A 115,343-nucleotide genomic window follows, 5' to 3' on the forward strand; every position below is an offset into this window, starting at 1 on the left:
CTTATGGCAAAACGTTTGGGAAAAAACAGAATCATTGCTGAGACTGGTGCTGGACAACACGGAGTTGCTACAGCTACCGTTTGTGCGCTAATGGGATTAGACTGCATCGTATATATGGGTGAGATTGACATTGCCAGACAAGCACCAAACGTTGCTCGTATGAAAATGCTAGGTGCTGAAGTAAGACCTGCATTATCAGGAAGTAGAACGCTTAAAGATGCCACAAACGAAGCCATTAGAGATTGGATTAACAATCCAGTAGACACACATTACATTATTGGTTCTGCTATTGGACCTCATCCTTATCCTGATATGGTGACGCGATTTCAGTCTGTAATTTCTGAAGAAATAAAATGGCAACTCAAAGAAAAGGAGGGTAAAGAAAACCCAGATTATGTGGTGGCTTGTATTGGTGGTGGTAGTAATGCAGCCGGAACGTATTATCATTTCCTAGACAATGAAGATGTTGGTATCATTGCTGTTGAAGCTGCTGGTAAAGGCATACATTCTGGTGAAAGCGCTGCGACGTCTGCATTAGGTAAAGAAGGGATAATTCATGGTTGTAAAACCTTATTAATGCAAACTGATGATGGCCAAATTACAGAACCCTACTCAATTTCTGCAGGATTAGATTATCCTGGTGTTGGTCCGTTACATTCGCATTTATACAAATCTGGTCGTGGTGAATTTTACTCTGCAACAGATGACGAAGCTATGCAAGCCGGATTAGAATTAACTAAGCTAGAAGGTATTATTCCTGCGATAGAAAGTTCACATGCTTTGGCTGTTTTTCAGCATAAAACCTTTAATCCAGAGGATATTGTTGTCATCAGCTTATCTGGTCGTGGTGATAAGGATTTACAGAATTATATTGATTATTTCAAGCTTTAAAAGACTCTAGATGTGAGAAAATAGACATAAGACTTTTAAAAGTACGCTTTTAATAAATGGCTAATATCTAAATTCTCATATCTCATTTCTATAATATTATGAACAGAATAAAACAAAAACTAAACGAAGACAAAAAGCTATTGTCCATATACTTTACTGCAGGCTATCCAAATATTGATGACACGGTTTCTATTATTCAAAATTTAGAACAAAGTGGTGTAGACATGATTGAAATTGGTTTACCGTTTAGCGATCCACTTGCTGATGGACCAACCATACAAGCCAGTTCAACAGCTGCACTAAAAAATGGTATGACCACAGAAAAGCTATTCGATCAGCTTAAGGATATTCGGAAATCGGTTTCAATTCCATTAATCATTATGGGTTATTTTAATCCTGTGTTGCAATATGGTGTTGAGGCCTTTTGTAAAAAATGCCAAGAGATTGGTATTGATGGACTAATTCTTCCAGATTTACCTGCAGATGTTTATGACGAGGAATACAAAGCTACCTTTGAAAAATATGGACTTATCAATGTATTTTTAATCACGCCTCAAACTTCAGAAGAACGCATTAGATATATCGATTCTATTTCAAATGGTTTTATTTATATGGTAAGTTCGGCAAGTACAACAGGTGCGCAATCTGGTTTTGGTAACGAACAAACACATTATTTTGAACGTATTTCTAAAATGAACCTAAACAACCCTCAAATTGTTGGGTTCGGAATATCAAACAACGACACATTTACACAAGCTACAACTCATACCAAAGGTGCTATTATTGGTAGTGCGTTTATTAAATATATTTCTGAAAACGGGATAAACGAATTGAACAACTTTGTTAACCCAATACTTGGTAAGAATTAATAGTTTTTAACAATTAAAACTTAGATTTTAAGATGCTTTTGAGACATTAAAACCTCTTAATTCCTTATATTAAGATGAACACAAAAACAAATGAATTATGGGAATTATAGCAGATAAAAGAAAGTTTAAACCAACTAAAAAACAAAGTAATCCAACGAATCCTACTGGTAATATTAATCAAGCTACAAATGAATTTGATATTGATGAAAGTACCATTAAGGATCAACAGAAGAAAAAATAAGGATTAAACCATAAAATGAAAGAGCCTGTTCATATCTTTGAACAGGCTTTTTATTATGAAAACACTAATAAACGACTGGAAACTTGTTATTCTTCTATGTCTAACGCTTGGCTTAGCTCCATTCTTCCCAGAACCACATATTGTTGGAAAGGTAAGATGGCTTACAGGAAGTGCTATTGGAATGACTGCAATGGATTATTTTGATGTATTGCTCCATGGATTTCCGTTTGTATTATTATTGAGATTGATAATCCTTAAACTTAAAAAGGGAGATTCTAAAACAACTTCAGAATAACAAATATGGCATTAAACATTGTTCTTATAGAACCCGAAATACCCAACAACACTGGTAATATTGGTCGATTAGCTTTGGCTACAGGATCTCGACTGCACTTGGTGAAACCTTTTGGTTTTGAAATTGATGATAAACGTCTAAAACGTGCTGGGCTTGATTATTGGCAACACTTAGAGGTCATCTATTACGAAAGCAAAGAGGAATTCTTCACTAAAAATGCTGATAAAAAAATGGCTTTTCTAAGCAGTCATGGTACTAAATCGCATTGGGATATTCAATTTGAAGACGATATGTTTCTTGTTTTTGGTAAAGAATCTGTTGGTCTGCCCAAACCTTTAATTGAAGCACGAAAAGAAGACCTTTTCAAAATACCTATGTATAGTGACAACATTAGAAGTCTTAACATTGCCAATGCAGTAAGTATTGTAATTTATGAAGGATTAAGATCATTAAAATCACTTTAACCGTAAGGTAAAACCTACACAGACAAAGCCTCAAAACCATATCAATCAACAACTTAAGAATTAGTATTTAGAATTATTATAAATAATTTGTTTAAAATAACATTGGTAGATACTTTTGCCGAAAATTTTTATTTAAATTAAGTCTAAATAAACCATGAACAAACACTTAATACCGCTTTTTGTGTTAGCAATTTTTACCAATTACTTATTTGCGCAGAACACAAAGATTACTGGTACAATTACAGACAATGAAAACACACCCATGATAGGTGTAAATGTTTTATTAAACAACACAAGTAAAGGAACAATTACAGATGATTCTGGAAACTTTGTTCTAAGCAACATCGAAAATGGCAATTATACATTAACAATTTCTTATGTTGGTTTTAAGACCAAAGAACTACAAGTTAATGTTGACAATGAAGATGTAAACTTAAGCACGATTACCTTATATGAAGGAAATGAGTTACTAGATGAAGTTGTGCTTGATGTTAACCGAAAAAACAAATTTTCTAGAAAAGAAACTGCTTATGTTTCTAAAATGCCATTAAGAAATATAGACAACTCTCAGGTTTACAATACCATTACTAATCAGTTATTAATTTCGCAATCTGTAAATACCTTTGAAGATGCTCTAAAAAATGCTGCTGGTATTACAAAACTATGGTCATCTACAGGACGAAGTGGAGATGGTGCAGGTTATTACTCTAGTAGAGGTTTTGCTGTACAACCACAATTAGTTAATGGTGTTGCAGGTATTACAAATGGATTTATAAACCCTTCTAACGTAGAGCGTGTAGAGGTTATAAAAGGACCTTCTGGTACTTTATTTGGTAGCTCTGTTACATCTTATGGTGGTTTAATTAACATTGTAACTAAAAAGCCTTACAATAGTACTGGTGGAGAAATAACTGCTTCTGGTGGTTCTTATGATTTTACAAAATTTAATGCTGATGTCAATGTAAGCCCTAGCGACAAATTTTCATTTAGATTCAATGCAGGTTTTCAGCAAGAACACAGTTACCAAGATGCTGGCTTAAAAAAATCTGTATTTGTAGCTCCTTCTGTTTCTTATAAAGTTAACAACGATGTTACACTTAACTTTTCTTATGAAGCTTCTGACAACGAGCAAACAAACGAAACCTTTTTGTTCTTAAACCGTTATGGACCTTTAGCTTTTAATTCTATTGAAGAACTAGGATACAACACTGATTTGTCGTTTACCAGCAATGATGTTACGATAGAAAATATTACTCAAAACTATCGTGGAGAAATCGCTTGGAAAATTTCAGACCAATGGTCTTCTCAAACTTTAATATCTGGTGGCTTAGCTAAGTCTCTTGGTTACTATACATATTTATGGAATGGTGCAGATTACTCAGACCCTAACGCACCTGTAGGTACAGAAAACTTTGCTTTATATGCTCAAGATACCAACTCTAGAACCAAAACATTAAACTTGCAACAAAACTTTAATGGTATCTTTAAGATTGGAAACATACAAAACAAGCTATTAGTTGGTGTTGATTATTTAGATTACAACATTATAGACAACAGTTCTAATTGGGGTTATCTACACACTATAGATATTACTGGAGATCGCATTTATGGCGAACCAGAAATTAACGAAGCTAACTTAAGTGCTGCTCTTTCTGGATTAGGATTCTTAAACAGTGATATAAAACAAAACATTTTTGGAGCTTATATTTCTGATGTTATAGACATCTTACCTTCTGTTTCGGTTATGGCTAGCGTTCGTTACGACAGGTTTGATTACCAAGGAGACAGAAATACAGATACAGATAATGGTACTGAGTACACCGAATCTACTTTTTCTCCAAAGTTTGGTATCGTTTATCAACCAATAGAAGATCAATTATCTGTATTTGCTAACTACCAAAACGGATTCTCTTATGTTAACCCAGAATACATTACTGATTTCTCAACAAACGAACTAATTTTACAGTCGTATGATGTTGAGCAAGCTAACCAATTAGAGTTTGGTGTAAAAACTAATCTATTCAATAATAAATTAGAGTCAACTTTAAGTTTTTACAATATTAATGTAGACAACAAATATTATTGGGGCACACAAACTCAAGATTTAGAAATCAATAGTAAAGGTATAGAGTTAGAGATTAATGCCAATCCTATTTCTAACCTAAATATACACTCAGGTTTTAGTTATAATGATTCTGAAATTACAGACTCTCCATCTGCACCTTTCTTAGAAGGTAGCAGATACGGAGAATCTGGTCCGGAAATTACTTATAATTTATGGGCAGACTATAAATTCTTTAAAAACTTTGGTGCAGGTGCAGGCTTTAACGGCCAGTCTAAATACGACACAATGGTTGGTTACAAATCTGTAACTGGTAGTTTTTATATACCTGCATATACTATTTTTAATGCATCTTTGTATTATGAAAACGATACATACAGAGTAAGCATTAAAGCTAACAATATTACAGACGAAATCTATTATTCTGGTTGGAGTACTATAACACCTCAACAAAGAAGAATGTTATTAGGTACTTTTACCTATAAATTTTAATAATGTTATATAATTAAGAGCAGCTGAAGTTATAGCTGCTCTTTATTTTTTTTAGTAATGAGAGTTAAACCATTTATTTTTCAGTTACACAAAATTCTAGGCCTTATTACAGGTCTTGTTGTTTTTATAGTTGCTATTACTGGCTGTTGTTGGGCTTTTAGAGAAGAGATAGAGAGCCTATACGATGATTACAAAAAAGTAACACCACAAGATAAGCCTATTTTAACTCCAACAAAAGCTAAAGAAATAGCACTAGAGGTATTTCCTAATAACTCTGTGCATGGTACACTTTTCAAAAAAGGAGATGATGCTATAGAAGTTATTTTCTACGATGCAGAACCAGAATTTTACCAAAGTGTTTTTCTTAACCCTTACACAGGTAAAATTATTCAGGTAGATGATCATTTATCTGGCTTTTTTGCTTTTATACTCAAAGGTCATATGCGTTTATGGCTTCCTAAAGATATAGGCGAACAAGTTGTCGGTGCTTCTATTTTAATTTTTATACTCATCATTATTTCCGGATTTATTCTGTGGTTACCTAAAAAGCGAAAAAATCTAAAACAGCGACTAAAGTTCAACTGGAAAAAAACCACACGATGGAAACGCAAAAATTATGATTTGCACACAATCATTGGTTTCTACATCTGCTCTTTTGCTTTAATACTGGCTTTTACAGGATCTGTAATATCCTATAACTGGTTAAAATATGTAGTATATGTATCTATAGGCGGAGATAAAGTTCCTGCTTTTATCATTCCTGAAAACAATAGTGAAAACCTAGAAAACAGCAGTACTATACCCATGGATCAGCTTATTGTAAAATTACAAAAAGAATCACCTGATGCAGAGTCTTACGAACTTCATTATCCTAGTACAAAAGAAGAAAGCATCTATGTAGAAGTATCTAACAGTAAAGGTTTGTACTACGACTCTGATTATAGATTTTTTGATCAGAACACACTTGAAGAAATTGAAACTCCGGCCATTTATGGTAAATATAAAGACGCCAAATTAGCAGATAAAATTCTGCGTATGAATTACGATATACACATTGGTGCTATTGGAGGTATAGCTGGTAAAATACTTGCTTTTTTAATAAGTTTATTAACAGCAACACTTCCTGTAACTGGTGTTTTATTATGGTATGGCAGAAAGTATAAAAAGAATACACGTAGAGCATCATAGAGAAGCAACCAGTATCTAATCTAATTCTTAAATTGAATTAATCGGCAGCTCTAAATAAAAAAGCAAAACCTAAGATTCTTATTAGCGTCAACGTTAAAAATATCACAAAACAATCTTTACAATTAAACGCTTTTAAAACTTTGAAGTCATAGTAGTGTAATTAACATGTGCTGAACGTATTTCAGTACCTAAACACACAATTATGATTTCAAAAACATTAAAATTAAGCGTATTAGCTATCGCTATTTGCTCTATATCATTTGTAGATGCACAAGAAAGACAACGCAAACACAGACCAAGCCCTGAGGATTTATTTCAAAAATTAGATACTAATGATGATGGTGCTGTGTCATTAGAGGAATTTAAAGACAAACGTCAGCGAAAAGAAGTTAAAGAAGAAACTATTAACGATCACTTTAAAACTTTGGACACCAATGCTAATGGTTCATTATCGTTAGAAGAGTTTGTTGCCAAAAAAGAGGTTATGAAACAAAAACGTATTGAAGAACGTTTTTCTAAGATGGACAAAGATGGTAACGGCACTGTAGATTTAGACGAGTACAAAGCCTTTGTGGAAGACCACAAAAAAGAAAGACCAAAGCGTAAGCATGGTAAACACTAAGTGAATCTTTAAAAATCCTCTAACATTAGAGGATTTTTTATTTTCGTAACCAATTAATTATTTTGATTTTGTACCTTTTAGTTTCAAAAAAGGAAACTTTTGAAACACATAAAGTCGATAAAAATTATCTCAGAATATGTCCAAATTATACTTGGTATTATATTAGCTAGCATTGGTCTAAAAGCCTTTTTATTGCCTAATGGCTTTTTAGATGGAGGTGTTACAGGTATAGCGCTTTTAGTAAGTTCTGTTTTAGACATTAATGTTTCTGCTCTACTTATACTTTTTAGTATTCCATTTTTAATTTTAGGGTTCTACACCGTATCAAGAAGAATTGTAATTAAATCAATTATTAGTATTCTAGGCTTAGCACTGTTTATTCATTTTGAAAATTTTAGTACAATCACAGAGGATAAGCTACTCATATCCATTTTTGGAGGTTTATTTCTTGGTGCAGGCATAGGAATTGCCATCAGAAATGGCTCTGTCTTAGATGGTTCTGAAATTTTAGGCATTTATCTAAATGATAAATACGGCATTAGTATTGGCCAAATCATCTTAGTATTCAATATAATTTTGTTTAGTGTTACGGCTTTAGTGCTTTCTGCAGAAGTTGCGCTCTACTCCATATTAACCTACATTGTAACCGCAAAAGTAACAGATCTAGTTATTGAAGGTTTTGAAGATTTTATTGGTGTTACAATTGTTTCAAAAAAATATGAAGCTATTGAAATTGCCATAATGGAAGAATTAGGCACTGGCATGACACTTTATAAAGGTACAAGAGGTGTTGGCAGTTCTGGCAAAACTGAAGATTTTGATATTATACATACTATAGTTAATCGTATTGATATTAAAAAAATGTATCGCGTTGTAGATAAAATAGACCCAAAAGCTTTTATTGTAGAATTTGATGTTAACACTGTAAAAGGTGGTGTTCTACGTCATTATCTGGATAAGAAAAAGAATAAAATAATACCTAGACTCTAAAAATCTCTACCTACATCACTATATAATTGAATTAAGGAAACCCTATTTAGTTAATATTCTCAGAATTTAGATATAACTTAGTTAAATCACCATCTGTGATATATTTCAACAAGAAGAATATGATAGATCTAAACACTTACAAACTATACTGTAAATATAATGGTCAAGCTTCATGGGAAGATGAGCGTGTGGCAAAACCAAAAAACATTCCAGATAATATTGGAGAAGACTTTGAAACAATCACCACTATATCTAATAATCTTTTCATGATAAAGTCTAAATTGTATAATATTAAGCTTACGGAAAAGATGAAAAAGGAAGTCCTAGAGCTACGAACAAAGGTAACCAACAAAGTCTATGGCTATATAGAACGTGATGAAAAAATATTTCCAAAAGAAGTTCCAAACCTTTTACGACGTATTTTTAATAAACTAATTAAAAAAACTCAGAATACTGCATCACCCTAAAATCAAAGGTATTAAACTCTGGATTTTTTGCTTTTAGCTGTCTATAAAGAGGCAACCTACTAATAGATATGTTTGCTGCGCCTGAAGCAGAAGTAAGTGAGACGGTTTTTATAGTTCTCTCATGCTCTATATGAGATCCTGAAACGAGTTCTGGATGACATAGCGTAAATTGATGAACTCTCGGCACTTCATTAGTTACCAATTCCAATTTAAGATTGTAATCTTTTAGATGTTTTCGAAAGAAATATTCTGGTCCATTTTTACTATTTCCTCCTGTGAATAAAATGGTTTTAATATTTGGATATTGTTTTAGATAACCAACAATATCTCTCAATTTTACATTGCTCATTCCAAGGTCTGAGGCATCAATTTTTTCGCGTTCGCATGAAGCTACAATATCACAAACACCTATTTTGTTTTTAATCAAAAACTGTTTGCGTTGTGCTATGGCTTCTTCAGAATTGTCGTATCTAAAATTAAGGTTATGAATCTTCTCTATGAATAACCACAACGAATTAAAATAACTTCCATAGCAAAAATCAACATCTTGCTCTAAAAGCTCACCTGTAGAAAATCTTGGAGGTGGTAAAGTGCCAACAATTAATTTTTCAGTATCATGCTTTATAAATGGAGAATATGGATGCTCGTGAACAAACATTATCTCGTAAACACCAACTCTTTTTCTGAAGATAATTCTTCGCTAAAACCGTAGTTTTCAATATTAAAACCTTTGACATCGTCTAGTGTTTTTGCATCTGTATCTATAATGTACCTTGTCATTAAACCACGAGCTAATTTTGCAAAAATGGCAATGGTTTTATACTTGCCATCTTTAAACTCTTTAAAGTTAACATCTATCACAGGTACTTTTAATGCTTTTTTATCTACAGCTTTTGAGTACTCGTTACTGGCAAGATTTAAAAAAAGCTCGTCTTTGCCCAATTCGTCATTAAGTACTTTGGTAACTTTCTTTTGCCAGAATTCATAAAGGTTTTTATTCTTACCAACAGGCATTTTTGTTCCCATTTCTAATCGATATGGTTGTATTAAATCTAAAGGTTTTAAAACACCGTACAAACCAGAAATTATACGAACCGTATCCTGCACCTTATCTAACTTTTTTGTATCAATAGTATAAGCATCTAAACCTCTGTACACATCACCATTAAAGGCATAAATGGCTTGTCTTGCATTATCTTTTGTAAATGGTAATTCCCATTCTTGATTACGCTCATAATTAAGCTGACCTAAATTGTCTGAAATATGCATAAGCTTAGACAAACTCTTTGCAGATTTCTTTTTTAGTAATTTATTCAGGCGTTCTGCCTCAGCCAAAAAACAACCTTCAGAAGTTTTTGTAGTTGGCAATTTGCTTTCGTAATCTAAAGATTTTGCTGGTGATAGTATGAGTTTCATAGGCACTTCCTGCGAATGCAGGAATCTAATTTTAAGATTATACTTTTTTTCAATTGTAAAAATACGATGTAACACATAGAGATTCAAACATCAATAAAAACTTCTTTTAATGGTGTTATAAGTAGCTTCTATTTGATATTTAGTAGATATTGAAATACTGAAACAAATTCAACAAAGCAAATTCAGTATGACAACATGTGACTTGCATTAAATATAAAAAAAAGATTCCTGCCTTCGCAGGAATTTATAACTGATGCTTAGCGTAGCCTCGCCATTTCTCTATACACTCTTGCATATCTTCTGGAATTTCGGTTGAAAAACTCAACCACTCTCCTGTTGTAGGATGCTCAAATCCTAATGTCTTAGCGTGTAATGCTTGTCTTGGCAATACTTTAAATGCGTTTTCTACAAATTGCTTATACTTGGTAAAGGTTGTGCCTTTTAAGATTTTTTCGCCACCATAACGCTCATCATTAAAAAGCGTGTGTCCTATATGCTTCATGTGTACACGGATTTGGTGTGTGCGACCTGTTTCGAGCTTACAACTCACTAAAGTGACATAACCCAATCGTTCTAAAACTTTGTAATGCGTTACTGCTGGTTTTCCTTTATAGGCTTCATCACCTTCATAAACAGTATTCTGTAATCTGTTTTTAGGATGGCGACCTATATTACCTTCAACCGTCCCTCCTTCTTCTTCAATATTTCCCCAAACTATAGCCACATACTCGCGTTCACTGGTTTTTTCAGCAAACTGGTTAGATAAATGCGCCATAGCTTGTTCGGTTTTTGCAACAACTAAGAGTCCGCTCGTATCTTTATCTATACGATGTACCAAACCAGGACGGTTACTAGAGTTGTTTGGCAAATTTTCAAAATGATAAATTAATCCATTGATTAACGTGCCAGAATAGTTACCATGACCAGGATGCACCACCATACCAGCTGGTTTATTCACTACCAGTAAATCATCGTCTTCGTAAACAATATCTATTGGAATATCTTCTGCAACCAACAAATACTCATGTGGTGGGTGCTCAAATTTTACAGTAATATGATCGTTTGGTTTTACCTTGTAATTAGATTTTACAGGTGTTCCGTTTACAAAAATACTGCCGTCTTTTGCCGCTTGTTGAATTTTGTTTCGTGTGGCATTTTCAACAAAATTCATTAGGTATTTATCTATACGAAGTGGTTGCTGTCCTTTCTCTACCTTAAAAGCATAATGCTCATAAAGCTCGTCTTCTGCTTCAGACATGTCTACAATATCTGCCATGTAATGTTATTAACGGTTTCCGTTTCCTAAAACTAAATCTATGGTAGATGTTAGAGGTAACATTGTTCCTGGTTTTAGGGTTTTGCCTTTATGTTTTAGACCTAATACTACATCTTTTCCGATGTTATCAATGTAGGTAATCTCACCTATTTTAAATTCTAATGCTTCTAACTGAGGTTTTGCTTGTCTAAAGGTGCGTTTTAAGATATTTGGCACCTCAACTTTGCGATAACCAGAAGGATTGAGAATGAGATAAATTTTTCTATTTTCTTTTACCTGAGCACCTGCTACTGGATTTTGCTCAATAACTGAATATTTTGGATAATTAGGGTTATAATTCGCTGAATCTTGAATTTCCATTCTTAAATCATTATCATTAAGCTCTATTTCAACAGTTTCTAATGATTTACCCTTTAAGTCTGGCACAGTTACAAACTCTCCATGATTTGTAGTAACATTTAACCATTTTAAGATTAAAAAACTAAGAACAACAATGGCAACTATAGCCAATGCTAATTGCTTAAAAAACACTTTGCTGGTTAAAAACTTTACAATACTCATAGGTTGCGAACTTGTTGACAAATCTAAATAAATAATCTAACGTTAAAAAATTAATATACGTATGCTTTGTTTCATTTAGATTATTGAAAATAAATGATACTTTTACATTACCACTTGTTCAACATATATTACCTAGTTTTTAGGCTGTAAAAATGAAGAAAAATATTGCTATAATTATGGGAGGCTACTCTAGCGAATATAAGATTTCGCTAAAAAGTGGCTCTGTTGTTTTTGAAACATTAGATCGCAATCTATATACACCTTTTGCTATCCATATTTTTAAGGAGAAATGGGTTTATGTAAATGAAAATAATGAAGAATTTCCTGTAGATAAAAATGATTTTTCAATTACTATAAACTCTGAAAAAATAACATTTGACTGTGTATTTAATGCTATTCATGGATCTCCAGGCGAAGATGGTTATATGCAAGCCTATTTTAAGCTTCTCAATATTCCGCAGACAAGCTGTAGCATGTATCAAGCTGCACTAACGTTTAATAAACGAGACTTGCTAGCAACTTTAAAACCTTATGGTATTAAAACGGCAGAGAGTTATTACATTAACCTTGGCGACACAATAAATGAAGATGCTATCGTAAAAAAAGTAGGTCTGCCTTGTTTTGTAAAAGCAAACAAAGCAGGCAGTAGCTTTGGAGTTTCTAAAGTGTATAAAAAAGAAGAATTAAAAACAGCTATTGAAAACTCTTTTAAAGAAGACAACGAAATAATTATAGAGCAGTTCTTAGACGGTACTGAAGTTTCGGTTGGTGTTATTTCTTATAAAGGTGAGACTACTGTTTTACCAATTACTGAAATAGTTTCGGAAAATGATTTCTTTGATTACCAAGCAAAATACGAAGGCAAATCTCAAGAGATTACTCCAGCAAGAATATCTGAAGATTATAAAACTAAAGTTGAAACTGTAGCTAAAAAGATATATGAGGTTTTAGGCATGACAGGTTTTTCTCGTAGTGAATTTATTTTTAAAAATGATGAACCTTATCTTCTTGAAGTAAATACAGTACCTGGATTAACTAAAGAAAGTATTTTACCTCAGCAAGCGGCAGCTGCTGGTATAAGTATGATTGACTTATTTAGTAATGCCATTGAAGAAGCAATGAATAATTAATAGTTATCTTTGAAATCTTAAAGAAGTTTACACAAATGAGACGCGCACTTTTCCCTGGATCCTTTGATCCTATTACAAATGGACATTACGATATAATAAAACGTGGAGTAAAACTTTTTGACGAAGTTGTTGTTGCCATTGGTGTAAATTCTGAAAAAAAATACATGTTCTCTTTAGAAGAACGCAAGCATTTTATAGAAGAAGCTTTTAAGGACGAACCTAAAGTAAAGGTGGTGACTTACGAAGGTTTAACAATAGATTTTTGTAAAGAAATTGATGCTGAATTTATTTTAAGAGGATTACGTAATCCTGCTGACTTTGAGTTTGAAAAAGCTATAGCACACACTAACAGAAAACTTTCTAAAATTGAAACTGTTTTTCTACTCACCGCAGCCAGAACATCTTATATTTCATCATCGATAGTAAGAGATGTATTGAGAAACAACGGAGATTATACGGTTTTAGTTCCGGATAGTGTAAGAATAAAGTAATGCTTATTTAGCTTCAAATTAAGTTGTTTCTTTTTGCTTTTTGCACAGCTTCTAACTTGTTGTGCACCTGAAGTTTTCGGTATATATTTTCTATATGCTTTCTAATTGTTCCGGTAGAAAGAATTAAATTTTCTGCAACCGCATTATAACTTAAGCCTTTGCTTAATTGCTCTAAGACATCGACCTCTCTGCTGGTTAACTTTATTTCTTCTTTTTCTTTTGCTTCTACAAAAGGGTTTCTAAGCAATTTTAATGTTTTCAATGCTATTGAAGGGTTCATAGCTGCACCTCCATTAAGGGTTTCTAAAATACCAGAATGTAAGTCTCCTGCATTTATTTCCTTAAGCAAATAACCATCTGCTCCTGCTTTTATAGCATTAAAAATATTTTCATCATTATCAAAAACAGTAAGCATTATAATCTTAATCTGAGGATACTTTTGCTTTACCAATTCCGTGGCTTCAATACCATTCATTACTGGCATTTCTATATCCATTAAAATTAAATCTATACCATTATTAGCTTCTAATTTTTCAAGAACATCTTTGCCATTCATTGCTGTAAATCTTACTTCTAAATCTTCAAAAAAAGAAAGCTTCTCTTCTACCGTTTTTATAAGAAAAGTATTATCATCTACTATGGCTATTCTTGTTATCATTCGCTTGTTAATTAGATTATAAATATCCTCAATATAATTATTTTATACTATACGTATTTTATCGTATTTATATCTTTACCTCAACTGTAGTACCTTGGCCTATCTCTGACTGAATTGTTAGTTGCCCTTTTATATCCTCTGATCGTTTCCTCATATTATTAAGTCCGTTACCATGATTTATAGTAGCTTCATTAAACCCTTTTCCGTCATCTTTTATTCTAATTATCATTGCGTCTTCTTGCATAGAAATATCAACATCTATTGCTGACGCTTCTGCATATTTTACAGCATTATTTATAGCTTCTTGTATTATTCTGTAAACATTCATCCCCTTTACAGAAGTAAAAGCCATATCACTATCTACAGACTTATCTACATTGAAATTAAACTTTATGTTTTGTGCTGCAAGATTTGCCTGATCTATAAAGTTTGAAATGCGTATTTGTAAGTCTTCAAATGTAATTTTATCCTTATTCATTGCCCAAATTGTATCTCTTAGCTCATGGATTGTTGTGGATGTAAATTCGCTGATTCCTTTTATTTTATTCCCTAATTTTTCAGGTATTTTAAAACCATATTTTAGATTGTCTAATGACGAAATAATAAAGGTGAGCTGCGCTCCTATATTATCGTGCAGATCTCTACTAATTCTAAGACGTTGTTCTTGAAGCTTGCTTTGAGTTTCAATCTTTATTAAAGCATCTTTGAGTTGATTTTCTTTTTTAAGTTGACGGTTTTTTAGCTTTTGCTGGTTGTAAAACAAATACCCTAGAAGTCCTAAAACAACAGCTAGTGCACCCAAACCTAAGATGTAAATATTCTTTTTACTAAGGTCTAATTCTTTTTCTGCAAGGTCTGCACGCTGAGATAGGATTTCTTTTTCCTTTTTTTCGGTTTGAAACTCTATTTCAAGCTCTGCAATCTTACTTGTAGTTTCTAGATTAAGAACACTATCTCTTACTTTTGAAAACTCTTTATAATACGATAAAGCTTTATCCTTATCGTTGGTAACTTCATAATATTGAGAATAATTTTGTAATGCTGTTTCTACATCTACAGCTACATCATACGTTGTTGCATAATAATAAGCACTATCAATATACTTTTTGGCTTCTTTAGCTCTGTTATATTCCATTAAAACCTGAGCCATATTGTTATAACTTGCTCCTACACCTGCATAGTTACCTATCTGCTTCTCTATAAATGCTGATTTTGTAAAGTACACCATAGCAGAATCTATTTCTTGCAAGTAATAAAAAACAGCACCAACATTATTTACAGACTCAGCAATACCCTTTTTGTCATCTAATACTTGCTCTATATTCAATGAATATTTAAAATAGCTGAGAGCCTTTTGTAAATTTCCATCATTAGCATATATAATTGCAATATTGTTATACACCTCAGAAATTCCTTTTTTGTTATCTAACGCTTCAAAAACATCTTTGGCTTTAAGGTGATACTCAATTGCCTTATCATTTACTCCCAAATAACTGTACACCATACCTATGTTATTGGTAACAGTGGCTTCCTTTAATTTTTCGTCTAGAGCATCGTAAAGATCCAAAGCCTTTAAGTAATAGGTAAGTGCTTCTTTATATTCTCCAAGTTGTCTTTTGCACACGCCAATATTATTAAAAGCGCTTGCTACCAAAAGTGAATCAGCAGATATCTTAGTCGCTTGGTTAGATAGCTCAATAGCCATATTAAAATCGCCCAAATCTCTATACACTAATCCTAAACCATTAATTGCTCTAGCTTCCTCAAATTTTTGATTTTGTGCCTTAGCTATAGACTTAGATTTTTCTAAAATTGAAATTGCCTTTTTGGGATTGTTTTTATAAATGCTTATTGCTGAATCATTAAGCGTTTTTGGGTTTTCTTCGTTCTGACCAAAGCACAATACACTGCACAGAAGAAAACAAATAAGTACTCTCATAAAATCTTAGTTGGTTAACAGGATACTCGTTTTAGTTTTTTATACGATAACGATTATTTGGGTTCCTTGATTTTCTTTTGTGTTAATTTGAATTTCCCCTCCAATATTCTCAATGCGTTTTTCCATATTGGTAAGTCCGTTACCTCTTTTTACAGATGTTGAGTTAAAGCCTTTTCCGTTATCAGAGATTTTAAACACCAAGTTAGAAACTTCTTTAATCACTTCAACTTTAATCTGAGAAGCTTCAGCATATTTTAAACTGTTATGAATTGCTTCTTGTATAACACGATGAATATTCATACCCTCAACAGATGTAAAGGTTTTGCTTGTATCTACACTACTATCCACATTAAATGAAAACTGAATATTAGCATCGTATAAGTGTGCTTTGTCAATGTAATTAGAAATTCTGGTCTGTAGGTCTTCAAAAGTAATTTCACTTTTATTCATTGCCCAGATGGTATCTCTTAATTCATAGATAGTGCCAGATGTAAAGTCGCTTATAGTTTCTAGTTTGTGAGTTAACTTTTGGTCTTTGATATCAAAGCCATACTTTAAGTTATCTATAGAAGAAATAATAAAAGTGAGTTGTGCACCTATATTATCATGCAAATCTCGGCTAATTCTTAAGCGTTGTTCTTGCAGCTTATTCTGAGTTTCAATTTTAATTAAAGCGTCTTTAAGCTCATTTTCTTTTTGCAGCTGATGATTTTTTAGCTTCTGTTGGTTGTAAAAAAGAAAACCGATTAAACCTAAAATTAGGGTTAAAAATGCCAGTCCATATAACTGATAGTTTCGTTTCTGAATAACTAAATCTTGCTCAGCAAGTTCTGCACGTTGTATAAGGATTTCCTTTTCCTTTTTCTCAGTTTCGTACTTTACTTCTAAATCTGCTATTTTTTGGGCATTCTTCTCTGAAAAAATAGAATCTTTTAGTTTTATATAGATTTGCTTTTGTTTTCTGGCCTGGTCGTAATTTCCTAGCATGTAGTTGCTCTCTGCAACTGTTAAATGTAAATCTGCAGAAACCAACTCTATTTCGGGATACTTTTTTACCAAATTAAAGCCTTCTTCTACATAGTATTTAGCTACTTTGGGTAAGTTTTTTTCATTATAAAGTGTGGCTATATTATTGTAAGTTGATAGCATTCCACGTTCATCTCCATTATAATTTTCTCTCTTTTTTAAAGCCTCTAAATACGTCTCTAACGCCAGGTCTTTATTTCCTTTTTTATAGTAGGCATTAGCCAAATTATTTAAGATTTTATAATACTCTACTCTATTGTCTAGCTTTTTTGCCAACACTAGGCCTTTTTTAAAAGTTGAGATGGCTTCATCTACTCTACCTAAATCCTTTAAATTTATGCCAATGTTATTGTGAGATGTTATTTGCTCACTTTCAAGATTGTATTTTTCTCTAACTTTTAATGCTTTCTTATGATACTCTAACGCTTTCTCGTTAAGGTTCATCTCTTGATAAATGAGACCAATATTATTTAGTGCTGAAGATGTAGACTTTTCACTTTCTCTGGCTTCATCCATTTTTAATGATTGAAAAAAGTAGTCTAATGCTTCATTAAAATTTCCGCGATTCCAGTTAAACATTCCAAGATTATTGATACACATAGATTCAATATTCTTAAAACCAAAATCTCGACTCATCTTTAGTGCTTCTTCAAAATAGTATGCTGCTGAGTCTGACTTCCCTGTAACATCCATGTATATTCCATGCGTGTTAACTAATTCTGTTAGCCCAAAATTAAAACCTGCATCCTTGGCAGATTCTTTTCCTTCATTAAGCACCATGAGCGCCTTATCTGTATCATTAAAAATATAACCGAAGGCTATTTTATTGTACATTCTGATTTTTACAGAATCATTTTTGGTGCTGCGAGCAACTGTAAGTAAGCTATCTAGATTTTGAGAATAAGCAGATATACTTATAAAAATACTCAAAAAGAGAAGTAGGTTTTTCTTCATAGTATCCAAAGAAAAAAGCATCAGATATATGCTACTTGCTGTAGTTTGTATAACTGATGCTTTTTTTGAAAAATTGATTAATAGCATATGTAATTTATTACTTATTCTTTTCTGAAAGTAGTTTTATCGATAAAATGTACTCTTATAAAGATTAACCGTATTTAAATTATGCTTTATATAACTACTTACTAGTTAAGATTGTAAGTATATATTGTCTTATCGTTTGCTTTATAATAAAGATAACCTCCATACTCATCTACTTTATACTCTGGCTTTTTGTCTTTTAGCAGAATTTCTTTCTCTACTTTACCAGAATCTTTATTCACCTTAACCAAACCTACTCCACTGTCTAATTTTGTTAAGATAAATTGAGAATCTTCCGTAGCTGCAGAGGCCTTAAAACGCTGCGACATCATGTCAAAAGATGCACCTGCAATAGAAGCAAACATATCTGACGCTCGTTTAGCCTCCTTACCGTATTCATTATAATTTCTAAGATTATTCATACTTATTCCATTATTATTCATTCCGGCAGTATAGGCTGTAGAAGCCGTTGCGGCTAATGAAGCTACTGCTACAACTCCACCTACAACTTTCATAAAACCACTTTTGCCTGGAGACTTGTAGTAACCATGGTAATTCTCACTACCACTTCCGTCTAAAGACATCATATTTTGAGAAGAACTTAAAAATACATTTTCGCCTCTCATCTCCATGGTATTTGGCGCTTCCTTCTCTTCAAACTTAAATTTAGAAAGCTCTGAAACATTACCAGAATTAGCATCAATAGCATACAAAACATTTCCTGCTGCTATTAAATAACGGTCATTAGCGCTATCATGTGTAGAAGCTACAGAAGCAGAGTTTTTATATTTTAATGGCTTGTCCCACACTTGCTCACCTGTTTCCAGGTTTACAATATTAGCATCCTCACCTGTAATATAAATAAGACCTTGTGGTGTATGCGCCATCATCATAATATTTTCGCCTGTCTTTAATGGTTTTTTAAAGAGCGTTTTACCATCAAACGAAATTTTATTAATGCCACCTGAATAAATTCCAAACAAAATACCATCGTCCATTATGTAAAAATGCTGAACGTAGCCTTTGGTTTTTGGTGCTTTATCCCACAGATCCTCGCCAGTTGCTGCGCTAAACATGGTTATTTTAGATTCCGACTTTGCTGCAAATGCTCCACTACCTCCTGTAACGTCACTAACTACGGCTAAACCTTGAGGTAAAATTTCGAATTTAGAAACAATTCCTTTTACCTTTCTGTCGTCTTCCCATAGCTCTTGACCGTTAGTGCCTATTTTGTGAATTCTGGTATTTTTTCCATTTGTGGTGGTTTCAAAACCATAGATTTCTTTTTCTGTTTTATCAGCCACAAGCCAAGAAACACGTTTAATTTTATTGGTCCATAACTCTTCACCAGAATGTGATTTTGCAATTAAACCTTGTGCTGTTGGAATGATTAAAAAATCCTTTAATAACAAAGGTGTTCCTGTTACACTAAAATCTTTTGCAATACCAACACGACCTGGTTTATCTAAAAAGAAACTGTAATCTAATTTTGAAGTATTTAGATCATAAACAGCAACTTTTGGTGTCATTTTTTCTGCTTTGCTTCCTATTTTTTGAATACCACTTACAATAAGTTTATTCTGAGGTAGTACAACATCACAAGTATAAATTTGATTCCAGCTGTCATCGTCTGAATTAAAGATCACTTTGCCTTGCATATAGTCTATAACAGCGCGCTTAGTCTTTGCAATACCTGCAAATTTAGAACCTGCTCCTTGAGACACTACTATATATGGCGATCCTGGAATAAACTCAGTCTCTTCTGGTTTTAATTTTCCGAAGTTATTAAAGGTAAAAACAGGCGCACTTTGCTCTGGCTTAATACCTGCCAATCCATCATTTGTTGCCACTACCAAAACACCACCTACGGTAAGTGTCATTTCATTAATTTTAGCACCCAAATCATAACTCTGATCTGGTGTTTCTGCCTTCTGTGCATGCAACAATGTAGATCCTAAAAGGACTACTATCATTATTGCTTTTTTGATATGAATTAATAGCGTTTTCATTACAAAAAAATTATTGTACCTGCTTATTTAAGTTAAATGAGCCATTTGTGATTGTCTTTACAGACTGATCTCCGTTCACGTTTTTACAAGTAAACTCAAATGTTCCTATTAATTTATCATCTGTTTCTTCAGAAACACTTAAAGAACCTACCATAGAATCATCGTATGGTGCTTGCCAAATTTCTGTGGTTGAATTTTGCGGATTATTAAGATCTACATCTGTTTCTGTATACGAAGCAACATTTACGTTACTAATTACAGAAGCATCAAAGTCGTAAGTTCCTACTCCTTCGTAACCCCAAATTGTAAATGAAAATGCATTTCCATCACTATTAGAAGCTATTATTATTAAGTTATTTCCGTTGTTTGCTATTGTTGCAGAAGAAGATATTTCCCAAGATTCATAGTTAGTACCATCTACTTTTGCTACTAAAGTTCCTGATGGAGCATTTCCTCCACTTCCACCATCGTCGTCACTACTACAAGATGTTAATGTTACTATAGACATCATTAAGACTAGTAACATCGTGTTTTTAATAATTCTCATTGTTGATATAATTTATTGGTTAATAATGAGGCAAATCTCAACAATAAGAGGATTGTAAGCTATACGATGAATTACGTATTTTCACAAAAAACCACTTATAAACAACCACTTAAAAGCCTCCAGAGAGAATGAGGAAAACAAAAAAAATGCAAAAACTAAAAAGCATAACATTTACCGTTGGGAACGTGCAAGCAAAAAGTCTTTTGAAATGGTAAAAGAAAGATTGAAACGACCTATTCGGTAATATTTAATCGAATTTAATGTGAGGAAGTTCTTTCTGAATCTGCGCTATCTCCAATTGAAGATTACCAAGAAATTTTTGATGTGCTTCAGAATTTGAATTAAACGGACGATGCGTCTTCTTAGTTTGAATACTGGCAATCTTTTTTGCTATTTCTACAGCATCTTCCGTTAACCAAACGGTTTTAAAGGTTTCCCAAATGTAGTCTATGGCCAAATCATTTGGGTGTATCATATCCTGATTATAAAACCTGTAATCTCTCAATTCGTCCATCATAATTTCATAAGATGGGAAGTAAAATAGTTGCTTTCTTGGTTCTACAACCTGATGAATTGCTGACAATAAATGAGCCTTACTTCTATTGTTTTCTACAAAACCATCTTTGAGATGCCTTACTGGAGATACCGTGAAAATGAAATTAATTTTAGGATTTACACTTCGTACTAAAGCAATTATAGATTCTAAAGAAGTAACAACATCTTCAACAGACAGCAACTCTTTTAGAAACTGTTTTTGAGGTATTTTATGGCAATTAGCTACAATTTTATCAGTTGCTATATGCCTATAAACCCAAGCTGTACCGAGTGTAATAATTATATGTGATGCAGACTTAATTTGATGTAATGTTTCGCTTAATTGAGCATTTAAACGCTCAAGTAATTGTACTTTAGAAAGCGCATTTAATTTTGAATGTGCATCAAAACAACTATAAATTTCATTCTGATGCACAAGCTCTTCTTCACTGTAGAAATCATCATTAATACTTCTAGTAATTAAGTTTTCTATAGCTACAGGATGAAATAAAATACCAAATGGATTTACCTCTGATTGAAACTTATGATACGCAAACTTACCACCAATATTCTCAGAAAAACATGAGCCTAACAACATCAATTTAGACGTGTAATCTATTTGATGATGTGGTTGTTTTTGTGGTTTTATATTGGTTTGTAGCTTCATTATCAATTTAACAGATCATCTAGCATGTTGTTGAATAGTATATTCCAATCTTCTTTTCTCTTTTCCTCATCAATTGCTAAATGATTTAGTACCAGTTCTATTTTATGTTTCAACAACTCATACTTTAACTTCGAAGCTTTCAAATTATCTTGAAAATCTGTATGAAACATCACACCATATATACCAATAGTTATAGCATAAGGTGCATTATAGCAGTTCTCTTCAAGACTTACTCTTGCACCATTTAAGTGTTCCTCATCAAATAAAATCGTTCCTCCTTCGGAACCCTTTGAGTCTATTGTTTTTCCATTATCAAAAGGAAACCAACTCATTTTACTTAATGTATTCATTTGCAGCTCCTAAAGCCTCCTCAATACCTGCTGGATTTTTACCACCTGCTGTTGCAAAGAAAGGCTGGCCTCCGCCTCCGCCTTGGATGTACTTACCTAATTCTCTAACAATCTGACCAGCGTTTAAGTCTTTTTCAGCAACCAGATTTTTAGAAATATAGCAAGACAATAACGCCTTGCCATTATTATCTGCTCCGAACAAAGCAAAAAGGTTATCAACCTCACCACCTAACTCAAAACATAAGTCTTTAATACCAGAAGCATCTAAATCTACTTTTTTGGCAATGAAATTTACACCATTAAGCTCTGTGATTTCATTTTTAAGATCGCCTTTTAAGTTCTTAGCTTTATCCTTTAAAAGTTGTTCTATCTGCTTTTTTAAACTCGCATTTTCGTCTTGTAAATTTTGAAGCGCTTTTACAGGTTCTTGAGCATTGTTTAATAGATCTTTCATTTCAAAATACGCTCTGTTATTTTCAAAATAAAAGTCTTTAACAGCATCATAAGTTATTGCTTCTATACGACGAATTCCGGCTGCAACTGCACCTTCAGATACAATTTTAAAATGCCAAATATCTCCAGTATTCTTTACATGTGTACCACCACAAAGTTCTATGGATTGTCCGAATCTTATAGTACGAACTGTATCTCCATATTTTTCACCAAATAAAGCCATTGCACCATCAGAAATCGCCTGATCCATTGGCACATTTCTTTGCTCCTGTAATGCTAATTTTCCATCAATTCTTGCATTTACAAAGTTTTCTACGTCTCTTAATTCTTCAACTGTTAGTTTAGAAAAATGAGAAAAATCGAAACGTAAATATTTAGAATGTACTGCAGACCCTTTTTGCTCAACATGTGTTCCTAACACTTCGCGTAATGCTTGGTGCAATAAGTGTGTTGCTGTGTGGTTACACTCGGTTCTAAAACGTTGTTTTTGGTCTACAACAGCTTTAAACGTATCGTTAAGATCGTCTGGTAAATTTTTAGCAAAGTGAATAATGACGTTATTCTCTTTCTTAGTATCTATGATATAAACCGTATCTCCATGGTTATCTTGCAAGTATCCTTTATCTCCAACTTGCCCACCACCTTCAGCATAAAATGGAGTAAGATTAAACACCAACTGATACATGTCTCCTTCTTTTTTTGAAGTGACTTTTCTGTAGCGCGTAATTTTTACGTTTGCTTCAAGTGCGTCGTAACCGATAAATTCCTGCTCTGCATCATCAACTAAAATCGTCCAATCTTCAGTAGAAGTTTCACTTGCTTTACGCGAACGATTTTTTTGAATTTGAAGTTGTTCTTCAAATCCTTTTTCATCTAATTTTAAATTCTTTTCAGATAAAATTAAAGCCGTTAAATCTATAGGAAAACCATAAGTATCGTACAATTCAAATGCCTTTTCACCTGAAACTGTATCGCCTTTTGTTTCCTCAACAATACCATTCAGCAAAATAAGACCTTGCTCTAATGTTCTTAAAAAAGAGGCTTCTTCTTCTTTAATTACGTTTTCAATCAATTGTTTTTGAGCTTTAATCTCTGGAAACGCAGTTCCCATTTTTTTGCTCAACACATCTACTAAACGGTAAATAAATGGTTCTTTTTTATCTAAAAATGTAAAACCATATCGCACTGCTCTACGTAAAATTCGGCGTATAACGTAACCTGCTCCAGTGTTACTTGGTAGCTGACCATCTGCTATAGAAAACGCTACAGCTCTTACGTGATCTGAAATAACTCTAATGGCTACATCTATTTTTTCATCCTTACCATAATCCTTGTTGGTAATGGTTTCAATCTCACGAATTATTGGTGTAAACACATCTGTATCGTAATTAGATTGCACGTCTTGAAGCACCATACACAAACGCTCAAAGCCCATTCCAGTATCAATATGCTTGTTTGGCAATACCTCTAGAGATCCATTGGCTTTACGGTTGTATTGCATAAATACCAAGTTCCAGATTTCTACAACCTGTGGATGATCCATGTTTACCAAAGACTTACCATCAACTTTAGCTTTTTCTTCAGCCGATCGAATATCTACATGGATTTCACTACATGGTCCACATGGTCCTTGGTCTCCCATTTCCCAGAAATTGTCCTTCTTATTTCCCATAAGAATTCGATCTTCAGAAATGTATTGTTTCCAAATATCGTAAGCCTCTTGATCCATTTTTAAGTTATCGCTATCATCGCTACCTTCAAAAACGGTAACATATAAAATGTCTTTATCTATACCATAAACTTCGGTCAATAACTCCCAAGCCCAAGCAATGGCTTCTTTCTTAAAGTAGTCGCCAAAACTCCAGTTACCAAGCATTTCAAAAAGCGTGTGGTGATACGTATCGTAACCCACTTCTTCTAAATCATTATGCTTACCTGAAACTCTTAAACATTTCTGAGAATCTGCAATTCTATTTCGTTTTGGTTCACTATTACCAAGAAAATACTCTTTAAAAGGTGCCATACCTGAATTGACAAACATTAAGGTAGGATCATTTTTTAAGACCATTGGTGCAGATGGCACTACGAGGTGCTTTTTACCTTCAAAAAAACTTAAAAACTTAGAACGAATTTCTTGAGACGTCATATACTGAAATTATGCTTGTTATTGTATTATTGTGGCAAATGCAAAACATTTTTTTGTCTTTTATCTGCTAATTTTTTTATATATTTTTTAGTCAGAGACAACCTCCTATTAATATATTTCATTACTTTATTAAATTTGTAATGAAAATATTTTTGTAGGTTTGGTCGTTACTCTAACGTTATTAAGCTATAATACTAGCTTAATCGCTGCAAAAATAGTATAAATTAGAACATGGCTAAGGTAAAATATTATTATGATGCTGAAACGCTATCTTACCGTAAGATAAAGCGTAAAAAAGCTACAACCTTTAAGTATGCATTTGTCTTTTTACTAGCTGCGGCACTTTTTGCCTTGTTGTTTAATTTTATTTCTAACCAATACATAGATTCTCCTAAAGAACGTCAACTTGCCAGAGAATTACAAAATATGCAATTGCAATACGAATTGTTAAACAAACGTATGGATGATGCTATTGCTGCTTTAGAAAATGTTGAAGAACGTGATAATGCCATTTACAGATTATATTTTGAAGCTAACCCAATTCCCGAAGAGCAGCGACGTGCAGGTTTTGGTGGTGTAAACCGCTATAAAAAGTTTGAAGGTTATGATAACTCACAGCTCATTGCAGAGAGTAATAAACGACTAGATATACTTGAAAAGGCTATTGTTGTTCAATCCAAATCATTGGATGAGATTGCTAAATTAGCTGAAGACAAAGAAAAATTTCTTGAAGCTATACCTGCAATACAACCTGTAAGAAACGAAAATCTTACGCGTATGGCATCTGGCTATGGTTACAGAACAGATCCATTCACTAAAGTGCGTAAATTTCATTTTGGTATGGATTTTACAGCGCCAAGAGGTACACCTGTTTATGCAACAGGAAACGGTATTGTAAAACGTGCAGACAACAGCTCATCTGGTTATGGTAAACACATTCGTATAGACCATGGTTATGGTTATGTATCTCTGTACGCACACTTGTACAAATACAATGTTCGTGTTAATCAGCGTGTAAAACGAGGAGACATAATTGGATACGTAGGTAGCACAGGACGCTCAGAAGCACCACACTTACATTACGAAGTTTTTAAAGATGATGAGCGTATAAATCCAATAAACTTCTACTATGGCAATTTATCTGCCACAGAATTTAATGAGTTACTTAGAAAAGCTTCTCTAGAAAACCAATCCCTAGATTAACATGTATATAGATCTTCCAGAAAAACGCTATTACGGTATTGGTGAAGTCGCTAAAGCTTTTAAGGTGAATGCTTCTTTAATTCGATTTTGGGAAAAGGAATTTGACATTATTAAACCTAAAAAAAATGCCAAGGGTAACAGAAAATTTACTCCAGAAGACATTAAGAATCTTAAATTTATTTACCATCTTGTAAAAGAAAGAGGGTTTACACTTGAAGGAGCCAAAACTCATCTGAAAGAAGAACGTAAACAATCACTCGAAAAATTTGAAATTATTGAAAAGCTGGAAAGCATTAAAGCGCAGCTTATTAAAATAAAAACACAACTTTAAAACTTATCAATTATGAAAAAAAAGGGATTAATTCTTTTAGGCATATTAGTTGTTATAGGAATTTACATCTATAATTCCATGACAACAAAACAAGGAAACTATGAAGCTCAATGGGCTAATGTAGAAAGTTCATATCAGAGAAGAGCAGATTTAATCCCAAATCTTGTAGCTACTGTAAAAGGTTATGCTGCACACGAAAAAGAAACATTAGAGGGAGTTATTAAAGCTCGATCTGAAGCGACAAAAACAACAATAGATCCAAGCAATCTAACTCCAGAAAACATTGCCCAATTCCAGCAAGCTCAACAAGGATTAAGCGGTGCTTTATCCAGACTTTTGGTTACTGTAGAACGCTACCCTGAATTAAAAGCAGATAAAAGCTTTATTGAATTACAAAGTCAAATAGAAGGTACTGAAAACAGAATTAGTGTTGAACGCAACAGATTTAACGAACTAGCAGGAAATTACAATATATACATCAGAAAATTCCCTATGAACCTCTTAGCTGGTGTATTTGGTTTTGATGACGCTACTTTATTTAAATCTGAACCTGGAAGCGAAAAAGCACCAAAAGTAGAGTTTTAAGTAATAAACAACACCATCATGCCAAACATTGAAGATTTCCTAACTAAACAAGAAGAGCAGGAAATCGTAGAAGCCATTCGTATTGCTGAAAAAGAGACTTCAGGTGAAATCCGTGTGCATATAGAACAAAAGTGCAACATGGATATCTTTGAGCATGCTTTGGAAGTTTTTCATTATCTAAAAATGGATAATACTAAGGAGCAAAATGGTGTGCTTATCTATGTGGCTGTAGACAATAAGACTTTTGTTATTTATGGTGATAAAGGCATTAACGATATTGTTGGTTCTGATTTTTGGAACTCTACCAGAGACAAAATAGCGTCTCAATTTAAAAATAGCAACTTCAAGCAAGGTCTTATTGATGGCATAACTGAGGCTGGCAGTGTACTTGCTCAACACTTCCCATGGAAACACGGAGATCAAAACGAGTTGGACAATTCTATTTCTAAAGGCTAATGTACAGACTAAAAAACATCTCATTTAAAGTTGTAATAACTGTACTATCTTTTGTGTGGATATCTATTGGGTATTCGCAATTTAAAATTCCTCCAAAACCAAAAGATGCTAAGCAACATTTTGTTTACGATTACTCTAATTTATTAACTGAACAAGATAGCTCTGCGCTTAATGTGAAGCTCAGAAGATATGCAGACACTACCTCAACACAAATTGTCGTAGCCATTATTAATTCTACCGAAGGCGAATACATCAATTATCTTGGCGCGCAATGGGGAGAAAAATGGGGAATTGGTCAAGAAAAAGAAGATAATGGCATCTTAATTCTATTAGCAAAAAATGATAGAAAAATAGCCATAAATACTGGTAAAGGTGTAGAGCACTTACTTACAGATGCCTTGAGCAAGCGCATAATAGACAGAGAAATCATACCTTATTTTAAGCGCAATGACTACAACGGAGGACTCAACAGAGGCGTCGATGTTATCTTTGAAGTAATGCAAGGCGAATACAAAGGGACCAGAAAAAATAACGCTGTACGTTTTCCGTTTGAAATCATTATTGTTCTAGTTATCTTTTTTATCATATTCATCATAGCCATTTCTAAAACACGTGGTGGTGGACGAGGTGGCAATAAAGGCAACCGAAGAGATGACGATGCCAGAAGTATTCTTGAAGCCATTATATTAAGTAATATGGGACGCGGAAGCTACTCTAGAGGTTCATCTTCTGGAGGTGGTCTTTTTGGCGGTTCCTCATCTGGTGGAAGCTTTGGAGGCGGAGGCTTTGGTGGTGGTTTCGGAGGTGGAAGCTTTGGAGGTGGAGGTGCTTCTGGAGGTTGGTAATTTGTATAATATATTTCTTTAGATTTATGCTTCAGACTTTTGGCAATAGATTATTTATTCTATGTTTTATTTCTCTACTCTTATTGAATTGTAAGGAAACAAAATCTAGTATCGGTATAGATATTCCAGAAAATACTAATCAAAACATTGTTTATGATACTGCTGAATTATTTTCTAAAACAGAACGAGATTCATTAGCATATAAAATAATTCAATTCGAACAGCAAACCACAAATCAAACTGCTATTCTAACCGTTGATTCTATTCCAAAGCATATGGATATTATGGCATTTGGTAAGGAAGTTGCAAATTCTTGGGGAATTGGCAACAAAGAAAAAGATAATGGATTACTCATCACAATTTCTAGATACGATAGAAAAATTGCCATAAATACTGGTTTAGGCACCGAAAAAACAATCTCAGATTATGAGTGCAAAATCATAATTGATAGTGTTATGATTCCTCAATTTAGAAAAAAACAATATTACAAAGGTGTCAAAAAAGCTTTAGATGCTCTTTTTGCTCTTTGGGATTAACTAGAACATAAAGAAATTATCATCACTTGTTTCGCCTTTAGAACCTAAGCTATTAAACTTATAACTAAAGCCTAACATAAAGTACTGACGCAAAACTGTACTTTGATAATCTTGTATATAATCTTGTGTTGCTGTACGCCTTGCGTTTGTGTTTTGATTGAGTAAATCGTACACTTTTAAGGAGATCAATCCTTTATCCTTTAGGATGCTGTATGTTAATGTAGAATTCCAAAACCAGGCACTTTTTTGAAAGCCTTCAGCTACATTTGGGTTGTAACTAAATCTGATATCATTTTCCCATTCAAACTTTTTAGGTAAAAAGGTAGCCGTTCTCAATCCTGCATTATGACGTGTAAAGTTTCGGTCTTCAAATGCTTCAATATCATAAGCATTGTTTGAAATTACCAACTCATAATAAGGCTTAACTTCCATTACCTTATCCCAAATAAAATCTACTCCCAAACGTGGTACTATAGTATTTACCGTACTCGCGTATTGCACATCATTGTTAAAGTTGATGTTCTTACTTCTATCGAAGCGTGTTCTTAAATTAAACTTTATAGATTTTAAAGTATCTAACTTTACTTCTTTACTGTACGTACCAGAAACACCAATACTATAATTACCATCTACGTTCTCATAAGTTGTTGTTCTTACTAAAGTTTCAGGATCCACAACCGTTCTAGAAACCACTTGGTTGTTGGTAAAACTTGAATTAAAGTTAGCGTAAAATCCTGTTCGCTTTTGCCAATCGAAAGCATTATAACCTGCATAAAAGCTATGTCTCCTAGATGGCTCTAAGTTTGGATTACCAACAATGACACTTAATGGGTTTGACACATCTGTAAATGCTTGTAGTTGACGTAATCCTGGTGGATTATTACTTAACCAGTAGCTTGCATAAACAGACGCTTTAGGACTAAATCTATAATTAACTCTGTAACTCGCTTCTAAATTTTTGAATTTTCGCTCTACGTTGAATTGAGGTCGTAATAAATCATTATTTTCTAATGTACGGATATTGTAACCTATGTTTAATCTAGTGTAAAATTTTTCGCCATTGTACGTTACACCTACTCTAGGTATGCTTCTAGAATCTGTATATTCAAAATCTGTACTTAGTTCTGTATTGAAGTCATCAAAACCTTCTGAAGTGTCGCTATAATCAAAAGTACTTTGTCTATTATTCTCCTTGTCTCTAGAATATTCGTATTCAAAATTTAGAAAGAGCTTTTTTGCTACTATTGGTAACCTATAGGTTAATTCTGTAGAAACACCATAACTATCATTAACACCATCTGTAAATTGATTTCTTACGATAGTTTCTGGGTCTGTTCCAAAAATTTCTGCAACAGAATTTAAATAGTCATCACTTTCTTGTTTGTTAATTTCTGTTTCTACCTCAGCCTTTATAAAAGCTCCTTTGCTTCCAAATCGTTTTGTAGCAGAAATATTTGTAGAAAACTCTCTGGCATAACTTTCTACATCAGAGTTTACTGCAGACTGGTTGGTAAGCACTAAATCTTCATCTAGAGTTTCGTCATTGCTATTGTAGAATGTTCTGGTTTTAGAATAGCCAAATGAAGGTTCTATACTTAATTGAAAGGTTGAATCTGTTTCAATCTCAAATTCTAAATTTGCAGAATGACTGTCTGTATCATTATTTGAAGTTGAACGCGAATTTGTGAAAAATCTTGAATCTGCTAAGATAGTTTCGCGCTCAGAAATAGTTTCATTTTCAGAATTACTTGATGAATTAAAATAATCTGCCGCAATATCAACGGTTTCGCCAATTACGTCGGCATAATTTAAACCTGTACTTCTAGATGTCGTAATACCTTGACCACCACCAAAAGAGCGACCATCAAACCTAAAAGAGCCGTTACTATTAATATAAATGCTACTTGCGTTTCCAAACATTTTAGAAAGTTCTCCAAAACTAAAACCTGGTGAATTAATATTATTGCCACCAGCAAGCACACTAATACGTCTATCATTATTAAAAAGGTTAACCATACCTGCATATTCATAGCGCTCATCTGTACCAGCACCTGCAGCCACTCTACCAAAAACACCTTTATTGTTTTCTTCTTTTATGGTTAGGTTTATGGTTTTATTTTCTTTGTCACCTGCTTCTCCTGTAAATGCTTCGGACTTTGTTTTTGAGTCAACTACCTGAATTTTTTCAATAATGTCTTTAGTAAGATTCTTTGTTGTTATGGTTGGATCGTCACCAAAAAACGGTTTTCCGTTTACTAAAATCTTGTTTACCTCTTTACCATTTACTGTTATTTTACCTTCTTCATCTACCTCTACACCTGGCAACTGCTTAAGCAAATCCTCTACTGTGGCATCCTTTTTTGTTTTAAAAGATTTTACATTAAACTCTAGAGTATCTTTTTTTATAGTTATAGGCGCAGTAGACTTTATGAGCACTTCCTTCAGCTGATTATCTAGCTGCATAGAGATCGTCTTTAAATCTATCTTCTCTTTATCTAGCTTAATTTTTTGTACGTGAGCACCATACCCTACATACGATGCATAGAAATTAAGACTATCATCGAAGGTTCGTCCTTCAATTTTAAAAAATCCGTTTTTTTCTGAAATTGTATAAGAAACAACACTACTATCTTTTAGTCGTTCGAGGTAAACTGTAGCTGACTCTATTGGCAGATTAGAATCTTCTGCGATTAGTGTTCCTGTAATTTCGAAAGTTTTTTCCTGTGAAAAAGTAAAACATGCAAAGAGCAATGCAAAAACTAAAGTTAGTTTTTTCATAGAGATTGATTGATGGTTAATTAAATAGCTAAAGCTTTAACGCAATAAAAGAATAAATCGTATGAAATTTCTTAAAATAACAATAAAATTTCGTTATCGCTTTAACGCAAAGTGCCCTTTATAAATTCTTCCATCTGCTAATTCTGCTTCAAACCAATAGTCATCAGATGGTAAAGTTTCACCTTTATAACTACCATCCCATTGCGAATTAGATGCGTTTAAAATTGTAATAATTTTCCCAAATCTATTAAAGATTTTCACTGATGCCGTTACAGGAAACTGAGAAGAAAACCCACTAATTTGCCAGGTATCATTTATTGTATCTCCATTTGGTGTAAAGAATTTTGGAAATCCTAAGACTGATATATCTTCTGAAATAATACCACAATCTGCCATTATATCTTTGATATAAACCGTGTGTACACCTGATGCTACATCTTCAAAAGTATTAGACTCTTGGTATGGTCCATTTTCATCATTTAAAGCATAAAGATATTCTCCTTCACCTGATGTTAGAATTGTAATTGTATTATACTCCGAAGCGTCTGACACCTCAATAGTTTCTACCACTGCAGTACTAGATGGTAATACCGTTATAGTTCTTTGATTGGTACAACCGTTAGGTCTTGTTACTTCTACTGTGTAAGATCCTGGCTCGTTAATATCTATATTAATTGTTGTCTCTCCAGTAGACCAATTGTAATAATAATTGTTAGGCACATCATTAATAATACCACCATATAATGAAATGGTCTCTGGAAATGTGTTTAAACAATAATAGACTGTTTCGTCTTCCATAAGCTCTGGAAGTGGCTCAACATTCAACTCCACTTCTACTATACTATGACAGTTACCATCTTGCTGCACACGAGCGTAAACAACTTGATAGTAAGGTTGACTATTGGTATAATTATTATTTAATGGATTTTGAAGCAATAGAGCATCATTATACGTTTCATAAAAACCTTCTACTTGCTTATCGAACCCTTCGTTTGCATAAATAGCTGTTTCTGCTACCATAAGATCAAACGTTACTAAACCAGTTTCATCTAAATTATCGCACTCTTCAATAATAACGGATTGAGACAACTCCGTGTTAACAACCAAAAGCACTTCTGCCTGATTACTACATTGTGTTGCTGAATTGGTTACTAATGCAAAAACTGTTTGGTTATTAGTCGTATTGATATAACTCTGACTATCTATTTGATTTAAAAAATCAGCATCTGAATAGTATGCAACCTCTATATTAGACAAATCACCATCTACAACAGCATCATTATACTCACTTAGATTAAAATTTGTAGAACCGTCTATAACCTCATCTTCGCACTGAATTATAGTAATATTATTTGTCTCTGGTATTGGATTAACATAGACCGTTACAGGATAACGCTCTGTATTACCAACACATGCTGGCACTACTGGCAATATCCAATATGTTGTAGTTTCGGTTAAAGAAACATTATACGTTGTACCAGAATGCACAGGTACTGCTTCTGTCTCTGATGTATACCAATCTGCATTATTAGTGGAAGATTCTACTGCTATAGTTACTTCTTCTATACCACAAACTGTTATATCTTCAGATAAAATTCTAGGCATAATAATAGTGCTATTTGCAGAAAGATTTATTTCCGGTTCATTAGGTAAACCACCAAACTCTACAATATAGCCTTGCGGATGATAATCACCACCAGGATTTGTATCTCCTGTAACAGCTAAATCATTCCAAGATCCAAGAATACCAATATTTGGTGAAGTTATATGTGCATAATCTTCATCACCTGCATTATTTGGCTCTCCAGAATTCCAGAATGAAAATTCATTATTTACAGGACTTCCATTAGCAGTTCCTTGCCAAAAAACCGTACCTGCTTCAGGACCAGTTTCCCACTTCCATGTTCCTTCTGTTTCTGCATCAGATGCACCAATCCATCCTGTACCAGAGGTTTGCTCTCCAGATAATTGTGCTTCTTCAGCAGATGTTATTGTAGCTAAGTATCCTGTTAATCCATAATAATCCTGATTTTCTGCAGCATCTCTTGCCTGCGTCCAGGTTATACCAGGACTAGATACATAAAAATAATAATGACCTGTACTTGGTAAATAATTAGCATTTCCTAAGTTGATAGAAAATTGTTTATCTTCTAAAAAGTTAACTTGTGTAGTCTGAAAAAGCACATCCTCAATCGCAGATTCAAACTCAGCAAACGTTGCTGGTCCAAATAACGCAAGTTGCCCTTGAGCTGCATTCCATGTTGAAGAAATACCAGGATGCACTCCATTTAAAACCAACGTATCTTCACCCAACTCATAGCCTTCTGCTATTTGTATAAACACCTGTTGCAAGGTTGTATCTTCTGGGTTTGGATCTGTAATAGAAACAGATGTTACAATATTCATTGGTGTATCTGAACAATAATACTGTTCACCTGTTACACTAATTTCTGGCGGAGCGTCTTGAGCAAATAGACTAAATGACAGTACTAATGCACCAAACAAAAACAACTTATGTATTTTCATAGCGAATAAAAGTACTATTTTTTTCGCATGTAAACACTTACAGGCACACCATTAAAATCAAAGTGGTCTCTAAGTTGATTTTCTAAGAAACGTCTGTAAGGGTCTTTAACGTATTGAGGCAAGTTGCAGAAAAAAGCAAACTGAGGTTGCGGAGTAGGTAACTGCATTATGTACTTAATCTTTACATACTTTCCTTTATAAGCTGGTGGTGGATTGTGCTCAATAATTGGTAATAATGTTTCATTTAAAACACTAGTTTTAATCCTCTTTGTTCTGTTTTTATAAACTTCTACAGCAGTTTCTATTGCTTTAAAAATTCGTTGTTTGTTTAATACTGAAATAAATACAATTGGCACATCTGTGAAAGGTGCTATTTCTTGTCTGATGTACTTTTCAAATTCTTTGGCTGTCTTGTTATCTTTTTCAACCAAATCCCATTTGTTTACAAGAATTACAACACCCTTTCTGTTGCGCTCAGCTAACCAAAATATATTCTGAACCTGACCATCAAAACCTCTTGTAGCATCTAACACTAACAAACAAACGTCGCAATGTTCTATAGCTCTTATGCTTCGCATTACTGAGTAAAACTCTAGGTCTTCTTTTACCTTCGATTTACGACGAATACCAGCTGTATCAACAAGATTAAATTCAAAACCAAAACGATTATACTTCGTATCTATAGAATCTCTTGTAGTACCTGCAATATCAGTAACTATATATCGATCTTCACCGATTAGAGCATTTATAAAAGACGATTTTCCTGCATTAGGACGACCTACAACTGCAAATCTTGGCAACTGCTCTTCTTCTATTTCTTCTTTTTCTGGCAAGGCCTCAACAACAGCATCTAATAAATCTCCGGTTCCACTACCATTGATACTTGCAATGGTATAATACTCACCTAAACCAAGTGAATAAAACTCAACAGCATCTTCAGCTCTTTTATTATTGTCTACTTTGTTTACAACAAGAAAAACAGGCTTTTCTACTTTTCGTAACAAGTTAGCAACATCTTCATCCATACCTGTAACACCTGTTTCTACATCTACCATAAAAATAATAGCATCTGCTTCATCAATAGCCAGCTCTACCTGCTTATCTATTTCGGCTTCAAATATATCATCACTACCAACTACGTATCCACCTGTATCTATAAGAGAGAATTCTCTTCCATTCCAATCGGTTTTACCATAATGACGATCTCTTGTAACACCACTTACGGCATCAACAATGGCTTCTCGCCTTTTTATTAAACGATTAAAAAAAGTTGATTTACCAACGTTTGGTCTTCCTACTACTGCAACTATGTTTCCCATATAATTAAATTTATTCTGCATTACATATCCTGTAAGCGGTAGCAAAGGTAGGGTTTAATTTTAGATATACGATTTATGAAATTAGATTTTATGTTTTGAGTTTCAATAAGAAAATATGTAAATTGAATTTGATTTTTATTACGAGATGGAGCTTTCTAACGATATAATTTTAAGGCCAAGATTTAAATTCAATGTCAGCCAAGACAATGAAAGTTTACTTTCCTTATTTGAAGCTGAAAGCAAAGACCAATCAAATTTCATAGTAACACGTGTAGACGACCATGTGTTTATAAAAATACCTAAAGCTAAACAGCATTTTTGGTCACCGCAACTGCATCTTGAAATCAATGAGGATTACAACAATAAAAGCCTGAGTACTATTTATGGTTTATTTGGACCCAATCCTACTGTGTGGACCATGTTTATGTTCTTTCACTTTGTGGTTGCAGGTCTTTTTATCGGATTTGGAATTTGGGCTTATGTGAATTGGTCTCTCGAAAATGATTTTGCAATACAACTCTTTGTTACCCTACTTATGGTAGTTGTATGGTTTGCTCTTTATTTTAGTGGCAGACTTGGCAAAAAAGCAGGAATGGATCAAATGCATCAGCTACACCACTTTATGCGAGATACGTTGCGTAGTAAAGATATACATGCAGTCGAATAATTTACTTTTGGTTAGACCTCAAGTTTTGTTCCTACCTAATTTAAGAATTCCTTCGTATTTAATATTACCAAAACTATTTAATTATTTGTAGTTTTAAATATTGAGTCACAACCACATGCTTGGGTTATAACACACTGTGATAGTGAATAGAAGTAAGGGTGTGTAAGAGAATTTAAATAGCAACTATTCAAATGATTACGTTAGACAAAAGAAATAAATGGGATGATAATAATAAATTAAATGTTATTAAAGTATTTATAAAATATCAGATTGAGTGTTTAGAAAAATCGAAAATTAGCTTTAGTGAATTTGATATTGACCCAATAGCTTTTATAAAAGAGAAAGTTAACAAAATAGATTTCAAATACCCAAAGGATTTAGAATTAGCTCAAGAGTACTTTTGGGACTTTTTAAAAAAGAATAACGGTTTGAGTGATATGAGAACAAAAACTATTATTAAAGTAAGACTAGCTATTTGTTTAATTACACATAATTATCAAACAGAGGAAGAATTTAAAGAATATCAAGAATGGTTTATTGAAGTATTAAATAATGCTCGTTTGTAACTAATACTGGACAGTTACCTAACTACTTTTGGTTATACCCAAAACGCTTTAATTGTTTTTGATTCGATCTCCAATTTTTATTCACCTTAACGTACAATTCTAAGTGAATTTGTTTACCAAAAAACTTTTCTAAATCTTTTCTGGCTTCTACACCAACACGCTTTAAAGCTGAACCTTTATGCCCAATTATGATGCCTTTTTGAGTATCACGCTCTACCATAATAACAGAACGGATTCTGATGATGTTTTCCTCTTCAAAAAACTCTTCGGTATCAACTTCTACAGAATATGGAATTTCCTTTTTATAGTGCAGTAATATTTTTTCTCTAATCGCTTCATTAACAAAAAAGCGCTCTGGCTTATCGGTTAATTGATCTTTTGGATAAAATGGAGGTGATTCTGGTAATAACTCAATTATTCTTTGAAATACATTTTGAACATTAAATCCATTTAAAGCAGAAATTGGATAAAACTCAGCATTTGGCACTTTGCTTTGCCATAACTCTGCCTGTTCTTCTAGTTGCTCTTGATTAGAATTATCAATTTTATTTAAGAGTAATAAAACAGGAATTTTAGAATTGGTGATTTTCTTAAAAAAGGCTTCATCTTTGAGCTCCTTCTCGCCTATTTCTACCATATAAATCAAAACATCTGCATCTTCAAAAGCGGACTTTACAAAATCCATCATTGAGGATTGTAACTCGTAGGCTGGTTTTATGATACCTGGTGTATCACTCAATACCATCTGAAAATCTTCACCATTAACAATTCCAAGAATTCTATGTCTTGTGGTTTGTGCTTTCGATGTTATGATAGATAGCTTCTCACCAACAAAAGCGTTCATCAATGTTGATTTACCGACGTTTGGATTACCAATAATATTTACAAAACCAGCTTTATGCATTTCATTTTTTTTTTACAAAGTTACGACCTTGGTTTGTTTATTCCTCTATCGTACATCACAATACTTCCTGCTACAGATACATTAAGACTTAACTCCGACTTAAATTTCACCAAAAAATGACTCTTTTCTATGGCTTGTTTAGACAATCCATGGTCTTCTGCACCCAAAAGATACACACATCTCCTTGGATGATGAAATGTTTCTAAATCTACCGCCTCATCTGTTAACTCTACACCTACTAAACGTGCACCTTTAGGCAAGTTATTAAAAAACTCATCAAACGTATCGTAATGAAAATAAGGCATTGATTTTACTGCATTATGCGTATCGCATGCTTGTTTTGCATACCTATTACCAATAGTAAAAATAAAACTAGCACCTAGGTTTTGTGCAGACCTCCATAGCACACCAAGATTTTCTGGTGTTTTACCATTTTGTATGCCTACTCCAAAAAATTCGTTTACAAAATTATCTGTCATAAAATCAAAAATATAAAAGCCTTTCAAAAAATGAAAGGCTTTCCTTTAGTATAGTGTACAGAAAAATTACCAAACAAAATTGTAGATGATTTACACAATTTTAAATTACAATATGATCCTGATTTTTAAATCTTTCATAAAGACTAGGATAATTTGATTTAAATGTGTCTTTTATAAATTCCAAAGGAACATCTTCAAAATGACCATAATCTTCTATGTAGGTCATAAATTTATGATCGTCTTTATTGTATTCTTGCATCACAGCGTCTTCTGTTCCATTAAAATCTAAAACATCTACATTGTAAATGGCACATAGTTCTTTATTAAACGCAGGTGAACATTTAACCCATTTATTATTATAAAACACATCAACCAAACCATGAGGTGCCAGCTCGTTAGTGCCAATCACTTTTTCTAAACGCTCTGTAGCAATGTGGTTAGATACTTTAGCTAAATGTAACCTTGCAGGAATATTAAAGGCACGTAAACAAGCAATGTATAAAATGGCTTTATCAATGCAATGTCCATCTGGTTTTTTTGCAATATTACTGGCTTTAAAATGCGCTTTTGTTAAACCAATATTAAAAGGTAAATAACGCCAACCATCTCTAACCTTTAGATACAACTGTTCTATAATATCTTGTTGAGAAGTTAAGTGCTCAACCTCTTTTACAATGTCCTTAATAACAGGGTTATCGTAATCGTAGTAATATGTTTTTTCGGTGTAATTCATATTACAAATTTATAACATTTCGCCTCTTGCAGGATAGCCTGAAGACACAATATAATCTACAGCTTTTACAAAAGAAGGCAGGTAAGGTCTTCCCCAAGGATTACTATTTATGGCTGAATAATAGACTTGATTGTTATTGTCAATTAAAAATAGTCCTGGTTCGCTAAATGTATCTGGCTCACCATCTTTTACACCTTTACTTAAATATAATCCCCAATTTTTAGCAGTTTCTAAATCTAAGTTATACCCTAACTGTAATTCTGATAATTCCCATTTTTGACGCGATAAGCGTGCTCTAGACTCAGAATCCATACTTACAGCAATAACGTTGACACCTCTTTCTTTAAATTCTGGTAACAAATCTTCTAACTGTTGTAGGTATTTTTTGCACAATGGGCAATGTAAACCTCTATAAAAAACCACTAAAGTGAAATTTTCTGGTTGCTGATTGTTAATCTGCCATTCGTTACCATCTAAAACTGGAAAAGTTAAATTTGGTGCTATATGCTTTGGTGTTGGTCTGTTCATTTTATGTGTATATAAATTATATTCTTTTTAAATAGGAAGACTTTTGAAAGGATTATATCTTTTGAAGCAATTCTTCATTAATATGCTTTTCAAATCTTGCAAAGTCGTTTTCAGTGTCTGGATTTTTCATCACATCATAAGCAAAAAAAGTTTTTAAAGGCTCTAGACCAAACCATTTAAAGTTAAGGTGCATTGGTAATAGTAAGTCGTCTTCACTTTTACCAGCAAAAAAGGATTCTTCAGGATTATTAAAAGCCTCTTTTGGTGCATTGGCAGTTACCGAAATCATATATTTTCCTTTTAACAAACCTCCTGAACCGTAATTCTTTTTTGGTGCTTCTGCTGTACGACCATCACCTTGAGATAGTTTTCCCATCATTCCTGCGGTAAACACATCGTCAATGTATTTTTTAAACGACCAAGTAATTCCCATCCAGTTAAGAGGTGTTTGCAAAAACACGATATCTGCCCAAAGGAATTTTTCAATTTCCTCGTCTACATTATATTCATTTTGAGTTTCTGTGGTCTTTACACTTAAGTTAGCATCACCTAATTGAGTGGATAATTTTTCAACAAAAGATTGATTTAATTTTCCTTCAGAAAAAGGATAATATTGATGACCATTAATTATAAGTACGTTTTTCATGTATTTAAATTTTAAATTAGTATTGCAAAGAAACCAATAATAGTTTATTTTTGAAACCAATAATGATTAAGCCACCTTAAATAGTGGTTACAAAATGGTAACTAATGGGAAGAAAGGTAATTGACAATCCGAATGTATGTTCTTTAGTTCATGCCATGAACGTTATTGGAAATAAGTGGAAACCGATTTTAATTTACTTATTAGCCAACGGAAGTTTACGCTTTGGTAAGTTGTTAATGTTTACACCTACCATATCAAAAAAAGTATTGACAGAACAATTACGAGAGCTTGAAGAAGATGGCATTATTATCAGAAAAAAATATGCCGAAATACCGCCACGTGTAGAATATTCTTTATCTAAAAAAGGCAAAGCTTTACTACCAATTCTTAAAAGTTTGAGCCAATGGACTCAAGACAGCTATAATGAAATAGAGTTTGAGGCATGCAGAATTGTAACTTTATAATTTCTATTTTTGCAGCATGCAAGACAAATACCAACTCTTAAGGCAACACTTTGAAGAAATTGTAACACTTACTGATGAAGAGTGGAAAATTATTGCACCTCATTTTGAACATAAAAAACTTAAAAAGCATCAGTTTTTAATACAAACAGGACAACCCGTAGATTGCGAATTTTGGATTATCAACGGACTTATAAAATCTTATGCTGTAGATGAAAAAGGTAGTGAGCACATTCTTCAGTTTGCTATGGAAGACTATTGGGTAAGTGACTATTACGCATTTCAGCATCAAATACCTGCAACAATTTTTGTAGATTGTATTGAAGATTCTGAATTTTTCTGTCTGTCTTTAGAAAGTCGTGAAATCATTTGTCAAAAAATTCCCGCTATGGCAAATTTCTTCCGAATAAAATCTAATTACGGATTTATTGGTTTGCAGCAACGTATCCTGTCTTTATTAACACAAACTGCCGAAGAACGTTACGACGCTTTATTATTTAAACTACCAAAATTAGTACAGCGTGTACCTAAAAAACTGATTGCAGCCTATTTAGGTGTATCCAGAGAAACCTTAAGTCGTTTTAAAGGTTAAAAAGTGATATACATCACATTTTTTTGTTGCGATACATCACTTTAAAATCGTGACATACGTCCTCGCACAAGTAGTGCTTTTCATTGAATTTTGTACCAGAATTTTAAACCAAAAAACAAAACAATGAAAACAAGATTTTATTTCTCAGCAATCACTTTGCTTTTTAGCATTGTCTTAATAGCACAAACCAAACAGGACAAACCAAGCGTATTAATGGTGCTTTCTAGTCATCAAGAATTAGGTGACACAGGTAAAGACACCGGTTATTATTTAAGTGAAGTTACTCATGCTTACGAGGTTTTTGATGCTAATAATTATGAAATAACCTTAGTAAGTCCAGAAGGCGGCAATCCACCAGTAGATGGTTTTGATCTTACAGATGAAGTGAATAATAAATATTGGAATGATTCAACATTCCAGAATAAACTTCAAAACACATTAAAAGTTTCAAAAATAAAAGCTAAAGATTACGACGCCATTTATTATGCAGGTGGACATGGCACAATGTGGGATTTTCCAAACAATAAAAAACTAGCAAAAATTGCTGCAAAAATTTACGAAAACGACGGTGTTGTTGCAGCTGTTTGTCATGGTCCTTCGGCTTTAGTAAATATTAAATTATCTAATGGTAATTATTTAGTTGAAGGTAAAACGGTAAGCGTATTTACTAATGAAGAAGAAGCCAATGTAGAACTAGAAAACGTTGTGCCATTTTTATTGGAAGATAAACTAATTGAACGTGGTGCGACTGTAGATAAAGCAGCTATGTGGCAAGAAAAAGTAAGCGTAGATGAGCGTTTAGTAACAGGTCAAAATCCTGCTTCTGCAAAATTAGCAGCAGAAAAAATTGTAGAACTTTTAGAGGATAAACACTAAAAATGGAAACGCAAACAGCAACTCTAAAAGCTAAATCTAAACGTAAAAGTTTACCAGCTGCATTATGGGCATTAACCATAAGTGCATTTGGTATAGGAACTACAGAGTTTGTTATTGTTGGCTTACTGCCAACAGTAGCAAACGATTTAAACACCTCAATATCCTCTGCAGGTTTATTAGTCAGTTTATACGCAGTTGGTGTTGCGATTGGTGCGCCAGTATTGACTGCTTTAACAAGCCAGATCGCAAGAAAACGACTGCTAATTGCTATAATGCTGTTGTTTATAATTGGTAACGGATTAGCAGCTATTGCGCCAAGTTTTATCTTACTAATTTTAGCAAGAATCTTAACAGGTTTTGCGCATGGTGTGTTTTTTTCAATAGGCTCAACAATTGCAGCTAGTTTAGTACCAGAAGATAAGCGTGCTTATGCCATTTCTATAATGTTTGCAGGTTTAACTGTAGCAATTGTTACTGGTGTACCATTAGGAACTTATATAGGGCAAAATTTTGGATGGCGTGCCACCTTTATAGGTGTTGCTATTTTAGGAATTATTGGTGCGGTAGCAAGTTACTTTTTGGTACCAGCGTCGATTAAAACATCAAAACCACTTCGTATTGTAGATCAGTTAAAAGTACTTAAAAATCGTTCTATTTTACTGGTGCTTTCTATCACAGCTTTAGGCTATGGTGGTACTTTTGTAACCTTTACTTATTTAGCACCATTATTAGAGGAGGTTACTGGTTTTTCATCAAATATGACGAGTGTTTTATTACTGGTTTACGGTATTGCAATTGCATTAGGAAACGTAATTGGCGGTAAAGTATCTAACAAAAAACCAGGAAAAGCCTTAATAGTGATGTTTGCCTTACAAGCTATAGTATTATTTATACTTTATTTTACAGCATCTAGCCAAATATGGTCGGTTGTTACACTATTTTTTATGGGCATATTAGCCTTTTCTAACGTACCAGCATTACAATTGTATGTGGTAAAAATGTCTGAAAAATATTTACCAGGAACCGAAGATGTTTCATCTGCTTTAAATATTGCAGCCTTTAATGTAGGTATTGCAATTGGCGCTTATGTTGGCGGACTTATTATTGAATCTTCACTTGGTGTTGGCGCAACACCTTGGGTAGGTAGTATATTAGTAATAGTCGGCTTTTTAATCACTTTAATTTTATACAAAAAAGAAAAACTTTAAAACCATGAAAACTTTACAATTTAGAAATAACGACGAAATGCCAATTTTAGGTCTTGGTACCTTCAGGTCAGAACCTAACGAAGTGTACACGTCAGTATACGAAGCTATTAAAATTGGATATAGACATATTGATTGTGCATCAGTATATGGTAACGAAAAAGAAGTAGGAAACGCTATTGCAGATGCCATTAAAGAAGGTATTGTTACACGTGAAGACTTATGGATTACTTCTAAATTATGGAGCGATTCTCATGGAAGAGAAAACGTTATTCCTGCGTTACAAAACACCTTAAACGATTTACAGTTAGAGTATTTAGATTTGTACCTAATCCATTGGCCAGTTGCCTTTAAAAAAGGTGTCGAGTTTCCTAAAACAGCAGAAGAATTTATTCCGCTTGAAGACAAACCACTTACAGACACATGGAAAGGTATGGAAGATGCTTTAGAACAAGGCTTAACTAAGCATATTGGGATGAGTAATTTCAATCAAAATCATTTGATAGATATTATTGATCATGCTAAACATTTACCAGAAATGCTTCAGGTAGAAGTGCATCCATTTTTACAACAAAACGAACTGTTAGAATTCGCTAAAGTACATCGCATTCACATGACGGCTTATGCGCCAATTGGTTCTGGTGCAAATGAAGATGACGATTTAAATCTGTTGAAAAACAAGACTATTAACGACATCGCAACCGCTAATAACATGACTGCAGCACAGGTACTTTTAGCTTGGAATATACAACGTGGTGTTTCGGTAATACCAAAATCGGTTAACCCAAAACGTCTTCAAGAAAACTTTGACACCATTCATTTTGAATTGAAAGAAGACGATATGAAACGTATTGAAGCTTTAGATAAACATCATCGTTTTATAGATGGTACCTTTTGGGAAGTTGAAAACGGTCCATATACCGCAAATAGTATCTGGAATGCTTAATAAAACAACATCAGGTAGCTGTATAGTTACCTGATGTTATTGAATTCAAAAAATTGCTATGAAAAATTTTGATAAACTCTACACACCAGGTAAAATGACACTTGGTATTGAGTTTCCGTTAGATAACGATTGGTCTTTAGAAGGCGATAAAAAACGAAAAGAAGACGGCAGACCATTTGGTGTGCCAGATATAAACAAGCATTTACAGTACGTTAAACAAATTGATAAGGCTGGTTTTGCTGCAGTTTGGATTAGAGAAGTACCCGTTTATGATCCTAATTTTGGTGATGGCGCACAGTTATTTGACACCTTAAGTTATTTAGGGTATTTATCTGCCTCAACTAAAAATGTGTTGTTAGGTACAGCTGCAATAGTTTCACCATTACATCAACCTATAAAACTTGCAAAAGCAACTGCTACCATTGAACATCTAAGCGACAGCCGACTTATTTTAGGTTTAGGTTTGGGTGATAGACCTGTTGAGTTTCCTATGTATGGCATCGATTATAAAGAGCGACCAAAATTGTTTAGAGATCATCTAAACATTATGCAAGAGGCTTGGAAAACCAACAGCGATTTATCGACCATATATCCTTTTTTAAATAAAGGTGTTGAGGTATATCCAAAACCAAAACATCAAATTCCGCTAGTCGTTGCAGGACATTCCGGACAAAGTCTCGAGTGGATTGCTAAAAATGCTAATGGTTGGTTTAATTATCCAAGAACACCAGAAGAAACCTATTTAAACCGAAAACGATGGTGCGAAACGTTATACGATACAGATCAGGCTTGCAAACCTTATATTTCGGCATTTCATTTAAACCTGTTAAAAGATGATAATGCAACGTTTAAACCACATCGTTTTGGTGGTGCAATTGGTATTAATCATTTAACCGAATTATTAAAAGCCTACGAAGAGGCAGGTGTAAACCACATGGCATTACATTTACGAAAATCTGATACACTTTTAGATGAGGCAATAGATAAAATTTCCGATATTGTTTTACCAAATTTCAATTCATAATGCAGTTACAGTCCGTTCATCATATTGCCATTATCTGTTCAAATTATGAAGCGTCAAAAGCTTTTTATACAGAAGTATTAGGTTTCTCTATTAAACATGAAGTCTATCGCGAAGACCGAGATTCTTACAAGTTAGATTTAGCATTAAACAATCAATATGTAATAGAGTTGTTTTCGTTTCCTAATCCGCCAAAACGCGTATCACAACCAGAAGCGGCAGGATTACGTCATATTGCTTTTGGTGTAAAAAACTTAGAGGAAAGTTTACAATACTTAGACTCAAAGAACATCACGCATGAAGGTATTAGAATAGATCCGTTTACCAACAAGAAGTTTACGTTCTTTAATGATCCTGACAACTTACCTATTGAATTATATGAACTGTAAAAAATCTAATAGTCACCTATTTTTTTTAACTAATCGTTTCTAATTTTTGGTTTACTTCATAAACAATTGATCAACTTCAGACCTCAACGCATCATTTGGTAACACTTTGTAAAATTCCTCAAGTAAGTCTAAAGACGTTGGTTTTTTTGGATATTTATTATTAGCCAAAAAGCTTCTTAGCGCTTGATTTACTTTGTCTTCACCAATTAATTCAGATAATTCTACCATTGCAATAGCGCCTTTTGAGTAAGCTATATGTGTTGCTCCATAAGGCACTTTGTATAAAGGCAGATCTCCATAAAGACCTTTTTCGTTATCATAAATTTGTTGATGAATTTGAACACGTTCCATCATACGCTCTTTTCCATACAGTTTTTTGTAAATCATCATTTCAGTATACATGGCTAAAGATTCTGTAAGCATAGACGCTCCTTCCCTTTCATCTGGATTTATTTGGCTATTTCCCCACCAAATATGAGCCAACTCATGACCTGCCAATTCATTGATAACATCTTTGCTTGGATCACTTTCGATATTAGCGTGAAAAATCATGTTTTCGGTCATAAAAATAGTGGCTGGATATGCTGTAGCTGCGAATCCGCTTGTAAAAGAAGACACCTCAACAAAGCTTATTTTTTCAAATGGGTACCCATTAAAATTATCGATGCAGTAATCTAAACTTAAAACCGCATTTTTCAGTAGTCGGTCTACATTTTCAAAATGCATATCATGATAAAGCACTTCAATCTCAATATTGCGATGGGTTATAGACTGTTTTTGGTACTTAGCAGATGCTACTGCAAATCGAAATGGAATACTATCGGCTTTATATTGTGTAAATGCTCTATCGTTTTCAAACCACGTTTTAACTACATCACCAATTCCCATAGGTGTTTGATTGTTTTCTGTGGACACTATCATATCTAAATTGATAAAGTCATTTTCAAAAACTTCTGGTGCTTCAAGCCTCTTTAAAGGTGTTGGATTTCCAAGTTCGTAGGCTTCTCGTTTTTGCTCATCTTCTATCTCATTATCTGATTGGTATCCTAATGATGGATAATAATTGCTAATCCTCATAAATGAGCCATTAGTAACGATAGCATTAAACGATTGATGTCCATTGACAGCATACCATTTGTATGATAAACTAAACTCTAGAGTCGCTGTATCACTTGGCAATAAAGGTTTATTAAGTTCAATCTCTGACACATGCTTATCGATTGAAATCTCTTCATTCTGTATTTGAAGTGTTGCGTCCTCTAATTTTAAATCAGAATGAAAATTGAATAGAATCTTATGTATAGGTTCATCTGATAGATTCTGAAGTCTATACTTGCCTTGAATCTCATAAGCATTTTCAGAAGGATACAAATCTATTTTTGTATCTACATCTGTAATTGTAGGCTGAGATATGTCTTGATAATGACGGTAATTCTTTTCATAATTAACAGCTTCAACAAGTTGGGCTTCTTCATTTTTTGGTGTATAACCTTTCATAAAATTGAAACTTGTAAAAACGCTCAATCCCAAGAAAATAACGACAATAAATGATTTGATTTTAGTCCATTGTTTTGATTTCATATACGAATTAAAAATCCACAGTAACCCTAAAAAACAAATTCCAAAAAGCAATCTATTTGAAAAAGCTGACAGGTAAGCACCATAGCCATTTAAGTCACTAAACACGCCATTAAATCCTGAAAAAACATGTAATAATGGATAAGGCAACAACATCTTTATTAATGGTGTTGTAAACACTACAACTGCTAAGATTGAAACACCTAAGGCTACATATTTGCTATTAATGATACTATTGATGAGTAGTAGTAATGTACCAAAAAGGAAAAGCGGAATAGTATTGAATATGATAACTCCCAAATAAGCCAACCAATCCATTTGGGTATATCCATAACCGACTTGAAACACTAGTGCTAGTACTATGAGCAATGTAGTTAAGAATACTAACAATACAGCCAATGACATTAAGTGGCCTTTCAGTTTGGCTTTTGAAAAAAATGCACTGTCTTCTATTAAGTAAAAATTGGCAGAACTACTACGCCAATACATGTCATTAATAAAATACACTAAAACGAATGCACCCAACAAGTGAAAACTTTGAGAAATAGAAGTCGCCAAAAGTCCAGAACTGGCATAATAATTTGGCAAACGTATGCCTTTATCTATATCTGAATACATTTCCATACCAACAAAGAATACCAATAACATGGAAACAGCAACTATAGTTACGCTTTTAAACAGGTAAATTAAATCAACCTTTGCAAAGGAAACAATTGAGCTTAACTCTGACTTAAAACCAAAATTAAGAGCAGGTGTTTTTACGTTTGTTAATCTTACAATTGCTGCTTTAAGGTTAAGTTTTTTGCGCTTCAATTCCTTTCTACTTGTCGCTTTATTGAACGCATAAAAGCGATAAGAAATCACCAAAAACAGCATTGACAATACCAGATAAACGATACGGTTAATGGTCAAAAAGCCTTTTAGTGGCACGATGAACTGATTTTTTTCAGAAACACTTAAGTCTCTAGCCTCAAAGAAATAGGCAGATGTCCCAAAAGGATCTAACAATGATGATAGTTGCTGTACTTCAATAGATTGCGGAATGCTTCCTGCCATAAATGGCGAATTAGAAAACACCAATAACACCATATAAAGCACATACAGAAGTAATCCTCCAATGACCACTAATAACTTCTTACGTGTGGTGTAAGCAATCATGAATAAGACACTACAAACGAAAAAGCAGTTTAAAACTCCGAAAATCAAAAAGGGATAGAGATACGACCAAAGACTAAATCCCAACTGCATTTCGCTTCCTGTTCGTATGTTTTGACCAATAACGAAACCTATAATTAAGATTGAAAAACTTAAGAAAGTTTTTATCGTAAATCCTGAAAACTTCCCTATTAAATAGGTTTTAAGGGAAACAGGATATGAAAATAACATGATATCAAATTTTGTATCCCATTCCTTAAACAGAATCTCTAAGGCAAATAAAATAGCCAAAAATATCATGGACAGACTCAACAAAGCCATCATAAATCCAATGGTGTATGGCGAATTAAGATAAATGCCTTCACCAGCAGTTAGGTTAAATTTATAGCCACAAAACCATCCTATAACCAGCAATATGACACTTGCTAATCCTAAAACATAACGATTTGCGCTATGCTTTAATTGAAATTGAAGTATAGCATTCATAATTAACTGTTTTGAGAAAGCACATTAAAGTAAACATGCTCTAATATTGGATCAACTGGTGAAAATCCTTCAGGTTGTGAAGTTGCAACTACTGTAATTTGAAGTTGACGTTCTATAAGTTGTTGACTGATAACGTTGAGATCTGATTGGTACATTTCCAACTCATCATTAGCAATACTTTTTGACCAGATTTTACCTTCTAATTCTGAGATTAATTCTTTAGGCTTTCCTGTTTTAAGAATTCGACCTCTATTCATGACAGTCATTTCAGAACACAAGTTTTTCACATCTTCAACCAAGTGAGTAGATAAAATCACGACAACCTCACTACTAATGTCACTTAGAAGCGTATTGAAACGATTACGTTCTTCTGGATCCAGTCCTGCTGTTGGCTCATCTACAATGATGATTTTTGGGTCACCAAGTAAAGCTTGAGCAACACCAAAACGCTGTTTCATACCACCAGAAAACGTGTGTACCTCTTTATCTCTAAAGTTCCAAAGGTTCACTTTTTCTAACAAATATTGAATCTGTTTTTGACGTTCTGCTTTGTTATTAATACCTTTTAAAATAGCTATATGATTTAATAAATCGTACGCATTCACTTTAGGGTAAACTCCAAAATCCTGTGGTAGAAAGCCTAGATTTTTTTTAATATAATCTGCATCTTCCACTACGTTTACATCATTAAACGTTATCGAACCTGAGGTTGGTTTTTGTAAGCCTACGATTGTTTTCATTAAAGACGATTTTCCAGCACCATTAGGGCCTAACAAACCAAACATCCCATTCCTTATTTCTAGAGAAATTCCATTAATGGCATTGTAGCCATTTTTATAAGTTAGATTTAGGTTGTCGACTTTTAAGGTATTCATAATGCTAATTCTTTTAAATTCTTGTAGGAAGATGTTGTTCCCTTTGTAATCATATAAAATGTTAATCCTACCTCACCAAGAGCAGCTGCAACTCCTACTATTAATGCGGTATAACCTTCATAACCTGGAACATTAAAATTTCCAAAAGTTTCAATAAGATAACCTGCTGAAGCACCTAACAACAAACCACCAAATACTTTTGGAAACACGTTGGATTTGTATATAAGCATAGCCAGTAATAAGCAATGAATACCAAAAAATCCACCAGCAATTAAATATCCGTAATGATGCGCTTCCATCAACAGACTGCTCATTTCCTGAGCTTGTGCTTCACTGAATGCGCCTGACATACCGCTTGTTTCAAGCACCTTCAAAGCCATGTAGTGATTCAATAAATTTAAACTTCCTATAGCTGGATGTGCGATAAGTCTAAAGGCTGAAGACACCATTGCTAAAGTTTTATTGAAAGGTTTAAATATCTTATACAGCATCATAGCTATTACTGCATCTAAAAGGAATGCTATTAAATCTGTAGTTAAACCTAATTGAAACAAACCTTTATTTTGAAGTATATTATTTGCTGTTTCTACAGCATTTTCTGGAACAATAAGAGTTCCTCTAACATACCCTTGACTAAAACCAGCACAAATTATAACCAACAAGTAAAGTAATCCTGTGAGTCTAATCTGATTTATACTCGCTAACGCTTTTACACTTTTCATAATTTCGACGTTTTGATTTATAAGCAAAATTCAGAAATAGGCACTTGTTTTTATTGACTGTTAGTGCCAAAGATTTGATAATTTGGGACACCGCACTTGTATACGTTTATGTCACGCAGTAATTAGTTCAACTCTTTCAATAATTTCTCTGATTCTTCTTTCATCAAATCTTTAGAAATCAAATCGTTTGCAATGTGTCTTGCTTTATCTTTCTCGCCTAACGACACATAGGTTTTGGCTAATAAATACTGTAGATTTTCATTAAAAAAGTGAGGTGAAGTCAATTCTACTAATGCAATACCTTTCTTCAATTCCTCATTATTTTCAGTCGAAGCTAAAATCTTGTAATAACCATACGCAGCCACCAATGGTAAATCGTAATTAGCATTGTTCTTAGCGAGTTCTTTTTCAGCCCAAGCTATAGTTTTGGTATTATCCAACACGTCCTGAATTAAATAGGCACTTCTTTCATCATTATAAAATTCCCTTTTTACAGGCGTAAGTCCTAAAGATTCCACAACAGCTTCTGCTGATTTTGTTGTTGAAAAAGGATTTTGACCAGTTACAAATTTTCCTGAAACAACTACTTTTGAAAGCATAAAATCGGTTTGTTTAAAAATAGCTCCTCTTGATTCTAATTTGGTTTCTAAACTAAATGGAAACTCCTTTACCCATTTTTTCCCAAAAAGTTCTTCTTCTACGTTACAAAAACTAGTTAATTCCACACCATTTATAATGTAATCTTTATCATCAACCACATTTACAAAAGCTGCTGGTCCGTGACACACAGATGAAATAACAGTATGTTCTCTTTTGTATAAACTCAATATAATTTCCTGAAGAGAAGGATCGAAAGGCAAATCAAACATGGCACCTTTACCTCCAACAATATAAATAGCATTGTAGTCATTGGCATTTATGTTTGCCGTAGCTATGGTGTTGTCTAATAAGCTTAAAGCCTGTTTGTCTTCCAATAGTGTTTTGTTGTATAACTTTTCACTGTTATACTTATCTGGCTCTGCTTTGCCGCCTTTTGGGCTAGCAACATCAATAGATAAATTATTGTTTTTAAAAATTAAATACGCTTGAGAGAATTCATCAAACTCATAACCTGGTCTTACAGATCCCATATCTTTTCCATAACTGCTTACCACCATCAAAACCTTTTTCTTGGTATTTTTTGTTTGAGAAAGTAGGATGATTGGTAAAAAAAGGACGATACATAAAATAGTTTTTTTCATTTTTTGATTGTTTTGATTGAATAAAGAACACGAATGAAAAGCAAATTTGTTACTTCAAACGTTTTTTGTTCAATGACAAATGTCAAACAATCTATGTTTTATGTATTGACTTTTTAAGTCAAAAAATTGATTATTGAGGACAGTATAATTGGCTACAGGTTTTTGCGATATTCATTAGGCGCTTGACCTGTCCACCTTTTAAACGCTCTATTAAAAGCGCTTTGTTCAGAAAAGCCTGTTAAGAAGGCTATTTCACCAACCGATTGCGATGAATTGGAAAGTAATTGAGTAGCGGTTTCGTGTTGATTTTTTTGAATAAGTTCTCTAAAAGACAGATTTCTATCTGCCAATCTTCGCTTTAAGGTTCTTGCACTCATGCCCAAATAGTCACCAACCTGTGAAATACTTGGTATACCACTAGACATAGACTCTTTTAGTAGCTTGTTGATTTTAGAAGTGAGCACATCTTCTTGTTCGCTTAATTTTGATATTTCCTGCTCCATACGTTCCAGCAGAAATTGATGAATAAATTTATCGGCTTTTATTGTAGATACCTCTAATGCTTTAGAGTTAAAAATCAACGTATTTTTAGTTGCATTAAAGTTTACAGGGCAGTCAAAATATTCAGAAAAATAATCACTACTAGAAAATGAATGCTTAAAATTAACTTCTATAGGCTTAATGTTTTTGCCTGTTACTTCATTTAAAATTCCAACCAGCATTACAAAAGAGGCTTCATTGGCTGTTTTTATACCTGTTCTGTAAACCTCTCTGTTTAAAACAAGTTTAGTTTTATCTTCACATACTTCCAGCTCCATACTGCCATCATCAGTAACCAGAACCATGTAACGTTTTACATTGTTTAACACGTCGATAGCTTTTAAGCATGTTTTCCAAGATAAACCTAACGTTCCATAATCTGTAGTATCTAGTTGCTTGCCTTGTCGTAATCCAAAACCTGCTTGTAGCTTATCTGCTGACAGCTCATACACTTCTAGCAACAGTTCCATTGGCACACGCTTATTCTCTACTTTATAATCTATATAGTGGTTAAGATGCACTTTAGCTAAACCTTCGGATAAGGCAAGTTGAATAGCTTTATTATATATTGTTGAAAAAACAACTGCCATATAAGATGCTTAGGTTTTTAATGACTTCAAACTACTTTATTTAAGGACAATGGTAGACCTTTTTAAGTGTTTAAATATCAATAATTGAAACCAAAAGATAAACAATTTATTATCAATAATTCTTTTAAGTGGTATTTTGGTTGAATTGCTATTTACGTAAATTACTTTTCAATGCAGGAATCATAATATTCACTTAAAACAATAAGACAAAAAAAAGACCCAAACAGTTTTCTGTTTGAGTCTAACTTAGTAGCGGGAACTGGACTCGAACCAGTGACCTTCGGGTTATGAGTTTGAAAAAACCTCGAATTTTGCCCCTTATTTTGGCTTTCCGCAATAAAATCGTGTACTGAATTGTGTACTCTGATTTATACTATATATAATTCAAAAATAATCATTTATCTGAACTAAAATTTGAATAATATTAATTAAAATTTAAAATAAAGAGAAGCATCGCCCGATTCTCTGACTTTATCTGATTAACTAAAGCCTTCGTGTCATACCCTTAAATATACTCGTTAAATGAATCAATATTTACAAACAATGTAAACGTGTATTGATTTTGCTTCTTATTCACTAGTTCACAAACTAGAAAAAGCTTACCCTATTTCAATTTTATATTCATCGGTAATATGAACAAATTTAGATCTAGCTATAAAAAGTATTGACTTACTTACTTCACTTTAGAAAAAATTTAGATTGTAATACTAAATTTATCCTTTTAAATTTACAACAATGAAGTTTTTAATTGCAGAAGACGAACACGATTTACAACAATCCATTGCAACCTATTTAGAGCGTGATGGTAACATCTGTGAAGTAGCTTCAGATTATATAGAAGCTTCTGAAAAAGTTTCAATTTATGAATACGATGTAATTGTGTTGGACATAAATCTGTTGACAGGTAGTGGTTTAGACGTTCTCAAGACTATAAAAAAAGAAAAGAAAAATGCAGGGGTCATTATTATTTCTGCAAATAACTCTTTAACCGATAAACTAGAAGGATTAGATTTGGGAGCAGATGATTATATTACAAAGCCATTTCATTTAGCTGAACTCAATTCCCGAATCAACGCAGTACTTCGTCGTGGTAAATATGGAGGTAGCGAGATAATGGAATTTAATGAAATTAAAATAGATACTAAATCTCGTGCTGCTTACATAAATGATAAAGCTATTTCTTTAACAAGGAAGGAATATGATTTATTAGTGTTTTTTATATCAAATAAAGGACGTGTGCTATCAAAAGAGATTATAGCGGAACATCTCTGGGGAGACGATAGCGATTTATTAGACAATTTTGATTTTATTTATGTGCATATAAATAACTTACGCAAAAAACTGACTGCCGAAGGAGCTAAATACATAAAAACAGCATATGGCAGCGGGTATAAATTTATAGACGAATAAAATATGTCAAATAAGGTTAGACTTATAAAAAAAACATCAAGAACATTTTTGTTAACTGGATTAGTTTTGGCTGTTTTAAGTACAATTGCACTTTTTTTTTACACAAAATACCAACTCGAAAATGAACTTGAAGAAGTATTGTATTCAACAGAAGCGAGGGTTGAAAATGCTTTAAAATCAGGTAAAACCGTTGGCTCATTACCCCCTATTTTAGAGGTTAACGAAGTTAAATCTTTAAAAGACAGAGTTTTAAAGGACACCGTTATTTACGACCCTTCTCAACAAGAAATGGAACTTTTTAGGGAGTATTCTAACTATAGAAAAATAAACGGAAAGAACTACCAAATAACCATAAGAGAAATGGTTGTTGAATCTGAAGACTTTCTTATTGCTATCGTTTTATCCAATGTTATCATATTTGGGTTAGCTTTTGTGTTTCTGTTTTATTTTAATACCTCAAGAAATCTTCAATTATGGCAACCATTTTTTAAAAATTTAGAGCAAATGAAACGTTTTTCGCTTTCTTCAAAAGCACCACTAGAACTTGTTGAAAGTGACGTATTAGAGTTTTCAGAATTAAAGAATGAAATTACTACACTTACCAATAAAGTACGTGCAGATTATGAAAACCTAAAGCAGTTTACTGAAGATGTATCTCACGAAATGCAAACACCATTAGCAATTATTCAAGCAAAATTAGACAACATTATCAATTCACAAGAAATAAATGAAGTACAGTTTATACAGATTACGTCTATTCAAAAAGATATTCAAAAACTAAAGCAACTAAATAAACGTATTACAATACTTACTAAAATAGATAATAATCAATTTGTAACCGTAGAAAATGTTAATCTAACTGAAATTATAAATAATAAAGTAGAGAGTTTTAAAGAGCTAAAAATGTCAAAGATGCTCCATGCATCAAATGATATGCTTAATATTACCATGGATCCATATCTTGCAGAGATATTGATTAATAATCTTATATCAAATGCCATAAAACACAATAATTCTGAAGAGGTTATAACTATTGTTAGTGATAAGTCCTCATTTGTTATTTCTAATTTTGGTGAAAAAGCTTTAGAGCATCCAAGTAAATTATTTCATCGGTTTTACAGAGAGTCAAATGAAACGAAATCTACAGGTTTAGGTTTGGCAATTGTTAAGAAAATATGTGATTTATATCAATTTAAGGTGTCATATAAATTTGAAAAAATGCACCATTTTTTTTCAGTGAATTTTTCAACAAAATAGTTTATAAATTCTACTTCATCATTTATAGATGCTCATATCTTCATCGTAGATTGGGCTTTCTATGGCTAAAAAGTCTAATACACTATGAAAAATGTTTTGTTGTGAATGGTCTTGATTTTCTTTAATTATTTCAGAACCCTCAGATGTCCAAACAATAAATGGAATTTCCAATTGCTCTTTTGGAGCTAAACTAGAAGGGATTCCGTGCATATACAGTCCTTTTTCCCCTAAAGATTCACCGTGGTCAGATATGTATATCATAGAAGTTTTGTATGCGGTTAATTCCTTTAAATTTTCAATAAGGTTTGCAACCAAGTAATCAGTATACAAAATTGTATTATCGTAGGCGTTTATCAATTCTTGTTGGGTGCAATCGGCCAACTCAACACTTTTACAAACAGGCGTAAATTGTTCAAATTGCTTTGGGTACTTTTTATAATATGTTGGACCGTGACTAGTGCTAGTATGTAGTACAATAAGAATTTTATTTTTTTTACTTGCCAGTATTTCTTCTTTAAGTCCTTTAAGAAGTATACCATCATAATCACAATCAGTTCCCTTACAATTTTCTCGTAACATTTCCTTATTTTGAAAATTTTCAATAATTACTTTAGGCTCACCCCAATTGGTAGTTTTCCATATAACATCCACACCATTTCTGTATAAGTAATTGGGTAGTATTTCATAGAGTTTTCCTGTGTCTTGGTGCTCTAAAATGCACTGTAAACCAGCTGTAGTGTATGTAGCACAAGATTCAGCATCAAAATATTTTAGATCTTCTATTTGCGATAGTAATGGGTTGGTGTTCTTTTCGTAACCATATAATGAAAAATTACCACTTCTGGCAGACTCACCAATAACCAAAACCGCGACGGATTTTTGATTATTTGCAATAGTTGCCTCAGGGAGAAGAATCTGTTTTTTATTCTTTTTATTTATATGATTATAATACCTACTGGTATTTACAACATAAGACCAAGGCATTACCAAGCCACCTAATGTTTTTGAATTTTTATCTATCCACAACCAATTTGAAGAATTTACAAAAACCAAAATCCCAAGAAATAATAAGGTCAAGCCAGCACTTATTAAAAAACGCTTTAGCTGTGGTCTTATAATTTCAAATTTAAAGAGAAAAAAACTAGGTAATAATCCTAAAAACAGGATATATAAAAGTAGACCAAATGATATAAAACTGCTAGATTCTTCATAATTGGTATTAAAAACATTACCAATCATACTTCTATCTATGATGATGCCATAAGTGTTTATAAAATAAACTGCAATAGCACTAATATTGAAAAATATAGCAATTAGCCACTTTCCAACAGTTCGCAGTAAATAAAGACCTATATAAAAAACAAAGGCATTTAAAACTATGGCAGCAATAATAAGGCTTAAAAGTAACAGGACACCACTTACACTTTTTGTATTGCTGGAAGCTAGAACAAACTTGAAAAATGGATATTGATAAAACACAAGGTTAACCAGACTAACCAGTATTGCGTAATATTTAAGCTTTAGCTGTTTTAACATATTTATATATTATTACAAAAAACGTTACAATTAATGCTGATAAAGAAAGGTAAAAAATCACCATATTATGCTTTATTAATTTTAGACTAATCAAGTACCCCCAAATTGAAAAAATTAGCATAATAATTGGATAGAATTTTCTTTTTTTCAGCCAGTTTAACCAATTTAGTTTTGTAGTGATTTTTATACCAAAAATTGCCATAATATAACCAAGTATGCATCCCACAACGACATCTAAAGGATAATGTGCACCAACTGCTACTCTTGAAAAACCGATAATAAGACCGATAGTAATAAGAAGTGTAGTCCAAATTATCCTACTTGACATTTTCTTTGGCATAAAAGCATACAACAATATCGAAATTACCATAAATGCTGTCATCGCGTGTCCTGAAGGTAATGAGGTATGCAATATATTTGGTCTACCCATAATTGTGAAAGTTTCCATATTTATCATAGCTGCTGGTCTAGGTACAGCAAAAATAAGTTTAAGTACGGCAGAGGTAATCAATGTAAAGAGAGATGATATAATTATAGCTTCCCAGAGTTTAGGTTTGATAAAAAGAAATATAAAAACAAAAGGGAAGAGCACTAACGCATCGCCCAAATAAGAGATGTTATGGGCAAAGTTTGGATATACAGATAAAATGCTATTCAGCTTTAAAAATACATCTTTTTGAGATTCTACATAGATGTTAACAAACGAACCTTGCATAGCATACACAAAAAAGCAAAAAATCATTGTGAATAAAATAATTGGAACAAACAACTGATTTAATCTCACTTGTTGAAAATTATCTTTGATACTCACTTTAAAATTGTGTTCACTAGGTATATCATCTAGTAGTATTGGCGTTTCTATCATTATAATTGGTGTTTATTCTATTATAGATATGAAATGAAACCAATTGCTAACACTGCAGCTTGAAGGTTACACATAGCAACATTACAATTCAATTCTAAAGGAATTTTTAAGAAGGTATTTTGTGCTTTAATATTTCTTTAGAATTGAAGATTACTTTTCGCTAAAAATTTTAATAAGTCTTATAAGATTAGGAAGTGCTTTGTGAAGACTTTTTAGAAAATAAAATTGTATTTTGATAGATATCCACTTTATAGTCAATCCAATTGCTGGTCAAGGAAGAAACAATTTTTCAGAAAGTTTTCTTCAAGATTATTTTGAAGCAGATAAGTACAACATAACTATTAAGTCATCAATTTATAAAGGGCACGCTTTGGTTTTGTCCAAAGAGTCTATTTTTCAAAAAGCAACTATTATAGTAGCTTGTGGTGGAGACGGAACGATAAATGAAGTAGCTTCGACATTGGTTGGTACATCTATTCAATTAGGTGTTATTCCTATAGGTTCAGGTAATGGTTTAGCATCAACATTGAATATTCCTAGAAATATTCACAAAGCTCTTCTTTTAATTAAAAAAAATAATAAAATTAGAATTGATGTTGGTCAAATTAATCAACGTTACTTCTTTAGTAATACAGGTTTTAGCTTTTCTGCATCTGTCATTAAAAACTATGAAGAACAAAACAAAAGAACCTTGTCAAGTTATGTGACGGCAACATTAAAATCATTGTTTTATTATTCTAAAAAAAACAAATTAAATATTCGTATTAATGATAAAACAGATGTTACGGACCCATTTTTAGTTTTTGTTTCAAATTCTAATACTTTGGGTTATGATATGAGCCTTACACCTAAAGCCTCTTTGCAAGATGGCCTTTTAGATATTGTTATAGTTCCAAAAATAAGTGTGTTAAAAATGTTATATTTTGGTTTATGCCTACTTTTAAAAAAACCAAATTTACTTAAAGAAGCGATTTGTTATCAATCAGATTCACTTACTCTCTATAGAACTCAAGGAGCTTTTTATCTATCTCAAATAGATGGGGAATCTTCACAAATTAATGAAGAGACACTTTTAATATCAATTCAAAGAAAGGCTTTGAACGTATTAGTTTAAAGTCTTTATTATTCAAAACAGGCTTTAAAATTGCTTAAGATTTCAATAATACTTTTAGCTAAAATAAAATTAGATATAGAAAAGTCTACACTAATTAATAGCTATAGTATAAATGAAAATCACAAACTTAAAAATTTCACTGCTTGTATGTGTCACATTGTTTTTAGTAATCTTACCAACCCAAGCACAAGATACTAGTCAAACAAAACCAGATGTAGGGACAACTCAAAAAATTGGAGACGTTATTCTGTTTGCATTGCCAGCAGCAACAATCGGCACCTCTTTTATCATCGGAGATGAAAAAGGAGCTTGGCAATTTACTAAAGGATTATTACTAACAGAAGCGATAACATATGGTCTAAAATTAAGTATAAATAAACAAAGACCAGATATGAGTAATGATAACTCATTTCCTTCAGGGCACACTTCTACCGTATTTCATAGTGCTGGATATATTCATAGAAGATATGGTTTTAAATATAGTATACCAGCTTATGCATTGGCTGGTTTTACAGCTGCAAGCAGAATCGATTCTAAAAAACACGACATTCTTGACGTATTGGCAGGCGCAGCTATTGGTCTTGGTAGTAACCTACTATTTACTACAGAATATCAGCAAAAGCATATGGAGCTTACTTTTAATAAAGAAGATGGAGGCTATCTATTAGGGTTTACTTACAAATTTTAATGTTTTTAGAATGAAATATATCTTTAATATTATTGTCGGGTTAATACCATTTATAATATTCTCTCAAGAAGATTCACCATCTGAAATAAGGAGAGAAACCAATTTAGAAGTATTCGGTGATTATGCACAACACGCACCAGCATTAACTTCTTTGATTATGATAATTGCCAATAAGGACAAAAAAGGACTTTGGCAATTCACAAAATCTTACGGAACAACATTAGCACTTACCTACGCCTTAAAATATGGTATAGATAAGCCAAGACCAGATGGAAGAACGGATGGTAAAGCATTTCCTTCTGGGCATACAGCAGTCGCATTTTCTGGAGCTTCTTTTATTCAAAGACGGTACGGATGGTCTTACGGTATTCCTGCCTATGCCATTGCTGGTATAGTTGCTTACACAAGAATAGAAGGTATAAATGACAGACACGACGGTTGGGATGTGCTAGGAGGCATTGTGGTTGGTGTTGGTAGTACTTATTTATTTACAACGCCATATCAAAAAGAACACTACGAACTGACATTTTCTGGAAAAAACAATAACTATTTAATTGGCCTTACATATAAATTTTAAAAAATGGAAACAAACAATCAGCTCAATAAAGTAGCACAGATAACCATTTTGTTTTGGTTAATGAAAATTGTAGCTACCACATTAGGGGAAACCTTTGGAGATTTTATTTCAATGACATTAAACCTAGGATATTTAATTAGTCTTGGAATTACAGGTTTAGTTTTCATAATCATTCTTTTGGTTCAACTTAATTGTAAAAAATATATTCCGTACGTGTACTGGTTAGTCATTATTGCTACAACTACTTTAGGAACAGAAATATCCGATTTTATAGACAGATCATTACATCTTGGGTATACAGGAGGAAGCATTTTACTATTCGTGGGTTTAATAATAACATTGTTTCTGTGGAAAAAGAAACACAAAAGCTTAAATGTGTTCCCAATAATTAGTAAGAATAAAGAAATATACTATTGGATAGCAATATTGTTTTCAAACAGCTTAGGTACAGCATTTGGAGATTATTTAAGTGATGTAGTGGGCTTATCCTATCTGCAAGGTGCTTTTGTTACAGCTGCAATTATAATAGTAGTTGTAGTAGTGCATTATGCTACCAAAATAAACGAAGTTGTTTTGTTCTGGTTGGCGTTTATTTTCACAAGACCCTTTGGCGCAACATTCGGAGATTTTTTAACAAAACCTACAGCAAAAGGCGGTTTAGACCTAGGGACATTAAATGCATCAATGGTTGCTCTAATCGTAATTGTACTACTCATTTACCTAGAACACAGAAGACAAAAAATAGAACAAACAATTTATAAACTTTAATAATTTTTAAAATGAAAACACTAAATGTACTAACAATTTTGGCTATAACAGTAGCCTTTACATCTTGTGCACAAAACAAGAATGAAAAAATTGCACCGCAATCCGTAATATCAAGTTTTGCGAATAAGTTTCCAAAAGCTAAAAAAGTAGAATGGAGTAAGGAAAACGAAAACGAATGGGAAGCCGATTTTAAAATGAACCATATGGAGTATTCTGCAAATTTCTCTAATAAGGGCGAATGGTTAGAAACAGAATACGAAATTAAAAAATCTGATATTCCTACTAACATCAAAAACATATTGGATAAAAATTTTACTGATTATGATATCGAAGACGTAGAAATATCAGAAACAGCACAAGGTAAATCCTACGAATTTGAAATTGAAATAGGTGAGCAAGAGTATGAAGTAACTATTGACCACAAAGGAAATCTAACAAAAGAAGAAGAAGAAGAAGAAGAAGAAAACGAATCAGATGAGGATTAAAATTTTAGTAAACACTATTATATTTTTATGGTCTGTGTTAACGTGGTCACAAGTCCAAAACACAACTGTATCAGGAAAAATTATAGATGCTAATTTAAAGGAGCCTTTAGCTTATGTAAATGTGGTTTTAAAAAATAACAACACTACCAACGAGTTTGTGGCAGGTGTTATTACCAATGACGAAGGTGTATTTACGCTCGAAAATGTAAGCTCGGGTAATTATTTAATTGAAGTATCATTTATTGGTTTTAAAACATATTCAAACACTATTTATGTTGGTGCAAATTCCAAATATTTAGATTTGGGTACGATAGCTTTAGAAGAAGATGTATCACATTTAGATGAAGTAGTAATAACATCAAAGAAAGAAGCCATAGGTAGTAAAATGGACAAAAAAACCTATGCTGTAAGTGCTAATATTTCACAAAGTGGCGGAACGGTTTTACAATCATTAAAAAATTTGCCAGGTATAACAACACAAGAAGGTAAAGTGCAATTACGTGGTAGCGACAAAGTATTAGTGCTAATAGATGATAAACAAACGGCAATTACAGGTTTTGGTAATCAAAACGGATTGGATAACATTCCTACATCAGCTATTGAAAGAATTGAGATTATAAATAATCCTTCTTCAAAATATGATGCCAATGGTAATGCGGGTATTATTAACATCATTCTAAAGAAAGAAAATCAAAACGGTTTTAACGGAACATTGGGTATTACAACTGGTCTGGGAGCTTTATGGGAAAGGAAAGAAAATTTACCAGGTATAAGACCACAATATAAAATGACGCCTAAAATAAATCCATCCATAGCGCTTAATTACAGAAAAGAAAAAATAAACTTCTTTTTGCAAGCAGATAATTTATACACAGAAACCTTAAATAAAAATGAGTTTACAACTCGTAGTTACGATGATGGCACTGTGATAAATCAACAATTAAAACGCAATAGAAATACTAATTTTTTCACATCAAAAGCAGGATTGGATTGGTTTATGAATGATAACAATACGCTCACAATATCAGGACTTTTTAGTAAGGAAAGTATTAAGGATTATGGAGACCAACCATTCTATAACCAACAATTAACAGAACAATTAAGGTTATGGCAATTTTTAGAAGATGAAGTCTTAACAGCTGCAATGTTTTCGGCTAACTTTGAACATAAATTTTCACAACCTGGGCATAAGTTAAACGCTTCATTCAATTACACGTTTGATAGAGAAGATGAAAAATATTTTTTCACGAATACCACACCTTCCTTTATTGAAGAAGAATCCTTTTTTCTTATAGCTGACCAAAAAGTGGTTGATGTAGCGTTAGATTACTCTAAACCTTTAAAAAATGGTTTTTTAGAAACTGGCTTTAAGTTTAGAAATAGAATAATCCCAACTGATATGCAATTCAATCCATCCGATGAAAACTCGGTATTAGATACTGGTGCAGATGGTAAAGCAGAATACAAAGAAATTATCCCAGCTGTATATACCAATTACACTTACGAAACTGAAAATTGGGAAGCCGAAGCGGGTCTACGGTTAGAATATGTGAATTTAGAGTATCAAGTAGACCCAAATCATAATACTTACCAAAGTAATGGTTATAACTATTTTCAACCATTTCCTAATGCAAGGATTAGTTATAAAATTAATGATAAAAATAGACTTTCAGCATTTTACAATAGACGTGTAGATAGACCAGATGAAGTAGATATTCGTATTTTTCCAAAGTATGACGATGCCGAAATTATTAAAGTTGGAAATCCAGCTCTTAATCCACAGTTTACAAATTCATTTGAATTGGGTTATAAAAACCAATGGAATAAAGGGTATTTATATACCGCATTATACCATAGAATAACCGATGGTACTATTACCAGAATTGCAACTACTGAAGGTGATTCTAACTTAATTTATAATGTGTCGCACAATGCAGGAAATAGTTTTAATACAGGTTTGGAAATTGTTGTAGATAAAAAGTTGTCAGACGTATGGTCGGCTAATCTGAATATGAATGGTTATTACAATAAAATTGATGCCTTTTCTGTACTTAATAAATATCCAGTAGAAAACACCATTTCAATATCAGAGCAAACAGCATATTCAGGAAACATTAAACTCAATGTTTTAGCGAAATTGCCTAAAGAAATTGAAGCACAATTGACCTCAATTTATTTAGCACCTGATATTATCCCTCAAGGTAAAATTAAATCTCGTTTTTCGATAGATTTTGGCATTAAAAAACCAATACAGAACAATAAAGGAGAACTATTTCTTAATGCTACCGACTTGTTCAATACCTTGGTAATTAAAAAAGAAGTAAATGGAGAAACATTTAATTTCACAAGCAATGACTATTATGAAACCCAAGTGATTCGTTTAGGTTATAAGTATAAGTTTTAACTAAGTAAACTAAATTATTAGAGTCTTTTCAGTAAACTGCTTTTATATTATAATTTTAAATAGATGTAAATTCTTTGCACAGCCATTGCATCCAATTATTAGTATATTTGTACAGCTTTATGAAAATATTCTTTTCCATATCTATGTCTATTTTATTCCTTTTTCAAGGGATAAGCATAGATATGGACTTTTGTGGCCCAATTAAAGACATTTCAAAAGTTATTACCCATTATCAAGACCATAAAATTTATGGAGACTCTTTCCTTGAATATGTAGTTGAAGATTATATTTATAATAACACCGAAAAAGAAGAACATCATAATGATTCTGATGAACAGGGCATACCAGCTCATTCTCATCAACAGTGTTGCCAATCTTTGCTATTGTATGTTACTAACAATAACATTCTCTCAATTAATCAATTTATCATTGAAGAGAGGAAACAAATTAATCCACATAAAGAAATCTTTAGCTCAAGATACTTGGAATCCCCTTTCCACCCCCCTCAAGTTTAATTTGGTTTTTACAGGATAACTTTATCCTTTCAAGACCTCATAGGTCTTTTTGTTCGATAACTATCACAAGTCTTATCGAAAAGTTTAACCGAATTAATATTTCATTATATGATTAATAAAATCATTGATTTTTCAATCAATAACAAATTCATTATTGGTTTGCTTACGCTTACCATAATTGGAGCAGGTATTTGGAGTATGACCAAAGTGCCAATCGATGCTGTTCCAGACATTACCAATAACCAAGTACAGGTTATTACACAAGCACCTAATTTAGGTACAGAAGATATTGAACAATTTGTAACCTACCCTGTGGAAGTTGCAATGAGCAACCTGCCTGATGTAAAGGAAATTAGGTCAATCTCTCGTTTTGGCTTATCGGTTGTTACCATCGTATTCGACGATGATATGGGAACCTATCTACCTCGTCAATTAGTAGCCGAAAAACTAAACGAAGTCAAAGAACAAATTCCAGCTGGTTTTGGAGAACCTACTATGGGACCTATTTCCACAGGATTAGGGGAAATTTATCAATACACCTTAAAAGTAGCACCAGAGTATAAAGACAAATACGACATTGCAGATTTACGCTCAATGCAGGATTGGATTGTACAACGTCAAATGGCAATGGTAGAAGGTGTGGTTGAGGTTAACGCCATAGGCGGTAAAATTAAACAATACGAAGTCGCGGTTGACCCAAACGATTTAAACGCAATTGGATTGACCATTACAGATGTCTTTAATGCACTTGAAGCCAATAATCAAAATACAGGTGGTGCATATATTGAAAAGAACCATCAGGCTAATTTTATTCGTGGAGAAGGCTTGGTACGGAGTTTAGAAGACATTAAAAAAATTACGGTAAAAACCGTTAATAATATTCCTGTAACTATTAATGATATTGCAACTGTGCAATTCGGTTCTGCCATACGTTACGGTGCATTAACCCAAGATGGTGAAGGTGAAGTTGTAGGTGGATTGGTGATGATGCTAAAAGGTGCAAATTCCAATGATGTTATTGCCAATGTAAAAGAGCGAATGACTCAAATTGAAAAGTCATTACCTGAAGGTGTAATTATTGAACCCTTATTAGACCGAAGTAAATTAATTGGAGAAACAACTTCTACTGTAACCACAAATCTTATTGAAGGTGCATTGATAGTTATTTTTGTGCTTATCTTCTTATTGGGTAATTGGCGAGGTGGTTTAATCGTTGCTTCAACAATACCATTATCCTTATTATTCGCTTTTATTTTAATGAACGTGTTCGATGTTTGGGTAAACTTAATGAGTTTGGGAGCAATAGATTTCGGTATTATAGTTGATGGCGCTGTAATTATTGTAGAAAGTACAGTATTTCTCATTGCATCACAAGTACTAAAAAAGAAACAGCTTACATCCAAAGAGCGAGATAAAGTGGCGTCTAATGCTTCAAAAAAGATGATGAACGCTGCGTTTTTCGGTCAGTTGATTATCCTTATCGTTTTTCTACCCATTTTAGCCTTACAAGGTATTGAAGGAAAGATGTTTAAACCAATGGCATTGACCTTTATTTTTGCTATGATTGGTGCAATGGTACTGTGTTTAACCTATGTGCCAATGATGTCTGCTTTAGTGTTAAGAGCACCAAAAAATGATAAAAAATCTTATGGAGATAGATTTGTACATTGGGTTGAAGACAAATATCAACCTTTATTGGTTAGAGCCTTGCGAAAAGGTAAATGGGTAATTGGTATTGCAGTTGTGTTGTTTGGGATAACCGTTTTTATGTTTTCAAGAATGGGTGGTGAATTTATCCCGCAACTCGATGAAGGTGATATTGCATTTCACGCTATTTTAAAACCAGGTAGCTCACTTACAGAAACTATTGAAACTACGACCAAAATAGAACAAATAGTAAAAGCCAAATTTCCAGAAGTCGAAAAAATTGTGAGTCGTATTGGTGTTGCTGAAATACCAACCGACCCAATGCCAATGGATTTAGCTGATGTTTTTGTTATTCTGAAACCTAAAAGCGAATGGACAACAGCAGAGACAAAAGATGAATTGATTGAGAAAATGAAAGAAGCGGTTGAAATCGTTCCTGGTGTTAATTATGAATTTACTCAACCTATCGAAATGCGTTTTAATGAGTTGCTTGAAGGTGTGCGTGAAGATATTGCCATTAAACTCTATGGTGAAGACATTGACATACTATCCCAAAAAGCTGAAGAAATATCTAAAATTATTGCAGGTACTGAAGGTATTGGAGATATGAAAGCGGAAGCCACAACGGGTTTACCACAAATGACCATCAATTACAACCGGAATAAATTAGCACAATACGGACTTCAAATAAATACGCTCAATCAAACCGTACAATCTGCATTTGCAGGTGGTACAGCAGGTGTGATTTTTGAAGGTGAAAAACGCTTCGATTTAGTGGTGCGTTTAAGTTCTCAAAACCGAAAGGATATAACAGATGTTCAAAACCTGTACATCAATTTACCTTCAGGTGCACAAATTCCACTTCGTGAAGTAGCTGATATATCTTATAAAGCGGGACCTATGCAAATAAGTAGGGACAATACCAACAGAAGAACCTATGTAGGTATCAATGTGAGAGGACGTGATGTAAAATCTTTAGTAACTGAAATAAAATCAAAATTAGATGCACAATTGGAACTACCATCGGGTTATTTTGTACGCTATGGCGGTGCTTTTGAAAATTTAGAACGTGCCAGTAACCGATTACAAACCGTTGTTCCTATCGCCTTATTACTCATATTTATACTAATATACTTTGCATTAAAATCACTACCTCAAACCTTAATGATTTATATAGCCATCCCAATGGCAACTATTGGTGGTGTAGTAGCCTTATGGTTGCGTGATATGCCATTTAGTATTTCGGCAGGTGTTGGTTTTATTGTGTTGTTTGGTGTTGCGGTATTAAATGGATTGGTAATGATAAGCGGACTCAACGAATTAAAAGAAGAAGGTGTAACCAATCTAAAGGATAGAATAGTTGAAGGTACTAAACGAAGAATCAGACCTATTATGCTAACTGCTTTTACAGATGTATTAGGCTTTCTACCAATGGCTATTTCATCATCAGCTGGTGCAGAAGTACAACGTCCTTTGGCAACGGTAGTTATTGGTGGATTATTAACTTCAACTTTGCTTACCTTATTTGTTTTACCAATTTTATATCATTGGGTAGAAAACAAATCTTTTACGTTTAAGCCAAATAAAAAGTTAGTAACAGCAACAGCAGTTGTATTATTACTATTTGGCTTTTCACCACAAAGTAATGCACAAGAGTTGAATGATACAATTCCCGAAATTTCATTACAGGAAGCTGTTAAACTCGCAAAAAGTAATTATCCATTGCTCAAACAAAAGCAGTTGGAAATTACAAAACAAGAGCAATTAAAAGCGACTGCCTATGATTTCGGAACGACTCAAATTTTTACAGGTGGTGAAGAAATTAATAGTGGTAATGGCATCTATACAACCATAGGTGTTGGTCAATCCAACATTGATTTATTTGGAATTGGTACAAAAAAGAAGCTGCAAGAACAACGCATTCAATTGGCACAAAAAGCCTTTCAACTTTCCGAATTAGAACTGGAATTGGAAGTCAAAAAAGCGTGGTCAAAATGTTATCAAATGAAACGAAACTATGATTTGTATAAGGAATTGGATTCCATTTATTCCAAATTTGAACAAGCAGTAGCTTTAAATTATGAAGTCGAAGCCATTTCTAAATTAGAATATTCGGCAGCAAAAAATCAAGCGTTTCAAATTAAAAATAAAAAAGCGCAAGCCTATAGTGATTACCTTATTGCCTTACAGCAATTCAATTTGTGGTTGGTATCAGAAGAAATTTTTACAGTTTCAGATGAATTTGAGGTAGCGATAGATAGTGATATGGAAACGTTCAGTATTGAAAGTCATCCATTGTACAGTATGTCGCAGAACATTGTAGATGAAGCGGAAGCTAAATATAAAGCTGCAAAAGCAGATAATTTGCCAAAGTTCAATCTTCAAGGTGGTATACAGAAAGTAAATGGCAATTCAGGGTTTTACACGTATCAAGCAGGTATTTCCATTCCGTTTTTATCAGGTACTAACAAAGCACAAATTAGAAGTTCCAAAATTGATAAAGAAATAGCAGAAACCAATGTAGCGTTCAAAAAACAGGAAGTACAATCAAGGTTTGTTCAGGCTAAAGAAAATTATATGAAATGGAAAACATCTTGGGAGTTTTACAAAGACCAAGTTTTACCATTAACAAAAGAGCAAAAAACAGGTGCATTACTGGCGTACAGAGAAGGCGAAATAGATTATACTGCATTTACGCAGTTGATAAAAGAAGCCATTCAATCGGAACTTGAAGCACAGACTGCATTAGTAAACTATTTAGAAAGCACATTTCAATTACAATATTTTAATCAATAAGACAATGAAAAATAAAATATATAAAATTCTTACCGTAATGGTGTTAACCATTTTTGTTTCAGCTTGCGGAAATAAAGAAAATCATAACGAGAATGATGGTCATTCCCACGATGAGGAAGAAAAAACAGAAGTTAATGAAGAACATAATGAAAGCGAAGAAGTAATGCTATCACAACAGCAATTCGATGCTTTAAAAATGAAAATAGATACGTTGGCATTACGTAATATGAGCGGCTATGTAGAAGCAAACGGAACGTTAGAAGTACCACCACAAAACGAAGCAGCTATTACTACTGTTGTTGGTGCAAATGTCGTTTCAATTGAAGTGATTGAAGGTGATAAGGTTAATAAAGGTCAAGTTGTGGCTTATCTATCGCACCCAAATATCATACAAGCGCAAACGGATTATTTAAACGCTTATAGCAATAGCGAGCTTGCAAAGAAAAATTATGAACGTCAACAAAAATTATACGATGCTGGTGTTGGTTCTGGTGCTAATTTCCAGAAAGCAGAAGCAGAATATCAAGCATCAAAAGCAATGGTTAATGGTTTAGAAGCGCAATTAAGAATACTCAACGTTAACACTATATCAGTTCGCAATGGAACAATTGCACAGCGCATAGCATTGCGAAGCCCCATTGAAGGTTTTGTGCAAAAAGTCGAGGTTAAGACAGGACAATATGTAGAACCACAAACTGAATTGTTCGAGATTGTAAACACACATCACGTGCACGCAGATTTAATGGTGTTTGAAAAAGATGTCTATAAAGTAAAACAAGGGCAGAAAGTAACTTTTAGTGTTCAATCCATACCAGATGCAGAACTTACGGCCGAGATTTACTCGGTAAGCAAAACCTTTGAAGACAACCCTAAAGCGGTTCACGTGCACGCCGAAATAGAAAATAAATCAGGTAATCTCATTCCTGGTATGTACATTCAAGGAAGAATACAAACCGATAATGCTTTAACAAAGGCATTGCCTGAAAGTGCCATTGTAAAAGATGGCGATAGATTCTTTGTTTTTATAGTAGAAAAAGAAGGGGAAAATTGGGCATTTAAGCCTATAGAAGTGATAACTGGAGAGAAAGATGGAGGTTGGATAGCAGTTGCTTTTTCACAAGAAACACCTGTAAATACCAAGTTTGCATACAATAATGCCTATTACCTTATAGCAGAAATGAAAAAAGGAGATGCAGAACACACTCATTAATTATGGAAAGAATAGAACAATTATTAGATTCAAAAGATATTCGCGTTACGGCAATGCGGTTGCTTATTTATAAATTTCTTGCAGAAAAAGAAATTGCTGTAACGTTAAGTGATATTGAAAATGCTTTTGAAAAAGCAGACAGGACAACCTTGTACAGAACCGTAAAGACTTTTGAAGAAAAAGGCATCGTGCACCAAATAGACGATGGTACGGGCATCACCAAATATGCGTTGTGTGAGCAAGGTTGTAGTTGCGATATTAAAACAGATTTACACTTACACTTTCATTGTACTAATTGTGGTGAAACAGTTTGTTTAACAGACCACAAAATACCTCAAATCAAGGTTCCTGAAGGTTTTATTTCCGAAAATGTAAACTTGGTAGTAAAAGGTATTTGTGATAAATGTAGTGGACAATAATTGCACTTCCATTGCACTGTTTTTAATTGCATTTTTGAAATCAAAGAATTAAGTAATTATGAAAAGTAAATTAGCGATAACAAGTTTGCTTACAGCAATTACAGCTTCATTATGTTGTATAGCCCCAGTTTTGGCTCTAATCGCGGGAACAAGTGGATTTGCTTCAACTTTTTCTTGGATAGAACCATTTAGACCTTACTTAATAGGGCTAACAATAGTAGTTCTTCTATTTGCTTGGTATCAAAAACTAAAACCAGAAAAAGAAATAGACTGTGAATGTGAAACGGATGAAAAACCAAAATTTATGCAGTCAAAAACCTTTTTAGGTGTTGTAACAGTATTCGCAATAGTGTTGTTGGCTTTCCCATACTACTCAAGTATGTTTTATCCCAATTCAGAGAAACAAATTGTTGTCGTTGATAAATCAAATATAAAAACAACAGAGTATAAAATAAGTGGAATGACTTGTGCCAGTTGTGAAGCTCACGTAAACCACGAAGTAAATAAACTTAACGGAATTGTAAACTCAAAAACATCATACGAAAATGGTAACGCAATCATTGAGTATGATAAAACTAAAACAAATGAAGCGGAAATTGAGAAAGCAATTAACGCAACAGGTTATAAAGTAACTGATAAAAAAGAAAATTAATGAAAACCATATTAAAATCGGAAATCACTTGCCCTAACTGCGGACATAAAAAAGAAGAAGATATGCCAACAAATGCTTGTCAATTCTTTTACGAGTGCGAGAATTGTAAAACGGTACTAAAACCAAACGAAGGTGATTGTTGTGTGTATTGTTCTTATGGTACAGTTCCTTGTCCACCAATTCAACAAAACAAAAGTTGTTGCTAAAACAAAACTAAATGAAAAAAAAGAAAGTCAATTTAAGAGATTTAAAACCAAATTCAGAAGAACAACATTCTCACGATGATGGTCACAATCATAGCAATCCTAAAAGTGTTTCAAATTTAAACACCTATTTACCAGCTATTTTCAGTTTCGTAATGTTAATAGTTGGTATTGCTGTAGATTATTTTGAAGCATTTCCTCATTTTTCTGGATGGATTCGTATTCTTTGGTATGTGGTAGCCTATATTCCTGTTGGTTTTCCTGTGGTAAAAGAAGGATGGAAAAATCTTATAAAAGGCGATGTTTTTACCGAGTTCTTTTTAATGTCTATTGCCACAATTGGTGCGTTTATAATTGGTGAATATCCCGAAGGTGTTGCAGTAATGCTATTTTATGCAGTAGGCGAATTATTTCAAAGTGCTGCTGTAAATCGTGCAAAAGGAAATATAAAAGCATTATTAGATGTTAGACCTAAAGAAGCCAATGTATTTCGTGAGGGAGATTATAAAAGTGTTTCGCCTGAAGTTGTCAATATTGGAGAGAAAATTCAAATTCGTGTAGGTGAAAAAATTCCATTGGATGGCATTTTATTATCCGAAAAAGCATCTTTAAATACAGCTGCGTTAACAGGAGAAAGCAAACCAGATTCCATTCAAAAAGAAGCAAAGGTTTACGCAGGTAGTATCAATTTAGAAAGTGTTATTGAAGTTGAGGTAACCAACAAGTTTGAAGATAGTTCTATTGCGAGAATATTAGACTTGGTTCAAAATGCTACAGCTCGTAAGTCTAAAACAGAATTATTCATCAGACAGTTTGCTCGTATCTACACACCAATTGTAGTGTTCTTGGCTATTGGTGTTACTTTTATACCTTACTTTTTTGTAGATGATTATATATTTAGAGATTGGTTATACAGAGCATTAATATTCTTGGTAATATCTTGTCCTTGTGCGTTAGTGATTTCAATTCCATTAGGATATTTCGGTGGATTGGGAGCAGCTTCAAAAAATGGAATATTATTTAAAGGTGCTTCATTTTTAGATGCAATGACCAAGATAAATACTTTGGTAATGGACAAAACAGGAACCGTAACTAAAGGTGTTTTTAAAATCAAAGAAGTAAAAGCAATTGATTGGAAAGAAACCGAATTTATGCAATATTTAATGGCGATGGAAGAACAATCCACGCATCCAATTGCTAAAGCAATTTTAGAGTATAAATCAGAAGGAGAAGATTTTGAAGCTCAAGACGTTTCTGAAATTGCAGGTAAAGGATTAAAAGGAATTGTAAATAGTAAAACAGTTTTAGTAGGTAATAAAGCATTAATGATTACTAATAATATAGAAGTCCCAGCGGAAACGGAAAATATTGTAGAATCTATTGTATTAGTTGCAATAGATAACAAGTTTGCTGGTTATGTGGTAATAGCAGACGAATTAAAAGAAGATGCCAAAGAAACAATTGTCAAATTACAAAAAGTTGGTATCAAAAATATTATGATGCTTTCCGGTGACAAAGATTCCATTACTCAACAAGTCGCTAAAGAGTTGAACATCGAAAATGCAAAAGGTGATTTACTTCCAGAAGATAAGTTAAACGAAGTTGAAATATTAAAAAATAATCCTGAAAATAAAGTAGCATTTATAGGGGATGGTATAAACGATGCGCCTGTTTTAGCAGCAAGTAACGTTGGAATTGCAATGGGTGGTTTGGGTAGTGATGTAGCTATTGAAACAGCAGACGTTATCATTCAAACCGACCAACCTTCAAAAGTAGTTAGAGCCATTAAAATAAGTCGTTCCACACGAAAAATTGTTTGGCAGAATATCATTTTAGCTTTTGGTATTAAAGTAATTGTACTGATTTTGGGAGCAGGTGGTTTAGCAACTATGTGGGAAGCTGTCTTTGCAGACGTAGGCGTGGCTTTATTAGCAATTCTAAATGCGGTAAGGTTACAGAAAATGAAATGGAGTTGAGCATTAAACTTCTGTTAATTAAATAAGTATTTGTTAAAATTTCGTAACTTTGCAATTACAATGAAAAAAGTATTGCATAAAATAATGGCTTTCGCAATGGCTTTTGTAGTGTTATTCTCTACATTGTCATTTACGGTCAATATGCATTATTGTGGCGGTACTTTGGTTGAAACAGCATTTCTAAAAAATGTAAAAGGTTGCGGAATGGAAATGGGCAACCCTTCAACAGAAAGCTGTTCAATCACCAAGAAAAATTGTTGTGATAATAAGCAATTATCAATTGAAGGTCAAGATGAGTTACAACTTACCATTGATAAAATTTCTTTTGAGCAACAAGTATTCATTGCATCCTTTGTATATACTTACATCAACCTTTTTGAAGGTTTAGAAAAAAACGTAACGGCTTACGAAGAATACAAACCGCCACTCGTCATAAGGCGTATCTACAAGATTGACGAGACTTATTTAATTTGATTTTTTAAACATTAGACTGTTTTATCCTATGGCTTTTTGCCATAAGGATAATTTGCTGTATTCGGTGTTGTCCTAACGCCAATGTCTAACTGTTTAATTATCAAAACCAATGCTAAACAAAAGCATCAAATTCTTAATAGAAAATAAACTCGTAGCAGTTTTACTACTCGTCCTTTTCATAGGTTGGGGAACTGTAAATGCACCTTTTAATTGGGATACAGGTTTTTTACCAAGCAACCCTGTAGCTGTAGATGCTATTCCAGATATAGGCGAAAACCAACAAATTGTATTTACCAAATGGGATGGTCGTTCGCCACAAGATATTGAAGACCAAATTACCTATCCATTAACCACATCATTGTTGGGTATTCCTGGAGTAAAAACCATTCGTAGCTCGTCTATGTTTGGCTTTTCCAGTATCTACATCATTTTTGAAGAAGATATAGAGTTTTACTGGAGTCGAAGTCGCATTCTCGAAAAACTAAATTCCTTACCAAGTGGTTTATTACCTGATGGTGTTAATCCTGCTTTGGGACCAGATGCTACAGGATTAGGTCAAATATTTTGGTACACACTCGAAGGTCGTGATGAAAATGGAAATGTAACGGGTGGTTGGGATTTGCACGAATTACGTAGTATTCAAGATTACTATGTAAAATATGCATTGTCATCTGCAAGTGGTGTATCTGAAGTTGCATCTATTGGTGGTTACGTGCAAGAATATCAAGTTGATGTAAACCCAGAGTTAATGCGTCAATATAATATTGGCTTGCACCATATTGTAAAAGCAGTTAAAGAAAGTAACCGAGATATTGGAGCACAGACTTTAGAAATCAATCAAGCCGAATATCTGGTACGTGGTTTGGGTTATGTGAAATCCATAGCAGACATCGAAAATGCAGTTGTAACTTCAGAAGATTACACAGCTATCAAAATTAAAGATGTGGCAAAAGTGTCTTTAGGTCCTGCAACAAGACGTGGAATTTTAGACAAAGAAGGTGCAGAAGTGGTTGGTGGTGTTGTAGTAGCACGTTATGGCGCTAACCCAATGGAAGTGATTAATAATGTAAAAGCCAAAATAAACGAATTAAGCGCAGGACTACCTACAAAAACGTTGGCAGATGGTAGAACATCACAAGTAACTATAGTACCATTTTACGACCGTACAGAATTGATTCAAGAAACATTGGGTACACTCAATGAAGCCTTAACTTTAGAAATACTCATTACCATTTTGGTCATTATCATAATGGTATTTAATCTTCGTGCTTCCGTATTGATTTCAGGGCTATTACCTGTTGCGGTGTTAATGGTATTTATAGCAATGAAGCTCTTTGGTGTCGATGCCAATATTGTAGCACTATCAGGTATTGCTATTGCTATTGGTACAATGGTAGATGTTGGTGTCATACTTTCAGAAAACATCGTAAGGCATTTAGACGAAAACGAAAACAAATTACCAATAAACACAGTCGTTTACAACGCAACAGCAGAAGTATCTGGTGCAATCGTAACCGCAGTAATGACAACCATTATCAGTTTTATTCCTGTATTTACAATGATTGGTGCAGAAGGAAAACTATTTAGACCATTAGCATTTACTAAAACCTTTGCTTTAACAGCGTCCATAATTGTAGCCTTATTTCTAATACCACCGTTTGCGGCCTTTTTATTCCGAAAAAAGAGCATTCAAAAACATTTTAAATATGCTTTAAACGGTGTTTTAATAGTATTAGGAATAGCAGCAATAATTTATGGATATTGGTTAGGTGTCATACTCATCGCTTTTGGCGTAACAGCTTTATTAAATCTTCAAAACAAGATTTCAGATAAACAGGCAAACTTTGCCAACATCATCATTTCGGCTTCAGCAATTGTATTCTTATTAGCAGAATATTGGCGACCGTTAGGCGTAAATGAAAGCATCTTCTTAAACCTCGTTTTTGTAGCTATTATTTGCTTTGGATTATTAGGTGTATTTGCATTATTCATTAAATACTACACACGTATTTTAAGATGGTGTTTAGACAATAAATTATTATTTCTTTCCATACCTACAGCAATTGTCATTGCAGGATTTTTCATAATGAAAAACACAGGTAAAGAGTTTATGCCATCCTTAAACGAAGGTTCTTTTCTATTAATGCCAACTTCAATGCCACACTCTGGAGTAGAAGAAAATAAGCGCGTTTTACAGCAATTGGATATGGCAGTAGCCAGTATTCCAGAGATTGAAACCGTTGTGGGTAAAGCAGGAAGAACAGAATCAGCTTTAGATCCTGCACCATTATCAATGTATGAAAACATCATTCAATACAAACCTGAATATATGCTGAATGATAAAGGAGGGCGTCAACGCTATAAGGTCAACAATGATGGTGAGTATGTATTAAAAAACGGAATGTCATTGCGAGCGGAGCAACGTGAAGCGTGGCAATCTCTAAATGCAAAAGAACAATTAATCCCAGACGATGATGGCGAGTTTTACCGAAACTGGCGACCAGAAATACAATCACCAGACGACATTTGGAACGAAATTGTAAAAGTTACCAAATTACCAGGTGTCACATCAGCACCAAAACTACAACCTATTGAAACTCGATTGGTAATGCTACAAACAGGTATGCGTGCACCAATGGGAATCAAAATAAAAGGACAAGATTTAAAAGAAATTGAAGCTTTTGGAATGCAGTTAGAAACCATTTTAAAAGAAGCTGAAGGTGTAAAGGATGAAGCCGTTTTTGCAGACCGTATTGTAGGTAAACCGTATTTACTAATTGATATTGACCGAGAAAAAATTGCACGTTATGGTGTAAGTATTGAAGAGGTACAAAACGTATTAAAAGTAGCTGTTGGTGGTATGTCATTAACCCAAACCGTGGAAGGTCGTGAGCGTTATGGTGTACGTGTGCGTTACCCAAGAGAATTAAGAGCTAATCCAACCGATTTAGAGCAAATTTATGTACCTGTTGAAAAAGGCAGTCCTGTACCTTTAAGCGAATTGGCAACCATTCGTTACGAGCAAGGTCCACAAGTCATAAAAAGTGAAGATACCTTTTTAGTGGGCTATGTGTTGTTTGATAAACTAGATGGTTATGCAGAAGTCAATGTAGTTGAAAATGCGCAAGCAATGATTCAAAGCAAGATTGATGCAGGTGAATTAATAGTCCCAAAAGGAATTAACTATCAATTTACAGGAACTTACGAAAACCAATTACGTGCCGAAAAAACCTTATCGGTAGTTGTACCATTAGCATTGGCTATCATCTTTTTAATTCTGTACTTCCAATTCCGTTCGGTGGGTACATCATTAATGGTTTTTACAGGGATTGCAGTAGCGTTTGCAGGTGGTTTTTTAATGATATGGTTATACGGACAATCGTGGTTTTTAAACTTCAGTGTTTTTGGTGAAAACCTGCGTGATTTATTCCAAATGCACACCATTAATTTAAGTGTGGCCGTTTGGGTTGGGTTTATTGCACTTTTCGGTATTGCAACTGATGATGGTGTTGTAATGGCAACCTACTTAACACAAACTTTCGACAGAAATTCACCAGAAACAAAAAAGGAAATTAGAGCATCTATTGTAGAAGCAGGTGAAAAACGTATTAGACCGTGTTTAATGACTACCGCAACAACCATTTTAGCACTCTTGCCTGTACTCACATCAACAGGACGAGGTAGTGATATTATGATTCCTATGGCCATACCGAGTTTCGGTGGAATGTTAATTGCTTTAATCACCTTATTTGTTGTACCAGTTTTATATAGCTGGAAAGCCGAAGTTCAACTTAAAAGAGCATTAAAATGAAAAATGAATCAATACATATAAAAATCGTCTTGGCTCTTGGCTCTTGTTTCTTGAGTCTTTTTGCAAACGCCCAACAATTAGAAACTTTAATTAATGAAGCGTTGGAAAACAATCCCGAAATTCAAAAATTCGAGTTACAGTACAAAAGAGTTTCAGAAAAAGTAAATGAAGTCAACACCATTCCAAACACCGAATTTGGCGTGGGCTATTTTGTTAGTGAACCAGAAACACGTACAGGTGCACAAAGGTTTAAAGTGTCAGCAAAACAAATGTTGCCTTGGTTTGGTACAATTTCTTCTCGTGAAGATTATGTAACCGCATTGGCAGATGCGAAATACGAAGACATCGTTATTGCCAAACGTAAACTAATGGCTTCAGTATCACAATCCTATTACAACCTGTATACAAACCAAGCAAAACAGCAAATCTTGAGAGATAATATCAAATTGTTGGAAACCTATGAAACAATGGCGTTGACTTCTGTTGAGGTAGGTAAAGCATCGGCAGTAGATGTTTTGCGTTTACAAATGCGACAAAATGATTTACAACAGTTGAAAGATGTGTTGCAACAACAGTTTTTAGCAGAACAAACCAATTTTAATAACCTTTTGAATAGGAAAAATGATGTTGTGGTTAATGTGGTAGACAGTTTAACGATTCCTATGGAAGATTTTGAAATCAATACTGAAAATCTATCGGTACATCCTGAATTAGTAAAGTTTGATAAACTCTATCAGTCTGTAGAAAAATCAGAATTACTAAATCAAAAAGAAAACAGTCCAATGATTGGTTTCGGGTTAGATTATATCAATGTTGAAGAAAGACAAGATATGAATTTTTCGGATAACGGTAAAGATATTGTAATGCCTATGGTTTCGGTATCAATTCCAATTTTCAATAAGAAATACAAATCCATTTCCAAACAAAACGAACTGGAACAGCAAGAAATCAATTATCAAAAACAAGAGCGTTTAAACAGTTTAATAACGGTATTGGATAAAGCTATTAACGACCGTATTTCAGCAAGAATAAGCAATAATACAGCAACAAAAAACCTAAAACAAGCTAAAGATGCAGAGCAAATTCTCATCAAAAGCTACGAAACTGGCACGATTGATTTTAACGATGTCCTTGATATTCAAGAATTGCAGTTAAAGTTTCAAATGAACCAAATAGAATCCATTAAAACCTACTATGTTCAAAGTGTCATAATTAATTATTTAATTCAGTAAACAATGAAAACATTAAACACAATACTTCTATTATTCCTAACGTCAATTGCATTTGCCCAAGTAGGGACAAATGGAGATGATAGAAATGAAGAAGGAAGGAAAATAAAAGAATATAATCTCACTATTGAGGAAAATGAAATGACACTAGCTGGTGTAACCGCCAAAGGTATGACTATCAACGGTAGTATTCCCGGACCAGTTTTGGAATTTAATGAAGGCGACCTTGCTATTATTAATGTTACCAACAAAATGGATGTGGAAACCTCTGTGCATTGGCACGGGTTGATACTTCCAAATTTCTATGATGGCGTACCTTATTTAAATACACCCCCAATCGAACCAGGAGAGACTTTTCAATACAGAATCCCTATCAACCAGTCAGGTACGTATTGGTACCATTCCCATACAATGTTACAAGAACAGAAAGGTGTTTATGGGTCTATTATCATTCATCCAAAAGAAAAAACTTTGGAATATGATAAAGATTTGGTGGTGCTACTCTCTGATTGGACAAACGAGAAACCATTGAACGTGCTACGAAACCTTAAAAGAGGTAACGAGTGGTATCAAGTTAAAAAAGGTACAGCAGTACCATTGAGTAGAGTCATTTCAGAAGGTGCTTTTGGTGCTCAACTGAAATTTTGGAGAGACCGTATGGAAGGGGCTGATATTAGCGATATCTACTATCCCGCCTTTCTAACCAATGGAAAGTCGTTAGCAGAATATCCAGAATTCAAACCAGGCGAAAAAGTACGGCTTCGCTTTATCAATGCATCTGCCTCTACCTATTATTGGATGGACTTTGGTGGTGGAAACCCTATGATTGTTGCAGGAGATGGTATCGATGTGGAACCCGTATCTAAAAGCCGATTTCTATTTGGTATTGCCGAAACCTACGATGTTATCGTAACCATTCCCGATGGTACTTTAGAAGTTACCGCCACAACACAGGATGGCTCTGGAAGCACTTCCTTACGATTGGGTCAGGGAACGCTATATCCAGCAAAAAGAATGGAGAGACCAGACAAGGTCGCTATGATGAAGCAAATGGCCAAAATGGATATGAAAATGGGAGCGCCAGCAATGGCAGGTAATCAAAAGAAAAATACACCTGAAGCTTTAATGAAAAGGTATGGAATGCAAATGGATATGAAAGATGGTAAGATGAATATGGATATGAATAATAAGATGTCGATGAAAGATGGTAAGATGGATAACCAAATGAATATGAATGATAATCATATGCAAATGGAAATGGACAAAAAGATGGATATGAAAAAGGATTCTATGCCAATGAGCCATAATATGTCTATGATGGAGAAAGACTCTAGGTCTTTTGATTACAATACACGTAAAACCTATTTCAACTATGATTTTTTAAAGGCAAAAGAAAATACCACTTATAAGGAAGATTTACCTGTAAATGACCTTTTACTCAACCTAACAGGTAATATGCAACGCTATGTGTGGAGTATAAATGGCGTGCCATTATCTGAAACAGATAAGATTAAAATTAAAGGAGGAGAGGTTACCAGAATAACATTAAATAACTTAACAATGATGCATCACCCAATGCATCTTCACGGTCATTATTTTAGAGTGATTAACGAAAATGGAGAACGTTCACCATTAAAGCATACGGTTAACGTGCCGCCAATGCAAAAAGTGGTTATAGAGTTCTACAACGAAGAATATGGTGATTGGATTTTTCATTGTCACGTCCTATATCATATGATGGGTGGTATGGCAAGAGTATTTAGTTATGATACCCCAAGGGATGTAAGGATGAAGGATTTTCCCGCTCAAAAACTCGTTGATGAAACAGACCATTACTATTCCTGGGGATTGTTGCGTGCAGGCTCAAACTTTAACGAACTCTTTTTGATGTCAACTAATATCCGAAATGGATTTGGTTTACGAGCAGAGTTCGATTATGACAGAAATCTTGAAGCCGAAGTAAACTATGATAGATACCTAAATGATTGGGTACGTCTCTACGTAGGTGTTAATACAGAAACAGAAATACCAAATTCCTTCGATGAGTTCAATACAGTTGGTCTTATTGGTGTAAAATACTTTACACCTTATAGGTTTAATGTAGATGTGAGTATGGATAATCAGCTACGCCCAAGAGTACGTTTGGATAGAGAGCTATTGCTTTTCCCAAGAATTTTTCTGGAAGGTGAGTATGAATATAGAGCAGACTTTGGATGGGTAAATGATATAGGGAATAGCTCTTATGAGAGTGAAACACAATGGTTGGTTGGCCTTTCTTACATCCTGTCAAGAAACTTTTCAATTCAAGGAAACTATAACAACCGATATGGTTGGGGTGGTGGTCTTTTAGCAAGATTCTAATTTAAAATGTAAATAAGTAATAATTAAAAAAAGAAAAAATGAGAAAAACAATTTTAACATCAATCGTATTAATTATGACACTAACAGTAGGCTTTGCACAATCAAAAACAGAAACTGTTTTTGGTGTTAGAGGTAATTGTGGAATGTGTAAATCAACCATTGAAAAATCTGTAAATAATATCGATGGTGTTTTTGAAGCATCTTGGGATAAAGAAACCAAACAAATGTCTATTTCTTATGATAATACAAAAACAGATGTAATGGCTTTACATAAAGCAATAGCAAAATCAGGTTATGACACAGAAAAAGTAAAAGCAGATGAAAATGCTTATAATAATTTACCAGGATGTTGTCAGTATGATAGGGAAATGGAACTATCAGCACCAAAAGAAACAAAAAACAAATAATAGTTAAAATCAAAACAAAATGAGCAAATTAAAATTAGTATTCGGAGTAGTTGCAATAGCATTTGTAGCCCTTACAGCAGTGTCTTGTAAAGATGCCAAAACAGACAAGAATGATTCAACAGAGCATCATTCAGAGATGAATGCAGATGGAGACCATTCAAAAATGAATCACGATAATAGCGATGGTCATCACGATGGTGATAAAAAGGAAATGGCAATGAATGGAAATGGTACCTCACAAGTCGTATTAAATGATTATTTCAACCTTAAAGATGCTTTGGTAGCCGATGACAACGCAAAAGCGAAAAATTTAGGAGGCACATTGGCTAAATCACTTAAGGCTTTTGATACTTCTAAATATTCAGATGATAAGCAAAGCGAACTAAAGGATATTATTGAAGATGCCACTGAACACGCAGAACATATTTCAGAAAGTGACATAGCGCACCAAAGAGAACATTTTAAAGTATTGAGCAAGGATATGGTTGATATGGTAGAAATCACCGGAACATCAATGACCATTTACCAGCAGTATTGTCCAATGTACGATAACAACAAGGGTGGTGCTTGGTTGAGTATGAACAAAGAAATCAGAAATCCCTATTTCGGTGATAAAATGCTAAAATGTGGTAAAGTACAGCGTGAAATCAACTAAATGAAGATTGTAAAAATCATAGCGTGGATAGCATTAATTGCTTTGGTTGCCATACAGTTTTTTCCTGTGGATTACAACCAAAGTGAAACCATACCACAAACCGATTTTATGCTCGTGAACAACGTACCTGTAACGGTTGAAAAATCGTTGCAGGTTTCGTGTTACGATTGCCATAGTAATAACACACAATATCCTTGGTACAATAAGGTGCAACCTGTTGCTTGGTTTCTTGAAGGACATATTAAAAAAGGAAAAGAAGAATTGAATTTTAGTGAATGGGATTCTTATTCCAGCCGACGGAAGAATAGTAAGTTGAGGTCAATAATCAGCCAAATAGAGGATGACAAAATGCCTTTAAAATCATATACATTTATTCATAGTAATGCCGTATTTACAAATACTAAAAAACAAGAAATCATCAAATATTTTAATCAATTAAAAGATAGTTTAAACTAAAACCTTTTTGGCAATGACACATACATTATTTATAAAAAATATGGTTTGTAATCGCTGTAAAATGTCAATTCTTAAACTTTTAAATGATGAAGGTTTTGAAGTAGAAGCTATCCAACTTGGAAAAATAACAGTTAAAGAAAATCCAAATAATGATTATTTAAAATTTGAAAAGAATTTAAATGTTCTAGGTTTTGAATTGATTAAAGACCCTACAAAAGCATTGGTTGAAAAGATTAAGGTGAATCTTATTGAACACATAGAAAAGAACGATACAAATGTTATACTCGCTAAACTTGAAAGTGAAATGGGCAAGAGCTATTCCATATTGAGTAAAACCTTCAGTAAGTCAGAAGGTATAACATTAGAAAAATACTTTATCAACCTAAAAATTGAAAAGGTTAAGGAATATATCCAGTTGCAAGAGCTGAATTTTTCAGAAATAGCATATAGTCTCAATTATAAAAACAGTAGCCATTTGGCAAAACAGTTTAAGCAAGTAACGGGAATGTCTATGACTGATTTTAAAAACCTACAAATTGATAGCAGAAAACCATTAGACCAAATTGTATAAATATTATCCAATATTAGGAAAACCATACTGGCAAGTGAAAGGTAGTTTTGTGGGTTAACTTTAAAATATGAAAACAATGAAACATACATATCATATACACGGAATGACTTGTAACGGTTGTCGCAGTCACGTTGAAGAAACACTTTCAAAAGTAAAAGGTGTTTCAAAGGCATCGGTTAATTTAGAAAAAGCCGAAGCCATTATAGAAATGGAACAGCATATTTCTTTAGAATCCTTTCAAAAGGCTTTAAAAGATGATGGTGGTAGATATAGTATCCATAATCAAGGTGAACATCATCACCATTCAAAACCTAAAACGGAGAAAACCCCAAAAGGCAAAGGAACAGGCACATTTTATTGCCCAATGCATTGCGAGGGTGATAAAACCTACGACAAACCAGGTGATTGTCCTGTATGCGGTATGGATTTGGTTGAAGAACAAAATATTTCTACATCGCAAAAAGAGCAATGGACGTGTCCAATGCATCCAGAAATCGTAAAAGATGAAGCGGGTTCTTGCCCTATTTGCGGTATGGATTTAGTACCAATGCAACCAGACCTTTCTGCTGAAGAAAAGACCTATAAAAAACTATTGAAAAAATTTTGGATAGCAACAGCCTTTACTTTGCCTATTTTCTTAATAGCAATGAGCGAAATGCTTAATAACAATCCTTTATACAATATAATGCAACAGAAATATTGGAATTGGGTACAATTCGTTTTATCCATTCCAGTGGTATTTTATGCAACTTGGATGTTTTTTGAACGTGCTTATCGAAGTATAAAAACGTGGAACCTCAATATGTTTACACTTATTGGTATAGGTGCAGGTGTAGCGTGGTTATTTAGTGTGGTAGGTATGGTATTTCCTGATGTGTTCCCCAATGAGTTTAAAACCGAATCGGGAGCAGTTCACGTGTATTTTGAGGCGGCAACAGTTATTTTAACCTTGGTATTGTTAGGTCAATTATTGGAAGCTCGTGCGCATAGTAAAACCAATTCCGCTGTAAAAGAATTACTGAAATTAGCACCTAACAAAGCTATAAAAATAGTTGATGGTGAAGAGGTTGAAGTGAGTATTGACAAGATAGAACTTAACGATATTCTTAAAGTAAAACCAGGTGATAAAATCCCTGTTGATGGTATTATTACAGAGGGAGAAACCAGTATTGACGAATCAATGATTACTGGTGAACCTATCCCAGTTAATAAGGTTAAAGAAGATAAAGTCAGTAGCGGTACAATAAATGGCAACCAAGCCTTTTTGATGAAAGCGGAAAAAGTAGGTAGCGACACATTACTTTCCCAAATCATACATATGGTAAACGATGCTAGTAGAAGTCGTGCCCCTATTCAAAATCTTGCAGATAAAGTATCGGGTTACTTCGTACCTGTGGTAGTCATTATTTCTGTTATCACTTTTATTGTTTGGGGTATTTGGGGGCCAGAACCAGCCTATGTATATGCGTTTGTTAATGCCATCGCAGTATTAATTATTGCTTGTCCTTGTGCTTTAGGTTTGGCAACACCAATGTCAGTTATGGTTGGTGTGGGTAAAGGTGCTCAAAATGGTGTATTGATTAAAAATGCAGAAGCATTAGAAAAAATGAATAAGGTAAATACCCTTATTGTAGATAAAACAGGAACTATAACAGAAGGTAAACCCACAGTTGAAACCGTAGGTTCTTTTAGTGATAATTATAACGACAAAAAGGTACTTCAATACATCGTCTCGTTAAATACCAACAGTGAACATCCATTAGCAGAAGCAACAGTAAAATATGGTAAAGAACTTAATGCTGAAATTTTAAAATCTGCCAATTTTAGTGCAGTTACAGGAAAGGGCGTAGAAGCTGAAATTGATAATAAAAAAGTGGCTTTAGGTAATCCAAAAATGATGGAATACGCAAATGCTGAAATCACCTCTAAAATGAAGGAAGAAGCTAAAACCTATCAAAAACAAGGGAAAACAGTCTCATATTTAGCTATCGATAAAAAAGTGGTTGGTTATGTAGTTATAGGTGATAAAATCAAATATACCAGTGCAAAAGCTATAAAAGAACTGCAAAATAATGGTGTTGATGTGATAATGCTTACAGGAGATAATCACGATACAGCCCAAGCGGTAGCATCAGAGTTGAATCTGGCAGATTTTAAAGCGAGTATGTTACCCGAAGATAAATTAAAAGAAGTCGAGAAACTTCAAAACAATGGTAAAGTGGTTGCTATGGCAGGCGATGGTATCAACGATGCACCTGCATTGGCAAAAAGTGATGTAGGTATTGCAATGGGTACAGGAACAGATGTCGCTATTGAAAGTGCTATGATTACATTGGTAAAAGGTGATTTACACGGTATAGTTAAAGCTCGTCATTTAAGTAGTGCAGTAATGAAGAACATTAAACAAAACCTATTTTTTGCACTTATCTATAACACATTGGGCGTTCCTATAGCGGCAGGTGTGTTATTTCCATTTTTTGGAATTTTATTATCACCAATGATTGCAGCTTTAGCAATGAGTTTTAGTTCTGTTTCAGTTATAGGTAATGCATTACGATTAAGAACAATTAAAGTATAACCATAAAATTAAATAATATGGAAAATTCAAAAGAACACTCAAACAAAGGAAACTATAAAACCTTCTTTATAATGTTGGCTTGCTCATTTGTAGCAATGTACATTACAATGTATTTAAATACCTATTCAATAGACCACGTGTATTTTAGTTTAACAAGATTCTATATGACTTGCTTGGGTATTTCAGCAATGGCAGTAATAATGTGGTTTTTTATGCGAAAAATGTATAATGATAGAAAGAAAAATATAGCAATTCTTGCAGGTAGTTTTATTCTGTTTATAGGGGCTTTAGGGTTAGTAAGAGCACAAGCACCAATTATTGGTGATGTCCTTTGGATGAAAGCAATGATTCCTCATCACTCTATCGCTATTTTAACAAGTGAAAGGGCAGATATTCAAGACCCAGAAGTAAAAAAACTGGCAGAAGATATTATTGAAGCACAACGCAAGGAAATAGAAGAAATGAAAGCAATGATAAAACGATTAGAAAATGAAAACAAATAAGATACTAATCTATTTAGGAATATTAGCAGTTGGTTTATTATTAGGTTGGTTGCTATTTGGCGGTTCATCAAAAGAAGAAGCAGACCATAATCACAATGAAGTTGCACAAACTAATCAAATGTGGACTTGCTCTATGCATCCACAAATTATGCAACCAGAACCAGGCGATTGTCCCATTTGTGGAATGGACTTAATTCCTGCCGAGGCTGGTGCAGATGGATTAACAGCAGACCAGTTTAAATTAACAGCTAATGCAATGGCTTTAGCAAACATTCAAACTACAATTGTAGGTAATGGTTCAGCAGAAAATGGAATCATCAAACTATCGGGTAAAATAGCTGAAAATGAAGAAGCAAATGCAGTACAAGTGAGTTATTTTTCTGGTAGAATTGAACGGTTGAATATCAGTTTTACAGGTGAAGAAGTACGTAAAGGTCAATTGTTGGCAACAATCTATTCACCAGAATTATATGCAGCTCAACAAGAATTGATTACAGCGGCTTCTTTAAAAGCATCGCAACCTGCTTTATACAAAGCGGTTCGTAATAAATTAAAGCTTTGGAAATTGTCTGAAACTCAAATCAACCAAATTGAATCCTCTGGAAAAGTCATTGAAAATTTCCCTGTGTATGCTACCGTTTCAGGCACGGTGACTGAAAAATTAGTGGAACAAGGCGATTATATTAAGCAAGGTCAGCCTTTATTAAAAATTGCTAATCTTAACACGGTTTGGGCAAATTTTGATGTGTATGAAAATCAAATTGAACAATTCAAAAAAGGGCAAGAAGTTTCCGTATCAACAAATGCTTATCCTAATAAACAGTTTAAAGGCACAGTAGATTTTATAAACCCTGTTTTAAACACAAAAACACGTACTGTAACCTTACGAGTAGTTCTTAATAATACCGATGATATATTTAAACCAGGAATGTTTGTGACCGCAGAAATTAAAAGTACTCAAACTGATAGAAATGGAGTGTTGACAATTCCATCATCAGCAGTACTCTGGACAGGCGAACGCTCTGTAGTCTATCTCAAAGCAAATCCAAACGAACCTGTTTTTGAATTGAAAGAAGTGGCTTTAGGTAATAAAATCGGTGATAATTATGAGGTATTAGAGGGATTATTTACAGGAAATGAAATTGTTACCAACGGAACGTTTACGGTGGATGCTGCTGCACAACTACAGGGCAAAAAGTCAATGATGAACAAGCAAGGTGGTAAAACAATGACAGGTCACGAAGGTCATTTAGGTATGGATAATAATACATCAAAAAAAGAAAGTGACCATACTAATATGAATGAACGCTTAAAAGTATCAGAGAAATTTCAAGAGCAATTAAAAGAGATATACAATGATTACATCAATTTAAAAGATGCTTTAGTAAAAGAAGACGCAAAAGGCAGTTCGCAAAATGCAACTTCGTTACTATCAAATTTGAGTAAGACAGATATGAAATTGCTTAAGGATGAAGCACACAATCACTGGATGTCATTAGTTGGCGACATAAAAGCTTCTACGACATCAATAGCCGGTTCTCAAGACATTAAAACTCAAAGGAATCATTTTAAACATTTGTCTTCACATTTAATAAAAGCGGTTCAAATATTTGGTGTCAATGAAAAAGTCTATGTAGAATTTTGCCCTATGGCAGATAACAATAACGGAGCCTATTGGTTAAGCAAAGAAGAAAAAGTAATCAATCCATATTTTGGCGAAGCAATGCTAACCTGTGGAGAAGTAAAACAAGTAATAGAATGATAAATCAAGTAATAACAATTAAATTTTAAAAAATGAAGAAAGTAATTTTAAGTGTAGCTGTAATAGTAGCTATGGGTTTAACAAGTTGTAAAAACGAAGCTAAAAAAATAGAAGAAACTACAACAACAGAAGTGTCAAATGAAATAGCAATGACAGACTTATCTTTTGGTGTAAGAGGTAATTGTGGGATGTGTAAAAATACCATTGAAAAAGCAGCCAATAGTGTAGAAGGTGTGGCAAGTGCCAATTGGGATGTTGATAAAAAGAAGATTGATGTTTCTTTTGATGATACCAAAACAGATGCAATGGCAATTCATAATGCAATCGCAGCTTCAGGGTATGATACTGAAAAAGTAGCAGGAAATGAAGAAGCCTATAAAAATTTACCTGGTTGTTGCCAATACGACCACGAAATGATGATGAATCAATCTGGAGAAGTGAAAAGTGATGACCATTCAAATCACGACCATTAATAAATAAGGAAAGAGTCTTTTACACAAAGGCTCTTTCATACATACCTATCGAGAGATAAGAAAGAATCACAGAAAATATCTCCAACATTTGCATTGATGACTTAGGGAAAGAGTACAATATATTACATTATATTTTGAGTAAATTTAGATATGATCATTAGATTAAAATGTCCGCCAAATCTGAGCCACTTGAAACGCGAAGTTGATTGAGAAGCGAATTACATGTTACACTAAACCCATTTCTACCAAAGAACATAGCTTTAGTATTCCAATCCTCAAATTCCGATTTATCTGGTAGTAAGACAATGTTATAATTCTTCAGAGGTTTAATCAATTCATATTTTAGATTTGATTTGGAGCCAGTAGCCAACCACAAATATTCAGGATAGAGCATACTCATAATAACAGCTGTTTTTTCTGACTCTACAATACAAATAAGGTCATCTGTTTTGTAATCGCATAAATTATGTATGCCAAATAAACATTGCTGTAAGACAAAGTTATCTTTTTTTAATAAACTATGCATCCATGTAATATGTGAATAAGGCTCCTTAACTCTTTTACCATTTTTCTTGTTGTATAACATTATTTTACCTGTCCTTATATTCATAAACTGATCTATTTGCCAAAACACTGTCGCACCTTGCCAATGATGTGAGGTTCCTAAAAAGTACCTTCTAATAGCTGACTTAATTTCTTTTACTGTAAAATGCATCTTTAAGTACTTTATAAAACAATTGTTGTTATAGTCCTTGCCATAAGCACCCAATAAATCGTCATTCATAAATGTGGGATGTATTTCCTTTGTAACCACATGGGTATGACTGACGATTGTATTACCACTAGGACTGGAGTGATAACCGCAGCTACTTTCCCTGTCGCACCGACCAAAATTATAGTCCAGATAATTATTCGAAATAATATCTACATACCGAACATACCGCTTTTTGTTGCATGACGGACAAATAAATTTTTTACTGCTCTTATCAAGTGAATACTTATACATCTTAAAATGTTTTCCTTTTCATTCGTAATATTCGTAACAAGAATTGATTACGAATATTACGAATCGTCTTGTTCTTTATTTTTATCAATAATATTCTCCAACAAATACCTAAGTCCATCATCTATTGTAAATCTTGGTAAACATTTTCTGCGTTTCTTGATTCCAGAATCAGGAATCGACATGACTTTTTTACCTAGCATATCATATAGCAAACTAAGCTCCTCTGATGGAAGTGCAATGGCTATATTATATACGTCGGTAGCTTTCAATTAAATACCAAGTTTTTTTCTACGAATACGAATAGTTCCTTCTGAAACTCCTAATTGTTCTGCGATTGCCACATTACTGAGACCATCATTAAGAAGTCTAACCATTTCAGCGTCTCTTTCTTCAAGACCCATTTTGTCATAACTCTTCAAATGAGTCACTTCGTTATCATAATCAATAAAGCGGAACTCTAAAAAGTTGAAATTCTTATTTATATCACATACCACAACATTACCACCATGATACAAATGCTCTGTATTACGTTGTTTAATTTGTTTTAAATACCTACGATTGGCAGCCTCTGTACTATTACCTATGGCGAACGCACTATCACAAAAATTAACAATCATTTTACTGCCAGATATATCATTTTTTGAAATTGGCTTTGACTCATCACGTTTAGGCGTATGAGCAAGTACTAAAATCGAAACCTGGTATGTTTTTTTGATTTTATTTAGTTTTTTCATCAAATCCAGAGCATCCTTAGCCTTTTCGTTATCATTCTTTAAGTAGGTCATATTATCCACAATAACAACCGCAACGTTGTGCTCTTTAATACAGGTCTCTATATAAGCACATATATAATCTTCAACCGATTTGAATTTTTTAGACAATTCGTGATAAGGATTTAACTCCGCTCGCAGTAAATTTTCAGAAAATGCAAAGTGGTTAGTATATTCCTCTGAATAGCGTTTCTCAAACTGCTTGTATGACAATTCAAAATCCAGATACAATGTTTTTTTTGGAGTTGATTCCAATTTAAAACCATCAATAGGAACTCCACCGCTTATACTTTGCGCTATTTGTACAGCTAAAATAGACTTGCCTAAATTAGTGTCAGCAAATAGAATGCAAAGTTCATTCTCGTACCAGAATTCACTAAATAGCATATTTGGTATTGGAGTTGCCTTAGCTTCATCAAGCCATTGGTTAGCAGTCTTAATTATTAGGCCTTCATTGTGATTGACGTTTATCAGCCTTTGTACTTTGGCTGATTTTAATTGCTCACCCAACTCGGTTCTTAAATTACCATTTAACATCTTACTACTCATACATTAGTACTTTACGCTCCATACTTCACTCATTAACAGGTAATAATTAAAACTACCTTGATGATTTGCTATTGAAAAGTAAAACTGATTTGAAGAACTGTTGGCTTCTACCAAAACCCTATTAATATCATTAAGGACTTTGACAAATTCCATTTTTAGATCATTAGAAAAAGAACTGGAGTCGATAACCGATTCAACTAGAGCTTTTAAATCCCTTAGGTTATCCTTGCTACATGTGCATGCATTATTCATACTTTTAGCAAACAACCAAGTTAACAAAAATGTAAAACCATAAGACTTCTCAAACTCAGGTTTAATATCAATACAATACTCTTTTGGATATTCGTAGGTTTCAGGTGATTCTAATACCTCATACTCATCTTCATATAAATCTAAACTTACATGTTCGTTAAGTAATTCCCTAATATAAGTCGACAGTGTCTTACTCTCGTTTTGTGCAAAAGTTTCTAGTTGATTTTTGGTAAAATCGTCTACTCTAATACTGATTTTGGTTTCCATATACATAATGTTTTAATTATGTGGGACATTGTCCTACGGAAACAAATATGATAAACGATCTTTTGTTTTTTAATAGGTATCGGAAGAACAACGGATTCCGACGTGCCACCTATAAAACTATGTTTTACAATGTTTTAAGCCATTTTTTTTAACATTTAAAACAAGTCTTTTCAGTATATTTTCGGAAGAAGAGTACGTGATTATTTTAATTTTCCTAGTTCTTTTCTAATCAAAGGCGATATGTCGTCAATTCCCAAACCCTCTAATTTAACTAGTAGAGAATTCAGTAATTTTTTTTGTGAGGTTTCAGCAAAGTATTTAGGACCTTCATTCGCTTTTTTATACGAGGTATTAGAATTTGTTTTTTGATAAAATATAGATAAGTCTTCGTACCCACCAACTATTTTAACAAGAAGTAAAAATTTATTTAAGCTAATTGACCTTTTCTTCGATTTTAAATAGTCATGATATAATAAGTAACCAATTATCATTCTTTCATCATCATCAAATCCATTTAGTTTGCTTTGAATTTCAGAATCCTTGTCATTTTTAGAGCTACTCGTTTTTAAAACGTCAACATCCATTGGTAAATTTATTTCAGTTTTTATCCTATTAGGATGTTTTAAATCTAGCATTTCATTATATGGTTTAGAATCTCTGAAATAAAGATTACTAGAGTCATCAAAATAAATATTTTGGTAACTTTCAGTGTCATACACCAAGCTATAATAATCACGATGGTTATACAAGTGCCTGGATAGATAATCAAGAGCATCACGTCTCGCTAGATCTACAACAAAATTTAATAATTCCTTTTCAGAGTATTTCTCATACAGAGAAAAAATATGATTCTCAAATACTAATTCAATTACCTCATATGTACTTCCCTCATAAATCATTTTATTACAATCAAATACATTCATAGAATTTGAATATTTACCCTTGTAAAGATCATAGTAATGTATGCTACGCCCCTTAACCTCTTCTATGATATCTTTATAAAAAGAACTAAAGGTTCTTTTTATAGATTTATTACTCTTAAAAATAACAACAACTAAATGTTTTGATCTTTTAATTACTGCCTCGTAATGATATTTATATAGTAGAGTTACATCCATTGCTATTTCAATAAATTAGAGTAGTCCTTTGGTAGTTGGGCATCAATACTCCTTAGATAGTTTTCCAATCCAGACATTGAGGTATGACCAGTAATCAACATCAAATCACTCTTAACTTTGTGAGGCGAGCTTTCTCTTGCCAGTTTCCTATACATTTTGGCGATATAAGTGTGTCTAAAGCTATATAGTCCATATTCTGAATTGAGTCCTAACTTATCCTTAACTTCTTTAAATTGTTTTGTGTAATAGTCCTTACGACTGCTTTCTTTTACTAACCATTTTTGCCCTAGGGAATCCTTGGAGAACAAAGGATGGTTTGGATCAAAGTCCTTCAAATTTGGGATTTCCTTCAATAAAATCTCAGGGATTATTTTAATTTTTACGGGTTGGTTTTTTGCCACTACATAGAGTTTTTTGTCTTGGATATCGATATCCTTGATTTTCAAGCGACATATTTCTATAGGTCGAAGTAGTGCATAACAAATAAACTTAATGAACAGTAATAAGGTTAGATCTGACTTTTCTAAATAGCTAAAAATTTCATTTTCCTGCTTAGGTGAAAAAGACTTATTTCTTTTAGGCGTAGCTTTTAGAATATTAATCTCTTTTATAAAATTTTGTGCAATTATATCATTGTCCTTTAGTGTTTGAAAAAATGAGGATAAATCCGTTCTTGCATTGTTTCTATTTCTGACACCTGTTTCTTCTAATCTTTGATTTAAATAAGTAATAACAGTCTTTTTCTGAATACTCGTAATATCAGACTTAGTGCTAAAACCATTATTAAGTAACCATGTATTAAACTTATTAATCCTACTCCTGTACTTAACAAAAGAGTCGTGTGTCATAACATTCTCTTTTAATTTCAATACCAGTTCGAAAGCCTCCTTCAACTTTACATTCGTCTCAACATCATTATCTTGTTCAACTTTCAAATTAGTTGGAACTTTTAAAGAAATTGAGTTATTCTTTGTCCTTTGTTTATTTTCAAGTCTTTCTTCTAGATATTTTTTAAGGCTAGAGTTGTCCTCATAAGGATTATAACCTTCATTTAATATGATTTCAAGACTTTGCTTTATAATCTTTAAAATATGGTATCTGGATCTTTTGTCCTTAAACCTATTTGCACCAGCTTTAATATTTGTTTGTCTTTTTAAAAGACCTGTTTCAGGGTGTCTAAACCTGTAATGTACGTACCAATCTTTTTTTAAAGCCTCAGACTGCTCCGATTTAGTGAGTTTAGACCATTGATTGATGTCTACCCCTCCAGTATAAATTTTAGGCTCGGAATAATTGGCTTTCATGGATAAAACGTGTACGTTTTCGTGTACTTTTTGTAAAAGTAAGAAAATAGAAGACATAAAAAAACGGATTGTGAATACACAATCCGTTGATTTTAATGGCTTTCGCCTTAGTAGCGGGAACTGGACTCGAACCAGTGACCTTCGGGTTATGAGCCCGACGAGCTACCTACTGCTCTATCCCGCGATATCGGACTGCAAATATACAACCCTTTTTAACTTTAGCAAGTTTTTATACAAAAAAAGTGCTCAAATTATTTGAACACTTTTTTAATCTATTTATTTAGTGGTTTTTGGATAATCTTTAATCATCGTCATCATCTTCTGAATCTAGAGTTGCTAAAGCACCTTTCATATTTACTTCGTCTAAATCAAAGTCTACAATATTTGGTAATTTATCTTTTAAAGCAGCGTAGTTACCTTTAAAACCATTATTGCTTAACAATAATGTTTTTAGATTTGATAACTGAGCTAATTCGCCTGGCAAATTTCCATAAAAAGCATTATTAGATAATACTAACTCTTCTAGTTGCTCTAACTCTCCTATTGAAGAAGGAACTGTTCCTAACAGACTATTATCAAATAAACTTAATACTTTTAAAGACTTAAGGTTAGAAATACTAGAAGGTAGTTTTCCAATTAATTGGTTACTACTTAAAATAAGGCTTTCTAAATTAGTTAAATCACCTATAGAATTTGGAATTTCACCAAAAAAACTATTGTTGTATAACTCTAATGTTTTAAGATTTTCCATTCGACCAATGTCTTTTGGCAAAGCACCAGAAAAATTGTTAGAAAACAACTGAAGTGTTTCTAAATTGGTCAAATCGGTTAATGTTTTTGGTAATTCACCTTCTAATTTATTGAAAGCTAAATTTAATACTCTCAGAGAGGTTAAGTCAGAAATTTCGTTTGGTAACTTACCAGTAAGGTTATTGAAACTCAGATCAATTTCTACAATTTCATTACCTTCAAGGGTTACACCATGCCATTCTTTTACTGGCTGATCCATATCCCAAGAGGTATTCCAAGAATCTCCGTTAGTTGTGTTGTAAAGTGCTACTAGCGCGTCTTTTTGACTTTGTGATACGTTTGCATATGTAAATACAGAAAGCAAGCAACATAGTAGGGTTAATTTAATAGTTTTCATAAAGTTAGATTTGTGGATGGGGCACATAAACTATTCGAAAATAGGCACTTATACCTTAAACTGCAAATTTTTTCGATGAACTACATATGTTAAAATTTTAAATCGTTGATTTTCAACTATTTAAAATTATTCATTGTTCTATATTTTCGGCTTGAAAACTTACGATTTGTTGATCTGAAATAGTAATGGAAACTTGAATAGGATTACAGCAAATTTCACAATCTTCAATGTAAGTTTGCTGATTTTGGGACACATCTATTAGCATAGAAATTTGCTCCCAACAGTAAGGACATTGAAAAAAGTGTTCTTCCATTCTTTAGCTGTTTTTAGAATTGAACATTTAACAACTCGCCACTAATTTGAAGCAATGTTAACTCAGCTAATTTTGCATCATATTTTGCTTGACTTCTGCTTAATTCTGCGTTCAACAAATTGATTTGGGCTTGTCTAAACTCAATTGAATTAACCTGACCTATCTTGAATTTCTCTTGAGTTCTATCAAAATTATTCTGAGCGGTAACAATATTTTTATCTTGAATGTTATAAATATCGAGCTTGTTCATATAATCATCCCAAGCGTTATTAAAATCGCGCTCAATACTCAATAGGATATTTTCTTTTTGAAGTTGTTGTGTTTCAAGATTAATCTTTGCATTTCTTACTCTGTTGATGGTTGCGCCTCCATCAAACAAATTCCAACTCAGATTAATACCTCCTGATAATCCTGTATTTGTTGATGTGGTTAAAAACGATGCTGCGTTGTTGTTGTTTTTGTTCCAGCCGTAAGAACCTGTTAAACCAATAGTTGGCAAGTATGCGGATTGACCAGAATTAATATCTAACTTACTAATGGCTATGTTTTTTTCGGTTTGAAGTAAAGCCACATTTCTTCGTTTAGCTTGTTGAAATAAGCTGTCTTTTTGAAATTGTAACGTGAAGTCCACTTCAGTTTCTACATCGTAATCTTCAGTAAACGTCTCGCCCAACACCAATTTTAAATCGCGCTTAGCATTTTTTAATTGCTGTCTTGTATTGATGATATTAATACTATCGTTATTGATATCTACTTCAGCATTTAAAACTTCGAGCTTTGTATTTTGCCCATATTCAAACTGATATTCTGCTCTTACTAATCGGTCTTTGGTAACAGTTAGTGTTTCTTCAAGCGTGTTTAAATTATCGGACAATTGCGCCACATTGTAGTACACCGAAAACATTTGAATAATCGTATTTTCAATCGTTTCTCTTGCTTGTAATTCGGTTAATTGGTACTGTTCCTTTAAACGTTTGTAGTTGTAACGTCTTCCTAAACCATCAAACAAGGTGTAGTTAAGATTTACACTAGCGTTATATCTAGAACTCTCAGCACCATTTAAGACTGTAACATCTCCGTTAGAAAATTCGGCTTCCGTATTATCTAAATTATACGTTGCACCTGCACTACCTGTCACTGTTGGCAAGTAACCTGAATTTAAAATACTGGTGTTATTCTCTGCAACAGCCAAATCATTCTTGGCAATTTGCACACCATAATTATTCTCTAAAGCTTTAGAAACAGCCTCTTCTTTTGTTAGTACATTTTGGGCTTGCAGATTAACACAATATAAAACGCCCAAAACAATTAATATATGCTTAATGCTCTTCATTACCTTCATTTTGTTCTTTTATAGCGCGTTCTACTTCTTCCTTGGTAATATCTTTTCCGGTTACCAGCCATTTGGTATTCTTCTTAATGTTATTGCTGAATGACAAAAACAACGGTAACACCAACAAGGTTAAAATGGTTGCATAAGCAATACCAAAGGAAATGGAAATTGCCATTGGTTTTAAAAATTGTGCTTGCCTACTTTTCTCTAATAGTAAAGGCGCCAAACCTGCTATTGTAGTCAATGAGGTTAAGAAAATAGCTCTAAAACGCGATTTACCTGCTTCGGAAAGTGCCTCGTCAAATTTCATTCCCTCTTTTAGATTACTATTGAATTTCCCAATGAGCACCAATCCATCATTAACCATAATACCTATTAATGCAATGATTCCTAAAAGGGATAAAATATTAACAGGAAAATCTAACAACCAGTGTCCCCAAGCTACAGCTGTTAAACTGAAAGGAATCAATAAAATAAGCAATAACGGTTGCGAATAACTTCTAAACGTAAACGCAATTGTAATGTATATTAATAATAGAATAATAGGTCCTGCAATTGCTAGAGAGCTTGTTAGCTTACCTGCTTCCCTATTTTGTCCTTCGTAAGACGTTGTAATTGTTGGGTATTTTGATTGTAATTCAGGAATAAAATCTGTTCTAATATTTTCTATAATATCAGTAGCACTTGTACTTGGGTCTTTTAAATCTGCATACACTTGAATTTCGCGTTTGCCTTCCAAGTGATTGATGGCTACATCGCCACGTTCTATGCTATAGGTTGCGATATCCTTTAGAGTTACACGTTCACCAATAGGTGTTACGATTCGCATATCGTCTAAATCGTTAATAGAACTTCGGTTGTTTTTATCGTAACGTACCCAAACTCTAATTTCGTCTTGTCCTCTTTGGAAACGTTGCGCCTGAGCTCCAAAAAAACCTGAACGCACCTGAGACATTACACTTCTTAAATCTAAGCCAAGTAAGTATGCGCTTTCTTTAAGTTCTAATCGTATTTCCTTAATTCCGGCTGGGTCATTATCGCCAATATCTTTTAGCAATGGATTAGATTGTAAATGCTCTTTTAATTCTAGTTTGGCAGCTTTTAATTCTTCAATATTATTACTTAGTAAGGATACTGAAACCGGATTACCACCAAAATTTCCACCAGAACCATAGATTAATCGTTCTGTACCAATTACTGGACCAACCAATTCTTCTAATCTGTTGGTTATTAAAAACGATTGAATTTCATCTGGTCGTTCTTCGCCTGGCAATAAATTGATTCTTAAATTGGCTGAAGAACTACTGTTAATAGACACTATTGTATTTTCAAACAATTGCTTGTCTGTTCCTTTTAAATACTTTTCAGTAAGCTCTTGATTAACGATGAATGATTTTTCTTCAATCATTGAAATAATAGAATCGGTAATCTTTACATTGGTACCAGCAGGCATTACCAACTCTATATTAGCTGCATCACTCGCAATTCTTGGAAAAAGGGTTACACCAATAATTCCACCTCCAAGAGAGCCAAATGTTAGTACTAAAAGCGCAACAAAGATTCCTAATGAAAAAAGCTTAAATCCTAATATGAAATTTAAAACTGGCACGTAGAATTTGTCTCTTAAAAAAGACATTATTCTATCGCCAAGCTTATTTAACCCTCTCATAAAAGAGAAAAACTGCTTGGTTTTAGATGTGCTATCGTTATTAATTTTTTGCTGACGTAATGCTTTAGAATGTGCTAAATGCGCAGGTAAAATTATTAATGCTTCCACCAAAGAGACGACTAAAGTAAGTATTACAATGACCGACACTTCACTAAAAAATTCTCCTATTCTACTATCTAAAAAGAAGAATAAAGAAAAAGCCAATAATGTTGTAATGATAGCAGAAACCACAGGTGGAATTACTTCCATAGTACCATCAATGGCAGCCTGAATTGGTTTTTTACCTTTCTCGTAATGCTGATAGATATTTTCGGCAATAACAATACCATCATCAACCAGAATACCAATAACGATAATCATACCAAAGAGCGATAATACGTTTATGGTAACATCAAATTGAGATGCGAACATAAACATTCCTAAAAAGGAAATCGGCAACCCAAAGGCTACCCACAATGCCAATCTTGTATTTAGAAAGATTGAAAGGAAAAATAACACCAACAGTATACCTTGCCAAGCATTTTTAAACAATAACCAAGTACGTTGCATTAAAGGAATAGACCTATCACTAACAACATCTATTTGTACGTTATTGTACTTTTGATTATACGCTTCTATGTATTCATTAACTTTATCTGCAGAAGTAATTAAATCTTCATTATTAGTACTTGTGATAGCAACATTTACAGCTAACTCTTGGTTAAAATAAGTGGCATTTGGCGTTTCAGAAAAACGGTCTCTAATAATTGCTACATCTTTAAGACGAATAACTTTTCCGTCTGCAGTAGCTCTAACAATGATGTTAGACAGCTCTTTACCGTAATACTCTCTGTTATTTGCTCTGATTAAATATTCTTCGGCAACAGTCTTTACATTACCACCTGTAACTAAAATATTTGCACCACTAACAGCTTCTGCAACTTCGGTAAAAGTTAGGTTATAGGCCAGTAAATCATTTTCGTTGACTGCTATTTCAATTTCTTCATCAGGAAAACCAGAAATTTCAATTTGCGAAATACCATCAATTGCTCGTAAGTCTGATTCTACCTGACGTGCTAGTTGCTTTAACGTTACCAGAGGAATATCTTTTCCGCTGAGCGCAAAAGAAATAGTTTCCCTTACAGCTTCTTGCTTAGAAACCACCAGAGGCTCCATTCCTGTTGGAAACGATGGTACTCTATCTACTGCATTTTTCACTTCGAGAAGCATAAAGTCTAAACTTTCGCCTTTTTCGATTTCTACAGTAATACTTCCACTATTTTCTCGTGACGTTGAAGTAACTCTATCTATACCTTTTAAGCCTTTAAGATTATCTTCAATTTGAAGCACAATTCCCTCTTCTATCTCTTGTGGCGAAGCACCAGGATAAGTAATGGCAACATTTATTATTCTTGATTCGGTTAATGGGAAAAACGAAGATTTCAGCGACAAATAACCTATAATACCAAACACAAAAAATGCCAGTATAAATACATTTACTGCAACGTGGTATCTTATAAAGTATTCTATTAACTTTCTCATTATTCGGCAGAATCTGTTGTTGCAGCTTTAACTTGCATACCTGCATAAGCACCAGGTACTGGTTTTCTTAAAATGATGGTTCCGTTTGGCACCTCTTTTAAAACCACAGTAGCATCAGAAAAATGTGCAGGTTTTACAGGAATAACATCCAAAAGACTATCCTTGACTACGTAAATTTCTTGACTATCCAGAAGCAGATTTCTATCAATTTCTATAGCATCATTTACTTTTTCGGCATTAAGGTTTGCCTCTAAGTACATTCCTTCTTTTAAATCGTCGTGCTTTACTTCAACAAAAGCAGTGATAGTTTGCGTAGTAGCATCAATACTTCCGTTAACTCTAGAAACTGTTCCTTGGTAGGTTTTTGTTTTTTCTAAATTAGAAAGGGTTACAGCTTCGCCTTCCTTTAGTACATCTGCATAAGATTTACTTACAGCTACTTGCATTTCGTAAACCGATGGATTTATGAATTCTCCTAATTTTTGTCCACTTCTTACAAGTGTACCTTCCGTTACTAAAGCTTCGGTTAATATCCCTGTAAAAGGTGCTGAAATTCTATATTTAGCTAAACGTTGTTCTAGATTTTTTACGTTGTAATATGCACTTACTATACCACGACCTGTGATAAAATAGTTTTCCTTTTCGCCAGATATTTCTGGTAATTGTGGTGTGCTTTTATTTAAATCAAAACCATTAAGATAGGCTTGCCATTTAGGATAAACATCTGTAAAATCTAATCTCAAATCTGGCATAATTGCAGCAATACTATTGTAAAGATTACTCTTTGCAGATTGCACACTAGCATAATATTCTGAAGCATCTAAACGAATAAGTGTTTCGCCCTGATTGAATTTTTGACCAGCTTTAAAAAGTTTATTTCCGGTTTTAAAAACACCTTGTACTTCAGAATACAACTCTACGCGTTGCTTTGCTGTAAGATTCCCATTTGCTGAAATGACAATAGGCACTGTTGAATTTTCAACTGTATCTACCAAAACTGTTTTAACCACTTTTGGCACTACAGGTTTAGGCTTGTTTTTATTCTCAATAAGATATTTTGCGAAAAAGTATGCTCCAACAATTAAAGCAATACCCAAAACGGAAAGGATAATTTTTCTGGTCATAATGAAAGCGGTCATCAATAACGTACAAAGTTATTGTTATCATTATGCGCAGTCGTTAAAATAATCTTAATGTTGCTATGAAATTTCTTCAATTTGAATGGTAACTTCTTCCCATTCTTCCATCAACTGTTCTAAAGTTTTCTTTTTTTCTTGATAATCGTCAAAGAATTTAGGGTCAGAAGCCGTGTTATCGTAATCTGTTTCCAGTTTAAAGTCGTCTTCTTTAATAGCTTTTTCCAGCTGATTTATTTTAGCTTCAATATTACTCAGCTTGTTATTGAGCGACTTTACTTTTTTCTGGTCTTCGTAACTTTGCTTATTGCTTTCTTTAGGTTTATCCTCTACAACGGTTCGCTTTTCGGCTTCTCTTAGATTTTCAATATTACGTTGCTCTAAATAGTAATCGATGTCTCCAAGGTATTCCTTGATGTTTTGGTCTTTAAACTCGTAAACCGTTTCGGTTAATCCTTGCAGAAAATCCCTGTCGTGAGATACCAAAATAAGCGTACCTTCAAACTTTTTGAGCGCATCTTTTAGTACATTTTTAGACTTAATATCTAAGTGGTTGGTAGGCTCATCCATTATTAAAACATTCAATGGCTGAAGCAATAGCTTTGCCAATGCCAAACGGTTACGCTCACCTCCAGATAAGACTTTTACGTACTTTTCTACCTCTTCGCCTCTAAATAAGAATGCTCCTAAAATATCACGAACCTTACTACGGTTGGTTTCATTTGCAGCATCAATCATTGTATCTAAGACGGTTTTGTTACCGTCTAAATATTCGGCTTGGTTCTGTGCAAAATATCCTATTTGCACATTATGCCCTAGATTAACATTGCCATCGTGCTTTAAGTCACCAACGATGATTTTAGCTAAGGTTGATTTTCCTTGACCGTTCTGGCCGACAAATGCAGTCTTTACGTCTCTTGGGACTGTTAAATTCACATTATTAAGAACTTGTAAATCACCATAATTCTTTGAGACATTTTCAATCTCAACTACCACTTTTCCTGGTGTAATAGACACTGGAAAATTTAAAGTCATTACGCTATTATCATCTTCATCAACTTCAATGCGATCAATCTTATCCAGCTTTTTAATTAACGATTGTGCCATTGTAGCCTTAGAGGCTTTGGCTCTGAATTTTTCAATCAGTTTTTCGGTTTGCTGAATTTGCTTTTCCTGATTTTTTTGGGCTGCCAATTGCTGCACTTTCATTTCCTTTCTTAAAGCTAGGAATTTTGTATATGGCTTGTTGTAATCGTAAATTCTTCCTAATGAAATTTCAATAGTTCTGTTGGTTACGTTATCTAAAAACATTTTATCGTGCGAAACAATTACAACTGCTCCTGGATATGTTTTCAGAAAGTTTTCTAACCAGATGATAGATTCGATATCTAAATGGTTTGTAGGCTCATCTAACAACAGCAAATCGTTATTTTGAAGCAGTAACTTTGCGAGTTCAATACGCATTCGCCATCCACCAGAAAAGGTATCTGTGAGCTTATCAAAGTCTTCGCGCTTAAATCCTAAACCTTGAAGAATTTTTTCGGTATCACCTTGATAATTATAACCTCCTAAGATTTCGTATTGATGTTGAATGTCATTTAAATCAATCATTAATTGGTTATAGGTTTCACTTTCGTAATCTGTACGTTCTGCTAACTGAGTATTAATGTTTTCTAGCTTAGTTTCACACGCTTTAATCTCTTTGAAGGCTTCGTAAGATTCTTCTAAAACGGTTTTACCAAAATCGAAATCAATGTCTTGTTTAAGAAAGCCGATTTTCAAGTCTTTATCTGCTGCAATTTGTCCAGAATCTGATTCTTGTTCTTTGGCTAAAATCCTTAGCATTGTAGATTTACCTGCACCATTTTTACCGATTAAACCAATGCGGTCTCCTGCACCAAGTTTAAATGTAATGTCTTCAAAAAGATATTCACCTTGAAATGATATGGACAGATTATGAATATTGAGCATATATAGTTTTCTTAAAAATACAACTGCGTTAAATGTTACAATTGTTACAAATATAGACTTGTAAAAAGGCTATTTTTGTAGTTCAACAAAACGCAAAAGTAAAGGATTTAGCTATGATTAGAAAAGGAATGAAATTATATAGTATACTTTTTGGAGCTTGCCCTAAGTGTCATCAGGAATCTATGTATGTAAATAAGAATCCTTATGCTGTTTCCGAAGTTTTAAAAATGCACGATCATTGCTCGCATTGTAAAACAAAATATCAAATAGAACCTTCTTTCTTTTATGGTTCTATGTATGTGAGTTATGGTGTAGGTATTGCGTTTGCAGTAACTGCTTTTATTATTAGTTATGTTATTCTTGGTTTTTCTGAAATGGTAGGTTTTATTAGTATTGTTGGTACTTTGCTTGTTTTCTTTCCTATTATCATGAGACTTTCTCGTAACATTTGGATAAACCTTTTTATGAAATACGATAAAAAGTTAGCTAAGAAATAAGCGTTATCAATTGAAACGCGAAATATTAATTTCTGAATCTAAAGGTGTATTATTTTCTATAAATTGATAAAGCTTTTGCGCTACATAAGGAGCTATCATAACACCTCTTGTACCAAGACCATTTAAAACATATAAATTTTGATATTCGGCATGTTGGCCTACCAAAGGTCTACGGTCTTTTACTGTAGGTCTAATGCCTGCTAAGTGTTGAACAACTTCGAAATCACATTCTAAAAACGTTTTTAGCTTATTGACCAACTCCTGTTTGCCTTCTTCAGTTGGGATATTACTTTTGTCGGTCCAATTGTATGTTGCTCCGACTGCATATAGGTCTTTCTCTAATGGAATAATAAATACCGAAGACTTAATACCAAAATCTATATTAAGGTTAGGAGCTTTAATGACTAAAACCTCACCTTTGGTACCATTAAGTGGAATATCTTTAAAATAAGGATTGTTTTTAACTCCAAATCCTTCAGCAAAAACTACTTGTTTTGCTTTTATATTTTCATAAGAAACTCCGTGTGATGAAACTTTAAGATTTTGATGTACGAAGCGCGATTCTACAAGGCTTTGATTTTCCTTTAAAAATGTTTTGTATGCATGTATAAGCTCTTCTGTGTCTATTCTGCCTGCGTGTAACACCTCACCAAATCCGAATGGAGCATCTATAAATTCATTAGTGTTTTTGACTAATTGTGTAGAAAGGTAAGGCTCTAGTTTGGGTTTATCAGAAGCATTAAACCACAGATTTTGTTCTTCTATAGATGTAAATCTTCTAAGTATTCTCAGCTTATGATCTATTTTTATTTTTAGATCTTGTTCTATTTTTTTATAAACAGGTAATGCTAAGTCTAGCTGCTCCTTTGCCTTCCAAACCTCTGAAAATCGTTTTAAAATCACAGGATTATACAAACCCGCTGCCACAATAGAAGATTGCTGAGACCTATCATCAAATACAATAAATGATTTACCATTAGCTCTTAATTGTTCACTAAAAGCTATACTGGCCAAACCACAACCAACTATAATATAATCTACTTGTTTCACTCTGCAAAAATACAAGAAGCGCAGACATGCTCGGCATGAGATATTAAAATTAATTGTATAAAAAAACGCTCACTAAAAGTGAGCGTTTTAAGTATTATAATGAAAAGTTAACTAGTAACTCCACATGTCTTGTTCAAAATCTCTAATCTGATCTTTGATACGCTCAGATTCTAAAAGTTGCATTAAAGCATTATCAGCTACATACTCCTTTACTTCTCTATCACCATACACGTTATCTTCCTTATAAATGATTCCGTGAAAACGACGACTATTAAGTAAATGATCAAAAGAGATTGGTGTAGAGCTATTATCACTATTAAAAGCTTTTGCTTCATGTAAAATATCTCTTACCTCTGGAAAGAAAACCCAAAACATAGCTATAGGCTCTTTTTGTGCCTCATCTTCTGAATCGATAAAGTTTACATCTGGTGCTGCTGGTGCAATACCTAGAATTCTATATTTTAATTCGCCTTGACGCTTATCAAAATACCATAAACCTTTAATTAAATAAGAGCTAATATCTGCTGGTTCAATATTTCTTTCAATGATGTATTCTTCAGGGATTTCATCCTCTGACACACCATTTTCATTCATATATTCGATACCTGCATCTGTAATCTTTCTCATTCTTAAAGCAGCCTCTATATCCTTAAGAGTACGCTCTTCTGTAAAGTAAGAATCTCCGTAAATTCTAGAAATCATACCACTTTCGATGTTTTCCATTAAAACCTTATATAAAGATTTACGGTCATCACCTAAGTTACCATCTACAGGAAAATATAATGGAAAGTTTACACGCTCGTCTAATACAACTTTTTCCCAAATCATTTTTGAGTATAAGATGTCTCTATCTCCTACATAACCGTATTCTAAAGGCTTATCATTGTCTAAAAGCAATTCGGCTTCGGTCTTCATACCTATTTCTTCAGGTATTTTTGCATTTAGGATATTAGCTTGTGCAAAAGCGCTATTTGCAGCTATAACCATTAATCCTGTATATATAAAGCTTTTAAATTTCATCTTATTAATTATAATTTGGGTTTCTTAATCTTTATAACGTTAATACTTTCTGTAAATTGTTATTAGTTACTAGTAACCTCAACAATTACAGGTGATACGTTTTTAAGTCTGTATTTTGAATTACCTTGGATTTTTGCTTTAATATCAAAAATCGTAATGTTATCTCCTCTTCTAGCTTTTTTGATAGCCGCCTTAGCTTGTGCATTCATTTTTGTACCAGCTACATTAACTGTAGGTTGACCTGGAACTCTAATTTTGAATGATGTAACCTGGATTGGTAAATCAAATACGAAATCGTCTAATTTCGCAGCTACAGTACCTATCTCAACATTACGCTTAGGTAACTTTACAACACCTGATTGACCAGCTATAACACCTGTTGGTGCAGGAATATCCTTAATTCTAAATGTTTTACGGTCGCTTACTCTTGAACCATCATCTAAAGTACCTGTAACATTAATTGTAACTTCACTACCAGTTCCTGGGTTCATTACATATTTACCTTGTCCTGATGCTCTAGATAAACCGCTACCTGATGCAGCTACTTTATTATCTGCAATACCTGCAAAAGAAATAGTCATTGGGTTTGGTACACCACGGTAAACTACATTCATTTTATCTGCTGAAATTGTTGCAGAATTAGGTCTTGGTACAACTACATATTTACCATTAAAGTTAATAGGTAATTCTTCACCTTTTTCTAAGAATGTAAATTGTCCATTAATATCATGCTCACCAACATTTCCTACTGTAAACTCTATTCTTGCAGCACCAGTAGAGTCGATTGCACCTTCTCTATTCATGTCTAAATCTGTATCACCAACTTTTAATTTTGTTGGAGTTACATTAGCATACTTACCTAAAACTACAGATCCTGTAAATTTTTCACCAGCAAAAAATGCATTTTTGTCTGGTATAACAATTGCAGTATAATTCTTTAAAGAAGTAGCTTCATCTACAGTATTACCTAAGAATACATTGTAAAGGTTTGCTTCAGTTGCTTTAATATCATTTTGCATAGCTGTAAGCTTAGTATAAGAAGCTACAGCTGGGAAACCTTTAAAGTTGTAATCTAACCAACTTTGTGGCTTGCCATCTTTATTAGTTACTTCAGATGTGCTAAAACGACGCTCTAGAGTTTCTTTAGCTGGGTTGTAAGCAACATCATCACCTAATAGGTTATTAATATCTGATTTGTATTTATTGATTCTATCAACAAATGCTTGACCTTCTTTTGTAAGACGATCACCAGTAAACCAAAATTCGTCTAAAGCATCTCCTTTATCCATTTCTTCTGCCGGTAACTCACCTTCTTCTTTATACTTTTCAGCATAATTACCTTTAGTTAAGATCATTTTCTTTTGACCTTCTAGGTATGTAAAGAAATCATTAGATATAGAACTTACTTTCTGAGCATTATTGTATGCTACACCAAAATCTTTTGGTTTTTCACTAGCCTGCTTTTCTAAACCTTTTAACAGTGTAGTGTTAGAAGCTACAGCTAACTCATTTGCGTTTTCGAATTTATTATTGAATAAGCTAAATGCAGATAGTATCTCTTTACTTGTTGTCATTGCAATCATTGCAATAAACACCAAGTACATTAAGTTAATCATTTTCTGCCTTGCAGATAATTTTCCTCCTGCCATTGTAATTAGTTTTTTTTAAATGTTAATTAATTAAATCGATTATAAAAACTAATTAGTTTTTGTTCATTGCAGATAACATTCCACCATATACACCATTTAAAGATGAAAGGTTAGATGCTAAAGATGCCATTTGCTCTTTTAATTTCTGTGCATTTTCTACTGCTTCTTCGTTGATAGCTGCTTGACGGTTTGCACTTTCCATTTGTACTTTGTAAAGGCTGTTTAAAGATTCCATTTGCGCTGCTGCTAAAGACATTTCTTCGCTATATTTCTTCTGAGCTGCCATAGAATCAACTGTTGGGCTAATACCCTTAGCTGCACCTTCGAAGTTTTTGATACTGTTACCTAAGCTAGCCATTAATTCACCATCAATTTTAGCTTCTTTAAGTAAGTTGTCTAATTTTTTAGATAATAAACCTTCAGCATCTTTAGGCTCTTCTTTTTTAACTGCTTTTTTACCAGTAGATTGACCACCAGCTAATTCTGGGTATACTAAAGACCAATCTAAGTCTGCTTGAGCTTTCTCGAATGCAGAAATTGTAAATACGATAGCTTCCACAATCATACCAATCGTTAAGATTAGTGATCCATAAGGCCAGTGCTGAATTTTGAATAATGCTCCAATAATAACGATTGCAGCTCCAAGTCCATAGACCATATTCATCGTTGAAAGTTTTCCTTTTTGTGCCATAATTTTGTTTAGTTTTTTAGTTTAAGTTAAAATGGATAATTCGTATAACTTAAGTAGGTTAATTTGATTTGGTTATTATTAAGTTTAATTAGTTGCTGCGTTTTTGGTAACCTCAGTTCCCATATAATCTTGTACAGTTCTAAAACCTATGTAACTTCTTGCTGAATCTGCATACTCGTAATCTCTAGAGCTTACTTGTAAGAAATATGCAACATCTTTCCAAGAACCACCTCTTACTACTTTACGAGAGTTTTCTGGATCATTTACATTAGGATTAATGGTTGACGAAAATTCATATGAAGCTGGATCGTAAGAACCGTTTACCCATTCTGAAACGTTACCTGCCATGTTATATAAATTGAAATCATTTGGATCGTAAGCATCTGCTTCTACAGTGTATAAAGCTTGATCTGCTGCATAATCACCTCTTAATGGCTTAAAGTTTGCCATAAAACAACCTCTGTCGTTTTTAGTGTAAGGTCCACCCCAAGGATAAGAAGCTCCTTGTAAGCCTCCACGTGCTGCATACTCCCACTCCGCTTCAGAAGGTAATCTGTATGAATTTATTGGTTGCTTTCCTTTACTTTTTTGGTAACCATTGTGGTATAATGTTCTCCATTGACAGAACGCTTGTGCTTGTTTCCAAGATACACCTACAACTGGATAATCTCCATAAGCATCATGCCAAAAATAATCATTGTGCATTGGCTCATTGTATGAATAAGCGAAATCTCTAATCCAAGCTGTAGTATCTGGATAAATTTCCACTTCTTCTTGCTGAATAACTTCAGAACGCTTTAAGCTTCTATCTTTAGCAGCCTTAGCTATGTCCATGTAAGTGTATTGAAATTTAAATTGCTTTACATCCCAAGTACGTTGACCATTATAAGATTCTTCTAATGGTAAATACATTCCGTCCATAACCTCTGCATAAAGCTCATCAGGATATTCATCTGTAGCAAAATACAATTCTGCATCACGATTAATCTTTCTTTGCTCATTACCATATGTATTTAACATATAGCTTTCGTATGCATTAAGATTGTCTGGATCCGAATCTACATAAGCAAACTCGCCTATATCACCATTACCTGGAGTCTTACCTTCTAAATCTGCCATTTCAGCTAACTTATATCTTAAGATAGAGTCACGTACCCAAAACACAAATTGACGATACTCACTATTTGTGATTTCAGTTTCGTCCATATAAAATGCACGTACTGTAGCTGTTTTTGTAGGAGCATCTTTTACACCAGCAATGTCATCATCTGATTTACCCATAATAAAAGCTCCTCCTGGTACTAAAGTCATACCATAAGGCTTCTCTGGGTGCCATTTTTTACCTTTAACACCTACTAATTGTCCGCGGTCTCCAGAATTACAACTGGCAACCAAAACCAATACAGCGGTAAGTAAAATAAATCTCTTAATATTCATAGTAACTCGAGGTTAAATTAGTCGTCCTTAATTTTAAGGTCGTAAACATATTTATATATTTTCTAAAAAACAACTTTTTTCGATTTTTTTTTACAGTTAATCCTTAAAAAATGCATTTCGTCGATAAACAAAATGTTAAAATATCGATTAACTGTTCCATTTAAAAGCTATTCTTCCTAAAGGCTTTATACCAACGTTCGGGTATTTGGCCCTGAGTAGCAAGTACATAATCGGCATGCATGCATGGTAATAACGTATGCTTTTTTAATTTATTATTAACATCTGGTAAAAAAGGAATTTCTATCCACCAACGTCCAGTTTTTAAACTTTTATAAAAAATAAGCTCATCATCTTCTACTAAAACATTGTACTTCTGAAACTCATTTTCGTTATTAAAATTATCGTCCTTAACTCTACAATTAACACCTTCTATAAAATACCATATCATTTGTGCAATAAGCATAGAGGAAGCAGAATCATTTTTAGAATTAAAATATTCGTATATCCCAAACGAAGATACCTTATTACTTATACCTGCATAACGTGTAATTGCACAAATTTCCTTACCTGAAAATCCGTTTGGAGAATACTTTAAATTATCACTTACTTCTGCAGCTCTTATAGACTTTAAATCTATAGAAACTATATGAGCATCTCTCATTAAAGGTTCTACTTTATGAATATCTGCAGATATTTCACCTAAACGATACGACTCAAAGTACAACTTCTCCATCAAGTCTATTTCTTCTTGAGAATTGAAATACGTTTGATACCCTATAGTGGAATAATTAAAAAGGTTGTACGGCTCTTCTACAATGATCTTACCAACATAACTATTATTCTTTATAGGAAGGTTAGCATCTCCCAAATCGAAATTAGTATCTACATTGACAACATTTACCATTGGCATCAAATTATCATAAGCACGATAATTTGAATAAGTTAAATCTTGGCTACCTCCTAAAATAATAGGTATAATATTCTTTTCTACCAGAACCGAAATCGCTGTACGAATGGCATAATAAGTATCTTCTACAGATTCACCAGGAAGTATATCTCCTAAATCTGCAATACTGGTGCTCCAATTTCCTGGAAATAAAGTATAAAGTGTTTTCCTTATAGAATCGAAATCAATATCAACTCCTATATAATTGACATCATTACGATTCTCTACGACTCCAATAATAGCTAACTGAACTCCTTCTAAATCTGGAATTCCATTTTGCTTAGAATGAATTTTGATTTTTTTCCCCAGCGCTTGCTGCGCTAATAGTTCTGAGTGAGCTAAAACCGCATCTGAAACAGGCGTTAGAAAATTAAAATTCATAAAGTATTACTTCTTTTTGGTGGTCGTTTTCTTCTTTGTAGTTTTTCTTGTTTTCTTTTTTGGGGCGTTTTTCTCTAGAATAGCTTTAGCTTCTTCCAAGGTCATATCAGAAACATCTACAGTTTTTGCCAACTCAACTTTCTGCTTACCTTTTATAACGTTGTGTCTTCCCCAACGCGCTTTTTCTACCCTAATTCCTTCATCTTCCCAAACATGAATAAGCTTATCCTTTTCTTTTTGGATTTTCTCTTCGATCAAAGTTACAATGTCTTCTTCAGATAAATTGTCCCAATCGTATTTTTTATTCACATTTATAAACATATTGTTCCATTTAATAAATGGCCCAAAACGTCCTTTTCCTTTTGTAACCTCTAAATCTTGATAAATATATATTGGAGCATCAGCTTTTTCCTTCTCCTTAATATATACAATAGCTTCATCTAACTCTACACTCAAAGGGTCTACACCTTTTGGCAACGAGACAAACTTTTTACCAAATCTTACGTAAGGTCCAAAACGTCCATTATTAACCTCTACCTCATCATCCTTGTAATGACCTAAAGCTTTTGGAAGCTTAAAAAGATCCATTGCCTCTTCGTAAGTAATAGTATTAAGTTGTTGATCTGGAGACAGGCTAGCAAACTGTGGTTTTTCTTCTTCGTCTACCGTACCTATTTGCACCATTGGCCCAAACTTACCCAAACGAACACTAACTTGACGACCTGTTTTTGGGTCTGTACCAAGAATACGCTCTCCGGTTTCGCGCTCAGCATTTTCCTGAACATCTTCAACCTGAGGATGAAAACCTTTATAGAAGTCTTTCATCATTGCTTTCCAATCCTCTTTACCCTCAGCTATATCATCAAAACTCTCTTCTACTTTTGCGGTAAAGTTATAATCTAATATGCTTTCAAAATGATTTACCAAGAAGTCGGTAACGATAAAACCAACATCAGTTGGCACTAACTTTCCTTTATTAGAACCTACTTTTTCTGTAAGATTCTTTTCTTTTATATTTTGGTTTGAAAAGACTAACTGCTTGTACGCTCTTTCATCTCCTTCATGTGTACCTTTTTCTATATAATTTCTATTTTGAATTGTAGAAATTGTTGGCGCATATGTTGATGGTCTACCAATACCTAATTCTTCTAACTGCTTTACTAAAGATGCTTCTGTAAATCTTGAAGGAGGTCTAGTAAAACGTTGCGTCGCTGTAATGTAATCATTAGACAGCTCCTCACCTACCTTTAAGTCTGGTAAAATACCATCTTGCTCTGCATCTTCATCATCAGTTCCTTCGAGATATACTTTTAAGAATCCATCAAAAGTTATAATTTCACCATTTGCAGAGAATTGCTCACTAACTTTTTTAGTACTGTTAATTTGAATTTTTAGGTTTGTACGCTCCAGCTTAGCCTCGCTCATCTGAGATGCTATAGCACGTTTCCAGATTAAATCATAAAGCCTAGCTTGGTCGCGTTCCACACTTACGATATGGTTTGAAAAATCTGTTGGTCTTATAGCTTCGTGAGCCTCTTGAGCACCTTTAGATTTTCCTTTATAATTTCTTGGCTCACTATATTCTGAGCCATATGCTGAGATAATTTCTTTTTCTGCTCCTTTTCTTGCTTCATCAGATAGGTTAACACTATCTGTTCTCATATAAGTTATAAGACCAGCCTCATACAATCGCTGTGCATTACTCATTGTTCTACTTACTGAGAACCCTAACTTTCTTGACGCTTCTTGTTGTAATGTTGATGTTGTAAAAGGTGCTGCTGGTGATTTTTTTGCTGGCTTTTTTTGCAAGTCAGCCACCTCGTATGTTGCTCCTTTATTATTGTTTAAAAATTCTAAAGCCTCTTCTTCTGACCCAAAGTTCTTTGGTAATTTAGCTTTAAATGATTTTCCATCCTCTGAAGTAAATTCTGCATCTACTCTATAGGATGCTTCTGGATTAAAATCTTGTATTTCGCGCTCGCGCTCTACAATAAGTCTTACAGATACAGATTGTACTCTACCTGCTGATAAACCTCCTTTAACTTTTCTCCATAAAACCGGAGACAACTCATAACCTACAATACGATCTAAAACACGTCTTGCCTGCTGAGCATCTACTAAGTTATAATCTATGCCACGAGGATTCTCAATAGCTTTATTTATTGCGCTTTTTGTAATTTCATGAAATACAATACGCTTGGTCTTTTCTTTATCTAAATCTAGCGCTTCTGCCAAATGCCATGCTATAGCTTCTCCCTCACGATCCTCATCACTTGCCAGCCAAACCATTTCGGCTTTCTTTGCTAATTCTTTTAATTTTTTTACGACATCTCGCTTGTCTTTAGACACCTTATATTTAGGATCAAAATCTCCCTCTACATCCACACCTAATTCCTTGGAAGGCAGGTCTGAAATGTGTCCAAAACTAGACTCTACTTTATAATCTTTTCCTAAAAACTTCTCTATGGTTTTAGCCTTTGCAGGTGACTCAACAATAACTAGATTCTTCGGCATTCTTCTTTTTTTTGAGGTTACAAATGTATGCGAAAATAAATTTACAATCCTAATTTGGTTTTAAATAGCCATTACTTTATTATAGTGTTTTAATATTTCAAACTAAAAAAAGCCTTGTAAAAACAAGACTTTTTTTAGTTTGATATAATACTTTTACTAGTACGTATACGTAATAGGCTCTGAATATTCATCAACATTGATAATAATTTCATTTACTCCTTCTACTTGCAACGGTGTAAGATCAAACGAACGCGCTCTATCTACAACCGCTAAACAATCTTCCGTATTTATTAAAAAGAACTTTACAAATCGTTCTGGTGGATTAGACTCTGAAACAACATCAGAATCTACCAATTGCATTCCCCATGTATTACCATCACAACCTGTAGCCGAAACCTCAATCGCAAGACAATCCTCATTAATAGACACATTATTAATAGTGTAAGAACTGGTAGCTGAATTTCCGTAAGTATAACTATCAATTGCAGCAAAACTTGCACAATTACTTTCTGGCAAAGACATACCTTCGTCATCACACTGCATATTTAAAAACAGAGCTACACATACTAAAGCCATTATCATTTTTGAATATTTCATAAGTTTATTTTTTATATAAGATGTAATTAAATGAAATGGTTGCACACCAAAATCAAAAAACTTTGTAAAAATAATAATTTGAAGCAATTATAAATTACTTTTTAAAACTGCCACTTTGTCACAGTCTACAAAATAATACTATCTTTGCATGTTTATTGACTATTTGAAAAAACAATAATTACTCACTACAGTGAGCTTTGAATAGATGGAGAAAATAATTGACGAAAACAAACAAGGTGAAGCCTTGATTTTAGACCAAAAAGACGGCAACAAAAAAAAGTTGTTTATTGAGAGTTACGGTTGCCAAATGAACTTTAGCGACAGTGAAATTGTAGCTTCTATACTGTCTAATCAAGGATACAACACAACACAAAACCTGGAAGATGCTGATTTGGTTTTGGTAAACACATGCTCTATTAGAGACAAAGCTGAGCAAACGGTTAGAAAACGCCTTAAATACTACGATAAAATCAAGGATAAAAACCCATCAATGAAAGTTGGTGTTTTAGGCTGTATGGCAGAGCGACTAAAAACTAAGTTTTTAGATGAAGAAAAAATCGTTGACTTAGTTGTTGGCCCAGATGCTTATAAAGATTTACCAAATCTTTTAGCAGATGTTGATGAAGGTAGAGATGCTATTAACGTTATCTTATCTAAAGAAGAGACTTATGGAGACATTTCACCTGTAAGATTAAACAGTAATGGTGTTAGCGCTTTTGTATCTATAACCAGAGGTTGCGATAACATGTGTACGTTTTGTGTGGTTCCTTTTACCAGAGGACGAGAGCGCAGTAGAGACCCTCAAAGTGTTATAGAAGAAGTAAACGACTTATGGAACAAAGGTTATAAAGAAGTTACCCTTTTAGGACAAAATGTTGATAGTTACTTATGGTATGGTGGTGGCCTTAAAAAAGATTTTGAAAAAGCTTCTGATCTACAAAAAGCTACCGCTGTAAATTTTGCTAATCTTCTTGAGCTGTGCGCCAAAGCACAACCTAAAATGCGTTTTAGATTCTCAACATCTAATCCTCAGGACATGACTTTAGATGTTATTGAGACTATGGCTAAGTATGAAAACATCTGTAACTATATACACTTACCTGTACAAAGCGGAAGTAATCGTATTCTTAAAGAAATGAATCGTTTACACACACGCGAAGAGTACTTTGAACTTATAGATAATATACAACGTATTATTCCAGACGTTGCTATAAGCCAAGATATGATTGCTGGTTTTCCTACAGAAACTGAAGAAGACCACCAAGATACCTTAACGCTTATGGAATACGTAAAATATGATTACGGTTTTATGTTTGCTTACTCTGAGCGCCCTGGTACACTGGCTGGCAGAAAAATGGAAGACGATGTACCTGCAGATGTAAAACAACGACGTCTTAACGAGATACAAGCGCTACAACGCAGACATAGTTTATATAGAACACAACAACATGTAGGCAAAGTAGAAGAAATTTTAATAGAAAAATCTTCTAAAAAATCTGACGAACACTGGTCTGGTAGAAACAGCCAAAATATGGTTGCTGTTTTTCCAAAAGAACATTACAAACCAGGTGACTTTGTTAACGTAAAAATATTAGACTGCACAAGTGCCACACTTATTGGTGAGGCTGTAGGCTATTCAAAAAACAACTCTTAATCAATCTTATTCATGAAAAAAATCTTATTATTACTTTGTGCATTTACTTTAGTAACAGCTTGTGAAAACGAACCTTTAGATTCTGATTTAGCTGGAGGTCCAAGCAATGGTGGCGGTAACAATGGAGGTAGCAACAGTGCAGATCTTA

Annotated in this window: 104 protein-coding genes, 1 tRNA gene and 1 pseudogene (2 of these 106 only partly in view); 57 read left to right on the forward strand and 49 right to left on the reverse strand. The window is 33.5% G+C overall.

Features of this window, described 5'->3' with window-relative positions:
* The 10 genes from trpB to P7122_RS01575 form a co-directional block, all read left to right on the forward strand.
* Positions 1–891, forward strand: partial view of a tryptophan synthase subunit beta gene (gene trpB, locus P7122_RS01530; RefSeq protein ID WP_278004017.1) — the 3' portion only. It extends 297 nt beyond the left edge of the window; only the last 891 of its 1,188 coding nucleotides appear in the window; the start codon falls outside the window, past its left edge; the stop codon is at positions 889–891.
* 98 nt (positions 892–989) lie between these two features.
* Positions 990–1,760, forward strand: coding sequence for a tryptophan synthase subunit alpha (gene trpA, locus P7122_RS01535; RefSeq protein ID WP_278004018.1), 771 nt, complete (start codon positions 990–992; stop codon positions 1,758–1,760).
* A gap of 97 nt (positions 1,761–1,857) precedes the next feature.
* Complete coding sequence (locus tag P7122_RS01540; RefSeq protein WP_278004019.1) at positions 1,858–2,001, forward strand: hypothetical protein; 144 nt, start codon at positions 1,858–1,860, stop codon at positions 1,999–2,001.
* A gap of 55 nt (positions 2,002–2,056) precedes the next feature.
* Positions 2,057–2,296: a hypothetical protein gene (locus tag P7122_RS01545; protein WP_278004020.1), complete on the forward strand. Its 240-nt coding sequence runs from the start codon at positions 2,057–2,059 to the stop codon at positions 2,294–2,296.
* A 5-nt stretch (positions 2,297–2,301) separates the two neighbouring features.
* On the forward strand, positions 2,302–2,760 hold the full coding sequence (locus P7122_RS01550) for a tRNA (cytidine(34)-2'-O)-methyltransferase (protein WP_278004021.1): 459 nt from the start codon (positions 2,302–2,304) through the stop codon (positions 2,758–2,760).
* A gap of 154 nt (positions 2,761–2,914) precedes the next feature.
* Complete coding sequence (locus tag P7122_RS01555) at positions 2,915–5,314, forward strand: TonB-dependent receptor (protein WP_278004022.1); 2,400 nt, start codon at positions 2,915–2,917, stop codon at positions 5,312–5,314.
* Between the two features lie 57 nt (positions 5,315–5,371).
* Positions 5,372–6,502, forward strand: coding sequence for a PepSY-associated TM helix domain-containing protein (locus tag P7122_RS01560; RefSeq protein ID WP_278004023.1), 1,131 nt, complete (start codon positions 5,372–5,374; stop codon positions 6,500–6,502).
* A 202-nt stretch (positions 6,503–6,704) separates the two neighbouring features.
* The gene (locus P7122_RS01565) at positions 6,705–7,124 is read left to right on the forward strand and encodes an EF-hand domain-containing protein (RefSeq protein WP_278004024.1); all 420 of its coding nucleotides are present in this window, start codon (positions 6,705–6,707) and stop codon (positions 7,122–7,124) included.
* Between the two features lie 99 nt (positions 7,125–7,223).
* Positions 7,224–8,114 carry a YitT family protein gene (locus P7122_RS01570; protein WP_278004025.1) on the forward strand — a complete coding sequence of 297 codons (891 nt, stop codon included), beginning with the start codon at positions 7,224–7,226 and terminating at the stop codon, positions 8,112–8,114.
* Between the two features lie 119 nt (positions 8,115–8,233).
* Positions 8,234–8,581 (forward strand): hypothetical protein, encoded by a 348-nt coding sequence (locus P7122_RS01575; RefSeq protein ID WP_278004026.1) that lies wholly within the window; start codon positions 8,234–8,236, stop codon positions 8,579–8,581.
* Here the strand turns inward: P7122_RS01575 and P7122_RS01580 are convergent.
* The 4 genes from P7122_RS01580 to P7122_RS01595 form a co-directional block, all read right to left on the reverse strand.
* Positions 8,550–9,239 carry a uracil-DNA glycosylase family protein gene (locus tag P7122_RS01580; protein ID WP_278004027.1) on the reverse strand — a complete coding sequence of 230 codons (690 nt, stop codon included), beginning with the start codon at positions 9,237–9,239 and terminating at the stop codon, positions 8,550–8,552. The two genes, P7122_RS01575 and P7122_RS01580, sit on opposite strands and share 32 nt — an antisense overlap.
* Entirely contained in the window at positions 9,239–9,997 is a 759-nt protein-coding gene (gene yaaA / locus P7122_RS01585; protein ID WP_278004028.1) for a peroxide stress protein YaaA, read from the reverse strand. The genes P7122_RS01580 and yaaA overlap by 1 nt, the downstream gene beginning before the upstream one ends.
* Positions 9,998–10,241: 244 nt before the next feature.
* The gene (locus P7122_RS01590; protein WP_278004029.1) at positions 10,242–11,273 is read right to left on the reverse strand and encodes an RluA family pseudouridine synthase; all 1,032 of its coding nucleotides are present in this window, start codon (positions 11,271–11,273) and stop codon (positions 10,242–10,244) included.
* 9 nt (positions 11,274–11,282) lie between these two features.
* Complete coding sequence (locus P7122_RS01595) at positions 11,283–11,834, reverse strand: PASTA domain-containing protein (protein WP_278004030.1); 552 nt, start codon at positions 11,832–11,834, stop codon at positions 11,283–11,285.
* A gap of 152 nt (positions 11,835–11,986) precedes the next feature.
* Here P7122_RS01595 and P7122_RS01600 point away from each other — a divergent pair, with 152 nt between their 5' ends.
* On the forward strand, positions 11,987–12,964 hold the full coding sequence (locus tag P7122_RS01600; RefSeq protein ID WP_278004031.1) for a D-alanine--D-alanine ligase: 978 nt from the start codon (positions 11,987–11,989) through the stop codon (positions 12,962–12,964).
* Between the two features lie 35 nt (positions 12,965–12,999).
* Positions 13,000–13,455 (forward strand): pantetheine-phosphate adenylyltransferase, encoded by a 456-nt coding sequence (gene coaD / locus P7122_RS01605; protein WP_278004032.1) that lies wholly within the window; start codon positions 13,000–13,002, stop codon positions 13,453–13,455.
* Between the two features lie 13 nt (positions 13,456–13,468).
* Here coaD and P7122_RS01610 read toward each other — a convergent pair whose 3' ends face one another.
* The 8 genes from P7122_RS01610 to alaS form a co-directional block, all read right to left on the reverse strand.
* Entirely contained in the window at positions 13,469–14,113 is a 645-nt protein-coding gene (locus P7122_RS01610; RefSeq protein ID WP_278004033.1) for a response regulator, read from the reverse strand.
* 67 nt (positions 14,114–14,180) lie between these two features.
* Positions 14,181–16,052, reverse strand: a complete 1,872-nt coding sequence (locus tag P7122_RS01615) for a tetratricopeptide repeat-containing sensor histidine kinase (RefSeq protein ID WP_278004034.1) — start codon at positions 16,050–16,052, stop codon at positions 14,181–14,183.
* Between the two features lie 39 nt (positions 16,053–16,091).
* Positions 16,092–18,032: a tetratricopeptide repeat-containing sensor histidine kinase gene (locus P7122_RS01620; RefSeq protein ID WP_278004035.1), complete on the reverse strand. Its 1,941-nt coding sequence runs from the start codon at positions 18,030–18,032 to the stop codon at positions 16,092–16,094.
* A gap of 188 nt (positions 18,033–18,220) precedes the next feature.
* Positions 18,221–20,125 carry an outer membrane protein assembly factor BamB family protein gene (locus P7122_RS01625; protein ID WP_278004036.1) on the reverse strand — a complete coding sequence of 635 codons (1,905 nt, stop codon included), beginning with the start codon at positions 20,123–20,125 and terminating at the stop codon, positions 18,221–18,223.
* A 10-nt stretch (positions 20,126–20,135) separates the two neighbouring features.
* On the reverse strand, positions 20,136–20,672 hold the full coding sequence (locus P7122_RS01630) for a DUF6252 domain-containing protein (protein ID WP_278004037.1): 537 nt from the start codon (positions 20,670–20,672) through the stop codon (positions 20,136–20,138).
* Positions 20,673–20,919: 247 nt separating this feature from the next.
* The gene (locus P7122_RS01635) at positions 20,920–21,873 is read right to left on the reverse strand and encodes a GSCFA domain-containing protein (RefSeq protein WP_278004038.1); all 954 of its coding nucleotides are present in this window, start codon (positions 21,871–21,873) and stop codon (positions 20,920–20,922) included.
* A gap of 2 nt (positions 21,874–21,875) precedes the next feature.
* Positions 21,876–22,205 (reverse strand): hypothetical protein, encoded by a 330-nt coding sequence (locus P7122_RS01640; RefSeq protein WP_278004039.1) that lies wholly within the window; start codon positions 22,203–22,205, stop codon positions 21,876–21,878.
* A gap of 1 nt (position 22,206) precedes the next feature.
* Entirely contained in the window at positions 22,207–24,822 is a 2,616-nt protein-coding gene (gene alaS / locus P7122_RS01645; protein ID WP_278004040.1) for an alanine--tRNA ligase, read from the reverse strand.
* A 231-nt stretch (positions 24,823–25,053) separates the two neighbouring features.
* On the opposite strand from alaS, the gene P7122_RS01650 reads away from it, so the two are divergent.
* The 6 genes from P7122_RS01650 to P7122_RS01675 all read left to right on the forward strand — a co-directional run bounded on the left by P7122_RS01650 (position 25,054) and on the right by P7122_RS01675 (position 28,778).
* Positions 25,054–26,025 (forward strand): M23 family metallopeptidase, encoded by a 972-nt coding sequence (locus P7122_RS01650; protein ID WP_278004041.1) that lies wholly within the window; start codon positions 25,054–25,056, stop codon positions 26,023–26,025.
* Position 26,026: 1 nt separating this feature from the next.
* Entirely contained in the window at positions 26,027–26,356 is a 330-nt protein-coding gene (locus P7122_RS01655; protein ID WP_278004042.1) for a MerR family transcriptional regulator, read from the forward strand.
* Between the two features lie 12 nt (positions 26,357–26,368).
* Positions 26,369–26,941 (forward strand): LemA family protein, encoded by a 573-nt coding sequence (locus P7122_RS01660; RefSeq protein WP_278004043.1) that lies wholly within the window; start codon positions 26,369–26,371, stop codon positions 26,939–26,941.
* Between the two features lie 18 nt (positions 26,942–26,959).
* Positions 26,960–27,397, forward strand: coding sequence for a TPM domain-containing protein (locus P7122_RS01665; RefSeq protein WP_278004044.1), 438 nt, complete (start codon positions 26,960–26,962; stop codon positions 27,395–27,397).
* On the forward strand, positions 27,397–28,242 hold the full coding sequence (locus P7122_RS01670) for a TPM domain-containing protein (RefSeq protein WP_278004045.1): 846 nt from the start codon (positions 27,397–27,399) through the stop codon (positions 28,240–28,242). Before P7122_RS01665 ends, P7122_RS01670 begins: the two co-directional genes overlap by 1 nt.
* 83 nt (positions 28,243–28,325) lie before the next feature.
* Positions 28,326–28,778, forward strand: coding sequence for a TPM domain-containing protein (locus P7122_RS01675; protein WP_278004046.1), 453 nt, complete (start codon positions 28,326–28,328; stop codon positions 28,776–28,778).
* Here P7122_RS01675 and P7122_RS01680 read toward each other — a convergent pair whose 3' ends face one another.
* The 3 genes from P7122_RS01680 to der all read right to left on the reverse strand — a co-directional run bounded on the left by P7122_RS01680 (position 28,779) and on the right by der (position 35,401).
* Entirely contained in the window at positions 28,779–31,556 is a 2,778-nt protein-coding gene (locus P7122_RS01680; protein WP_278004047.1) for an outer membrane beta-barrel protein, read from the reverse strand.
* A 93-nt stretch (positions 31,557–31,649) separates the two neighbouring features.
* Positions 31,650–34,082: a T9SS type B sorting domain-containing protein gene (locus tag P7122_RS01685; RefSeq protein ID WP_278004048.1), complete on the reverse strand. Its 2,433-nt coding sequence runs from the start codon at positions 34,080–34,082 to the stop codon at positions 31,650–31,652.
* A gap of 14 nt (positions 34,083–34,096) precedes the next feature.
* On the reverse strand, positions 34,097–35,401 hold the full coding sequence (gene der / locus P7122_RS01690) for a ribosome biogenesis GTPase Der (protein ID WP_278004049.1): 1,305 nt from the start codon (positions 35,399–35,401) through the stop codon (positions 34,097–34,099).
* Between the two features lie 145 nt (positions 35,402–35,546).
* Here der and P7122_RS01695 point away from each other — a divergent pair, with 145 nt between their 5' ends.
* Positions 35,547–36,068 (forward strand): GTP-binding protein, encoded by a 522-nt coding sequence (locus P7122_RS01695; protein WP_278004050.1) that lies wholly within the window; start codon positions 35,547–35,549, stop codon positions 36,066–36,068.
* Positions 36,069–36,259: 191 nt separating this feature from the next.
* On the forward strand, positions 36,260–36,634 hold the full coding sequence (locus P7122_RS01700) for a hypothetical protein (protein WP_278004051.1): 375 nt from the start codon (positions 36,260–36,262) through the stop codon (positions 36,632–36,634).
* A gap of 22 nt (positions 36,635–36,656) precedes the next feature.
* On the opposite strand, the gene era is transcribed toward P7122_RS01700, so the two are convergent.
* The 5 genes from era to P7122_RS01725 all read right to left on the reverse strand — a co-directional run bounded on the left by era (position 36,657) and on the right by P7122_RS01725 (position 39,924).
* Positions 36,657–37,538 (reverse strand): GTPase Era, encoded by an 882-nt coding sequence (era, locus tag P7122_RS01705; protein ID WP_278004052.1) that lies wholly within the window; start codon positions 37,536–37,538, stop codon positions 36,657–36,659.
* Positions 37,539–37,558: 20 nt separating this feature from the next.
* Complete coding sequence (locus P7122_RS01710; RefSeq protein WP_278004053.1) at positions 37,559–38,017, reverse strand: RNA methyltransferase; 459 nt, start codon at positions 38,015–38,017, stop codon at positions 37,559–37,561.
* A 100-nt stretch (positions 38,018–38,117) separates the two neighbouring features.
* Entirely contained in the window at positions 38,118–38,750 is a 633-nt protein-coding gene (locus P7122_RS01715) for a transglutaminase-like domain-containing protein (RefSeq protein WP_278004054.1), read from the reverse strand.
* 9 nt (positions 38,751–38,759) lie between these two features.
* Positions 38,760–39,278 (reverse strand): peroxiredoxin-like family protein, encoded by a 519-nt coding sequence (locus P7122_RS01720; protein ID WP_278004055.1) that lies wholly within the window; start codon positions 39,276–39,278, stop codon positions 38,760–38,762.
* A gap of 52 nt (positions 39,279–39,330) precedes the next feature.
* Positions 39,331–39,924 (reverse strand): NAD(P)H-dependent oxidoreductase, encoded by a 594-nt coding sequence (locus tag P7122_RS01725; RefSeq protein ID WP_278004056.1) that lies wholly within the window; start codon positions 39,922–39,924, stop codon positions 39,331–39,333.
* Between the two features lie 104 nt (positions 39,925–40,028).
* On the opposite strand from P7122_RS01725, the gene P7122_RS01730 reads away from it, so the two are divergent.
* From P7122_RS01730 to gloA2, 7 genes are all read left to right on the forward strand, one after another.
* A complete protein-coding gene (locus P7122_RS01730) occupies positions 40,029–40,388 on the forward strand; it encodes a winged helix-turn-helix transcriptional regulator (protein WP_278004057.1) in 360 nt (119 codons plus the stop codon).
* 16 nt (positions 40,389–40,404) lie between these two features.
* A complete protein-coding gene (locus tag P7122_RS01735) occupies positions 40,405–40,977 on the forward strand; it encodes a Crp/Fnr family transcriptional regulator (protein WP_278004058.1) in 573 nt (190 codons plus the stop codon).
* A 123-nt stretch (positions 40,978–41,100) separates the two neighbouring features.
* Positions 41,101–41,853, forward strand: a complete 753-nt coding sequence (locus P7122_RS01740) for a type 1 glutamine amidotransferase domain-containing protein (RefSeq protein WP_278004059.1) — start codon at positions 41,101–41,103, stop codon at positions 41,851–41,853.
* 2 nt (positions 41,854–41,855) lie between these two features.
* Positions 41,856–43,061: an MFS transporter gene (locus P7122_RS01745; protein WP_278004060.1), complete on the forward strand. Its 1,206-nt coding sequence runs from the start codon at positions 41,856–41,858 to the stop codon at positions 43,059–43,061.
* A 4-nt stretch (positions 43,062–43,065) separates the two neighbouring features.
* The gene (locus P7122_RS01750) at positions 43,066–44,004 is read left to right on the forward strand and encodes an aldo/keto reductase (protein ID WP_278004061.1); all 939 of its coding nucleotides are present in this window, start codon (positions 43,066–43,068) and stop codon (positions 44,002–44,004) included.
* 58 nt (positions 44,005–44,062) lie between these two features.
* Positions 44,063–45,028 (forward strand): TIGR03571 family LLM class oxidoreductase, encoded by a 966-nt coding sequence (locus P7122_RS01755; protein ID WP_278004062.1) that lies wholly within the window; start codon positions 44,063–44,065, stop codon positions 45,026–45,028.
* Complete coding sequence (gloA2, locus tag P7122_RS01760) at positions 45,028–45,414, forward strand: SMU1112c/YaeR family gloxylase I-like metalloprotein (protein ID WP_437130082.1); 387 nt, start codon at positions 45,028–45,030, stop codon at positions 45,412–45,414. Before P7122_RS01755 ends, gloA2 begins: the two co-directional genes overlap by 1 nt.
* A gap of 51 nt (positions 45,415–45,465) precedes the next feature.
* On the opposite strand, the gene P7122_RS01765 is transcribed toward gloA2, so the two are convergent.
* From P7122_RS01765 to P7122_RS01785, 5 genes are all read right to left on the reverse strand, one after another.
* Positions 45,466–48,633, reverse strand: coding sequence for an ABC transporter permease/M1 family aminopeptidase (locus P7122_RS01765; RefSeq protein ID WP_278004063.1), 3,168 nt, complete (start codon positions 48,631–48,633; stop codon positions 45,466–45,468).
* A gap of 2 nt (positions 48,634–48,635) precedes the next feature.
* Positions 48,636–49,508 carry an ABC transporter ATP-binding protein gene (locus P7122_RS01770; protein WP_278004064.1) on the reverse strand — a complete coding sequence of 291 codons (873 nt, stop codon included), beginning with the start codon at positions 49,506–49,508 and terminating at the stop codon, positions 48,636–48,638.
* A complete protein-coding gene (locus P7122_RS01775; RefSeq protein ID WP_278004065.1) occupies positions 49,505–50,230 on the reverse strand; it encodes a DUF4386 domain-containing protein in 726 nt (241 codons plus the stop codon). The genes P7122_RS01770 and P7122_RS01775 overlap by 4 nt, the downstream gene beginning before the upstream one ends.
* Positions 50,231–50,352: 122 nt before the next feature.
* Positions 50,353–51,471 (reverse strand): type 1 glutamine amidotransferase domain-containing protein, encoded by a 1,119-nt coding sequence (locus P7122_RS01780; RefSeq protein ID WP_278004066.1) that lies wholly within the window; start codon positions 51,469–51,471, stop codon positions 50,353–50,355.
* A 152-nt stretch (positions 51,472–51,623) separates the two neighbouring features.
* The gene (locus P7122_RS01785) at positions 51,624–52,601 is read right to left on the reverse strand and encodes an AraC family transcriptional regulator (RefSeq protein WP_278004067.1); all 978 of its coding nucleotides are present in this window, start codon (positions 52,599–52,601) and stop codon (positions 51,624–51,626) included.
* A gap of 735 nt (positions 52,602–53,336) precedes the next feature.
* On the opposite strand from P7122_RS01785, the gene P7122_RS01790 reads away from it, so the two are divergent.
* Together P7122_RS01790 and P7122_RS01795 are read left to right on the forward strand one after the other, a co-directional pair.
* On the forward strand, positions 53,337–54,011 hold the full coding sequence (locus P7122_RS01790) for a response regulator transcription factor (protein ID WP_278004068.1): 675 nt from the start codon (positions 53,337–53,339) through the stop codon (positions 54,009–54,011).
* Positions 54,012–54,014: 3 nt separating this feature from the next.
* Positions 54,015–55,268, forward strand: a complete 1,254-nt coding sequence (locus P7122_RS01795; RefSeq protein ID WP_278004069.1) for a sensor histidine kinase — start codon at positions 54,015–54,017, stop codon at positions 55,266–55,268.
* Positions 55,269–55,286: 18 nt separating this feature from the next.
* Here the strand turns inward: P7122_RS01795 and eptA are convergent, their stop codons facing one another.
* Both eptA and P7122_RS01805 read right to left on the reverse strand, forming a co-directional pair.
* Positions 55,287–56,804, reverse strand: a complete 1,518-nt coding sequence (eptA, locus tag P7122_RS01800; protein ID WP_278004070.1) for a phosphoethanolamine--lipid A transferase EptA — start codon at positions 56,802–56,804, stop codon at positions 55,287–55,289.
* Complete coding sequence (locus tag P7122_RS01805) at positions 56,782–57,669, reverse strand: phosphatase PAP2 family protein (RefSeq protein ID WP_278004071.1); 888 nt, start codon at positions 57,667–57,669, stop codon at positions 56,782–56,784. The genes eptA and P7122_RS01805 overlap by 23 nt, the downstream gene beginning before the upstream one ends.
* A 232-nt stretch (positions 57,670–57,901) precedes the next feature.
* Here P7122_RS01805 and P7122_RS01810 point away from each other — a divergent pair, with 232 nt between their 5' ends.
* The 25 genes from P7122_RS01810 to P7122_RS01930 all read left to right on the forward strand — a co-directional run bounded on the left by P7122_RS01810 (position 57,902) and on the right by P7122_RS01930 (position 88,403).
* Positions 57,902–58,783, forward strand: a complete 882-nt coding sequence (locus P7122_RS01810; RefSeq protein WP_278004072.1) for a diacylglycerol/lipid kinase family protein — start codon at positions 57,902–57,904, stop codon at positions 58,781–58,783.
* A gap of 112 nt (positions 58,784–58,895) precedes the next feature.
* A complete protein-coding gene (locus P7122_RS01815; protein ID WP_131506055.1) occupies positions 58,896–59,471 on the forward strand; it encodes a phosphatase PAP2 family protein in 576 nt (191 codons plus the stop codon).
* Between the two features lie 10 nt (positions 59,472–59,481).
* A complete protein-coding gene (locus tag P7122_RS01820; protein ID WP_278004073.1) occupies positions 59,482–60,048 on the forward strand; it encodes a phosphatase PAP2 family protein in 567 nt (188 codons plus the stop codon).
* Between the two features lie 3 nt (positions 60,049–60,051).
* Positions 60,052–60,816 (forward strand): COG4705 family protein, encoded by a 765-nt coding sequence (locus P7122_RS01825; RefSeq protein WP_278004074.1) that lies wholly within the window; start codon positions 60,052–60,054, stop codon positions 60,814–60,816.
* An 11-nt stretch (positions 60,817–60,827) separates the two neighbouring features.
* The gene (locus P7122_RS01830; RefSeq protein WP_278004075.1) at positions 60,828–61,301 is read left to right on the forward strand and encodes a PepSY-like domain-containing protein; all 474 of its coding nucleotides are present in this window, start codon (positions 60,828–60,830) and stop codon (positions 61,299–61,301) included.
* Positions 61,291–63,705, forward strand: a complete 2,415-nt coding sequence (locus tag P7122_RS01835; RefSeq protein WP_278004076.1) for a TonB-dependent receptor — start codon at positions 61,291–61,293, stop codon at positions 63,703–63,705. The genes P7122_RS01830 and P7122_RS01835 overlap by 11 nt, the downstream gene beginning before the upstream one ends.
* 143 nt (positions 63,706–63,848) lie before the next feature.
* Complete coding sequence (locus tag P7122_RS01840; RefSeq protein WP_278004077.1) at positions 63,849–64,220, forward strand: hypothetical protein; 372 nt, start codon at positions 63,849–63,851, stop codon at positions 64,218–64,220.
* A gap of 108 nt (positions 64,221–64,328) precedes the next feature.
* A complete protein-coding gene (locus P7122_RS01845; protein ID WP_278004078.1) occupies positions 64,329–68,663 on the forward strand; it encodes a CusA/CzcA family heavy metal efflux RND transporter in 4,335 nt (1,444 codons plus the stop codon).
* Positions 68,664–68,667: 4 nt separating this feature from the next.
* A complete protein-coding gene (locus P7122_RS01850) occupies positions 68,668–69,873 on the forward strand; it encodes an efflux RND transporter periplasmic adaptor subunit (protein ID WP_278004079.1) in 1,206 nt (401 codons plus the stop codon).
* A 2-nt stretch (positions 69,874–69,875) separates the two neighbouring features.
* Entirely contained in the window at positions 69,876–70,292 is a 417-nt protein-coding gene (locus P7122_RS01855; RefSeq protein ID WP_278004080.1) for a Fur family transcriptional regulator, read from the forward strand.
* Between the two features lie 58 nt (positions 70,293–70,350).
* The gene (merTP, locus tag P7122_RS01860; RefSeq protein ID WP_036122966.1) at positions 70,351–70,944 is read left to right on the forward strand and encodes a mercuric transport protein MerTP; all 594 of its coding nucleotides are present in this window, start codon (positions 70,351–70,353) and stop codon (positions 70,942–70,944) included.
* Positions 70,944–71,150 carry a GDCCVxC domain-containing (seleno)protein gene (locus tag P7122_RS01865; RefSeq protein ID WP_084176750.1) on the forward strand — a complete coding sequence of 69 codons (207 nt, stop codon included), beginning with the start codon at positions 70,944–70,946 and terminating at the stop codon, positions 71,148–71,150. The genes merTP and P7122_RS01865 overlap by 1 nt, the downstream gene beginning before the upstream one ends.
* Positions 71,151–71,161: 11 nt before the next feature.
* Complete coding sequence (locus P7122_RS01870) at positions 71,162–73,123, forward strand: heavy metal translocating P-type ATPase (RefSeq protein WP_278004081.1); 1,962 nt, start codon at positions 71,162–71,164, stop codon at positions 73,121–73,123.
* A 60-nt stretch (positions 73,124–73,183) separates the two neighbouring features.
* Complete coding sequence (locus P7122_RS01875) at positions 73,184–73,597, forward strand: HYC_CC_PP family protein (RefSeq protein ID WP_250432543.1); 414 nt, start codon at positions 73,184–73,186, stop codon at positions 73,595–73,597.
* 109 nt (positions 73,598–73,706) lie between these two features.
* Complete coding sequence (locus P7122_RS01880) at positions 73,707–77,408, forward strand: efflux RND transporter permease subunit (protein ID WP_278004082.1); 3,702 nt, start codon at positions 73,707–73,709, stop codon at positions 77,406–77,408.
* Complete coding sequence (locus P7122_RS01885) at positions 77,405–78,640, forward strand: TolC family protein (protein ID WP_278004083.1); 1,236 nt, start codon at positions 77,405–77,407, stop codon at positions 78,638–78,640. The genes P7122_RS01880 and P7122_RS01885 overlap by 4 nt, the downstream gene beginning before the upstream one ends.
* A gap of 3 nt (positions 78,641–78,643) precedes the next feature.
* Complete coding sequence (locus tag P7122_RS01890; protein ID WP_129760626.1) at positions 78,644–80,998, forward strand: multicopper oxidase domain-containing protein; 2,355 nt, start codon at positions 78,644–78,646, stop codon at positions 80,996–80,998.
* A gap of 38 nt (positions 80,999–81,036) precedes the next feature.
* A complete protein-coding gene (locus P7122_RS01895; protein ID WP_129760627.1) occupies positions 81,037–81,405 on the forward strand; it encodes a heavy-metal-associated domain-containing protein in 369 nt (122 codons plus the stop codon).
* A 19-nt stretch (positions 81,406–81,424) separates the two neighbouring features.
* A complete protein-coding gene (locus P7122_RS01900; protein ID WP_129760628.1) occupies positions 81,425–82,060 on the forward strand; it encodes a DUF3347 domain-containing protein in 636 nt (211 codons plus the stop codon).
* The gene (locus P7122_RS01905) at positions 82,061–82,516 is read left to right on the forward strand and encodes a heme-binding domain-containing protein (RefSeq protein ID WP_129760629.1); all 456 of its coding nucleotides are present in this window, start codon (positions 82,061–82,063) and stop codon (positions 82,514–82,516) included.
* Positions 82,517–82,577: 61 nt separating this feature from the next.
* Positions 82,578–83,087: a helix-turn-helix domain-containing protein gene (locus tag P7122_RS01910; protein ID WP_243832977.1), complete on the forward strand. Its 510-nt coding sequence runs from the start codon at positions 82,578–82,580 to the stop codon at positions 83,085–83,087.
* 76 nt (positions 83,088–83,163) lie between these two features.
* Complete coding sequence (locus P7122_RS01915) at positions 83,164–85,665, forward strand: heavy metal translocating P-type ATPase (RefSeq protein ID WP_134200226.1); 2,502 nt, start codon at positions 83,164–83,166, stop codon at positions 85,663–85,665.
* Between the two features lie 17 nt (positions 85,666–85,682).
* Entirely contained in the window at positions 85,683–86,168 is a 486-nt protein-coding gene (locus P7122_RS01920; protein WP_129760632.1) for a DUF305 domain-containing protein, read from the forward strand.
* The gene (locus tag P7122_RS01925; protein ID WP_129760633.1) at positions 86,155–87,930 is read left to right on the forward strand and encodes an efflux RND transporter periplasmic adaptor subunit; all 1,776 of its coding nucleotides are present in this window, start codon (positions 86,155–86,157) and stop codon (positions 87,928–87,930) included. The genes P7122_RS01920 and P7122_RS01925 overlap by 14 nt, the downstream gene beginning before the upstream one ends.
* 32 nt (positions 87,931–87,962) lie before the next feature.
* Complete coding sequence (locus P7122_RS01930; protein ID WP_278004084.1) at positions 87,963–88,403, forward strand: heavy-metal-associated domain-containing protein; 441 nt, start codon at positions 87,963–87,965, stop codon at positions 88,401–88,403.
* A gap of 157 nt (positions 88,404–88,560) precedes the next feature.
* On the opposite strand, the gene P7122_RS01935 is transcribed toward P7122_RS01930, so the two are convergent.
* The 14 genes and pseudogenes from P7122_RS01935 to P7122_RS01995 all read right to left on the reverse strand — a co-directional run bounded on the left by P7122_RS01935 (position 88,561) and on the right by P7122_RS01995 (position 102,759).
* Positions 88,561–89,187, reverse strand: a complete 627-nt coding sequence (locus tag P7122_RS01935) for a DUF6371 domain-containing protein (RefSeq protein ID WP_278004085.1) — start codon at positions 89,185–89,187, stop codon at positions 88,561–88,563.
* Between the two features lie 66 nt (positions 89,188–89,253).
* Positions 89,254–89,409, reverse strand: a pseudogene (locus P7122_RS15835) (PG0870-related protein); the annotation flags it as partial.
* A gap of 56 nt (positions 89,410–89,465) precedes the next feature.
* Positions 89,466–89,678, reverse strand: coding sequence for a hypothetical protein (locus tag P7122_RS01940; protein ID WP_278004086.1), 213 nt, complete (start codon positions 89,676–89,678; stop codon positions 89,466–89,468).
* Positions 89,679–90,728 (reverse strand): AAA family ATPase, encoded by a 1,050-nt coding sequence (locus P7122_RS01945; protein WP_278004087.1) that lies wholly within the window; start codon positions 90,726–90,728, stop codon positions 89,679–89,681. It abuts the gene before it with no gap.
* Between the two features lie 3 nt (positions 90,729–90,731).
* Positions 90,732–91,247: a hypothetical protein gene (locus tag P7122_RS01950; RefSeq protein ID WP_278004088.1), complete on the reverse strand. Its 516-nt coding sequence runs from the start codon at positions 91,245–91,247 to the stop codon at positions 90,732–90,734.
* 200 nt (positions 91,248–91,447) lie between these two features.
* Positions 91,448–92,365 carry a hypothetical protein gene (locus P7122_RS01955; RefSeq protein ID WP_278004089.1) on the reverse strand — a complete coding sequence of 306 codons (918 nt, stop codon included), beginning with the start codon at positions 92,363–92,365 and terminating at the stop codon, positions 91,448–91,450.
* A 2-nt stretch (positions 92,366–92,367) separates the two neighbouring features.
* Complete coding sequence (locus P7122_RS01960) at positions 92,368–93,726, reverse strand: tyrosine-type recombinase/integrase (protein ID WP_278004090.1); 1,359 nt, start codon at positions 93,724–93,726, stop codon at positions 92,368–92,370.
* Positions 93,727–93,780: 54 nt separating this feature from the next.
* Positions 93,781–93,853: transfer RNA gene (locus P7122_RS01965), tRNA-Met, on the reverse strand.
* Between the two features lie 117 nt (positions 93,854–93,970).
* Positions 93,971–94,816, reverse strand: a complete 846-nt coding sequence (locus P7122_RS01970; protein WP_278004091.1) for a leucine-rich repeat domain-containing protein — start codon at positions 94,814–94,816, stop codon at positions 93,971–93,973.
* A gap of 130 nt (positions 94,817–94,946) precedes the next feature.
* The gene (locus P7122_RS01975; RefSeq protein ID WP_278004092.1) at positions 94,947–95,129 is read right to left on the reverse strand and encodes a CPXCG motif-containing cysteine-rich protein; all 183 of its coding nucleotides are present in this window, start codon (positions 95,127–95,129) and stop codon (positions 94,947–94,949) included.
* Positions 95,130–95,142: 13 nt separating this feature from the next.
* The gene (locus P7122_RS01980) at positions 95,143–96,462 is read right to left on the reverse strand and encodes a TolC family protein (protein ID WP_278004093.1); all 1,320 of its coding nucleotides are present in this window, start codon (positions 96,460–96,462) and stop codon (positions 95,143–95,145) included.
* Positions 96,449–99,652, reverse strand: a complete 3,204-nt coding sequence (locus P7122_RS01985; protein ID WP_278004094.1) for an efflux RND transporter permease subunit — start codon at positions 99,650–99,652, stop codon at positions 96,449–96,451. Before P7122_RS01985 ends, P7122_RS01980 begins: the two co-directional genes overlap by 14 nt.
* Positions 99,652–100,776 (reverse strand): efflux RND transporter periplasmic adaptor subunit, encoded by a 1,125-nt coding sequence (locus tag P7122_RS01990; protein WP_278004095.1) that lies wholly within the window; start codon positions 100,774–100,776, stop codon positions 99,652–99,654. The genes P7122_RS01985 and P7122_RS01990 overlap by 1 nt, the downstream gene beginning before the upstream one ends.
* A 75-nt stretch (positions 100,777–100,851) precedes the next feature.
* Entirely contained in the window at positions 100,852–102,759 is a 1,908-nt protein-coding gene (locus P7122_RS01995; protein WP_278004096.1) for an ABC-F family ATP-binding cassette domain-containing protein, read from the reverse strand.
* 113 nt (positions 102,760–102,872) lie between these two features.
* Between P7122_RS01995 and P7122_RS02000 the strand changes: the two genes are divergently transcribed.
* Positions 102,873–103,256 (forward strand): DUF983 domain-containing protein, encoded by a 384-nt coding sequence (locus tag P7122_RS02000; RefSeq protein ID WP_278004097.1) that lies wholly within the window; start codon positions 102,873–102,875, stop codon positions 103,254–103,256.
* 6 nt (positions 103,257–103,262) lie between these two features.
* Here the strand turns inward: P7122_RS02000 and P7122_RS02005 are convergent, their stop codons facing one another.
* The 8 genes from P7122_RS02005 to P7122_RS02040 form a co-directional block, all read right to left on the reverse strand.
* A complete protein-coding gene (locus P7122_RS02005) occupies positions 103,263–104,306 on the reverse strand; it encodes an NAD(P)/FAD-dependent oxidoreductase (RefSeq protein WP_278004098.1) in 1,044 nt (347 codons plus the stop codon).
* Between the two features lie 111 nt (positions 104,307–104,417).
* Entirely contained in the window at positions 104,418–105,326 is a 909-nt protein-coding gene (gene porN / locus P7122_RS02010; RefSeq protein ID WP_278004099.1) for a type IX secretion system ring subunit PorN/GldN, read from the reverse strand.
* A gap of 62 nt (positions 105,327–105,388) precedes the next feature.
* Positions 105,389–106,975 carry a type IX secretion system motor protein PorM/GldM gene (porM, locus tag P7122_RS02015; protein WP_278004100.1) on the reverse strand — a complete coding sequence of 529 codons (1,587 nt, stop codon included), beginning with the start codon at positions 106,973–106,975 and terminating at the stop codon, positions 105,389–105,391.
* 52 nt (positions 106,976–107,027) lie between these two features.
* The gene (porL, locus tag P7122_RS02020) at positions 107,028–107,666 is read right to left on the reverse strand and encodes a type IX secretion system motor protein PorL/GldL (RefSeq protein WP_278004101.1); all 639 of its coding nucleotides are present in this window, start codon (positions 107,664–107,666) and stop codon (positions 107,028–107,030) included.
* Between the two features lie 84 nt (positions 107,667–107,750).
* Positions 107,751–109,097 carry a T9SS ring complex lipoprotein PorK/GldK gene (gene porK, locus P7122_RS02025; RefSeq protein ID WP_496196791.1) on the reverse strand — a complete coding sequence of 449 codons (1,347 nt, stop codon included), beginning with the start codon at positions 109,095–109,097 and terminating at the stop codon, positions 107,751–107,753.
* Positions 109,098–109,263: 166 nt separating this feature from the next.
* Positions 109,264–110,430 (reverse strand): formimidoylglutamase, encoded by a 1,167-nt coding sequence (locus P7122_RS02030; protein ID WP_278004103.1) that lies wholly within the window; start codon positions 110,428–110,430, stop codon positions 109,264–109,266.
* Between the two features lie 6 nt (positions 110,431–110,436).
* Positions 110,437–112,944 carry a type I DNA topoisomerase gene (gene topA / locus P7122_RS02035; RefSeq protein WP_278004104.1) on the reverse strand — a complete coding sequence of 836 codons (2,508 nt, stop codon included), beginning with the start codon at positions 112,942–112,944 and terminating at the stop codon, positions 110,437–110,439.
* A 156-nt stretch (positions 112,945–113,100) separates the two neighbouring features.
* A complete protein-coding gene (locus P7122_RS02040; protein WP_278004105.1) occupies positions 113,101–113,541 on the reverse strand; it encodes a hypothetical protein in 441 nt (146 codons plus the stop codon).
* A gap of 205 nt (positions 113,542–113,746) precedes the next feature.
* Between P7122_RS02040 and miaB the strand changes: the two genes are divergently transcribed.
* Both miaB and P7122_RS02050 read left to right on the forward strand, forming a co-directional pair.
* Positions 113,747–115,195: a tRNA (N6-isopentenyl adenosine(37)-C2)-methylthiotransferase MiaB gene (miaB, locus tag P7122_RS02045; protein ID WP_278004106.1), complete on the forward strand. Its 1,449-nt coding sequence runs from the start codon at positions 113,747–113,749 to the stop codon at positions 115,193–115,195.
* Between the two features lie 12 nt (positions 115,196–115,207).
* Positions 115,208–115,343 carry the 5' end (the start) of a hypothetical protein gene (locus tag P7122_RS02050; RefSeq protein ID WP_278004107.1) on the forward strand. 800 nt of this gene lie beyond the right edge of the window, so 136 of the gene's 936 nt are visible here — the first part of the coding sequence; its start codon is at positions 115,208–115,210; its stop codon lies beyond the right edge, outside the window.

This window comes from Winogradskyella marincola, assembly GCF_029624125.1.
Classification (GTDB): Bacteria; Bacteroidota; Bacteroidia; order Flavobacteriales; family Flavobacteriaceae; genus Winogradskyella; species Winogradskyella marincola.

Excerpts from the sequence above, each read along its gene's own strand:
- P7122_RS01640 (WP_278004039.1), bottom strand. The coding sequence starts at position 22,205 with ATGAGTTGGTTTCCTTTTGATAATGGAAAAACAATAGACTCAAAGGGT.
- P7122_RS01935 (WP_278004085.1), bottom strand. The coding sequence starts at position 89,187 with ATGAATGACGATTTATTGGGTGCTTATGGCAAGGACTATAACAACAAT.
- P7122_RS01945 (WP_278004087.1), bottom strand. The coding sequence starts at position 90,728 with ATGAGTAGTAAGATGTTAAATGGTAATTTAAGAACCGAGTTGGGTGAG.
- P7122_RS01655 (WP_278004042.1), top strand. The coding sequence starts at position 26,027 with ATGTATATAGATCTTCCAGAAAAACGCTATTACGGTATTGGTGAAGTC.
- P7122_RS01785 (WP_278004067.1), bottom strand. The coding sequence starts at position 52,601 with ATGGCAGTTGTTTTTTCAACAATATATAATAAAGCTATTCAACTTGCC.
- P7122_RS01565 (WP_278004024.1), top strand. The coding sequence starts at position 6,705 with ATGATTTCAAAAACATTAAAATTAAGCGTATTAGCTATCGCTATTTGC.
- P7122_RS01755 (WP_278004062.1), top strand. The coding sequence starts at position 44,063 with ATGAAAAATTTTGATAAACTCTACACACCAGGTAAAATGACACTTGGT.
- porM (WP_278004100.1), bottom strand. The coding sequence starts at position 106,975 with ATGGCAGGAGGAAAATTATCTGCAAGGCAGAAAATGATTAACTTAATG.
- P7122_RS01735 (WP_278004058.1), top strand. The coding sequence starts at position 40,405 with ATGCAAGACAAATACCAACTCTTAAGGCAACACTTTGAAGAAATTGTA.
- P7122_RS01790 (WP_278004068.1), top strand. The coding sequence starts at position 53,337 with ATGAAGTTTTTAATTGCAGAAGACGAACACGATTTACAACAATCCATT.
- P7122_RS01550 (WP_278004021.1), top strand. The coding sequence starts at position 2,302 with ATGGCATTAAACATTGTTCTTATAGAACCCGAAATACCCAACAACACT.
- P7122_RS01615 (WP_278004034.1), bottom strand. The coding sequence starts at position 16,052 with ATGAGAGTACTTATTTGTTTTCTTCTGTGCAGTGTATTGTGCTTTGGT.
- P7122_RS01905 (WP_129760629.1), top strand. The coding sequence starts at position 82,061 with ATGAAGATTGTAAAAATCATAGCGTGGATAGCATTAATTGCTTTGGTT.
- P7122_RS01895 (WP_129760627.1), top strand. The coding sequence starts at position 81,037 with ATGAGAAAAACAATTTTAACATCAATCGTATTAATTATGACACTAACA.
- P7122_RS01815 (WP_131506055.1), top strand. The coding sequence starts at position 58,896 with ATGAAAATCACAAACTTAAAAATTTCACTGCTTGTATGTGTCACATTG.
- P7122_RS01765 (WP_278004063.1), bottom strand. The coding sequence starts at position 48,633 with ATGAATGCTATACTTCAATTTCAATTAAAGCATAGCGCAAATCGTTAT.
- P7122_RS01840 (WP_278004077.1), top strand. The coding sequence starts at position 63,849 with ATGTCTATTTTATTCCTTTTTCAAGGGATAAGCATAGATATGGACTTT.
- P7122_RS01665 (WP_278004044.1), top strand. The coding sequence starts at position 26,960 with ATGCCAAACATTGAAGATTTCCTAACTAAACAAGAAGAGCAGGAAATC.
- porL (WP_278004101.1), bottom strand. The coding sequence starts at position 107,666 with ATGGCACAAAAAGGAAAACTTTCAACGATGAATATGGTCTATGGACTT.
- P7122_RS01660 (WP_278004043.1), top strand. The coding sequence starts at position 26,369 with ATGAAAAAAAAGGGATTAATTCTTTTAGGCATATTAGTTGTTATAGGA.
- P7122_RS01795 (WP_278004069.1), top strand. The coding sequence starts at position 54,015 with ATGTCAAATAAGGTTAGACTTATAAAAAAAACATCAAGAACATTTTTG.
- topA (WP_278004104.1), bottom strand. The coding sequence starts at position 112,944 with ATGCCGAAGAATCTAGTTATTGTTGAGTCACCTGCAAAGGCTAAAACC.
- P7122_RS01875 (WP_250432543.1), top strand. The coding sequence starts at position 73,184 with ATGAAAAAAGTATTGCATAAAATAATGGCTTTCGCAATGGCTTTTGTA.
- P7122_RS01970 (WP_278004091.1), bottom strand. The coding sequence starts at position 94,816 with ATGAAAACTATTAAATTAACCCTACTATGTTGCTTGCTTTCTGTATTT.
- der (WP_278004049.1), bottom strand. The coding sequence starts at position 35,401 with ATGGGAAACATAGTTGCAGTAGTAGGAAGACCAAACGTTGGTAAATCA.
- P7122_RS01745 (WP_278004060.1), top strand. The coding sequence starts at position 41,856 with ATGGAAACGCAAACAGCAACTCTAAAAGCTAAATCTAAACGTAAAAGT.
- P7122_RS01855 (WP_278004080.1), top strand. The coding sequence starts at position 69,876 with ATGGAAAGAATAGAACAATTATTAGATTCAAAAGATATTCGCGTTACG.
- P7122_RS01560 (WP_278004023.1), top strand. The coding sequence starts at position 5,372 with ATGAGAGTTAAACCATTTATTTTTCAGTTACACAAAATTCTAGGCCTT.
- P7122_RS01845 (WP_278004078.1), top strand. The coding sequence starts at position 64,329 with ATGATTAATAAAATCATTGATTTTTCAATCAATAACAAATTCATTATT.
- P7122_RS01985 (WP_278004094.1), bottom strand. The coding sequence starts at position 99,652 with ATGAGAAAGTTAATAGAATACTTTATAAGATACCACGTTGCAGTAAAT.
- gloA2 (WP_437130082.1), top strand. The coding sequence starts at position 45,028 with ATGCAGTTACAGTCCGTTCATCATATTGCCATTATCTGTTCAAATTAT.
- merTP (WP_036122966.1), top strand. The coding sequence starts at position 70,351 with ATGAAAAGTAAATTAGCGATAACAAGTTTGCTTACAGCAATTACAGCT.
- porN (WP_278004099.1), bottom strand. The coding sequence starts at position 105,326 with ATGAAATTTAAAAGCTTTATATATACAGGATTAATGGTTATAGCTGCA.
- P7122_RS01820 (WP_278004073.1), top strand. The coding sequence starts at position 59,482 with ATGAAATATATCTTTAATATTATTGTCGGGTTAATACCATTTATAATA.
- P7122_RS01685 (WP_278004048.1), bottom strand. The coding sequence starts at position 34,082 with ATGAAAATACATAAGTTGTTTTTGTTTGGTGCATTAGTACTGTCATTT.
- P7122_RS01750 (WP_278004061.1), top strand. The coding sequence starts at position 43,066 with ATGAAAACTTTACAATTTAGAAATAACGACGAAATGCCAATTTTAGGT.
- P7122_RS01700 (WP_278004051.1), top strand. The coding sequence starts at position 36,260 with ATGATTACGTTAGACAAAAGAAATAAATGGGATGATAATAATAAATTA.
- P7122_RS01630 (WP_278004037.1), bottom strand. The coding sequence starts at position 20,672 with ATGAGAATTATTAAAAACACGATGTTACTAGTCTTAATGATGTCTATA.
- P7122_RS01710 (WP_278004053.1), bottom strand. The coding sequence starts at position 38,017 with ATGACAGATAATTTTGTAAACGAATTTTTTGGAGTAGGCATACAAAAT.
- P7122_RS01610 (WP_278004033.1), bottom strand. The coding sequence starts at position 14,113 with ATGATAACAAGAATAGCCATAGTAGATGATAATACTTTTCTTATAAAA.
- P7122_RS01850 (WP_278004079.1), top strand. The coding sequence starts at position 68,668 with ATGAAAAATAAAATATATAAAATTCTTACCGTAATGGTGTTAACCATT.
- P7122_RS01825 (WP_278004074.1), top strand. The coding sequence starts at position 60,052 with ATGGAAACAAACAATCAGCTCAATAAAGTAGCACAGATAACCATTTTG.
- P7122_RS01740 (WP_278004059.1), top strand. The coding sequence starts at position 41,101 with ATGAAAACAAGATTTTATTTCTCAGCAATCACTTTGCTTTTTAGCATT.
- coaD (WP_278004032.1), top strand. The coding sequence starts at position 13,000 with ATGAGACGCGCACTTTTCCCTGGATCCTTTGATCCTATTACAAATGGA.
- P7122_RS01670 (WP_278004045.1), top strand. The coding sequence starts at position 27,397 with ATGTACAGACTAAAAAACATCTCATTTAAAGTTGTAATAACTGTACTA.
- P7122_RS01545 (WP_278004020.1), top strand. The coding sequence starts at position 2,057 with ATGAAAACACTAATAAACGACTGGAAACTTGTTATTCTTCTATGTCTA.
- P7122_RS01870 (WP_278004081.1), top strand. The coding sequence starts at position 71,162 with ATGAAAAAAAAGAAAGTCAATTTAAGAGATTTAAAACCAAATTCAGAA.
- P7122_RS01680 (WP_278004047.1), bottom strand. The coding sequence starts at position 31,556 with ATGAAAAAACTAACTTTAGTTTTTGCATTGCTCTTTGCATGTTTTACT.
- P7122_RS01575 (WP_278004026.1), top strand. The coding sequence starts at position 8,234 with ATGATAGATCTAAACACTTACAAACTATACTGTAAATATAATGGTCAA.
- P7122_RS01595 (WP_278004030.1), bottom strand. The coding sequence starts at position 11,834 with ATGAGTATTGTAAAGTTTTTAACCAGCAAAGTGTTTTTTAAGCAATTA.
- era (WP_278004052.1), bottom strand. The coding sequence starts at position 37,538 with ATGCATAAAGCTGGTTTTGTAAATATTATTGGTAATCCAAACGTCGGT.
- P7122_RS01770 (WP_278004064.1), bottom strand. The coding sequence starts at position 49,508 with ATGAATACCTTAAAAGTCGACAACCTAAATCTAACTTATAAAAATGGC.
- P7122_RS01625 (WP_278004036.1), bottom strand. The coding sequence starts at position 20,125 with ATGAAAACGCTATTAATTCATATCAAAAAAGCAATAATGATAGTAGTC.
- P7122_RS02000 (WP_278004097.1), top strand. The coding sequence starts at position 102,873 with ATGATTAGAAAAGGAATGAAATTATATAGTATACTTTTTGGAGCTTGC.
- P7122_RS01780 (WP_278004066.1), bottom strand. The coding sequence starts at position 51,471 with ATGAAAAAAACTATTTTATGTATCGTCCTTTTTTTACCAATCATCCTA.
- eptA (WP_278004070.1), bottom strand. The coding sequence starts at position 56,804 with ATGTTAAAACAGCTAAAGCTTAAATATTACGCAATACTGGTTAGTCTG.
- P7122_RS02040 (WP_278004105.1), bottom strand. The coding sequence starts at position 113,541 with ATGAAATATTCAAAAATGATAATGGCTTTAGTATGTGTAGCTCTGTTT.
- P7122_RS01805 (WP_278004071.1), bottom strand. The coding sequence starts at position 57,669 with ATGATAGAAACGCCAATACTACTAGATGATATACCTAGTGAACACAAT.
- P7122_RS01990 (WP_278004095.1), bottom strand. The coding sequence starts at position 100,776 with ATGACCAGAAAAATTATCCTTTCCGTTTTGGGTATTGCTTTAATTGTT.
- P7122_RS02030 (WP_278004103.1), bottom strand. The coding sequence starts at position 110,430 with ATGAATTTTAATTTTCTAACGCCTGTTTCAGATGCGGTTTTAGCTCAC.
- P7122_RS01725 (WP_278004056.1), bottom strand. The coding sequence starts at position 39,924 with ATGAAAAACGTACTTATAATTAATGGTCATCAATATTATCCTTTTTCT.
- P7122_RS01890 (WP_129760626.1), top strand. The coding sequence starts at position 78,644 with ATGAAAACATTAAACACAATACTTCTATTATTCCTAACGTCAATTGCA.
- P7122_RS01960 (WP_278004090.1), bottom strand. The coding sequence starts at position 93,726 with ATGTCTTCTATTTTCTTACTTTTACAAAAAGTACACGAAAACGTACAC.
- P7122_RS01880 (WP_278004082.1), top strand. The coding sequence starts at position 73,707 with ATGCTAAACAAAAGCATCAAATTCTTAATAGAAAATAAACTCGTAGCA.
- P7122_RS01910 (WP_243832977.1), top strand. The coding sequence starts at position 82,578 with ATGTCAATTCTTAAACTTTTAAATGATGAAGGTTTTGAAGTAGAAGCT.
- P7122_RS01980 (WP_278004093.1), bottom strand. The coding sequence starts at position 96,462 with ATGAAGAGCATTAAGCATATATTAATTGTTTTGGGCGTTTTATATTGT.
- P7122_RS01650 (WP_278004041.1), top strand. The coding sequence starts at position 25,054 with ATGGCTAAGGTAAAATATTATTATGATGCTGAAACGCTATCTTACCGT.
- P7122_RS01600 (WP_278004031.1), top strand. The coding sequence starts at position 11,987 with ATGAAGAAAAATATTGCTATAATTATGGGAGGCTACTCTAGCGAATAT.
- alaS (WP_278004040.1), bottom strand. The coding sequence starts at position 24,822 with ATGACGTCTCAAGAAATTCGTTCTAAGTTTTTAAGTTTTTTTGAAGGT.
- trpA (WP_278004018.1), top strand. The coding sequence starts at position 990 with ATGAACAGAATAAAACAAAAACTAAACGAAGACAAAAAGCTATTGTCC.
- P7122_RS01925 (WP_129760633.1), top strand. The coding sequence starts at position 86,155 with ATGAAAACAAATAAGATACTAATCTATTTAGGAATATTAGCAGTTGGT.
- P7122_RS01695 (WP_278004050.1), top strand. The coding sequence starts at position 35,547 with ATGGAGCTTTCTAACGATATAATTTTAAGGCCAAGATTTAAATTCAAT.
- P7122_RS01865 (WP_084176750.1), top strand. The coding sequence starts at position 70,944 with ATGAAAACCATATTAAAATCGGAAATCACTTGCCCTAACTGCGGACAT.
- P7122_RS01920 (WP_129760632.1), top strand. The coding sequence starts at position 85,683 with ATGGAAAATTCAAAAGAACACTCAAACAAAGGAAACTATAAAACCTTC.
- P7122_RS01635 (WP_278004038.1), bottom strand. The coding sequence starts at position 21,873 with ATGAAGCTACAAACCAATATAAAACCACAAAAACAACCACATCATCAA.
- P7122_RS01620 (WP_278004035.1), bottom strand. The coding sequence starts at position 18,032 with ATGAAGAAAAACCTACTTCTCTTTTTGAGTATTTTTATAAGTATATCT.
- P7122_RS01950 (WP_278004088.1), bottom strand. The coding sequence starts at position 91,247 with ATGGAAACCAAAATCAGTATTAGAGTAGACGATTTTACCAAAAATCAA.
- P7122_RS01590 (WP_278004029.1), bottom strand. The coding sequence starts at position 11,273 with ATGGCAGATATTGTAGACATGTCTGAAGCAGAAGACGAGCTTTATGAG.
- P7122_RS01995 (WP_278004096.1), bottom strand. The coding sequence starts at position 102,759 with ATGCTCAATATTCATAATCTGTCCATATCATTTCAAGGTGAATATCTT.
- miaB (WP_278004106.1), top strand. The coding sequence starts at position 113,747 with ATGGAGAAAATAATTGACGAAAACAAACAAGGTGAAGCCTTGATTTTA.
- P7122_RS01580 (WP_278004027.1), bottom strand. The coding sequence starts at position 9,239 with ATGTTTGTTCACGAGCATCCATATTCTCCATTTATAAAGCATGATACT.
- P7122_RS01720 (WP_278004055.1), bottom strand. The coding sequence starts at position 39,278 with ATGAACAGACCAACACCAAAGCATATAGCACCAAATTTAACTTTTCCA.
- P7122_RS01540 (WP_278004019.1), top strand. The coding sequence starts at position 1,858 with ATGGGAATTATAGCAGATAAAAGAAAGTTTAAACCAACTAAAAAACAA.
- P7122_RS01555 (WP_278004022.1), top strand. The coding sequence starts at position 2,915 with ATGAACAAACACTTAATACCGCTTTTTGTGTTAGCAATTTTTACCAAT.
- P7122_RS01775 (WP_278004065.1), bottom strand. The coding sequence starts at position 50,230 with ATGAAAAGTGTAAAAGCGTTAGCGAGTATAAATCAGATTAGACTCACA.
- P7122_RS01900 (WP_129760628.1), top strand. The coding sequence starts at position 81,425 with ATGAGCAAATTAAAATTAGTATTCGGAGTAGTTGCAATAGCATTTGTA.
- P7122_RS01885 (WP_278004083.1), top strand. The coding sequence starts at position 77,405 with ATGAAAAATGAATCAATACATATAAAAATCGTCTTGGCTCTTGGCTCT.
- P7122_RS01835 (WP_278004076.1), top strand. The coding sequence starts at position 61,291 with ATGAGGATTAAAATTTTAGTAAACACTATTATATTTTTATGGTCTGTG.
- P7122_RS01975 (WP_278004092.1), bottom strand. The coding sequence starts at position 95,129 with ATGGAAGAACACTTTTTTCAATGTCCTTACTGTTGGGAGCAAATTTCT.
- P7122_RS01730 (WP_278004057.1), top strand. The coding sequence starts at position 40,029 with ATGGGAAGAAAGGTAATTGACAATCCGAATGTATGTTCTTTAGTTCAT.
- P7122_RS01930 (WP_278004084.1), top strand. The coding sequence starts at position 87,963 with ATGAAGAAAGTAATTTTAAGTGTAGCTGTAATAGTAGCTATGGGTTTA.
- P7122_RS01830 (WP_278004075.1), top strand. The coding sequence starts at position 60,828 with ATGAAAACACTAAATGTACTAACAATTTTGGCTATAACAGTAGCCTTT.
- P7122_RS01915 (WP_134200226.1), top strand. The coding sequence starts at position 83,164 with ATGAAACATACATATCATATACACGGAATGACTTGTAACGGTTGTCGC.
- yaaA (WP_278004028.1), bottom strand. The coding sequence starts at position 9,997 with ATGAAACTCATACTATCACCAGCAAAATCTTTAGATTACGAAAGCAAA.
- P7122_RS01955 (WP_278004089.1), bottom strand. The coding sequence starts at position 92,365 with ATGGATGTAACTCTACTATATAAATATCATTACGAGGCAGTAATTAAA.
- P7122_RS01715 (WP_278004054.1), bottom strand. The coding sequence starts at position 38,750 with ATGAATTACACCGAAAAAACATATTACTACGATTACGATAACCCTGTT.